This window comes from Sphingobacterium haloxyli (genome assembly GCF_002980525.1).
GTDB classification, from domain to species: domain Bacteria; phylum Bacteroidota; class Bacteroidia; order Sphingobacteriales; family Sphingobacteriaceae; genus Sphingobacterium; species Sphingobacterium haloxyli.
Map to the genome: position 1 here is coordinate 1 of NZ_PVBQ01000019.1, position 81,784 is coordinate 81,784.

Annotated in this window: 71 protein-coding genes, 1 tRNA gene and 1 pseudogene; 40 read left to right on the forward strand and 33 right to left on the reverse strand. The window is 43.9% G+C overall.

What is annotated here, in order from left to right:
• Positions 1-350: pseudogene (locus C5745_RS17610) on the forward strand (integrase core domain-containing protein); the annotation flags it as partial.
• A 227-nt stretch (positions 351-577) separates the two neighbouring features.
• Here the strand turns inward: C5745_RS17610 and C5745_RS17615 are convergent.
• Together C5745_RS17615 and C5745_RS17620 are read right to left on the reverse strand one after the other, a co-directional pair.
• Positions 578-823: a hypothetical protein gene (locus C5745_RS17615; RefSeq protein ID WP_105718330.1), complete on the reverse strand. Its 246-nt coding sequence runs from the start codon at positions 821-823 to the stop codon at positions 578-580.
• Between the two features lie 3 nt (positions 824-826).
• A complete protein-coding gene (locus C5745_RS17620) occupies positions 827-1,390 on the reverse strand; it encodes a hypothetical protein (protein ID WP_105718331.1) in 564 nt (187 codons plus the stop codon).
• A 608-nt stretch (positions 1,391-1,998) separates the two neighbouring features.
• Between C5745_RS17620 and C5745_RS17625 the strand changes: the two genes are divergently transcribed.
• From C5745_RS17625 to C5745_RS17635, 3 genes are read left to right on the forward strand one after another with little or no spacing between them, the layout of a single operon-like run.
• A complete protein-coding gene (locus C5745_RS17625) occupies positions 1,999-3,414 on the forward strand; it encodes a TlpA family protein disulfide reductase (RefSeq protein ID WP_105718332.1) in 1,416 nt (471 codons plus the stop codon).
• A gap of 3 nt (positions 3,415-3,417) precedes the next feature.
• Positions 3,418-6,492, forward strand: a complete 3,075-nt coding sequence (locus tag C5745_RS17630; RefSeq protein WP_105718333.1) for a SusC/RagA family TonB-linked outer membrane protein — start codon at positions 3,418-3,420, stop codon at positions 6,490-6,492.
• 11 nt (positions 6,493-6,503) lie between these two features.
• Positions 6,504-7,871, forward strand: a complete 1,368-nt coding sequence (locus C5745_RS17635) for a RagB/SusD family nutrient uptake outer membrane protein (RefSeq protein ID WP_105718334.1) — start codon at positions 6,504-6,506, stop codon at positions 7,869-7,871.
• A 90-nt stretch (positions 7,872-7,961) separates the two neighbouring features.
• Here C5745_RS17635 and C5745_RS17640 read toward each other — a convergent pair whose 3' ends face one another.
• Together C5745_RS17640 and C5745_RS17645 are read right to left on the reverse strand one after the other, a co-directional pair.
• Positions 7,962-8,318, reverse strand: a complete 357-nt coding sequence (locus tag C5745_RS17640; RefSeq protein WP_105718335.1) for a hypothetical protein — start codon at positions 8,316-8,318, stop codon at positions 7,962-7,964.
• Positions 8,319-8,573: 255 nt separating this feature from the next.
• On the reverse strand, positions 8,574-9,554 hold the full coding sequence (locus C5745_RS17645; protein WP_105718336.1) for a helix-turn-helix domain-containing protein: 981 nt from the start codon (positions 9,552-9,554) through the stop codon (positions 8,574-8,576).
• 544 nt (positions 9,555-10,098) lie between these two features.
• Between C5745_RS17645 and C5745_RS17650 the strand changes: the two genes are divergently transcribed.
• From C5745_RS17650 to C5745_RS17690, 9 genes are all read left to right on the forward strand, one after another.
• Positions 10,099-10,974: a hypothetical protein gene (locus tag C5745_RS17650; RefSeq protein WP_105718337.1), complete on the forward strand. Its 876-nt coding sequence runs from the start codon at positions 10,099-10,101 to the stop codon at positions 10,972-10,974.
• 62 nt (positions 10,975-11,036) lie between these two features.
• A complete protein-coding gene (locus tag C5745_RS17655; protein WP_105718338.1) occupies positions 11,037-12,098 on the forward strand; it encodes a LytS family sensor histidine kinase in 1,062 nt (353 codons plus the stop codon).
• Between the two features lie 19 nt (positions 12,099-12,117).
• Entirely contained in the window at positions 12,118-12,840 is a 723-nt protein-coding gene (locus C5745_RS17660) for a LytR/AlgR family response regulator transcription factor (protein ID WP_105718339.1), read from the forward strand.
• A 25-nt stretch (positions 12,841-12,865) separates the two neighbouring features.
• A complete protein-coding gene (locus C5745_RS17665; protein WP_105718340.1) occupies positions 12,866-13,216 on the forward strand; it encodes a helix-turn-helix domain-containing protein in 351 nt (116 codons plus the stop codon).
• 375 nt (positions 13,217-13,591) lie between these two features.
• Positions 13,592-14,236: a DUF6266 family protein gene (locus C5745_RS17670; RefSeq protein WP_105718341.1), complete on the forward strand. Its 645-nt coding sequence runs from the start codon at positions 13,592-13,594 to the stop codon at positions 14,234-14,236.
• Between the two features lie 76 nt (positions 14,237-14,312).
• Positions 14,313-14,894, forward strand: coding sequence for a DUF6266 family protein (locus tag C5745_RS17675; RefSeq protein WP_105718342.1), 582 nt, complete (start codon positions 14,313-14,315; stop codon positions 14,892-14,894).
• The gene (locus tag C5745_RS17680) at positions 14,891-15,277 is read left to right on the forward strand and encodes a hypothetical protein (protein WP_105718343.1); all 387 of its coding nucleotides are present in this window, start codon (positions 14,891-14,893) and stop codon (positions 15,275-15,277) included. Before C5745_RS17675 ends, C5745_RS17680 begins: the two co-directional genes overlap by 4 nt.
• 11 nt (positions 15,278-15,288) lie before the next feature.
• A complete protein-coding gene (locus C5745_RS17685; protein ID WP_105718396.1) occupies positions 15,289-15,777 on the forward strand; it encodes a CHAP domain-containing protein in 489 nt (162 codons plus the stop codon).
• The gene (locus C5745_RS17690; protein ID WP_105718344.1) at positions 15,774-16,181 is read left to right on the forward strand and encodes a hypothetical protein; all 408 of its coding nucleotides are present in this window, start codon (positions 15,774-15,776) and stop codon (positions 16,179-16,181) included. The genes C5745_RS17685 and C5745_RS17690 overlap by 4 nt, the downstream gene beginning before the upstream one ends.
• Positions 16,182-16,204: 23 nt before the next feature.
• Here the strand turns inward: C5745_RS17690 and C5745_RS17695 are convergent, their stop codons facing one another.
• From C5745_RS17695 to C5745_RS17705, 3 genes are read right to left on the reverse strand one after another with little or no spacing between them, the layout of a single operon-like run.
• Positions 16,205-16,519 (reverse strand): DUF3817 domain-containing protein, encoded by a 315-nt coding sequence (locus tag C5745_RS17695; RefSeq protein ID WP_105718345.1) that lies wholly within the window; start codon positions 16,517-16,519, stop codon positions 16,205-16,207.
• Between the two features lies 1 nt (position 16,520).
• A complete protein-coding gene (locus tag C5745_RS17700; protein ID WP_105718346.1) occupies positions 16,521-16,985 on the reverse strand; it encodes a hypothetical protein in 465 nt (154 codons plus the stop codon).
• Between the two features lie 54 nt (positions 16,986-17,039).
• The gene (locus C5745_RS17705) at positions 17,040-17,630 is read right to left on the reverse strand and encodes a TetR/AcrR family transcriptional regulator (protein ID WP_105718347.1); all 591 of its coding nucleotides are present in this window, start codon (positions 17,628-17,630) and stop codon (positions 17,040-17,042) included.
• A gap of 155 nt (positions 17,631-17,785) precedes the next feature.
• On the opposite strand from C5745_RS17705, the gene C5745_RS17710 reads away from it, so the two are divergent.
• The 11 genes from C5745_RS17710 to C5745_RS17760 all read left to right on the forward strand — a co-directional run bounded on the left by C5745_RS17710 (position 17,786) and on the right by C5745_RS17760 (position 35,291).
• The gene (locus C5745_RS17710; RefSeq protein WP_105718348.1) at positions 17,786-18,373 is read left to right on the forward strand and encodes an RNA polymerase sigma factor; all 588 of its coding nucleotides are present in this window, start codon (positions 17,786-17,788) and stop codon (positions 18,371-18,373) included.
• A gap of 49 nt (positions 18,374-18,422) precedes the next feature.
• The gene (locus C5745_RS17715) at positions 18,423-19,634 is read left to right on the forward strand and encodes a FecR family protein (protein ID WP_105718349.1); all 1,212 of its coding nucleotides are present in this window, start codon (positions 18,423-18,425) and stop codon (positions 19,632-19,634) included.
• A 145-nt stretch (positions 19,635-19,779) separates the two neighbouring features.
• A complete protein-coding gene (locus tag C5745_RS17720; protein ID WP_105718397.1) occupies positions 19,780-23,316 on the forward strand; it encodes a SusC/RagA family TonB-linked outer membrane protein in 3,537 nt (1,178 codons plus the stop codon).
• Positions 23,317-23,327: 11 nt separating this feature from the next.
• Positions 23,328-25,073 (forward strand): RagB/SusD family nutrient uptake outer membrane protein, encoded by a 1,746-nt coding sequence (locus C5745_RS17725; RefSeq protein ID WP_105718350.1) that lies wholly within the window; start codon positions 23,328-23,330, stop codon positions 25,071-25,073.
• 5 nt (positions 25,074-25,078) lie between these two features.
• A complete protein-coding gene (locus C5745_RS17730; protein ID WP_105718398.1) occupies positions 25,079-27,133 on the forward strand; it encodes a phosphodiester glycosidase family protein in 2,055 nt (684 codons plus the stop codon).
• Between the two features lie 254 nt (positions 27,134-27,387).
• Complete coding sequence (locus C5745_RS17735; protein ID WP_105718351.1) at positions 27,388-28,023, forward strand: outer membrane beta-barrel protein; 636 nt, start codon at positions 27,388-27,390, stop codon at positions 28,021-28,023.
• Positions 28,024-28,202: 179 nt separating this feature from the next.
• Positions 28,203-31,055 (forward strand): TonB-dependent receptor, encoded by a 2,853-nt coding sequence (locus tag C5745_RS17740; RefSeq protein ID WP_105718352.1) that lies wholly within the window; start codon positions 28,203-28,205, stop codon positions 31,053-31,055.
• A gap of 23 nt (positions 31,056-31,078) precedes the next feature.
• Positions 31,079-32,326, forward strand: coding sequence for a DUF4876 domain-containing protein (locus C5745_RS17745; RefSeq protein WP_105718353.1), 1,248 nt, complete (start codon positions 31,079-31,081; stop codon positions 32,324-32,326).
• A gap of 28 nt (positions 32,327-32,354) precedes the next feature.
• The gene (locus C5745_RS17750; RefSeq protein ID WP_105718354.1) at positions 32,355-33,932 is read left to right on the forward strand and encodes a DUF6850 family outer membrane beta-barrel protein; all 1,578 of its coding nucleotides are present in this window, start codon (positions 32,355-32,357) and stop codon (positions 33,930-33,932) included.
• Positions 33,933-33,973: 41 nt separating this feature from the next.
• A complete protein-coding gene (locus C5745_RS17755) occupies positions 33,974-34,804 on the forward strand; it encodes a hypothetical protein (RefSeq protein WP_105718355.1) in 831 nt (276 codons plus the stop codon).
• A 118-nt stretch (positions 34,805-34,922) separates the two neighbouring features.
• Positions 34,923-35,291 carry a nuclear transport factor 2 family protein gene (locus tag C5745_RS17760; RefSeq protein WP_105718356.1) on the forward strand — a complete coding sequence of 123 codons (369 nt, stop codon included), beginning with the start codon at positions 34,923-34,925 and terminating at the stop codon, positions 35,289-35,291.
• A gap of 2 nt (positions 35,292-35,293) precedes the next feature.
• On the opposite strand, the gene C5745_RS17765 is transcribed toward C5745_RS17760, so the two are convergent.
• On the reverse strand, positions 35,294-36,553 hold the full coding sequence (locus tag C5745_RS17765; RefSeq protein WP_207795841.1) for an RNA polymerase sigma factor: 1,260 nt from the start codon (positions 36,551-36,553) through the stop codon (positions 35,294-35,296).
• Positions 36,546-36,890: a YciI family protein gene (locus C5745_RS17770; protein WP_105718358.1), complete on the reverse strand. Its 345-nt coding sequence runs from the start codon at positions 36,888-36,890 to the stop codon at positions 36,546-36,548. The genes C5745_RS17765 and C5745_RS17770 overlap by 8 nt, the downstream gene beginning before the upstream one ends.
• 126 nt (positions 36,891-37,016) lie before the next feature.
• On the opposite strand from C5745_RS17770, the gene C5745_RS17775 reads away from it, so the two are divergent.
• The 6 genes from C5745_RS17775 to C5745_RS17800 all read left to right on the forward strand — a co-directional run bounded on the left by C5745_RS17775 (position 37,017) and on the right by C5745_RS17800 (position 43,274).
• Complete coding sequence (locus C5745_RS17775) at positions 37,017-38,531, forward strand: PAS domain S-box protein (protein ID WP_105718359.1); 1,515 nt, start codon at positions 37,017-37,019, stop codon at positions 38,529-38,531.
• A 61-nt stretch (positions 38,532-38,592) separates the two neighbouring features.
• Positions 38,593-39,060, forward strand: a complete 468-nt coding sequence (locus C5745_RS17780) for a DUF2243 domain-containing protein (protein WP_105718360.1) — start codon at positions 38,593-38,595, stop codon at positions 39,058-39,060.
• Entirely contained in the window at positions 39,057-39,878 is an 822-nt protein-coding gene (locus tag C5745_RS17785; protein ID WP_105718361.1) for a cytochrome c oxidase assembly protein, read from the forward strand. Before C5745_RS17780 ends, C5745_RS17785 begins: the two co-directional genes overlap by 4 nt.
• Before the next feature lie 122 nt (positions 39,879-40,000).
• Positions 40,001-41,374, forward strand: a complete 1,374-nt coding sequence (locus C5745_RS17790; protein WP_105718362.1) for a PQQ-dependent sugar dehydrogenase — start codon at positions 40,001-40,003, stop codon at positions 41,372-41,374.
• 79 nt (positions 41,375-41,453) lie between these two features.
• Positions 41,454-42,248, forward strand: coding sequence for an SDR family NAD(P)-dependent oxidoreductase (locus C5745_RS17795; RefSeq protein WP_105718363.1), 795 nt, complete (start codon positions 41,454-41,456; stop codon positions 42,246-42,248).
• 6 nt (positions 42,249-42,254) lie between these two features.
• Positions 42,255-43,274, forward strand: a complete 1,020-nt coding sequence (locus C5745_RS17800) for an SDR family NAD(P)-dependent oxidoreductase (RefSeq protein WP_105718364.1) — start codon at positions 42,255-42,257, stop codon at positions 43,272-43,274.
• 34 nt (positions 43,275-43,308) lie between these two features.
• Here C5745_RS17800 and C5745_RS17805 read toward each other — a convergent pair whose 3' ends face one another.
• Complete coding sequence (locus C5745_RS17805; RefSeq protein WP_105718365.1) at positions 43,309-44,343, reverse strand: LacI family DNA-binding transcriptional regulator; 1,035 nt, start codon at positions 44,341-44,343, stop codon at positions 43,309-43,311.
• A 394-nt stretch (positions 44,344-44,737) separates the two neighbouring features.
• Here C5745_RS17805 and C5745_RS17815 point away from each other — a divergent pair, with 394 nt between their 5' ends.
• Positions 44,738-45,739 carry a 3-keto-disaccharide hydrolase gene (locus C5745_RS17815; protein ID WP_105718367.1) on the forward strand — a complete coding sequence of 334 codons (1,002 nt, stop codon included), beginning with the start codon at positions 44,738-44,740 and terminating at the stop codon, positions 45,737-45,739.
• A gap of 8 nt (positions 45,740-45,747) precedes the next feature.
• On the opposite strand, the gene hutG is transcribed toward C5745_RS17815, so the two are convergent.
• The 18 genes from hutG to C5745_RS17905 form a co-directional block, all read right to left on the reverse strand.
• Positions 45,748-46,707 carry a formimidoylglutamase gene (hutG, locus tag C5745_RS17820; protein ID WP_105718368.1) on the reverse strand — a complete coding sequence of 320 codons (960 nt, stop codon included), beginning with the start codon at positions 46,705-46,707 and terminating at the stop codon, positions 45,748-45,750.
• 1 nt (position 46,708) lies between these two features.
• On the reverse strand, positions 46,709-48,712 hold the full coding sequence (locus tag C5745_RS17825) for a urocanate hydratase (RefSeq protein ID WP_105718369.1): 2,004 nt from the start codon (positions 48,710-48,712) through the stop codon (positions 46,709-46,711).
• Positions 48,709-49,962, reverse strand: a complete 1,254-nt coding sequence (gene hutI / locus C5745_RS17830) for an imidazolonepropionase (protein ID WP_105718370.1) — start codon at positions 49,960-49,962, stop codon at positions 48,709-48,711. The genes C5745_RS17825 and hutI overlap by 4 nt, the downstream gene beginning before the upstream one ends.
• A 2-nt stretch (positions 49,963-49,964) precedes the next feature.
• Positions 49,965-51,533 carry a histidine ammonia-lyase gene (hutH, locus tag C5745_RS17835; protein ID WP_105718399.1) on the reverse strand — a complete coding sequence of 523 codons (1,569 nt, stop codon included), beginning with the start codon at positions 51,531-51,533 and terminating at the stop codon, positions 49,965-49,967.
• A 306-nt stretch (positions 51,534-51,839) separates the two neighbouring features.
• Positions 51,840-52,145 (reverse strand): Smr/MutS family protein, encoded by a 306-nt coding sequence (locus C5745_RS17840; protein ID WP_105718371.1) that lies wholly within the window; start codon positions 52,143-52,145, stop codon positions 51,840-51,842.
• A gap of 101 nt (positions 52,146-52,246) precedes the next feature.
• Positions 52,247-52,639: a group III truncated hemoglobin gene (locus C5745_RS17845; RefSeq protein ID WP_105718372.1), complete on the reverse strand. Its 393-nt coding sequence runs from the start codon at positions 52,637-52,639 to the stop codon at positions 52,247-52,249.
• A gap of 113 nt (positions 52,640-52,752) precedes the next feature.
• The gene (gene panD / locus C5745_RS17850) at positions 52,753-53,121 is read right to left on the reverse strand and encodes an aspartate 1-decarboxylase (RefSeq protein ID WP_105718373.1); all 369 of its coding nucleotides are present in this window, start codon (positions 53,119-53,121) and stop codon (positions 52,753-52,755) included.
• A 67-nt stretch (positions 53,122-53,188) separates the two neighbouring features.
• Positions 53,189-54,259 carry a DUF6695 family protein gene (locus tag C5745_RS17855; RefSeq protein ID WP_105718374.1) on the reverse strand — a complete coding sequence of 357 codons (1,071 nt, stop codon included), beginning with the start codon at positions 54,257-54,259 and terminating at the stop codon, positions 53,189-53,191.
• 2 nt (positions 54,260-54,261) lie between these two features.
• Positions 54,262-55,251 (reverse strand): PLP-dependent cysteine synthase family protein, encoded by a 990-nt coding sequence (locus C5745_RS17860; protein WP_165793134.1) that lies wholly within the window; start codon positions 55,249-55,251, stop codon positions 54,262-54,264.
• 141 nt (positions 55,252-55,392) lie between these two features.
• Positions 55,393-56,415: a cytochrome-c peroxidase gene (locus C5745_RS17865; RefSeq protein WP_105718376.1), complete on the reverse strand. Its 1,023-nt coding sequence runs from the start codon at positions 56,413-56,415 to the stop codon at positions 55,393-55,395.
• Between the two features lies 1 nt (position 56,416).
• Positions 56,417-57,286 (reverse strand): MbnP family protein, encoded by an 870-nt coding sequence (locus C5745_RS17870; RefSeq protein ID WP_105718400.1) that lies wholly within the window; start codon positions 57,284-57,286, stop codon positions 56,417-56,419.
• A gap of 37 nt (positions 57,287-57,323) precedes the next feature.
• The gene (locus C5745_RS17875; RefSeq protein ID WP_105718377.1) at positions 57,324-59,312 is read right to left on the reverse strand and encodes a TonB-dependent receptor plug domain-containing protein; all 1,989 of its coding nucleotides are present in this window, start codon (positions 59,310-59,312) and stop codon (positions 57,324-57,326) included.
• A gap of 4 nt (positions 59,313-59,316) precedes the next feature.
• Positions 59,317-60,216, reverse strand: coding sequence for a hypothetical protein (locus C5745_RS17880; protein ID WP_243403386.1), 900 nt, complete (start codon positions 60,214-60,216; stop codon positions 59,317-59,319).
• 169 nt (positions 60,217-60,385) lie between these two features.
• Positions 60,386-60,733: a hypothetical protein gene (locus tag C5745_RS17885; protein WP_105718379.1), complete on the reverse strand. Its 348-nt coding sequence runs from the start codon at positions 60,731-60,733 to the stop codon at positions 60,386-60,388.
• 105 nt (positions 60,734-60,838) lie between these two features.
• Positions 60,839-61,489, reverse strand: coding sequence for a PAQR family membrane homeostasis protein TrhA (trhA, locus tag C5745_RS17890; protein WP_243403387.1), 651 nt, complete (start codon positions 61,487-61,489; stop codon positions 60,839-60,841).
• A gap of 243 nt (positions 61,490-61,732) precedes the next feature.
• A complete protein-coding gene (locus C5745_RS17895) occupies positions 61,733-62,182 on the reverse strand; it encodes an ester cyclase (RefSeq protein WP_105718381.1) in 450 nt (149 codons plus the stop codon).
• Positions 62,182-62,472: an alpha/beta fold hydrolase gene (locus tag C5745_RS17900; RefSeq protein WP_133166381.1), complete on the reverse strand. Its 291-nt coding sequence runs from the start codon at positions 62,470-62,472 to the stop codon at positions 62,182-62,184. The genes C5745_RS17895 and C5745_RS17900 overlap by 1 nt, the downstream gene beginning before the upstream one ends.
• 36 nt (positions 62,473-62,508) lie before the next feature.
• Positions 62,509-64,569, reverse strand: coding sequence for a BamA/TamA family outer membrane protein (locus tag C5745_RS17905; protein ID WP_105718383.1), 2,061 nt, complete (start codon positions 64,567-64,569; stop codon positions 62,509-62,511).
• 106 nt (positions 64,570-64,675) lie between these two features.
• On the opposite strand from C5745_RS17905, the gene C5745_RS17910 reads away from it, so the two are divergent.
• Together C5745_RS17910 and C5745_RS17915 are read left to right on the forward strand one after the other, a co-directional pair.
• Positions 64,676-65,650 (forward strand): GlxA family transcriptional regulator, encoded by a 975-nt coding sequence (locus C5745_RS17910; RefSeq protein WP_105718384.1) that lies wholly within the window; start codon positions 64,676-64,678, stop codon positions 65,648-65,650.
• Between the two features lie 187 nt (positions 65,651-65,837).
• Positions 65,838-66,839 (forward strand): alpha/beta fold hydrolase, encoded by a 1,002-nt coding sequence (locus tag C5745_RS17915; RefSeq protein ID WP_105718385.1) that lies wholly within the window; start codon positions 65,838-65,840, stop codon positions 66,837-66,839.
• Positions 66,840-67,070: 231 nt separating this feature from the next.
• Here the strand turns inward: C5745_RS17915 and C5745_RS17920 are convergent, their stop codons facing one another.
• From C5745_RS17920 to C5745_RS17940, 5 genes are all read right to left on the reverse strand, one after another.
• Positions 67,071-67,883, reverse strand: a complete 813-nt coding sequence (locus C5745_RS17920) for an rRNA adenine N-6-methyltransferase family protein (RefSeq protein ID WP_105718386.1) — start codon at positions 67,881-67,883, stop codon at positions 67,071-67,073.
• Between the two features lie 385 nt (positions 67,884-68,268).
• Complete coding sequence (locus tag C5745_RS17925; RefSeq protein ID WP_105718387.1) at positions 68,269-69,006, reverse strand: NIPSNAP family protein; 738 nt, start codon at positions 69,004-69,006, stop codon at positions 68,269-68,271.
• A gap of 300 nt (positions 69,007-69,306) precedes the next feature.
• Positions 69,307-69,380, reverse strand: a tRNA-Pro gene (locus tag C5745_RS17930).
• A gap of 235 nt (positions 69,381-69,615) precedes the next feature.
• Positions 69,616-70,032 (reverse strand): hypothetical protein, encoded by a 417-nt coding sequence (locus C5745_RS17935; protein WP_105718388.1) that lies wholly within the window; start codon positions 70,030-70,032, stop codon positions 69,616-69,618.
• Positions 70,033-70,183: 151 nt separating this feature from the next.
• A complete protein-coding gene (locus C5745_RS17940) occupies positions 70,184-72,745 on the reverse strand; it encodes an ATP-dependent Clp protease ATP-binding subunit (protein WP_105718389.1) in 2,562 nt (853 codons plus the stop codon).
• A gap of 180 nt (positions 72,746-72,925) precedes the next feature.
• Here C5745_RS17940 and ettA point away from each other — a divergent pair, with 180 nt between their 5' ends.
• The 7 genes from ettA to ccoS all read left to right on the forward strand — a co-directional run bounded on the left by ettA (position 72,926) and on the right by ccoS (position 81,480).
• Complete coding sequence (gene ettA / locus C5745_RS17945) at positions 72,926-74,608, forward strand: energy-dependent translational throttle protein EttA (protein ID WP_105718390.1); 1,683 nt, start codon at positions 72,926-72,928, stop codon at positions 74,606-74,608.
• A 5-nt stretch (positions 74,609-74,613) separates the two neighbouring features.
• Positions 74,614-75,798, forward strand: a complete 1,185-nt coding sequence (locus C5745_RS17950) for a PAS domain-containing sensor histidine kinase (protein ID WP_105718401.1) — start codon at positions 74,614-74,616, stop codon at positions 75,796-75,798.
• A gap of 12 nt (positions 75,799-75,810) precedes the next feature.
• Positions 75,811-76,881 (forward strand): response regulator, encoded by a 1,071-nt coding sequence (locus tag C5745_RS17955; protein ID WP_105718391.1) that lies wholly within the window; start codon positions 75,811-75,813, stop codon positions 76,879-76,881.
• A 152-nt stretch (positions 76,882-77,033) separates the two neighbouring features.
• A complete protein-coding gene (locus C5745_RS17960) occupies positions 77,034-77,474 on the forward strand; it encodes a Rossmann-fold NAD(P)-binding domain-containing protein (protein ID WP_105718392.1) in 441 nt (146 codons plus the stop codon).
• Positions 77,461-78,816: an oxygen-independent coproporphyrinogen III oxidase gene (gene hemN / locus C5745_RS17965; protein ID WP_105718393.1), complete on the forward strand. Its 1,356-nt coding sequence runs from the start codon at positions 77,461-77,463 to the stop codon at positions 78,814-78,816. Before C5745_RS17960 ends, hemN begins: the two co-directional genes overlap by 14 nt.
• A gap of 79 nt (positions 78,817-78,895) precedes the next feature.
• Complete coding sequence (locus C5745_RS17970; RefSeq protein WP_105718394.1) at positions 78,896-81,298, forward strand: heavy metal translocating P-type ATPase; 2,403 nt, start codon at positions 78,896-78,898, stop codon at positions 81,296-81,298.
• 23 nt (positions 81,299-81,321) lie between these two features.
• Positions 81,322-81,480, forward strand: a complete 159-nt coding sequence (gene ccoS, locus C5745_RS17975; protein ID WP_105718395.1) for a cbb3-type cytochrome oxidase assembly protein CcoS — start codon at positions 81,322-81,324, stop codon at positions 81,478-81,480.
• The last annotated feature ends 304 nt before the right edge of the window (positions 81,481-81,784 follow it).

An 81,784-nucleotide genomic window follows, 5' to 3' on the forward strand; every position in this document is an offset into this window, starting at 1 on the left:
GCATACCCCTGTTGCGCATACTCACCGATAGAGGGACGGAATATTGCGGAGCAAGGGAACATCATGAGTTCCAGCTATATCTGGCTATTGAAGATATAGAACACACTAAGACCAAAGCTAAAAGCCCACAGACAAACGGCATCTGTGAACGCTTTCACAGGACTATGCAGGATGAATTCTATGCCACAGCGTTCCGAAAGAAGATCTATGGAAGCATAGAGGAACTCCAAAAGGATCTTGATGTATGGTTGGACTACTACAACTCTGAAAGACCGCACTCGGGTAAATATTGCTACGGTAAAACACCGAAAGATACCTGGGAAGAAAGTATCTATCTTGCAAAAGAGAAATTATTACATACTCATTCCCAAAACGTTGTATCTTTGCCGATGTCGGATGAAGTAGAAACGGCACCTTATCAGAAGCATCCCTTCAACAATAACCCGACCCAACAGAATGATGAAGGGGAACGTAAATCCCCCTCCAACAACTTTTTTATAGAGAAAACAACTGAGGCAATAAAACCCGTAAAAATCTAGTAGAAAAATTGCCCAACTGTCAGATTAAGTCTTAACTTTTACACATTAGCAAAAGATTCCGCGTTAATTTCATGTGTATACAATCCGTATATAGTCACCAGATCGCTTTCGATAATATTCCGAATTGTCATTAGATCTGCTGCTTTGTACAAGTGACTTAATAATTTATTGGCTAATGTATCAAATTCATCTGATGGAGAGCCGGGGATTAAATTCCAGGAATTGATGATCCTTCTCAGTTGACTGATATGGCCATGATATTGGCTTCTTATAATCTCATTCATGAATTACAAATAATAGACATCTACTTGTCTAGCACCGAATTCGCCATCTTTTAATCTAATCGGTGCCTTTTTACTCTTTAACTTACCAACTTTTACCGCATAACGAAGTGCTTTAGAAAGTTGATCACCAACGAATGTTCTTTTAAGAGTATCTTTGCTGTAAATCTCAATGTCTCGAAGATATTGTGGTTTTTTTAAAAAGTCGTCTTTCAATAGAATTTCAAGGATAAAAGCATTTGCACTACGGTCTGTTGTTGAACTTTGAAAATATTTTAAGTTTTCTTTATTATCCTTTTTGAACTGAATAAGAATATCTGATTTTGAAATGTTTGATGGTACTTCAGAACTTAGATTAAAGATTTTCGCACCACTAAACCCTAGCTTTTTCCCAATTTTTACTGCTAAAGATTCACTTAAACTCCTCGATCCATTTAACACTCCATATATATGTGATGGTTCCCTTTCTACAAATGCTGCAAACCCCTCTACTGTTAGATCGACTATTTCCATTATCAAAAGGACTCTTTTAATGACTTCTTTGTTATAGGTTTCATGTTTAGTATTCATGAAAACAAAGACCGTATAATATTTACGCTAAAAATTATCATTAATTTACTTTTTATGTAAAATATTTTGTATATTTGCTTATGCTTTAGAAGGATTTCATAAGCATATTTGGTGTTTAAACTAGAGAGTCTTGCGGTTGCATTTCTGAAGCCGTAACGCAAGGCAGCAGTATAAACACCCACATCTTCATTGTTATGTGTATATTTGTATGCATACGGTAGATGTGGGTCTGCTGTTAGTCCGTGTTACGTAAGGCTTCAGAAACTTTTTCGCAACCACGGCTTGCAGGCCCACATGTATCAAAAGAAACTGCTAGCCATCAAGACTCGTTAATGGATAACGAGCGATGAAAACCGAAAAGAAAAAACTTTACAAAAATCTCATTTCTCCACCCGATTAGGTGGACGCGTACAGCCATTATGGCTTTCCATAGATGCGACAGCGTAAAACCGAATTATAAAACCAATATCGAAACCCGTATCGTTCGTATCATTTCCGACAATATTTTACTAACAGCGTGTGGTCTAAACTAGGTTTAGCCACAAAGGAGATATAGCGAAGAAAGAAAAAAGCAGAACCTCTGGGCCACACCCTTAAAACCTTAAAAAATGAACAATTTTTACAGGGGTGGGAGAGGACTGGCCTTTTTCAAGCACCTATTTCGCCTTTTCAAATCAAGAAATAACCGAAGCCGGACGCTGTTCAGCTTCGCGGCACCAATTTTATGTTTCATGTTGTTTAATCTATCAGAAGCCCGGACGCAGTCCCGAGATGACCTCGGGGCTGCCGAAAGGCAAACCGAGATTAAGCCATTGGAAATAGGGGATACCATCCCCGAATATATATGGCAGCTGCCATTGCGGGTTGTTAATCATCCCGCCGGAAAGGATACGATTACTTTATACGACTACCGAGATAAGAAACTGATTATTCTGGACTTTTGGGCAACATGGTGTACGAGTTGTATTAAAGCTTTTCCTAAGTTAGACACGCTTCAAAAAGATATTGGACAAAAGGAAATGCAGATCGTGTTGGTGAACAGTAAGTCGACCAGGGACAATAGCATCAGTACGAAGCAGTTCTTCCGCAATAAACGGTATCTCCCAGACCTGCTGTCGGTGACGGAAGACACAGTATTCAAAGAACTTTTCCCTCACCGGAGCATCCCACATTATGTCTGGCTCCGCGATGGGCGTCTGCTAGCGACGACGAAGGCCGAAGATCTTACTTGTGAAAATATCCAAAAGGCGATGGCAGGAGGCGCGATCAATTCTTCCCGTGTGCCGCGGATTTCATTCGATATCCGCCAGCCTTTATTTGACAACGGAAACGGCGGACAGGCACCCGTTCCCATTTATAAATCGACTTTGAGCCCTTTCATGAATGGGCTTAAAAGTGCATTTGCAATCGATGTGAACGATTTTGGACAATATACCAGATTGGTATTTACAAACAGTCCCCTGATCAATCTTTTGACCTACGCTTACCCAGCGCTTCAAGCTCTCTCTCCGTCACGCCTCATTCTGGATGTGGAAGACAAAAGTCCATTTCGACAGGAACCCTTCATGAAGTGGAAAAGTAGGCATCTCTATACCTATGAGGCCCGCTTCCCCGCAACTACTGAAGAGAAAGCGAAAGAGCTTATGCAATCCGACCTTCGCACATATTTCAAATACGATATTACAGATACGATCATGGAGATGGATTGTTTAGTTGCGAGGCCGGTCGATCCGAATGTCGGCAAGGTGCGCGATATCGCTAAGTCAACAAACCAAAACGAAGGTGAGAGCACGGATACTTATTTCCAAGACTATGCACTCGACGCTTTTTTTGAACAGATAGAGGCACTCCAGCGAATGCCTGTCGTAAATGAGACTGGCATGGAAGATCGCTCCATACTCCGGCTACCCACCGACCTATCGGATATGTCTAGGGTAAAGAGTGCTTTGCAGCGATATGATATTGAATTCTCGGTAGAAAAAAGACAGGTACCTGTTGTCATCCTTTCAGATAAAAAAAACTAAAAAATGAAAAATATATTTTTACTAACTTTCCTATTCTTTCCTTTCGTATCGATCGGCCAAACGGTAAGGGGATATGTTTTTGATAACCGAAACGAGCCTATAGCAGGTATCACCATTACTCTTAAGGAAACCGAGTCAAACACAACCACAGATAAACAAGGACGGTTCGCTATAGCAGTACCACCCGAGGGTGGGATCCTCGTCTTTAGCGGAATCGGTTACTCTACAGTTGAAGTACAGGCCGAATTCGACACAGAGTTGAAGGTCAATATGTCCAGCGAACGCAATAATTTAGACGAAGTACAAGTGATAGGGTATGGAACCACTACGCGGCGTTACAATGTTGGTTCGGTGACGACGATCAAAGCCGAAGATATAGCGAAGCAACCTGTTTCCAATCCATTAGCAGCACTTCAGGGCCGCGTCCCAGGTCTGGTCATCAGTGCGACAAGCGGCCTGCCGGGAGCTTCGTTCAATGTACAGGTCAGGGGGCAGAATACACTTTCCTCAAGTGTTCAGGGGTTGGGTGTCGCGACGCCCCTGGATAATCCACTTTATATAATTGACGGTGTTCCGTTCGCTCCGCAGAACGGGAATATAAATCAGCTTCGGTCCATCCAGTCGCCGGGCGGAGCTACGGTATTCAATAACCAATACGGCGGTTCAAGTCCGTTCAACAGTATCAACCCAGCGGATATCGAAAGTATCGAAGTCTTACGGGACGCGGATGCGACAGCCATATATGGCTCCAGAGGAGGTAATGGCGTTATACTGATCACAACGAAGCGGGGTGCAAATGGAAAAACGGAATTCACCGCCGACGTAAGTTCTGGCGTGAGCGTAATCGGAAAGACGATACCGATGATGGATACACGCGAATACCTCGCCATGCGGAGGGAAGCGCTGGCGAACGATGGTCTTGAGCCTAATCTGACGCTTTGGGATCCCGCGTACGCACCCGACCTGTTGGCTTTTGATGACGCGAAGCATACAGATTGGAAAGATTATTTTATGGGAAATACGGCAAGGAACACGATCGCGAACGCATCGATCTCCGGCGGTAACCAGTATACTAATTTTAGACTGTCAGCCGGCTTTAACAGAAATACGTATATCTTCCCTGGCGATTTTTCAGAAAACCGTACGAACTTGGCTGTCAACCTGCAGCATCGATCAGTAGACAGCAGGTTTGGTATCGATTTTTCAGCAAACTACTCCTATACCATCAACAATTCTTCGGGTTCACCAGATCTTTTGATGGCCTATCGGCTAGAGCCCAATTTCCCGGACTTGCTGGACGATCATGATAATCTTGTTTGGTCCTACAACGGGATAGATCTCGGCATGGGGATAAACGGTAATCCGATAGCATATTTAAGAAACTTGTACTCCACGGAAAACACGTTGCTGAACAGCAGCCTTCAGCTCTCCTACAAAGTGAGTAAAGCACTTCAACTTCGAGCTAGTCTCGGCTATAACACCGTGATGGGTGAAGAGTATTTCGGAAATCCGTTATCGGCACAGAATCCTCATCGGGGCCTCGAAGCAGAGGCGACCTTTGGCAATAATAATTTCGGCGCGTGGATCGCTGAACCGCAATTGGAATACAGGAAACCGGTCGGTCAGGGAACGATAAGTATCCTGATCGGTGGAACGATACAGTACAGTACGAACGACAAGACGCAGATTACCGGAATCGGTTACGCAAATGATGATCTTTTGGGATCGATAAACGGTGCGTCGGACCGCTATGTAAGCGACGGGTTCAGCGAATATCGGTATGCCGCCGTATTTGGTAGGGCTAATTACAGGTTGAAAGATAAGTATATTCTCAACCTGACCGCCAGACGGGACGGGTCGAGTCGATTTGGACCGGGAAGACAATTCGGAAATTTCGGATCGATAGGTGCCGGTTGGCTTTTTGCAGAAGAAAAATTCATCAGCGACAACCTACATTTTTTGACGTACGGTAAGCTACGGGCAAGCTATGGCGTTACAGGAAGTGACGCGATAGGCGATTACCAATATATTCCGCGTTGGGCTCCTACGACTTATCCATATAACGGTGTTGTTGGTTATAGTCCGCAGAACCATTTCAATCCAACACTTAGTTGGGCATCTACGCGAAAATGGGAAGCTGGATTAGAACTCGGAGTTTATCAAGATAGGATACTGTTGAGTTCGGCCTATTTCAGGAATCGTTCCGGAGATCAGCTCGTTAGCTATTACCTGCCTACCCAGACGGGGTTTGGTGCAGTGGTTGATAATTGGGACGCCCTAGTGCAGAACGCAGGTTTTGAGTTTGTACTGCAGACAAATAACTTACAGAATCAACACTTTGGCTGGACGTCGTCCTTTAATATCTCCCTCCCACGCAATGAGCTGATCAAGTTCCCTGATCTGGAAACCTCTCCGTACGCGACTCGATATGTCGTTGGACGGTCGCTTGGAACCATATACGGCTTTGACTTTGCCGGTGTCAATCCGGAAACGGGACTTTTCCAGTTTCGGAATGCGCAAGGTGAGCTGACGAGTACTCCTGTCAGCCCGTCGGGCACCCGATTTAACGACTTTATACCGATCGGCAATCGCGATCCTAAATTTTATGGCGGTTTGCAGAATGCCTTGCGTTACAAAGGGATACAGCTGGATTTGTTCCTTGAATTTCGGAAACAGTTAGGGACAAACTTTTTGCAGCAGGCCTATACGTTTACACCGGGACACCAGTACAATGTTCCAGCCGCACTATTGGACAGGTGGCAAAAAGAAGGAGATATGAAGGACTTACAGCGGTTTACGGCGTCATATGGAGATGCATACCGTACCGGGCAGCACTTCGTCATGTCGAGCGGTGTATATTCCGACGCATCCTATATACGACTTCGTAACCTCAATTTATCCTATACCTTTGGTTCCGCCACGGCGGCCCGTCTCGGCCTAAGTAGGTTTCGTATACATGCAGCGGCACAGAACCTTTTTACATTCAGCGGCTACCAGGGGAATGACCCGGAAACGCAGAGCCTGTACGGCGTTCCTGTATTAAAGACCTTTGTACTTGGTATAAATCTAACATTATAAATGAAGCAGTCATGAAAAAATTAAGTATACTGTACATACCGATAATTTTGGTAGCAATAGCCTCATCCTGTAAACAGCTTGTCCAGATCGATCTACCCAAAGATGAACTGACAACAGAAAAGGTTTTCTCCGATAGTACTAACGCCAATGCGGCAATCGTTGGGATATATGTGCGCATGCAGGGCGGCCTGAACCTATGCTCAGGTTCGCTATCCATCTATCCGGCATTGTCCGCGGACGAACTGTATCTAGCAAGTGCAACAGAGGAGAACGGACAGTTTTTTGCCAATGCGCTGCTGCCTATCAATAATACAGTGGGAGGGATATGGTCAACAGCGTATTCGTTCATCTATGATCAGAACGCATGTATTGAAGGAATAACGCAAAGCGACAACATTAGAGAAGACCAAAAGGCTGAGCTGGTTGCTGAAGCAAGGGTTATAAGAGCCTTTCTATATTTTAATCTGGTGAACCTCTATGGCGCTGTGCCGTTGGTACTCACAACCGATTACGATCACAGTCGGACGCTGTCGAGGATGCCCGTGGAGGTGGTGTATGATCAGATCATCTCGGATCTGCTCTATGCCAAGTCTACTTTGCCGCTGACGGTAGATCAAAATTTCCGTGCAAACAGCGATGCCGCTACAGCCCTATTGGCGCGAGTATATCTCTATAGAGGCAACTACGCGGCAGCTATCGAGCAGGCTACGGAAATAATAGAATCAGGTCGCTATACACTGGCGCCGACGCCAAACGAGGTGTTTTCCGCCCAGAGTACCGAGACGATATGGAATCTGCTGCCTGTCAATCCGGCACGCGCTACCTGGGAAGGATTCAATTTTATCCCATCATCGCCAACGCGTATTCCAACTTATGTCCTCTCGGAAGCATTGCTTGATTCATTTGATGAAGATGATCTCCGTGCGTCGCAGTGGGTCGGGCATAGTACGGTGAATGGTCAGATCTATGCCTATCCCTACAAATATAAAATGCGAACTTCAGCAGGGCAGACCAATGTTGAGCGATATGTTGTATTGCGACTGGCCGAGCAGTATCTGATCAGAAGTGAAGCCGCCGCTGAAATGGGTGATATCCAAGGTTCCACAGCTGATATCAACGTGATCAGGATCCGTGCGGGATTACTCGCTACTGCAGATGGATATGATAGGGAGTTTATACTTAATGAAATCGCAAAACAGCGAAGGCTGGAGCTGATGTGTGAGTGGGGGCACCGCTGGTACGATTTAAAGAGGACAGGTGTAGCAGATGCTGTACTCTCGAATGTCAAACCAAACTGGCGGCCATCGGCAGAACTATTCCCCATCCCGCAGACGCAGATAAACAGAAATCCATTTCTAAGCCAGAATACCGGATACTAAAAAAACAGGGGCGGTTATCGAAACCGCCCCTGCTATTAACCAGAGTTTTTAGCCAACATGATGCGCATTCTTACGCACAGGTTTACGCATCTAATCTTTTAGCGCACTTGTGGTTACTGGAGCCTGGGTTCCGTCCAGAACGAACGAACCGCCACTCGGATTCGTCTGGCTTGGATTGAACCCCGATATGCACTGATTAGTTTCGCCATCACATTCGTTCATGTCCTCCGGAGGATTAACGCTAGTGCCTAAATAGACAGCGTCAGACTGAGGGATGGGGCTACCTGGCGAATGAGAACCCGTTATCTGGAACCATCGTAGCGGTGTTTGCACCGTGATAGCCTCATCTTTCTTGTTCTCCGCGGCGTTTATCAGAAGGAAAGCGCCGAATAATAATATGATCGATGTTATACTGGCGATCATCCAGTTTGTTTTTAATGTAGCCATAAGGCAATCTTTTTTAATTATTAATCCTTGGTAAGTCCTATCGTTGCTTTGCCCTTCTTAGTACGATGCCCGGACATCACGATCACGATAGTCTGAAATGTCTTTTGGCTGACCCGCCCGCCAAACCGGATAGCCTAGATCCAGTTCTTCGATGGTTGCTTGTAAGACAAAGTTAGCCTCAGAAATAGCCGTTGTGACTGACCGTTTTCGTAAAACATACAGACAGTTTCTGAAAAGCGAACTTTTGCTTAACGTCTATTCTTTTGGGCTCTTTCCGGTAATGCGCTTGAAAAGTCGATAGAAACTGCGTTCATGCTTAAAACCCAATCTGTCCGTGACGCTCATGACGGTTTCACCAGATAACAATAATAATTTTGCCTTTTCGATAAGATAGCGTTTTTTGTATTGTGTAGGCGTCACACCGAATTGCTTTTTGAACAACAACGTCAAATTGGCTTCTCCGAGAGGCAGTACATCTGTTAATGAGGAGAGATCATAGCGCATGCCGTTTTCTTCCACCCCCAATTCAATTAAAGTTTTGGCAGTCTTGACCATATCCTCGTTTTCAGTGACGGCCTCCAGTTCTCTGTCAATTTTACGCTTCGACAGCTTAATCATTTCCTTCAGATGGAAAATGATAGCGATCTGGCTGTCCACATCGGCCTTTTTTAGTTTCTTGCAAAGTGATCGGATGTAGATCACCGTAACCGGGCCAGCCATGAAATCGCTGCTCACCAGCGGCGTAGACGATTTTTGCCGATGTGCTTCCAACAGAGGTTGAAGAAAGTCAAAATCGTGATCGGCACCGGCATCAAAAATACCCACATCAAAATAGCATACGAATAATTGGTAGGTTCCCGGCGGTACGTGAAGGTAGTAGTGCCCGCGAGGCAGATAGATGTATCGCGCTCTTCGTTTATTCAATGATGTGACTGATGCGTTTTGAGCGTTAGCAATTTGGATACTATCACTGGCCTGCATGAGATAGATGATATATAGATCGGACTGTTTCACGTTGATAGGAAGGCTCACCGCTTCATCCAATACAAGATCGAATTGCTGCAGGTAGCCCAGACGTCCTTTGAAGTCTTGAGCGATACAACTCTTCTTGTTGTTTCTGCTGTAAACGATTTCTCCTTCACGAAAGGGCAACGATGGAATTAAGCCTGCAATTTGGTCGCCACGTAGAGGCTTACCAAATACAGTTGCAGTTTCTAAAAAGAAGCTTTTTCTCATCGTTGCGATTAGGTATACGCCCGAAATATAGGGAACCAAATAGCAGATTCGTAAAAAAAGGCTGGATAGTGCGTTTTCATGGTTTTCGGCTTTTTTTGGCTAGGCTGAACAGAGCGATTTGAGGTATTTCGGTGGTGTTCAGCCCGAGGTTAAAAAGCCGAAAACCAGCTTTCCGGGGTTTCCAAGGTTTTTTTTGGATTTTACAATCATCCTATTGCATCTTTGATTTGCAGGCCGATAGATACTGTTACCGCGGGCAGTAGATGCGGAATGCAACATAAGAATATTAAAAACTTTAAATTTTAGAACACATGAAAAATTCAATGCACCACAAAGACGTCGTTTGGCGAAAAGATCCGAATCAACGTAAGGTTTTGGTATGGTCAGATTTAAGCTCGTACTTAGAGGAAAAACCAGAGCGTGGAAAGAAATGTCCTATTTATACATTTTCATAACATGATTCTTTTAAAGAAGTCCTAATCAAAAGCTATCTATGCCGCTTACTACATAGGGGCGTAGATAGCTACCCTTAAACCACAACCTTATGTATACGTTTAATTCTTGGTCGTTTGCACTGTTCAGTGCAAACCTGCACCGCTATTTGCCTAAGCTAGACTGGCCACAGCATGAGACCGTTTATATCAATTGGAAAGATCATCACCGAAAAAAGCCGCTGGACGAGCTATTAAACAAGAGGGAGATCGACGTTCAAGTTCTTGAATCGTTTCGAGACCCCGCTATTATCACCTTATTCCACTTGGGAGATCATTTGGTCTGGCCGGTGCTTCTAGCGCAAAACGGCATCCGTTTTAATGTCATCTTGGATCGCGTGGTTTACCTGGATGCGAAAGGACTGTTTGACCAGCTGTTGATAAAGTTGGGAGCATACGGGCACGCGCCGGAACTGCTCTTCAGCGACGACCGTGCATTATTGCTTAAAATTAGATCCCGTATAGCAGACGGCCAACACCTGCTATGTTTTGCCGATGGAGCATCCGGTTCGGAAACCGTTAAAAAAGATGAGCGATTGCCAATCCGCTTCTTGGAGGGAACACTGTGGTTAAAAAAGGGGATACCCTTTATTAGCCATCTATTTGATATGCCGGTGATCTCGCTTTTGCCACAGGGGATCGGCGACATCGAGCAGTTGCAATTTCATAAAACCATTTTGCCAGTTTCGTATGAGGATCGAGAGGTGTATCTACTTCGATGCTTACAACAACTATATGGAAGCTTGGAAAAAAAAATAAAAAATGAACCGCATTTGTGGGAATGTTGGGGATATCTACATCAAAATGGGATGTTGGGAAAAATCGTTGATAATCAAATTTTTAACGATATATCCGCAACTGTTCAAGTGGTGTGGGACGACAAAATGGTGACCTTTGATCGGCTGAATTACACGGTTAGAAGGGAATAGCTTATTTGTTGTGTTGACATTTATAATGTATATTGAGATTCATAATCACCTAGATCGTGCTAATGAATCCAATTGTCAGAACTATATATCGTTCCAATGTTTGGGCTTTTCCAGTTTTTGTCCTAGTCTTTTGCGCGGCGAACGGATTGTTCGTAAAAGACCGTATACCAAGCAATCAGATATTGCTGGCATCGCTTTTATTTGCAATATATTATAACTGGGTGTACTATGTTGTGCTAAACGTCTATAGGGGCGGAAGAAAGAAAAGAATAATTGCAGGAGTCGCTTTAGTTATTCTTTTACTGACTATAGAACCTACGCTGGAATTTTTGATATATACTTGTTTCCCCTCCATGGATGTTTATTTCGACAAATACATGTTAGAAAAGGATTATGTCCACGATATTTCAGAGTTTCGGCAACGTTGGATAACGGCTTTGCTAGTTATTTTTTTTGCTGTGATAATAAGGCTGGCTTTCCGTTTAAATAGAAACAAAACAATCGAAGCCGAAGAGTCAAAAAAACAGAAAGCTAAGCAGGATGAGGAAATAAAAACGTTGCACGATCGCTTGAAGGCTCGGCAGCTCAACACACACTTTATCGAGAATTTCGTGCTCATTGCGCTCCATAGAGAAAAGAAACAGAATAAAGAAAACGTGGAGATGTTGACTATGTTGACCGACCTCATGAACTACCAATTGAGTATGGATAATCAACAACAAACCACCAATTGGCAAGAAGAATGGGACCAAGTGGAAAATCTCCTACAGATGGCGTATTATAAGGATGCGAATTTTGTGTACGAATGGGCCCACGACGACGGAATAGCTGATTTGGAAATGGTTATCCCGCACGGCTTATTGTTGATGCCCTTGGAAAACGCACTAAAATACGGAAGGAACACCGCAGCATGGCCGTTACGGATGGAGTTCAGCAGAAAGGATAACCGGATATACATTAGGTATACTAACTATTTTGACCCCGTGGTGCGCGACAGAATTAAGTCTACCGGCAAGGGATTTAAGCTTATGGAGACACGGATAGCAGCTGGCGCATGGCCTATTATACTTCGTAAATCGGAAGTAGATAATCTTTTCTGGGTGGATATTGAAATAGCATGTTGAAAGATATAAACCTATCATAATGAGAAAGGAAAAATATACTGTACTAATTGTTGACGATCAGTTGGAATCCATGGGGCATATTGAAACAACATTAAGGAAACTACCGCATTTGGAGGTACAGACCGAGAGTGACCTCATGAGGGCAAGATCTACAGTGGACCAAGGTGTCGTCGATATCCTTGTCTTAGATCTGCATATGCCGGAAACGGACGGATTTACGTTTATAGGTCTTTTAGAGCATGAACCAGCCGTGATTATGTGTTCTGGTCATGAAATATCAGGCACGGAAGCTTTTGACCATGGCGTTGCAGATTGTATAAAAAAAATGGCTTCCAGAAAAAGAGTAATAGAAGCTGTGGAAAAGGCGATAAAGCGACTGTACGACCGTGAGAAAGAAAAGGAAAGTGCGAAGACAGTAATCACGCTTAGAGGGGTACAAGATAATTCACCAGAGGAAATTAATTGGAAGGAAATTCAATATGTATCCATCAAGGACGGTGTACTGACGGTATTCGACATGGAGGCCCAAAAGTCTGATTATAATTGCACTTTATTAGGGTTTTTAGCCAAGGTGCCTTCGCAGGAATTTGTGCAGACACATCGATGCTACGCTGTTCGGGTAGATACAATTTGTTACAGGGAAGGTAAAAAAGTGATATTGACCAAATGGTGTGAGGTGCCGATTGGAGATAAATATTTTGATGAAGTAGAGCGGGTAATTGACCGTTTGAAATATGAATGAAATTTGAGTATGCAATCTACCTATTATGAGAAGAACCTTAATGGCCATATGCCGTTATCTGATTCGTATTATCCGTTTGTTGCATGAATTAAAGTTTCAGATCACCCATCAGGAAACAGAAAACAGGCGCGTGCTGTGCGCTCTCCGAGACGAATACGCTGACCTAAAACAACAGCTATCGAGTCAAGTGGAGCAGGAAACCATATACCGCGATGCGGAGTATGCCATGGAATTTATCGGCATCAGCGAGAGTACCTTGGCTCGCCACCAGCGCAAGGGGCAGCTTGCTGTGGCGAAGATTGACAGAGGTAAGCGTTATTTTAGACAGCAGGATCTAGAGCGTTTCAAAAGAGAGTACTGGAACTTACCGGACTAACCTTTTTCCATACCTGCTTCACCCTTTCTTCGAACCTTATTCGCCCATTGACTGCGTTTTTTATGTGATTTTACCGTGCAATTACCGAGCGGCACACGGTAATCACACGTTGGTTACACGGTAAATCTACGGTAAATGGGCGAACACTCTCCGAACAGTGTCCGAACTGAAGGCGAATACTATTCGAATAGACCGTGAAACACATCCTGTCAGTGTCCTGTCAATCCAACGGGAAATGCCTGTCAGCACCCTGTCAACCGCCTTCTAGCTCTTGTTTTGTGCCTGTGTTGTGCTGTATGTTTGTTGCCGTAAGCCCCATATACCGGTATGCGAGAAGGCGTTACAGATGGTTTAACAATTTAATTTTTTTTAATTATGGGAACGATTAGAAGAGGAGCAAATGGAGGATTCAGCGGGAAAGCTGGATCGGTTATCGGCAGCAGCTGGAAGAGCATAGACTACATTAAAGGGCTGCCGAAAAAACGGACGAAACCGATGACGCAGGAACAGCTGGTACAGCAGGCGCGTTTTGCGGTATTGACCCGTTTCTTGATGCCGCTCACCCCGATGGTGCGCGTGGGCTACGGCCAGATCCAGTCGCATCGGGCCACGCCGATGAATGTAGCCGTGCAGCAAAATATGGACCGTGCCGTAACCGGTACGTATCCGGATTTTTCCGTCGATTATGCCGCTGTGCGTATCAGCGAAGGCCGCCTGCTCGGAGGAGGTACGGTATCTGCGACAGTAGATGCTGGTGTATTGACGGTGAACTGGAGCACGGACGTGAACGACCTGATGGATTCCAATGCGGATGATCTGGTGTATATCGTGCTTTTCCAGCCGGAGATCGATGAGTTCATGTCGACACCTACACGCCCTACAAGGGCAGACGGTGAGGTAGACATCGCTATTCCGGAGCATTTCCTTGGAGGGCAAGGCCATGTCTGGATTTTCTTTTCCGATCGGAAGGCTAAGCGCGTGTCGCGGAGTTCCTACTTGGGTGAGTTAGACCTGCAATAAAAGCAGGCAGACGAAGGGGCAGTGCAAAGCTGCCTCTTCCTTTAAACAAAGATTTATAATATAAAAAGAATAACATATGATCGTACATAATGGAATATCCGCCCCAATAGATGGACGGACATTGGCCAGGCTGCGGTTCCGATCCGCTTCAAAATTTTTGGCTCCGTTGGCGGGGTTGATAAATCAAGGTCTAGGAAGTGTGAAGAAGTCTGGCGCGACACCGATGGGAAGAGCAATGTCACATTTGTTGACTGCGGGCTTTAACGACAAGTACCCCGGATTGGAGATAGATCCCGGCAAAGTGAAACTGAGTGACGGCAATTTGGACAACCCACCGGAAGTGGAGCTGGCTCTCCATGGGGATAGGGCAACCGTTTCTTGGTCTACGGCGACGTTGAACCCCTTCAATGCCTATGATGACGACCTCGTTATTGTTTGCGCGTATAATGTCGCTGCGCGCTGCGCTGTGCTCCAGGAAGGAGAGGTACAGCGAAAAGACGCTGAAGCGATCGTTGTCCTACCGGCCGAGTTTTTAGAGGAGACCACACACCTCTATTTGCTGACGCACACCCGTGATGGGAAACGGTTTTCGCGAAACATATACCTAGGTGTACGGACGGCAGAAAATAGAATAGTTAACGAAAAGCGAAGAACATGAAAACACTTCAAACAAATACCCCCTGGCTCATCAAGGATATGGCAGGGGAGCTATCGGGAAAACACAAAATCGGGATTGTAGTCTTGCTGATGCTGGCATTGTTCCTGTTTATCGGAACGATCTTGCAGTTCATAGATCGTACCGCAGGTGTACTCGATATCGGCATCTTATCGGTATGGCTCTTTGGTCTATTAGTAGGCATGGCGGCCATCTTCTGTAGCCTCTGGTTGCAGGAAATCCTTTGGCAGCCCTTCAAGGCATTCCGTAAAGAATTCAATTACCATTTTAATCAATTGACATCATGGCAACAATGTATCATCTATTTTTCGGTATTCTTTTTATCGCTGTTTGCGGTGCTGTGGGCACTGGCCATCCTCTTATAGTGGCGAAACATGTGCCTTCATTACAAGAGAGGGCGGAGAGCACGCTACGACAAGAGGTCATCGGGATTGCCCTGCAAGAAATCGGTGTGCGGGAGGCAACGGGTAATAACGATGGGAAGCGGGTAGAAGAATATCTCCGGTATACTGGTCTGGGTAAAGGTTATGCCTGGTGTTCAGCATTCGTGAGCTGGTGTTATGGTCAAGCTGGATTAATCGAACCCCGCAATCCGTGGAGCCCGGCCTTGTTTCCAAATGCCCGGACATATTGTAGGGGCGACGCCTGTGGTCGTCCCATTACATTGACGCAGATAAAGCCAGCCGATATCTTTGGTATTTATGGTCAAAGCGTCCGACGGATAAACCACGTCGGTCTTATCAAAGATATAAAGGGCAAATACCTGCGTACGATCGAAGGCAACAGCAACAACCGGGTGGAATCTAAACGGCGACATCTGTCTACGATATATGCTGTGGCCGATTGGATAGGAGGTGGGAGATGAGAAAGCTGATGACCATACAGGCGATAGCATACTTGGCGTTATTATTAACATCATCGTGTTATACGATGCGCAAAACGACGAACAGCGCGGAGCAGCATGGGTTTGCCTATGCGCATACGGCTTTTGCTTCGGATAGCGCTATTCGGTATTGGTACTTTGCTTCCGATTCCGCCTTTGCCTACCATCCCGACAGCGGATTGCGTACGTTTTCCGGAAGGCTACTCGGTTGGGAATCCAACGTTAGCCGTAAACTGGAGCAACAAAACTTAGATAGTGTCAGCAGCTACCAACATAAAGCGAAGGAGTCGACTCGGAATAGCGCCAGCAATTGCTTGCTGCGCTATGCTATATTTTTATTGCTATTGGTGATCTTTGTTATAGCTTATCGGGTGATAAAACGATGAGAGAACTTGGGTTCTTTATCTTGCTACTTGCCGTTTTCTAGGTTGCGGAGAATTTTATAGTCGATATAGAAAGTCCCGAAAGGGATGAAACAAGCGACAAGAACTTGCCAGGTCGTTTCTTTGAATTTCCATTGTTGTTCTACGCCGGTACGCAAAGCGTTAAATACAAACAGCAAAAATAATGCACCGTGAATTGGCCCGAGAACTTTTGATACGGAAGGCTCGTTAAAATAGTACTTCAACGGAACGGCTATAAAAACCAGTACAAGCAATGAAATTCCTTCTAAGAAAGCAAGTAACCGCAGGTGTCCGATTGTCGTTGTGAAAAGCTTTTTCATATTAAAACATTCTGAAATTTGGTCTGCTGGATAATGGCGAAAAAGGCCACGGAATAGCGATAAGAATAATAATGAAGGCAATGGAAAACCAAACGAACATCGTTTTAAATTTTTCTCTGTCCGTAAGCCTTCGTTTTGCCAATGCAGATCCGATTGTTATTAAAACGACCGAAAGTAGCATGAGTACCATATGTATCAAACCGTAAAATGTCAATTCCAGCTGGTGTAAACCGGATTCTGTTTTAGCCCAGAAATAGTTCACAATCGGACTTTGTGTATAGAGAATAATGCCGATCATGAGTTGGATATGCGAAACAGTTGCGGTCCAATGGCGGAAAGCATTATCGGCCTTAGAAAACCTTTTGTCGCGGGTATAGCCAACAAATGCGCTGCAAATGGAATACACCAAAAAGGCCAACACGAGCCAACGGGTTAATGAGTGTATAATTAATAGGGTGGAGTACATGTGTACAAAGGTAATACAAAAACATACTATACGGTATGTTTTTTGGTAAAAAAATTACCCCAATCCCGCTAGGTATATTTTAAGTTGCTTTAAATAAGGTGTATATACCAGTTTATTATTTGCTAACTTTCCGAAATTCCGTATGCCCCAGTAGCCTGATGTGACAAATACGGTCACTTCTTTCGCGTTTACATCGTTGCGGACAAAACCGTTTTTCTTTCCTTCTTCAATAGCTTCGGTCATTGCTTTTTCCCATTTTTTGGTCAGTTCATTTAGGGCGGCATTAAATTCTTTGTTCCAAGGGCTCATTTCCTGCGTAAAGTTTGATGCAGGGCAACCGTATTCCACTTTCAGAAAATCATTTTTCATCAACAGATTGTCCATCAGGTTATATATTGCTTCCAATGGGTTTTGTTCATTTGCTAAAGGTTCAACGAAGCTCTTTGTCAGTGTCGGGTTTAGAATTTCGTTAATAATGGCCAGTCCCATTTCGTCTTTGGTTTTGAAATGGTAATAAAATGCACCTTTTGTAACTTGTGTCGTGGCAAGGATGTCATCAATACTCGTAGTCTGATAACCTTTAACGTAAATCAGCTCAAAAGCCTTCTGTAAAATTGTTAATCGTGTTGCCGCTGCTTTTTTCATCCGTGATTTACTGCCAAGTATTTTTACAAAGTAACAAAAAATATAGTATTGGGGCTGTTATCGATTCCAGGGAAATATCACATAAAGTTAATATCAGTAATTTGTAACGAAGTTTTAAATGTCTTAACTTGGATCGATTTTTAAGCAATAGATTTATGTCTTTAAAACCGCCGTTAACCGAAGAAGAATTCTTGTCTTTCCAGGAAGGTGATGAACATATCTTCGAATATGTCTATAATATCTATTTTGATATTATAGTTAAAAAGGTTTATCGTCTGTGCAAAGAGGTCGCTGTCGCCGAGGAAATTACCCAGGAATCCTTCGTGCAGCTTTATTTACATAAAGAGAATCTAAAAGACGCGGAAGGCATATATCCCTATCTATACGTGGTATCTAAACGATTGGCTATATCCCACTTCCGAAAAAAGGTAAATCGGGAAGAATATGAGAACTATCGTGCGTCTAGCTGGGAAGAATCGACGGATGAGAACCAGAAAAGAATAGAAGATAAGGATTTGAGTACGGTGATACAAAATGCAATCAATGAGCTTCCTCAACAGCAACGGGTAGTGTATCAGATGAATAAACTGGAAGATAAATCCTATCATGAAATAGCTAATAGTGTTGGTCTTTCGAAAAATACAGTTCGCAACCACATCGCGACCGCGACCAAAATTATACGACTCAAACTCAATAATTTCCTCTTTCTTCTTTTTTTAATAAAAATTTTATTTTCCGTATAGTACTTTTTTTGATATAGGGCGTGTATCTATATAGAAGCACAGCCAGAAAATGAGTAACGAGCCCCAATTAAAGGAGTTAATAATACGCTATCAACAAGGAAAATGTAGCGAGGAGGAAATACAACGGCTTCGCGCGATGCTTGCTGATGTCAAGGATACAGAACGCTTGGAAGAGCTGTATGATACGTTACCTGAAGGGTTTCCTGACGATAAACTATTTCAACGCAAAGCGAGTATTTATCAACAAATTTTGCAGGATAAACGCGTTCGTCGAAAGGTCGCGGATGAATCTGTGTCAACCCATAAACTTTGGTGGAAAAAACCATGGATAGCCGTTGCTGCTGCTGCATTAATTGTCATGGTGCCATTTTTATATAATAATCTTTCTTTTTTCGATACACCGGAAGATTCTGCTTCAAGCGATCTGGTGCAAAATGTCATTGTTCCGGGGGGCGACCGTGCCCGTATTATTCTTGATAATGGTTCAGAAATTAATCTAGAGGAAATTATAGGCGATACGGTCATTGTTCGAAACGGATTTTCCATCGTTAAAGACGAGAACGGTACGATTTATTATCGCTATGACGATGCACAGGCCTTGGCACAAACTGCCATTCATAATACGGTAGTGACACCCAAAGGTGGTCAATATCAAGTGGTATTGCCAGATGGTACCCGTGTTTGGTTGAACGCGGAGAGTAAACTGCGGTATCCGGTATATTTTGGGCAGGACAAACGTGTGGTAGAGCTGGAAGGAGAAGGTTATTTTGAAGTGGCTAAACAAACGACCGGTGCTAAACGCATACCGTTTATAGTAGAAACGGGTTTACAGAAACTGGAAGTGTTGGGAACGACGTTTAACATCCAAGCTTACGGGAAGAATATAAAAACAACCTTGGTGGAAGGAAAAGTACGTTTAGGTCTTGAGGCTGGAGGACAGGAAGTTTTACTGCAACCAAACGATCAGGCCACAATAAGCAATCAGACGCAGCGATTTGATGTAAAAAAGGTAGACCCTATATATGCAACGGCTTGGAAAAATGGAAATTTTGCTTTCCGCAAGGCGACCATCAAAGAAGTAATGGAAAGTGTAGCGCGGTGGTATAATGTAGAGGTGGTTTACAACGCAGCGGTCGATAACAGCCTTTTTACAGGAACAATATCGAGATTTGAGCAAATTGATAACTTGCTTGAACTTATAGAATTAACAGGGAGCGTTCGCTTCAAAATAGAAGGAAGGAGGGTCATCGTGGAAGAATAAGGTTACTTTTTTCATGAGACAAAAAAAACAGGAGCGGTCGTAACGCCCCTGGTTTCCGTCTACATGACTAAGGATTGAAAAATAACTAAGGACTAATTAATAATCAATCATATACAAATGTATGAAAAAAAAATATTCAATTCTGATGAAATTGAGTCTAGCCATTCCATTGTTATTAGCCGCCAATCTACATGTTAGCGCATTAACATTCGGACAGACATTTACCTTAAAGCAGAACAAGCTGCGAGTAGAACAATTATTAAATGAATTACAACGTCAAACGGGATACAATATTTTTTATGACGAATCTGTTGTGCCGGCAGATGCTATTCTAGACGTTTCTTATAACGGCGTTACCACACAAAGGGTATTAAAAGATGTTTCCGATAAATACCATTTGTCATACAGCATCGTTGGGAAGAACGTCGTACTCCGTCGGCGCGAGATTTCGGTTCCAACGGCGACGTTGGTTCGAGATATAGAAGAATCTGTACAGCAACGGATGATAATGGGTACCGTAGTTGATGAAAGTGGACAACCGCTAAGCGGCGTCACAGTGCGGGAGATCGGGCATGAAAACCGTAGCGCTACTGATGGCGACGGAAAATTTGTTTTGCAGCTACAAGGCACAGACGGGCTGCTGCGGTTTTCCCTAATGGGCTATCTTCCTAAGGAGCAGAGCGTGGGAGCTTCCAACAATGTGAATATTAGAATGGAGCTAGATATACAGGAAGTGGATGAAGTCGTTGTAGTGGGATACGGAACACAAAAGAAAGAGAATTTGACAGGGGCAACTACGGTGGTCGATTCCAAGTTATTGCAAAGCCGGCCTGCCGCAAACGTGTCATCGCTTTTACAAGGAACTGTTCCAAATCTGCAGGTTACCTTTGGTTCGGGAAGACCAGGTGCTCCCGGAAGATTTAATATCCGCGGCGTAAACTCGATTTCCAGCAACGCTACACCCTTGGTTATCATTGACGGATTCGAAGGGGACATCAACCGTATTAACCCCGCCGATGTGGAATCGATTACGGTACTTAAAGATGCTTCTGCCGCAGCGGTATATGGCGCACGCGCTTCATATGGTGTGATATTGGTAACCACCAAAACCGGAAGTGGAAATCGCGCGCAGATTACGTACTCCGGACAGACCTCCATTAGTGCGCAAACTACATCTACGGATTTTGAAACTCGCGGTTATTATTCAGCGGCCATAAATGACTTGTTTTTTTCTAACTATGCCGGCTCCAATTATACCCGGTATACGGACGACGACTATTACCAGCTCTGGCTGCGTCGAAACGATGAGACGGAGCATCCGGACCGACCTTGGGTAGTAGTAGATGATCGGGATGGCCGTGAAAGCTATGTATATTACGGAAATACCGATTGGTATAATCATTTGTTTGACCTGAGAAGACCGATGCAAACACATAACCTCAGTGTGAATGGTGTCTCCGAAAATATGAAATATAGCTTGTCGGGGAATTATTTTAATCAAGCGGGTGTCTTTCGTCAGAATACCGATGATCTGAAACGGTATAATTTACGGTCGCGTGTCGATTTTACCGTAAACAACTGGATGGATATTAATACAAACCTGTCTTATTTTAATTCGGCTTATGCTTATCCTGGACCAAGCGGCGTAGAAAATAGTTTTAGTTCGTCCGTAGTGCACGGGCTGGCAAGCATCGTCCCGGTGAACCCGGATGGTACGCAAGTGTATCAAACAAGTATCAGTAATTATAATCTTATGGATGGTTATGCTGCTCTGCTCGGGCAAGATTTGCATCGAAATATGGATAAGGTAAGTGAATTTTCGCCTACGATAGAAGCTGTGATCAGACCTTTTAAAGGTTTTGATATCCGGTCAAGTTACCGGTTTATTCATTACAATTACCAAACGATGAACAAGTCGGCCAATATAGCATATTCTAAATATCCGGGAGAGGTATTAAATATCACGTCAGGCATCGGAAATGACCGCTTATATGAAACCCAGGTTAATCATCAATATCAAGCGGTGAATACGTATGCTACTTATCAGAACGTATTCAATAATGACCATGATTTTAAGATAATGGCTGGATATAACTATGAAACGAAGCATTTAAAAGATATTAAAGTAGCGCGGAATGGTTTGCTGAGCGATCAGCTTACCGACTTCGAAATTGCTACCGGTGATGTGTTGGAAATCAACGGTGGACAAAATGAATATGCTTTGTTTGGTACATTTTATAGGCTTAATTATGGTTACCAAGATAAATATTTAGTAGAAGCAGCCGGACGGTACGATGGTACGTCACGTTTTGCTAAGGGACACCGATTTGGCTTCTTTCCGTCTTTCTCTGCGGCTTGGCGAGTGGACAAAGAAAGCTTCTTTGAAGCATGGGATCAAAATGTGCTGAACGGGTTGAAAATAAGAGCATCATATGGCTCGTTAGGTAACCAGCAAGTGGGATACTACGATTACTTGCAGACCATCAATGCCGGGAATGTTTCCAAAGAATATTCTTTCGGTGAAGTGATGGCTCCTTATGCGCAAGAAAGTAAACCTAACGCGAGCGATTTGACTTGGGAAACCGTAAATACGACAAACTTGGGGATTGATGTTGCCTTGTTCCAGTCGAGGTTGACGTTTACGGGAGATATCTACCAACGCGAAACCTTAAACATGCTGACAGCCGGAAGAACAATACCGGCTTACTATGGAGCGGATTTTCCGTTGGAAAATGCTTCTGATCTATTAACGAAAGGTTGGGAGGCTAGCTTGAACTGGAAAGACGGGTTTGATCTGGATGGTAAGCGTTTCAATTATTACGTTGGCGCAGGGGTTGGAGATAATATTTCTAGGGTGACCCGATTTGACAACCCGAATAAAAACCTATCCAATTTTTATGAAGGGCAACGATTAGGGCAGATTTGGGGGTACGAAGTAAATGGATTCTTTAAAACAGATGAGGAGGCTGCGAATTACGCGGTTGATCAAACATCGGTGAATACGATTATTAACACCTCGGCTATAGATCAAGGACTACATGCGGGCGATATGAAGTTTGAAGACTTAAATGGGGACAACGTTATTTCGCTTGGCGATAATACCGCAAACAATCCGGGCGACCGCCGTGTAATTGGAAATTCTTTACCACGATACAACTTCAACTTTACATTCGGCGGCGACTGGAATCATATCGACCTGTCTGTGTTTGTACAAGGAATAGGGCGGCAGCACTGGTATCCTGGTAGGGAATCCTCTTATTTCTGGGGGCCTTATTCACGTGCGTATTCGACATTTATAGGTCAGGATTTTTTAAGCCGTGTATGGAGCGAGGATAATCCGAATGCCTACTTCCCCCGCCCACGCGGATACATCGCATTGAATGATACGAACCGCTCATTGGGCGTTGCAAATAGCAAGTATTTGCAAGATTTAGCTTATATGCGCTTGAAGAATGTCACCGTTGGTTATTCATTGCCACAGAAAGTTGCGTCTAAAGCGGGGCTATCTCGCCTTCGTGTATATTTTAGCGGTGAAAACTTACTGACGTTTACGAAGCTGGAAAGTAAATATATCGATCCCGAACAGGCGGCAACAGAGAATACGTATAATAGGTCGACAAGCCACGCTAAAGTATATCCCTGGGCGAAGACATTTACGTTTGGGTTGGATATCAGTCTTTAAAATAGAGAACGATGAAGATGAATTTTAATAACATAATAATAGGGGTAGGGCTGATAGTAAGCTTGATATCCTGTGATTTGGATAAAGTACCACTAGCGACTCTTTCTCCGGAAACTTATTTCTCTAACGAAGAAGAACTTCGCTTATATAGTAATAAATTTTATGAAGATGTATTTCCAGAAGCTGATGATGTATACAACGATAGGGCAGACGTCATTATTTCCACGCCGTTAAACACAGAAATATCCGGTCAACGGACAGTGCCTGCCACCGGAGGTGGATGGGATTGGAAAGCATTAAGGAGAATTAACTATCTCTTGCAGAACTCGCATCAAACGGATGATATAGCGGTTAGAAATGAATATGATGCCTTGGCCAAGTTTTTCCGTGCTTACTTTTATTTTGAAAAACTCAAAAGGTTCGGTGATGTGCCCTGGTTTAATGAAGTTTTAGGATCGGATGATGAAAGATTATTCAAACCTAGGGATTCGAGAAGTCTCATAGCAGATTCCATTATACAAGATTTGGATTTTGCGATTGCATACTTGCCCACAGCTAAAGATGTGTATCGGGTAAATAAATGGACAGCATTAGCGTTAAAATCGCGGGTAGGTTTGTTCGAGGGCACTTTTCGAAAATATCATGGTATGGCAGATGCCGAAAAATATCTAAATGCCTGCGTAATAGCATCGGAAGAACTGATAGACAACGGTGGCTATGCACTATATACGAGTGGGAGTACCCCTTATCGAGAGCTTTTTGCAACGCCCAATGCTAGAGGTCAAGAGATCATTTTGGCGCGGCATTATAACCAAGGACTTAACTTGACACATAGTGTACAGAATGCTACAAACGCGAGCACTATGGGACGCCCCGGGTTATCGAAGAGCTTCGTTAATACCTATTTGACGACAGGAGGGCTTCGGTTCACCGATCAACCAAATTATAATACAAGAGAGTTCGTACAAGAAATGCAAAACCGCGATCCGCGTCTTGCGCAGACTATTCGCACGCCAGGCTATACTAGGATCGGTGGAGGTGCTGCCGCACCAAACCTGTCCTTTACCGTTACGGGTTATCATCTGATTAAGTACACCATGGAACAGATATATGATGCTAATGATGCTAGTATCAATGATATGCCATTATTCAGAATAGCAGAAATTTATTTGAATTTTGCGGAAGCAAAAGCAGAACTGGCTACGTTGACACAATCCGATTTAAATAAATCGGTGAATTTACTTCGCGCGAGAGTGGGAATGCCTGCGTTAAATTTAGAACAGGCCAACACAAATCCTGATCCTTATTTATTAAATGAAAATACTGGATTCCCGAATGTGCCGGAAAAAAACACACAGTATATGGGCGTTGTCCTGGAAATACGAAGAGAAAGAGGAATAGAATTGGTTATGGAAGGCCACCGGTATTACGATATCATGCGTTGGAAGGCCGGTAAATTATTTGAAAAGCCGTTCCTTGGTATGTATTTCAGCAGATTAGGCGATTTTGACCTCGATGGGAATGGGACTATTGACCTCTGTTTATATCAGGGTACGAGACCTGGATCGTCGGCGAGTCTTTTTATGGAAGTCGGCCAAGATATCGTGTTGTCAGAGGGGAATAGAGGTCATGTCGTGGCACATGGCAACATCAGTAGGAAATTTGACGAAGTAGAAGGTAGGGATTATCTATATCCGATTCCTTCGGAAGAGATCAATTTGTCGAACGGAATATTAAAACAAAATCCTAGATGGTAATTATTATGAAAAAGCATAATCTGTTTCTAGCATTATTTTTTCTAGCGTGTTTTACTACACTTGTTCCGATAAGTGGTTGTAGTAAAAAAATATTAGATAATTCGGAGTTCGGTAATCTGTTGCCTGAGCTCCAAGAACCGGAACCGCCGGTTACAAATGAAACATTAAAAGATAAGGATGGATGGGTGAGTGATACGATAGAAAACGGATTTATACATTATCAGTTTTCGAAGTATATTCAAACACAAACAGCCAACCAGTTTGTAAACGTAGTGGAACTGGATTTGTCAAACCCAGACTATGAATTGGAGTTTGTCTCCTTAGGAGATCGAGATACGCTGTCTGCCGTCGCCGAAGCCCGTGGCGCTATTGCAGCTATTAATGGGACCTATGAAGCAGATGCGAGTTTTATAAAAGCGAATGGGAACATCGCCTCGCCGGTTACATTAACCGAAGGGCATTTGCGGTTTTGGAAGCACGAGGGAGCTATTTCGTACAATGCCGGCCAGGATTTGACTATAGGCTATGGTACGAAAGATAGTTACGCACAATCTCCTTATATCAATATATTTTCTGGCGCTCCATTGCTGATTGATGATTACAGAAACGCGGGAGAAGATTTTATCGGGGATGTTACCGGGATTAACTTAAATAGCTTAGATTACGAAGATTATCGGAGGCATCAAGGCGTTAGGCATCCACGTACCGCGGTTGCCCTAACGGAAGATAATAAACTCCTATTGATTACGATTGACGGTCGCTTTAGTGAATCGGCGGGCATGACCGCTAAGGAAGCAACCCAGTTTTTGACGAATTATTTCGCACCACAATACGCACTAAATATGGATGGTGGCGGCTCTACGACCATGTTCGTCAAGGATAAAGGTTACAAAGGTGTAGTCAATTATCCTACGGATAACGGCGTTCGCAATCATTATGGGCAACGCCTATTGCGGACGTTTATATTAGTCAAAAAGAAAAGTGGTAGCAATGAACAGTTTGCAGGAGGAGATGGGACGGCGGACAATCCTTATTTGATTGCCACTGCCAATCACCTACAAAATATGCATTCGCTTAATTGGAGCAATACAGAAAGCAATCCCTACTATTTTAAGTTGACAGCGGATATTGATATGATCGGACGTAATTGGATACCTATTAATAACGCCGACCCGTATATGAAATTTCTTCATTTCGATGGAAATGGACATCTTATCAAGAACTTGACGTCTAAGGATGCTTCGTATGCCAGTTTGTTTGGTGTATTATTCGGTTCCTGTAAAGACCTCGGACTTGTTGATGTGGATATTCAATCAACTAACGGTGGCGGTGCTTTTGGTGGTTATCTCGGTCTGCGTTCACCAGATAAACCTGTTAAGGTTGGTGTCATCGAAAATTGTTTTTCTACGGGTAAGGTAACCGGAACAGATGCAGTAGGTGGAATCGCTGGTAATGTCGGAAAGGCGAATGGTGGCAAAACGAGTATTATCGTCAATAGCTTCTCCACAGCGGAAGTCATTGCAACTAACGCAGGCACAAGCAACAGCCGAGCCGGAGGTTTAGCAGGTATCGTATGGGATGGTGGAAAAGTAGATAACGGCTTCTCTGCCGGAAAAATCCTTTCTAATACAAACTCAGGTCGAGGCGCTGGAGGCCTTTTGGGTTGGACAGATGGCGATGTTAAGGGATTAATAGCTTTCAATCCAACTGTGGAAAACGTTGGGAATGGTTTGGCAGGTCGTGTTGTTACCAATATGGGCCAAGTAGCCGGCGTGATCGCACAGGGAGAAAACTGTTGGGCATCTGAGGATGTTGTCGTGATTAAAAACGGCACGCCTGTTCCCGCATCTAGCTTCGTCACGGGCATAGTTACTGTTCGGGATACACCTTACGATGGAGAAACAAAAAGTAAAACGTTTCTGAGTGATATGAACAACTATCAAAGTGTTCTCGGCTGGCAGCTTGGTCCGCAAAATCCTTGGGCTTCAACTGTAAACAGCAAAGGATATCCTATTTTGCAATGGTTGTTTTTAAGAGGCGATTATGAATCGTATTATTAGGACTCTTTAACATCCTATACACGAGGCAGCTCTAAAAAGGCTGCCTCTTTACTGTTGGTTTGGTGTTTTATCTTTAAACTTGCCGGTGAATAACCGCGTTAGGATTAATGACATTCTTATTACTTTGTCAATACTTTGATGGTCAGAATATTATTCGGAATTCTAGCTCTTAAACAGAAAAATATGTTTTGAAGTTTTGCTTCGCAACGTAAAACGCTTAGATTTGCGGCAGTTTAAATTAAAATCAATTTTATATGAAAAAATTATTACTTACTTTAACTGCAGTTGCAGGTCTTACAGTTGCTTCAAAAGCACAGGAATTTGGTTTCCAAAAAACAGATTTCATCGTAGAAGGCTTTATCAACTCTTCGAATACGGATGACAAACAAACAGAAAAAAAAGTTTCTAAATTTAACTTTAATCCGAAATTCGGATATTTCGTAAGCGATAAGATCGCTGTAGGTTTAGAGTTGGCTGTAGGTAATTCTAAAACAACAGATTATTCTGGACAACAAGATGCTTCTGTTAAGAAAAACAACTTTGGAATCGGTGCATTCGGACGTTACTATTTTCTAGAAGTAGGTTCACGTTTCAAAACCTACGCTGAACTAGGAGCGGGTTACAACCAACTTGGTGGAGAAACTGCCGACGGTAATGCAACTACCGATCTTGCCAAAACAAAGGGCTTTGGAGTGAACGCTGGTGTAGGTGCCAACTATTTTCTTACAAATAACATCGCAATTGGCTTTTCTTTCGGAGATGTTATAGCATTTAACTCTTCAAAAGTAGACGTTGACGGTGCTAAATCACAAAATGAATTCAGTACCAAAATCAACGTGTTTGATAACTTCTTTAACACAACTCACTTTGGACTAACGTTCAAGTTCTAGTGTTATCCAGTTTTTAATGGTATAGAAAAGGCAGTCCAAACGGACTGCCTTTTTTTATGTCGGTCACAGATGCTGGCGGACACATAAGCTACGTGAGATAGATTTTAAAAGAAACTTTGTTGCATTTGTGGTTTTTTATTTATTAACTTTGCAGCAAACAAAAACCATATCTATCAAACATGTCAGACCAAAGATGCTTTATCAGGTGTGCTTCCCTACTCTTGGCGCTTTGTATAGCTGCAACGTTAGCAAACGCCCAACAACGAGGGATAAATCTAAAAGGAGCCATTTATGAATTGCAGCAGGATAACCTACGTCCGCTCGGCGCCGCCTCGATCAAAGTATTACCATACAATTTACATACACATGCCAACGAACACGGAACGTTTCAGCTAGCGGATATCCCAATGGGAGCTATTCGGGTTGTGGTTAGTCACGTAGGTATGGCTGATTTGGATACAACTATTATACTGGTACGGGATCAGGAACTTCGCCTTGTGATGCGGCCCAATTCGTACAGGCTTTCTGAGGTCGATGTTACCGGACGGAGTTCGTCCACCAACGGTTCGTCCAGTACGCATATCGGACGTAATGCCATTGATCATTTGCAGGCCAATAGTTTATCGGATGTCATGTCACTTGTACCGGGTGGCTTGGTTGTTAATCCGAACCTGAACGAACCCAAACAGATCAACATCCGAAATGTGGCCAACACGACCTCCAATTTGAACGCATTCGGAACCGCCATTGTGATGAACGGTTCGCCTGTATCCAATAACGCAAACTTGCAGACGCTTACACCCGTACACGAGGCGAGATCAATGTCCGGAGGCACGCCACCCTCGGGTGGTTTTGACACGCGTAATATTCCGCTGTACAATATTGAATCTGTGGAGGTCATTCGAGGGATACCGAGCGTGAAGTATGGTGATATGACGTCTGGGGCGGTGATCGTCAATCAAAAGGCCGGTATGCATCCGCTAGCTATAGAAGGTAGCACCAATCCCAATCTATACGGCATCAACCTATCCAAGGGATTTGCACTAAACGACAAGCAGGATGCACTCAGCATCGGAGCGGATTACGCGCATAATACACATGATCCCGTACAGTCCTACCTTTTCTACGAACGTACATCCCTAAATGCGCTTTACAGTTCGAACTGGCTAAAGAACAAGCTGCGTACCCACCATGGATTGGTGGTTTTCCATGGGGGCGAAACGAGAAGGCAAAACCCAAATGATCAAACGCGACAGCTGAGGTCTTCAGCGAAAGAGTTGGGCTGGGTGTTGAACAGCTCGGGTACGTATCGGCCGCAATCATCCTCTTGGTGGCGCGAGCTGTCTTATTCGGGTAGGATTGGGGTGACGGACAAGGAGGGCTATTATCAACAGCGTTATACCGCTGCTAATGCAGCCTACGGGATGTCAACACAGGACGGGGCTATATTATCCAATATACCGGGAGGTCGGCTTTTCGACGAAGAGGGGCGGGAAATCACCCGTATCCTACCGGGAGATGAACGTCGACATGCCGTTTATCTCCCGAGCACCTATTTAGGTATGCACCAGATCGACGGCAAAGAATTCAACGCCTTTTTCTCGGCGAATACCACCTTCTTTCATCGGCTCGGCAGTTCCCATCACACGTGGTTGGCAGGAGGGGATTTTAAGCTAGACCGGAACTTTGGCGCTGGAAGAATTTTTGCAGACAGCTTGCCGCCATACCGAAACCTGAGCTACGTCAACTCTTCCTTTCGTAACTGGCCATTTGATAATATTCCTGCCCTATACCAGATCGGCGCTTTTGTAGAAGACAATATCGTTTACCATATCGGAGATCACCGTCTTAACGTGATTGCTGGTCTTCGCTATGATCGCTTTTCAAGCGTAGGCGACCGCCTCTCGCCCCGAATCAATTTCTCTGCAGACATTGTACCTAATAGGGCTGTACTCCGGTTAGGTTACGGTTCTTTGGCCAAAGCGCCAGGTTTACTCTACGCGCATCCTGAACCGGCTTATTTCGATTATATAAACATCAATGAAATGGCCAGCGGGCGTGAAGATGCGCTATTCATGACGACAACGCGCGTATTCGATACCAAGAATAACGATCTAAAAATTGCGACGAATACCAAATTGGAAGCCGGAGTGGATCTACGGCTAGGGAAGGCACAATTGCATGTAACGTTATTTCAGGAAAAGCTGCGCAATGCGTACGGTATCGGTCCTACCCTGAATACATTTCGTCCGGTAGAATACCTACAATATGAGCGTGTTCAAGCAGCTGATCCGACATTAAAGGTTGCTTCTTCCAATCCGGTATTGGCCTCCTTCAACCAACCCCATAGCAATAACCAGTTGGATAAGTGGGGGCTGGAGTTCGACTTGGACTTGGGGAGAGTAGATGCGATAAGGACAGCATTTCAGCTTTACGGTGCCCACATTCAACAGAAATCCTATTCTTCGGACTATTTTTTCTACGACGAACAGAGCGGCGCCGGAGCAGCGGATCGGACACACATTGGTTTGTATGCGCCGGAAATGACAAGCGCGCACGAAAAATCAACCGTGACCACGTTAAAGGTTGTCCATAATATTCCCACCATCGGTTTTGTCGTGACGCTAACGACCGATGCCATTTGGAACGAATCGAATTGGACGGTCTACGGCAACGATTCCATTCCTCTTAAATACATCAGTAAAATAGATGGCCAGGTACACGATTTTAATTTCAAAAATAGGGAGGAGGTTACAGAAAAGGAATTTCAGGAGATCCTTCGTCCGGTAGCGCGCCCATTGGAAGTGGTGGAAAGCTTGCCGGCCATGTTCAATTTCAACATGAACATCAGCAAAGAGATTAAGGACTTTCTGAAGATATCGTTTTTTGCAAACAACCTATTTCGGTCATATCCGGTGGCACAATCGGATCGGGTCAGTACGCGGTACTATACACGAAATATGCCTGACAATACACGGAATAGTCCCGGCCTTCCCTTCTTTTTTGGATTTAGAGTCGGTGCTAAATTTTAAAGAGTTTAATAAAGTATATATATATGAAATTAGAAAAATATAACGTGGGTAGTTTCTTCGTTGTTTTTTGTGCATGTTGCTCTATCTTTCAAGGCTGTCAGAAAATCAATGATGCACGCGAGATAGAAAATATTCAGTATGCTTCGTTACGCTTGGAGGCTATTCCGGTTATCGAGGAAGTTACATCGACCGAAGGCTTGCGATTGGTTTTGCAAAATTTTCCGGAGGGAATCCGGATCGAACGTACCATGGAGGCTGGGGCCAACTATATCGATAACATGGTGCCCGGTGTGTATAGCGTTACCGTGAGCGGGACGGTAGAGAGTGACCAGGGAAATTTTTTCCTGAATGGAAGCGCGAACAATGTGATGATCCTTCGGGAGCACGAGACGTTGGAAATCGAAGTCGACGGTGCTACGGTGGGTCCTTTCGCCTTCAGCGAAATCTTTTATTCCGGGACAGATCCTTTTTACTTTCGAAACCAGTTTTACGAAATTACCAACAATTCGGATGGAACTGCTTATGCCGATGGGTTATACTTTGCTCGACTGGTGCCTATAGCGGCTTCGACAAGTATGCCGATCTGGCCGGAAGAAGACGGTAATCGATACGTATACACTGATCGTATATGGCGTGTTCCGGGCAATGGCGCGCAGTATCCACTGCAACCGGGAGAATCCTTTACCATTGCACAGTTTGCCGCAAACCACCGTTTGCCCCAGTATAGTCCAAATTCACCCATTGACTGCTCGAAATGTGAGTTTGAGTTCAATATGAATAATCCTAATTTCCCGGACCAGCCGGCCACCGATATGCAACATATATTTTTTAACGGGAACGCTGCGATGGGTTCGTCTCCGCAATACCTGACTTCGGTATTTGGAAGTGCGTTGGTTATATTCCGCGTTCCGGAAGGAGAGACGTATGACCCCGTTGGCAATCCGGATTTACAGACCCGTGACCTGTCCACGACCGCGCCCAATTTGTACGCCAAGATACCGCGTAGCTATGTCGTTGACGCGGTGGAAGCGGTACAAAATGAAACTATGGGGACCGCAAAACGCGTACCTACTGTATTGGATGCGGGGATTACCTATGTCGATGCCACCTACAACTCATTGGGCATTCGGCGGAAAAAGCTGGGAAACAGAAACGATGGATCACCTATCTTGATGGATACCAACAACAGCACAGATGATTTCGAGCGTAAGGTGGTTCCGCACTTCAGGTACCACGGACAAGGCGTCCCCGATTGGTCATCTGCGAATTAATCACGGATTAAAAATAGAATTGAGCGACATGAGTATATACCAAAATATCACTTTCTACCTATTGGCATTACTTTCCCTTGGCTATGCTAACAGCGTAGTGGCACAGCAAGAGACGGTAGACAATATGCTGCAATGGGAAGTGGGTCAGCAATACGGCAATTGGCGTCACACAGGTAACGCTGCCGGGCTGCTAGTTGACCGACCGGCTCACTTTTCTGTGCTACAGGCTGGGTACAGTAGTCAAGCTGGAGATTTCAGAAGACCGCAGGAAGCACGAAAAAGCACACAAGCTGATGTGGGTACGCTAGGTAATATATACCTGGGTGATCTATACATACAGGGACACTTCGGTTACGCTAGACAAGATCGTCGCGATGCCGAATACAATGCATCCTTGATTGATCCGTTTCGCGGAATGCCATACATGATTGCAGACACCAATGCCAGTCATTGGGCTAACGAACATTATCACCTTGGTTTCGAGTTGGCGTTCCCGCTCAAAGACGACAGGTTACAGCTAGGATTGGCCATGGAGTACCGCTCCTCTAGTGGGGCTAAGCAACGTGATGTGCGTGCATTGAATAGGTTCTATGCGCTCGAGGTCAGCCCGGGGGTACTCTACCGGATCGCTCCAAAGTATCGGATAGGTGTCCATGTTTCTTACCGTAACCACAAGGAAGAAGCGACGAATCGAAGCGTAAACAATGAGATCGACCAAGGATATTTTTCGTTATATGGTCTTGGGCATTCGATTGCTCGGTTAGGCTACGAAAACCTAACCACAACTCGCCAGACAAACTATGAAGCAGATAGGATAGGGGTTGGATTACAATATGGATTTGAAGGTCCTTGGTCTGTGCTGCTTTCGGGGAACTACGAAGTGGGGGCTGAGAATGTACACGTCGGTTTTATGGATACCCGGCCTGAAGGGACACTTTTGCAGGACGATTGGACGGTTACACTGGCGCTACGCCGCTCACAAGAACATTGGAAGCACATTATCGATGCGAAAGGCTATTGGTCAAATGCCAGAGGTTCGGAATATATCAACGAATTCGTTCCTGGTCTCGATAGTGACGGCTATATGAATAGATACAGCAGCGTACGTTCTACATATGATAAATCTAGCATTGGAGCAAGCTACGAGCTGATTAAAATGAATGGCAGCCAATACAGCTATAGAGCTAAGGGAAGGCTGGCTTATGGTAAGACAAAGGATAGATACCTGATACCAAGCTCTACGTTTGCATTCGAAGAAATGCTGTACGGGGCAAGTTTTGAAAAGGCTTTTTCGCTCAGTAGTGCAACGACATCTCTTTTTTCCATCGGTGTATCGGTTGATTATCGACAATGCCTAAACGCAAATTACGATTATGGTGGAGCCCTTCCGAATTCCCTTCCAGTGGCCGATATGATGGCGCAGGAAACACATTATTTTGCGTCGGATTTCCTGACCATTGGCGTGCCACTCGTTTATTCGTTTGAACTTTCCACAGCTCGGGAAACCAGTCTGTTCATCAAGGCCCATGGCTTTTATCAACGAGCAGACCAAACGTTTTTCGATCATCGAAAAGGTGTGCAGGTTAGCGTAGGTGCAACATTTTAGACGCGTATTTAATCCATACAACAATTTAAAAATTATTCCAAATGACGATCATCAAACCCCTTTCCGCTCTATTATTGACACTGGTTTTATTGCTGTCTTGTAAGACGCAATATCAAAGTTTACCGCAAGCCGGCGTGGAGATTAACGACGATTATAGGCTGGCTGATTCCATATTACAGGTCGGGCTTGATAATGAGGCACTTTTTACGCTGCTCGCAGACATCAAGCCCATGAGCAGTTTGACTTCTTTTGCTTTTCCGATTGCCAATTCGGATTCTACGAAACTTGACTCCGCATTTGCTTATCTTGCGGAGATTGCTCGTATACAGCGGGCGGTCAATTCCATACACCTAGACGGTTTGGATGTGGTGTTTGTGCCTTACGCAGCAGCTTACGGCAAGAACCGCTCGCTACAGGTTAGCGTGGTTCGTACCGCGTTGCTGGATAGCCTGTTGGACGCGCAGCAGGCATTTTTTGGACAGTTTGGCATAACACGGGGTGCTAACCCGGCAATGGTCGTAACGGCCAACGAGTATGGGAAGAAATATGATCGCCTGCGCGGGTATGGATACCTGTTCGGCTACCCCGATTATGCGGTAGACTTTTTCGTCAAGGCGTTTCATACCGCTGATACTTCTGGTAAGCATGTGGAGCGAGATTTCTTCCGGATGCCCACGTTTAGCTCAGAAGAGGGGAATTTTGTTTACGCTGTGCCGAAAGGTCATCGTATCGGCGAGCTCGATTCCTTGATGCATAAACGTGCTGCAGGTCTCTTGGAAGAATACAAGCGTTGGCGTCCTCGCTACCTTAGATCCGATAGTACGCTACGATCCCAAGAATTGATTCGGGACTTTATCCGTGAACAGAATTAATACGTTCAGCCGAACATTTTTTATAGTGATCGCTGTTAGCGAAAAGTGGCGACACTCCGTTGGGTTTTGGAAAGGTATTTGCGAATAAAACTTTATTTTAAAGATTAAATAAAGGAATATGGAAGCTTTGGAATTTGAAAAACGGTATTGGAAAGCCATGGAAGACCGCGATATTGACGCTGTTAAAAATCTTACCCGCTTTCCTTGTATTATTATGGGGAAAACCGGCGTGCGAAAAGTGGATGAAACCGAATTTCACAAGAATTTCGAATCTAGCAAAAACATGCAGATGCAGGTTCTTGATATTTCGGATATCACGTCGCAAACAATCAATGAAACGACGGCTGTTATTGCTTACATCATTCAATTGGAATATGTCGTCGACGGACAGACGTCAGCATTTCGCTGTGCATGTGCATCAACATGGGTAAAGGAAAATGATCAGTGGCTTTGCGCCATGCATACAGAATCCGATTTAGAGAAATAAATCTACTTGGAAGGGGGCAGGGAGATTCGGAGTAATCTATTGATTTCTCGTTGGAGTGTTTCCTGCTCTACTTTGGATTTTGTCAAATCAATTGCGTTTGTATAGTGTTGAATTGACCTAGGAATGTCTATGCTGGAATATAAATAGCCTAATAGTCCGTGGTAGTAGTTGCTTTCCGAAAGATTTAACTTTTCCACCTCCTTGATGGCTTTTTCATTACCATAGACTTTAGAGAAAGCAAATGCTCTATTTAAGGCCGTAATGGGTGAATATTCAACAAGTATAAGTTTGTTGTATAATTGTAGGATGTGTTCCCATTTGTTATTATCGGTCGAGGTCGTATGCCAATAGGCTATACCTGCTTCCAAGTGATACGTCGAAATTTCTCCGCCATGGCAGGCTTCGACCAAATAGTAATTTCCCCTGTCGATTAGTGATTTGTCCCAGAGGCTTTTGTCCTGTTTGTCAAACAGGATAGCTTCCCCGTTAACGCCTGTTCTGGCATCCAATCTCGAACTCTGAAAGCACATCAAAGCGAGTAAAGCATTTACTTCGGGTGTATTAGTCAACTGGTTTTCAGTTAAGACCAATGTTAACCTGACGGCCTCGGAACAAAGGTCTTTTCTGATTAGTTGATTGTTGGTCGTGGAAAAGTAGCCTTCGTTGAAAAGCAAGTACAATGTTTTTAGTACAGTGTTCAGCCTTGTTTTGATATCGGCTGCGGTTAAGTCGTTAATTTGAAACTTGTCATTCCGCAATTTGGTCCGAGCTCTTTGCAACCGCTTTTTGATGGTCTCTCGATTTGTCAAAAAGGCGTTGGCTATTTCTTCTACGCTGAAACCGCATAAGATTTGAAGTGCCAAAGAAATTTGGGCTTCTATGGGGATGGCAGGGTTGCATACCGCAAAAATCATCGCTAACTGACTGTCTGCAATGATTTGATGATTAATTTCAAAATCTTTTCCTAGTTCAATTTCAGCGGGTTTTACGTCCTCCTTTATCTTGTTCTCAAAGATAGATTTATGTTTGAAATAGTCTTTGATCTTGTTTCGGGCTACTGTGTATAGCCATGCGGTCGGGTTATCGGGTACGCCGTTGATAGCCCAATGTTCAGACGCTTTCAAAAATGTATCACTGGCAATGTCTTCTGCAATTTCAATATGGGCTAAGCCAAAATGACGGCAAAGCACAGCCGTCATTTTAGCATATTCCTGTCGGAATAAATGCGGTAATAGTTCCCTATGCGATTTTGAATTAATCACGTTGTAAAACTTCCCGCACTTCAATGCTTCCACCTACTTGGTCGAAAATTGGATTACCCTTTGCCATTTCTACCGCTTCGTCGATGGTATCGGCTTTTACGACGATATAACCACTGATAAATTCTTTAATTTCGGTATAAGCACCGTCCGTAATGACATTGTTGGGTTTTACGGTTTTCGCGCTTGCTGCGAAGGGTAGCAGCGTATTGCCTTTATCTGCTAATTTGTTTTGCGAGGCGATACCTGCCAACCAATTCATCCTTTCTTGCATTTGTTCGGGAGAGGGTTTGAAATCGGAAATGTCTTTCAGTCTGAAAATTAACGCAAATTCTTTCATTGTTTAAAAATTTAAATTAAAATATACCCTAATGACGACCGAATGCATGGAATGGGGACAAATATAATGAATGAAAGAAAAATAATAGTAACTTTATTGACGACGATTGGCTAATATTGGTTATAGATGGAGAACGAAAATATAGAAAAGCACACCCATAGCGAAGAGGATCAGCATTATAAACTTCACCGTGCCGAGGTATTGTTGGCAAAGCTGCAGGAAAGCGAATCAAGATTGCAACTGGCGATCGATTCCACAAAGTTAGGGACTTGGGACTGGAACCGGGAGCGAGGCAAAGTGTATTGGTCCGCTGAATGTAAAAGAATTCTCGGTCTCCGAGCAGAAGATCATATTTCTTTCCAGGAGTTCCTGGAACGGATAGATATAGCGGATCGATCGGACGTAAAAGATAAGGTGAGGGAGATCGCTAATGGTTCCAATGAGGGGCATATCGATGTACGATATAAGGTCAGGAGGTTCGACGATGATAGTCTACGTTGGATCAGAATTCAAGGTACCGTTTTTGTCGAGAATAAGACGTTAACCCGGTTTATCGGTACAATGCTGGACATCACCGATACGATTCAGGCGGGTGAGCGGAACGCATTGCTTGCTGCAATCATCGCTTCGTCCAATGATGCCATAGTGGGTAAGACCACCGAAGGAATAATTACGAGTTGGAATAACGCCGCACAAAAGATGTTTGGATATGCTCCCGAAGAAATTATCGGCGAATCTGTTATGAAAATTATACCCGAGGACAGAAAGGAGGAAGAACATTATATCTTATCTAAATTACGGAACGGTGAAAGTGTTGAGCATTACGAAACCAGGCGACGGACGAAGGCCGGACAGCTAATAGACGTTTCGCTAACGATATCGCCTATAAAAGATGATTCGGACAACATTATCGGCATCTCTAAGATAGCGCGTGATATTACCGAACGAAAGCAGGAAGAAAAACGGAAGAATGACTTTGTCGCGATGGTAAGCCACGAACTCAAAACGCCGTTAACATCGATATTACTATATGCCCAGCTGTTGGTTAAAAAGTCCACGAAAGTAGAAGATACTTCCTTTCTGAATATGAGCACCAAAATCGAAGCGTATGTGAAAAGAATGATCTCGATGATAACGGATTATCTTGGACTCTCCCGGATTGAAGACGGGAAGATTAATATACAGAAGACGCATTTTGCGCTGAAGCCTTTAGCTGATGAGGTGATGGAGGAAGCTCGTCTGATCAGTTCGAACCATACCCTTGAAATTGTGGGACGTGAAAGCGTGGAGGTTTTTGCAGATCGCGAGAAAATGAGGCAAGTTCTGATAAACCTCGTCGGCAACGCCATAAAATATTCACCTCTGGGCGGTCCCGTCACGCTAGGTTGGGAAAGTGCATTAGACAAGCTCCGGGTTTATGTCAAGGATGAAGGTTTGGGTGTTACGCCCGAGGATCAAACCAAATTATTCCAACGCTTCTACCGTGTTAATGATGATGACCGGCAAAATATAGCGGGATTCGGAATAGGGTTATATTTGGTTTCGGAACTGTTGCGCTTGCACGGTAGCACCATTGCAGTAGATAGTAAGCTGGGCGAGGGATCCGTTTTTTATTTCCATCTAGATCCAAAAATCAGTTAATCTAAAAACCAAAAATGCCGGCATGCGTTCTTCTGATGTGTGAATGTAAAATCGCGCAACAATGGAATCTGCAACGAACATATCGAAAGCCGTGCGATGGTCGGCAAGGGCCGGGGCCATGGTTGGAATAGGCACCATGGCGGCTGTTGACGAAATCGTTTTTCATCAAATATTGGCATGGCATCATTTTTATGACGGGGCCACGGAAGCCATCGGCTTATTGGCTGACGGCTTTTTACACGCTTTTGAATTGATTCTTTTGGTAGCGGGATTTTTTATTATGCTCGACCTCCGGCGTAAGAATTGTTTCTTGCCAAAAATCGCATGGGCGAGCGCATGCTTAGGTGCAGGAGGTTTTCAGTTGTTCGATGGGCTAATCAACCATAAGGTGCTACGCCTTCATCAGATCCGTTATGTTAGTAACGTGTTGCCCTACGATATTGCTTGGAACATGGCTGGGCTGTTATTGTTAGGGGTGGGGATACTGCTGTATCGACGGTATACCAAAGAAATATACTCGGCACGATGAACGGCATCGTATGGCTGCTAGGACTTGTCTATCTCGTTCTGTTCCTGCGGATACGCTACCGTGGGAAGAATATTTCATGGTGGCACTTATTGAGTTTCGGTTTCGGTATTGCCCTGCTTTGCGTTGGTACAGCGCCTTCGATGATGCAGTGGGGGCACCAAGATATCCGGGGGCATATGGTGCAACACCTGCTGATAGCGATGTATGCACCGATATTTTTAGTACTCGGGATGCCGCTGAAGGTAACGCTACTTTCCGTTTCACCTGCCGTTGCTAGGTGGATGATGGTTATCTTAAAATCTGGCGCAGTCCGTTTTTTGTCACATCCGTTTACAGCGTTATTGCTAAATATAGGCGGGATGTATATCCTCTATTGTACGCCGCTTTATCAATTAAGCTTGGAAAGGTCTTTGATACATCACGCCGTGCACCTTCATTTCTTCCTCGCGGGATATCTTTTTGTCTGGTCATTGATTGGTTTAGAGGCGATTCCGCGTCGGCCAAATATATATGTACGACTTACTGCTATCTTCTTGAGCATTGCGCTTCATGCTTATTTATGCAAAATAATGTATATACAGCTGTTACCCGCCACGGGCTACGCAGATAGACTTTCTGGCGCGGTGACGTGCAAATCGTGGTATATGGATCCGTTAATGGACGCCGGCTACGATACGGCTTCTGCCAAGCAGGAGGCTGCTGTGATGATGTACTACGGTGGTGATATAGCAGAGTTAATTATACTCGTAATCCTGTTTATACTCTGGTTTTATCGTAAACAGCCTACTGTCCGGCGGTTAACGCTTTTTCCGAATTAGGATAACCTATTTCGCTATCGTATAAATTAGCAGCACGCTCAAAAGTGGAAACAAATTTTCTTGACGGGCGTTCCTTCCTAGGATTCTTATAGCATACAAATGGCGAAAGCAACAATCTTCTTTTGTGTTTATACATACTTGGGGTGGATCTTTACGGACAGGAACCTCATTTCCAACGATCTATTCTGCGATCTCAACTGGCAGACCCTTGGTCTGTCGTTTATGGGCCGGACGATCATTTATGGATTACCGAGAGTAAAACGTACCGCGTTTTGCGATTCGATCCAAAGACGAAGAATGTACATGTAGCTCTTGATCTCAGCACAGTACGAGAATTTCCGCGTTACGATACCTTAGACCTGGACGATAGGCCATGGCCGCAAGGCGGATTGATGGGAATGGCACTCCATCCTCAATTTGCCGATGGCAGTCCTTATGTTTACCTAGCCTATGTATATAAACACCTTTCAGGAAATGAATTTACGTCTAGATTATCGCGCTTTCGATATAATGAGCAGACTAAATTACTGCATGACGAAGAAGTGATTGATCAGGATATTCCAGGGAGCAATGACCATAATGGGGGAAGATTAGAGGTGATGCAGCATGAGGATAAATACTTTCTCTTTTATGCATTGGGTGATATGGGTGCAGGGCAGTACAGTAATGCAGCGCGCGTGAACTACGCTCAGGACCCTACACGTAAGGAAGGAAAGATATTACGATATCGTCTAGACCCAGCAGTGTCATCGGAGGGTGGACATCCGTGGATACCCATAAATAACCCGTTTCAGGGCTCGCCGGTTTTTTCTTTGGGCCACCGTAATCCACAAGGCCTCTCTTGGGGCAAATCCGATGTTTTCTCATACCTATACGCTTGCGAGCATGGACCGATGTCTGACGATGAAGTTAACCTGATTGAAGCCGGCAGGAATTATGGCCATCCGTTCATAGTAGGGTATGCTGATGGCAATTACAATGGTTTAGCAGCCGCCGTCTCGGACGACGGGGAACTGCCAGGAGAATGGAATACGATGCTTCCGTCTATTGTGGACGAAGCAGCCACGGCAAGGTTATGGGGAATGAAGTATCGCGATCCGTTATATAGTTTCAAGCCAACGGGCAATGACTCGTTACGGGTAAAGATGGAAAAAATAAGATCGGGCGAGAACCAAGATTGGCAATCTATAGCGCCGAGCAGCCTTATCTACTATAACCATCCTGGAATTCCGTCATGGCAGAATAGTTTGCTGGTAACCAGCTTAAAACATGGCGCTGTTTATCGGCTAAAACTTACTGCCGATGGAAGGAGTGTTGAAGGCATTCCCGAGAAATTATTCGCAGCGGACGTGCGCTATCGCGATATTTGTCTTTCGCCAGATGGAAGCAGAATTTATCTGATCACGGATCGGTCGGCGGTAACTTCAGGTCCGACAGCGGAAAGCCCCGATCATGTTGATCTCCGAGGGTGCCTGGTCGAATTTAGCGTTAAGTAAATATAACGTAGCGTAAACCAAAGACGTGAGTTCGTGTTCTTCTTATATAGAACGGATTGTCGATAAAGAGAAAAATACCATGAAAAACGATAACTTAAAAAAATATGCACTCATTACAGGAGGCACAGCTGGTATTGGCCTGGAACTCGCGAAGTGCTTTGCAAAAGACGCTTACAACCTGGTATTGGTAGCACGGGACGAAGCTCGGCTTGAGCGGGTGAAGCATGAGCTAGCGGCGGCGTTTGAAATTGAAGTATATACCATAGCGCAAGATTTGGCTGCGCCCGATGCAGCGAACGAGGTCTATCGCAAAGTCAGCGACCAGCATATTTTTATCGATGTATTGGTTAATGACGCCGGACAGGGCGAGTATGGGCTTTTTGCAAAAACGAACCTGGACCGCTTACTGGAGATTATTCAGCTCAATATCGTGGCAACGACCAGTTTAACCCATCTATTTCTGAAAGACATGTTGGCGCATGAACGTGGTAAGATTCTCCAACTTGGATCCATTGCCTCCGAAGTTCCGGGGCCTTGGCAGGCAGTTTACCATGCGACGAAAGCGTTTGTTCTTTCCTTTTCTGAAGCTGTTCGACAAGAGATTGCGGATAGCAATATTACCATCACTGTGCTTGAGCCGGGCGCCACAGACACGGATTTCTTCAACAAAGCAGGCATGACGGAGTCTAAGGTTATGGACCAAAAGCTAAGCGATCCCGCGAAAGTGGCGGAAGATGGCTATAACGCACTGATGGTGGGCAAGGACAAGGTAATTTCTGGTGTGAAAAATAAATTAATGATTGCTGCGAGCAACCTGATGTCTGATAGTTCGGCTACCAAACGGATGGGGAAGATGCAGGAACCAAAAAAATAAGATATTATGATAGTAGGCATGCTCACCCGAACGATTAAACTGGCTACCTTGGCTGGAGCAGCTTGGTATGTTGCGAAGAAAGTGCGCCGGCGGATGCATTCGGCCGATCTGGCTGGCCAAGTGGTTTTGATTACCGGAGGTTCTCGTGGACTCGGCCTGGCGCTGGCAAGAGAGTTGGCAGCTAGAGGAGCCCGTATAGCGATATGTGCACGGAAAGCGGAGCATCTAGAAAACACACAGCAGGAGTTCGCTGTGTATGATTATCCGATGTTCACCTGTCAGGCAGACGTTACCGTGCCGGATCAAGTAAATGAAATGATGGAAAAGGTTGTACAGCATTATGGGCGCTTGGATATGGTAATCAATAATGCCGGCACGATGCTCTTAGGACCGGACCAGGTGATGAGCATAACCGATTACAAAAATGTGATGGAAGCGAACTGTTGGTCTGCCCTGTATACGACAAAAGCCGCTACACCTTATTTCAAAGCGCAGGGCGCAGGTTACATCGTCAATATCTGTTCGATCGGCGGAAAGATTTCGGTGCCGCATATGTTACCCTATAGCGTGAGTAAATTTGCCATGGTCGGTCTTTCGCAAGGCCTGGCAAGTGAGTTGGATCGGGACAATATTGTTGTGACCACAGTAATCCCCAATTTAATGCGAACAGGTAGCCCTCGCAACATCGATATAAAAGGCAATCATCGAGCCGAATACGCATGGTTTAAACTGGCAAACGCGTTTCCTTTATTGTCGCAAGGAGCGGAGACGGCTGCCAAGCGTATTGTGGATGGGATAGCCCGTCGAGATAGAGAGATCACGCTTTCCCTTACGGCGAAACTGGCGATAGCTTTGCAGGCACTTGCGCCCGAGTTAATCAGCGCAGGTACGCGATTGGCAGGCAGGGTGATGCCTGCGAGCAACGACACGACGGTGAAAAAAGGATACGAGAGCGAGTCTGTCGTTACGCGAGGTGTAACGGGGGGTAAAAAGAATGCCGATACCCTCAAGTTCAACCAACAATGAGTTTCAAAATGTTGGCAAACTGCTTACGGCTGGTTTAAACTTCCGTCGACTTTCGGTTGATTGTCGTCGCCTGAAGCATAAAATTCTCATAGACGATATCCCGTCTGTCTTGTTGTTTGTCAATAAGCTTTATTAACAATTCCAGCGCTAGTCGAGCCATCTCTTGTGTAGGTTGTCGGATGGTGGACAAGGCCGGATTTAAGTAGTTTGCAAGATTGGTATTGGTAAAACCGATCACGGCGACATCTTGCGGAACAGACAGATCAAGTGTGGCCAATATGCCTAACACCTTAACGGATAAAGTGTCCGTGCCGCCAACAATGGCATTTGGCATGTTGTCCGTTGTTTGAAGCTTTCTGAAGACTTCTTTTAGTTCGCTATCGATGTTTTGTGTTGGATCTTGATAATCTGCGTGAATGACATATTCTTCCCGAAATGGGATGGAATAGTTATGAAGTGCGTTCTTGTAGCCTCGGATGCGGTCTTTCGTGTTACCAATATCTTTGCCACAGAGAAAAGCAATCTTCGTCCGTCCTTTCTTAATGAGCTGCTCTGTCGCACTATAGGTTTCTAGACTGTTGTGTATACCGATCTTATAAGTGTCTAAGCCGTGTTGGATGCGATCAAAGAGGATCACAGGGCAAGTATGGTGATGGATATGTTTTAGTAATTCGGTGTTAGACTTTTCGTGGGCGGGTGAAATGATGATGCCGGCTACGTGCTGACGAACGAGAAAATCTAGCGCTTCTTTTTCTATTTTCTCATTGTTTTGTGTTTGAAAAGGAATGAGCGTATAGTGGTGCGGCAAAACGGCGTTGTATAGTTCGTCAATAAATTCCAAAAAGAAGGGGCTGGAAAGAAACGGAATCACCACGCCGATGAGATTGGTCTTCCCCGTTTTGAGGTGCTTTGCAAAGGGGTTGGGCCTATAGTTGTGTCTAGCAGCATATGCCAAAACCCGCTCTTTAGTCTCCTGTTTTATTTCGTAGCTGTCATTTAAAGCGCGAGAAACGGTAGCTGGAGATAGATGGAGTGCTGCTGCAATAGATTTGATATTGACTTTACCCATGAGTTATAATTTATTGCTTTTGGCTAAATTATCGATTTATTTCCATATAATCTCATCTTCGCATTTATAGGTTTTGGCTTGGAATTTGTGTGTAGTGCGGAAATATTTAATCAGGTATGAAAAAAATTCTGGGATTTACATTGATATTGACATTCTTGCTGGCGCTTTCGTCGTGTTATTCACATAGACATCCTCACCGGAATTTGCCTCCCGGAAAGGCAAAAAAAATCTATGGAGACAAGTCGGCTAAGCGTCATGCTCCCGGGCAAAAAAAGAAGCGATACAAAAATAATAAAAGGGGAAAAGGACATTACAAGCACGATGTTTACCTCCACTTTGGCGATAGATAATTTTATTTTGTAGATTAGCGTCTTTAAAAACCTTAACTAAAGCTATGCTAAAAAAATATCTAGGATATAGCACGTTGATGTGCTTGTTAACTGCAGGTATGGTTTCGTGTAATGACGACACACCCGGACAGAAACAGGAGGAAGAAATACATAACGCTGCTACGCAGGTGGTGCCTGAAGAGGCGGAAGGACTGATTGGACGCTGGAACATTACCGTAGATAAAGATGGTAAAGAAGCTCCTTCTTGGCTGGAAGTTAAACTTTCGGGGCTTAATGTATTGGTGGGCTCCTTCGTAGCCGATGCAGGAAGTGCGCGACCTGTTTCGCATATTCAAATCAAGGACGGTAAATTTTCGTTTCAGATCCCGCCCCAATGGGAAGGAGGAGACGGTTTCTTTACGATTGAAGGGGAACTGGCCGGTGAGGGAATCAGCGGTACTATCACAACGAATAAGGGTAACACCTTTAGCTTTACAGGAGTAAAGGCGCCTTATCTCGTACGTACGGGAGAGGCACAATGGGGAGAACCTATTGAACTGTTCAATGGAAAAGACATTACGGGGTGGGAAACATCTGGCGAGAATAGCCAATGGATTGTTGAAAATGGCATCCTGATCAACAAGGAAAGTGGTGCAAACCTGATCAGCGAACAGAAATTTGAAGACTTTAAGCTGATTGCGGAATTCCGTTATACGGAAGGGGCGAATTCGGGAATATACCTCAGAGGGCGCTATGAAGTGCAGATTGAAGATTCACCGAAAGACAGACACCCGGGGTCGTTGTATTTTGGAGGTGTATACGGATTCCTGTCACCCAGCGAAATGGCGACTTTAGGACCAAACGAGTGGAATAAGTACGAAATAACGCTGCGCGGTCGGATGGTGACGATTGTTTCCAACGGGAAAACAATCATCAGCAACCAAGAAATTCCTGGCATTACAGGAGGAGCACTGGACAGCAAGGAAGGCGAACCGGGGCCGATTTATCTGCAGGGAGATCACACAGCAGTAGAATTCAGAAAAATCACGGTAATTCCGGGGAGATAGGGTAGAAACTAACGTTTAACAATCCTAAAAATCAGATCTGCCGTCAATTTTGCGGTGCGGTTATCGATATCGTAATCTGGATTTAGTTCCGCGAAATCAATGCTGACAAGTTTTGGTGAATTGATGATACGTTCAAAAACGGCCATAAAGAAAGGGTTAGGTATTATCCCGTTATAGGCTGGTGCACTGACACCCGGTGCGTAGGGGGATGCAAATACATCCATATCCACGGTAACATAGAGCTGATCTATTTCCCGTATAAACGAAGATAGTCGATCCTGTATTATTACTTGGTTGGAAACATCAAAATCCTGTGCTTCAATCCAGTTTACGCCGTAGGTCTGTGCAGTGTTGAAGAGCGCTTGTGTATTGCTTATTTGCTGTATACCAATAGGTAGGTAGTGGAAGCGCTCTTCTTGCTGTGCGATTTGATAAAACCCAGTGCCGGAAGTAGCCTTATGGTCTCTTGGTTCTCGGATGTCAAAATGCGCATCGAAGTTGATGATGCCGATCTTTTTGTCGCTGGCCTTCCGAAGTCCGAGATAATGGCCAAAAGTAACTTCATGTCCGCCTCCGAGTACGATAGGAAAACCGCCTTTCTTTAAAATGCGAGCCACTGCTTCGCCAAGTGCTTCCTGAGATGCTTCTAGCTTGTTATCATGGCAGTGAATGTCGCCCACGTCAATAATATCGGCCTGTTGTTCTTGTCGGAGGGGCAGGTTCGATAAGCTTTTTCGCAACGTTTGGGGGGCTTTTGCGGCGCCAGCTCGTCCTAAATTCCGTTTCACGCCTTCATCGCACGCATAACCAAGTAGCACATAACGGCCACTTAAATTTTCGGTTTCATCCAAATGTATAGATTTTACAACTTGGTGCCAACGGAGATGATCTCGGCCAGAACCATCTACTCTCCCGGTCCAATTAGCTGATGATGGTGGCGTGTAATAGTTTTGATAGGCGGTCGACATATCAGTTGAATAGATTATTTAATATACGGTCATCCACTTCGTTTGCTAGGGTAACCTTCAGGGAACTTGTCCGGTTCAATTCTAATTCTATGGCTTGGCGAGCTTCTTTGTTGCGTGCCCATGCACGACGTGCTATACCATTGTTAACATCGTAAAATAACATACTTTCTAGTTTTCGGTCTGCGTACGCTGACCCGTCCAAAACCATGCCGAAGCCTCCATTCATGACCTCGCCCCACCCGACACCACCACCATTGTGGATAGAAACCCATGTAGCACCACGGAAACTATCGCCTATAACATTGTGGATAGCCATATCTGCCGTGAATTTACTACCATCATAGATGTTACTCGTCTCACGATATGGAGAGTCGGTTCCACTGACATCATGATGATCGCGTCCTAAGACAACAGGAGCGGTAATTTGTCCATCCCGAATGGCTTTATTGAATGCTTTGGCGATCCGTACGCGGCCGAGGGCATCGGCATAGAGTATGCGGGCTTGTGAACCGACCACAAGCTGATTGGCTTCCGCTTGCCGTATCCATTGGATATTATCTTGCAATTGTTGTTCGATCTCCGGATAAGCGGATCCTAATAACTCTTCCAGTACCGTTAAAGCCATGTTGTCGGTTTTGCGGAGGTCATCGGCTAAACCAGAGGTACATACCCATCGGAAGGGCCCGAAGCCATAATCGAAGCACATCGGCCCTAATATATCTTGTACATAAGACGGATAGCGAAAATTAATGCCGTCTGCTGCCATCACGTCTGCACCTGCTCGACTACTCTCCAAAAGAAAGGCATTGCCATAATCGAAGAAATAGGTTCCACGGGATACGTGTTTGTTGATTGCCTCTACTTGTCGTATCAATGAACGTTGCACTGCTTCTTTAAAAACTTCGGGTTGCTGGACCAGGAGTGTATTAGATTCTTCAAATGAAAATCCTACCGGATAATAACCGCCTGCCCAAGGGTTGTGCAGCGATGTTTGGTCTGAACCAACAGACACTTGTATGTTGGCATCCCAAAAAGCTTCCCATACATCAACCACATTCCCAATGTAGGCAATTGAAATGACCTGTTGCTGTTCGACCGCTTGTCTTACGCGGCTAATGAGTTGTGCCATATCTTCGATCAGCAGGTCTACCCATCCTTGTGTATGGCGTTTACGCGCCGCAGCCGGGTTCACTTCTGCACATACGGTAATACATGCAGCGATATTTCCGGCTTTGGGTTGTGCGCCACTCATGCCGCCGAGCCCAGATGTAAGGAATATTTTGCCACGTGGACTTTCATTTGCAGGTAGCTGCTTTCGAAAGGCGTTCATGACAGTGATCGTGGTTCCGTGGACGATACCCTGTGGGCCAATATACATAAACGACCCCGCGGTCATCTGCCCGTATTGTGTCACACCAAGGGCATTGTACCGTTCCCAATCGTCCGGTTTAGCGTAATTGGGAATCATCATGCCATTGGTCACGACGACCCGCGGCGCTTCTTTAGAAGACGGAAATAACCCCATTGGATGTCCGCTGTAGACGTGAAGCGTCTGTTCGTCTGTCATTTCAGATAAATACTGCATCGTCAGTAAATACTGCGCCCAATTTTGGAAAACGGCTCCATTTCCGCCGTAGGTAATCAACTCGTGCGGATGTTGCGCCACGGCGGGATCAAGGTTGTTTTGTATCATGAGCATAATAGCCGCGGCTTGTTTGCTTTTGGCAGGATACTCCGAAAGAGGACGTGCATGCATGGCATACGGGGGGCGGAATCTGTGCATATAAATACGGCCGTAGTCTTTAAGCTCTTCTAAAAATTCGGACGCTAATTCATTGTGCCACGCAGCCGGAAAATAGCGCAGCGCATTGCGAACGGCGAGTTTCTTTTCATCTGGACGCAAGATGTCTTTACGCTTTGGCGCGTGGCTTATCGTGTCATCATATACGGCCTTGGGAGGGAGCACTGCGGGTATACCCTGGATCACTTGTTCTTGAAATGTCATGGTTGCTCTCCTTTCGTATAAATGAGTTTGCCGCTTTTCCAAACTTGTTGTGGCAAGAGGGTCCCTTGCATATAGGTGATGTTCTGGTAGTTGGCGGTTGCGTAGATATTGAAATCCGCGAGCTGTCCGCGCTGTAACTGTCCTCTATCAGCCAAGTTCAATGCTTTCGCTGCACGAGAAGTTAGCGCCGCAAATACTTCTGCATTGCTGAGCTTTTCGGCCGCCGCTAAGATAGATGCCTGTATCATGAGCTGCCCCATAGGCGCTGAGCCGGGATTCCAATCGGTTGCTATGGCTAGGATGGCCCCATGATCTAACAAGCGGCGTGCAGGGGTATACCCGCAGCCTAGTCCTAAAGATGCACCTGGCAGGGCTACGGCAACGGTATCTGATTTAGCGAGTATCTGAATCTCTTTTTCGGTGGATGCTTCCAGATGGTCGGCGCTGACCGCTCCAAATTCAACAGCAATTACGGAACCCGATGTCGTAAACTGATCGGCATGCACGGTAATATCAAATCCTTGTTCTTTGGCATTACGGAAATAGGGTCTTATTTCGGTTGCGCTAAACGCGCTTCTTTCCAAGAACGCATCGATTCTGTTGGTGAGGTTCTCTCGTCGTATGACTGGAAATAGTTCGGCCGCCATCTTTTGTAAATAGGCAGATGCATCTCCGGCGAAATCCCGAGGTTTCATATGGGCGGCAAGGCAGGTAGGCACTAGATCGACCGGAACCTGTTTTTGAGCTTGTTGTATGGCACGTAGCGTTTTCAGCTCTTGCTCGACCGAAAGACCATAGCCACTCTTGACTTCGATGGTTGTAATCCCTTGCTTGATCAAGGCATCGACCCGTTCTATAATACGTGCAGTAAGCGCTTCCATAGAAGCGTTGCGCGTATGCTGTACCGTACTCCAAATACCGCCGCCTGCTTCAGCTATTTCCAAATAAGTCGCTCCTGCATTGCGTAGCGCATAATCATTTGCGCGATTTCCGCCGAAGGCGATATGGGTATGGCAATCGATATAACTCGGCATACATACCGCCGGTGTATCGATTTCGACGAGCGTTACCGTAGGACCGTGTTTTTCTTGCAATGCAACATACGGCCCGACCTCGACGATGCGGTCGTATTCTATTACAATACCGCCGTATTCGATAATTTCCAATACGTTGTCGGCCAATGGGCCATGTAACGGTAGGTTTGTCAAAGGCAATAATTGAGTGAAAGGACCTAACAGTTTTTTCGCCATAATTAAAAGGTATTGAATTGTTCTACATGATTGCCGTAATAGGGAAGACCTTGTTTTTCGGCGACGCGCGACGCCAATGCAACAAGTTCTCCCGACTCAACTAACTCCTGGGCTTTAGACAATACGTCTTCCATAGGTTGATCGGCTTCGATATGCGGAATATATTTACGGATTTCTTGATGGATGGCTTCGATGATCGGGGTCGATTGTAAAGGCCGGTGGAAATCGAACGCTTGGGCTGCACAGATCAATTCGATGCTAAGGATACGGTTTACGTTTTGGATGACTTGGCGAAGCTTGCGCCCACTGATTGACCCCATGCTCACGTGATCTTCCTGTCCCAGCGAAGTGGGAATACTATCTGCACTAGCTGGGAAACACAAGCCTTTATTTTCACTTGCCAAAGCAGCCGTGGTGTATTGCAATATCATAAATCCGGAATTTAGCCCAGTTGATCGGAGTAGTAATTTTGGGACGCCGATCGTGTCCCCCTCAAGAGAAAGGTAGATGCGTCTATCGGATACATTTCCTATTTCGGAGATGGCTAATGTGGCGTAATCCATGGGCAGCGCGATGGGTTGTCCGTGAAAACTACCACCGCTAATAGTCAGGTTTTCGCTGATGATAACCGGGTTGTCCGTCACGGCGTTAATTTCTGTTTCGACAATATCCCTGAGGTGCGCCCAAGCTTGTCGGGATGCGCCGTGAATTTGCGGGATACAGCGGAGCGAATAGGGGTCTTGTACACGCGAACAGTTTTTATGAGATTCGACAATCTTGGACCCGTGGAGCAAATTGTAGATCGTGCTGGCAACAAATTGATTGCCCGGATGAGGGCGGAGTGCGTGCAATTCCGTATAAAACGGCTTGATGGAAGCGTTTAATCCTTCGAGCATCAAGCAGGCTATGAGATCTGCATTTGTTAATGCATTGTGTAATTCGGTTACCGCCATGACTGCGTGGGCTGCCATGAACTGGGTGCCGTTAATAAGTGCTAAGCCCTCTTTGGCGCCTAATGTAAGGGGTGAAAGTTGGTGTTCCGCCAGAGCAGAAGTTGCGTCTTTTATTTCACCATCAACCCAGACTTTTCCTAGGCCGATAAGGGGTAAGAAAAGATGGGCTAGGGGGGCAAGGTCGCCCGAAGCGCCTACAGAACCCTGTTCGGGGACAATAGGTATAATGTCGTGATCAATATGCCACAGGATGCGTTCCATTGTACGCCACTGTACGCCGGAGAAACCCTTCGCTAGTGCATGTATTTTTAGCACGAGCATCAGTTTGGACAGCAAAGGTGAAATCGGTTTACCGACACCCACTGCGTGGCTTTTCAAGATATTCTCTTGCAATTTCTGGGTGTCGCTGGCATTTATAACCGTTGTACATAGCGGGCCAAAGCCTGTATTCACACCGTATACTGTGTCGCCCGAAGCCACAATATCCTGAACATATTGCGCACTTCGTTGTACTGCTTCTTTCGTGTCGGCCGATAGAATACCTTTTTTTTCCCCCCGTGCCAAGCGCAACGCGGTGGAGCTGTTAAGATTATCGATACCGTATTTGAAGTTGTTCATACTGGTCATGTATTTGTGTTTTGTTGTCAAGAAGTAAAGCGAAATCGTTCATCTTTTCTCCTATAGAATCAAATGTAATAGATTTGAATGATATTCTGCAATTGGCTGTGTTGGAGGTAATCTAACGGATTAACAAATCGCGAAAGACAAACCAATTATTGTTTTTTTTGTTCAAAATTATATCTATATAGGTATGAAAAATCAAATATTCTACTAAAAAATTTAATTTTTATCTATTTAACAATAATGAACGTAAATCTGTTTGCACAGATTTCTTATCCTTATGAGGTCTACCGTGTAAAAGTGTTATAGGCCGATATTAACGGTCACGATATCTTCGTTGTGATAGGAGGGGTAATAGCTGGCGATAGCACCGCTCTGTTTATAATAGGCTAGTTCTTCATAAACGGCTTGGCGCAGTATACCCTTTCCTTTTCCGTGGATAAAACGGATTTCTGTATAATCCCAATAGATCGCTGCGTCAAGCATTTCCCGCATCAATTCCAGCGATTCTGCTAATAGCTCATCGGTCTCGTAACTGTCGAGATTGTTCAGAAAAGCTTCTGCATGTAAATCTACCGTCTTCGGTGGTTTCGGTAACGTCCTTGCCATGTGTCAAAAATAATGGTTATTTTAGGATTACAAACAATAAAATGTCCATTTGGTCGATCAGCAAAAATAGACCGATTACCTTAAGATGGGTAGGTGATGATTTAAAGCAATGGTTTAAAAGGCGATTGGCGGATATGTTCAAGCTTCACTTGGAACAATGCGGCCATTTTGCGTCCTCGGCTTTTTGCCTCGTCGGCAACGGGGCCCTCGAATAAATCGTTTACGGTGTTATCAAAAAGCTGTAACCAGCGTTCGAAGTGTTTTGCTTCGATCGGCAATTGTGCATGGGGAGGGAACGGTCGTCCTTGGTATGTATACTCGTCCAGTAGGATGGTCTGCCAGAATGTATACATCTTTTCCAAATGTACCGGCCAATGCCCTTCCAATTTGGCGTTGAATATCGGACCGATAAGATCGTCTTCTTGTACCCGGTGGTAAAAAGTATCGACCATCAATTTAATATCGTCTAACGTTTGTATATCTGCTTTTGCCATAATGTACTCCCTAATGACAAAGTTAAACAAGATATAGTGGAAAAAATATGACGAAACGCACAAAAGGTTGCATTGTTTGTCTGTACAATGCAACCTTTTCTGAACGCCTGCCGCTAATAATCGTATTTTTCGATTGATTTGATTTTGTTTTCTCCTTCTGTGAAGACAAGGGTAGGCTGATACGTATCGGCCTCTTCTGGGGATAGCTGGACAAAGGAAAGGATGTGTACGGTATCACCTACTTTGGCGTGAAGTGCCGCGCCGCCATTCATACAAACTTCGCCGCTGCCTCTTTTGCCCGGCAATACATACGTCATGATACGGCTGCCACTGATGGCATTGTTAATATAAACTTGTTCATATTTCTTGATGCCGGCGGCATCGAGTAAATCAGCATCTATCGTAATAGAACCGTTGTATTCTACATTTGCTTCCGTCACTTTAACGGTGTGAATTTTTGCTTTTAAAATTGTTAATTCCATTTATTTGTCTATTAATACTTTTGTTTTTTTACTGGTCGCTAAGCGGGTGTCCCTTGGCTTCGTGTTGTTATAAAATAGCTTTCATGTTCTCCTGATTGCTGTTTGCGTTGCCAATCGTCGGCTCTGCTGAAAATATGTACAGGTTATCGTTCTGTATAACGGAATAGCTGCTATACAGGAAGTTGGGTGTGAAAATATAAGGGCGATCAATTTGGAAATGTTGGGTGCATACTGTTCGTGTTTTATATTCTAGTTTTCCTGAGGCGGCATATTTATAGATGACAAATATGTTCTCATCTTGTAATTTTTCCAACCGGAACCAGGCCCCTTCTCCGATGCCGCCCATCCACTGTACGTCCTCTGGTACGGTTGAGGGACGCGTCGGTTCTTCTATCATACCGGGTGTTTGGTCGGATATCAAATTTTTTGAGCCTTTTTTGGTAAAATTATCTTTTAGCAATCCGAATTGGAATGATAAGGAATCTTTGCGTCTCATTTTTCTAGTTTGGAGCACCCCTTTTTCGTAACAGAACACTTCTCGGCTAGATACCGCATTAACCACGTTACTTGTCGGACTTGCTTTTAAGCATTCCGGATATAGTATTTTGCGACGCCTGCTGTCATCGGTGTCCATTCCTTCGGTTAGTATTTGTGCGACAAAACGGGAGCAGCTGTTGTTGTCTTTGGCAAGTGCACCATACAAAACAGGGCCTTGGGCGACCAACTTTTCTGCATAAGCTACGCACTTTGAAAAGGAAACGTGTTTGCATATCGAAAAGAACGTACGTCCGCCGCCATGTGTAGCCTCTTCTTTTTCACAAAGCTCTTCCAAGATTTCCTCAATATTCTGAACGTCTCCATTTCGCGTGATTCGCGCGGCGGTGGAAATTGCTAAGCGTGGATCGAAAAGAACGGACCTTGCCCTTCCATAACCCCGTGGTGACAAATAGCGGCCGAAATCAAAGTAACGGATCTTCCCGCTATTTCTTTCAACAAGTAATATTGCGGCATGCCCTACTTTAAAATGGAGATTTTTTACGAGGCCTATTTGTTTTAAAAATACCATCCATTTTTCATCTCCCAAAGCGGTTTTATCCGGCCAGGAAATAGGAATAGCGATATCGTTGAAAGTATACATATTCAGAAGTTAAATGAAGTGATACGGGAAGAAGTGTCGGCTTGTTGAACGCTCCCGTTATAAAGTTTGCTGATATATCGGTCACCATGATCCGGAAAAAGTAGAACAACGTTATCCGTTGCGGTAAAGTCCATCATATCTGCGTACCGATCCAGCGATGCGACCACGGCAGCACTGGAAAACCCCGTCATGATATTGGTCTGGGCATAGTATTCTTTTGCTACACGTTTTGTTTCTCGATAGTTCACTTGAAAGATATGGTCAACATAGTCGGCATCAAATGAACCAGGAACGAAGTTTCGCCCGATGCCTTCAATGGCATCGAAAGGCGCGATGTTGTTAGGCAATGTGCGGTGCCTAAGAAAATGGGCGAGTATGGACCCATAAGGTTCTACTCCCCAAACATGGATATTGGGATGTTGCTCTTTTAAAAAACGACCAACACCTGATATCGTTCCACCGGTGCCTACACCCGCTATAAAGTGGGTAATATTACCTCCGGTTTGCTTCCATATTTCGGGGGCAGTAGTTTTATAGTGTGCTCTAATATTTTGGGTATTGTAATATTGATTTGTGAAGTACGCATTTGGATGCGACGCAGCGAACGATTGTGCGCGAAACTGTGTAGAATTGAAATCGTGTAAACCGTTGGAGTTCTCGCAAATTTCAATATCGGCCCCAGCCTTTATCAGTAGATCTCTCTTTTCTTCTGAACAGCTTTGCGATACGAATATTTTAGCACGATATCCTAACTTTTTGGCTATTATAGCTATTCCTAGTCCAGTGTTACCGCTACTTGCTTCTACGAAAAGCCCACCTGGCTTAACTTTCTTTCGAGCGATGGCGTCCTGAATCATAAAAAGCGCAGGACGATCTTTCGCTGACTTTCCTGGATTGTGAAATTCCTCTTTAATAAAAATGTTGGTGTGATACCGAGTGGAGAGCGCATCACATTGCCGAAGTGGGGTATTGCCTACAAATTCGCTAATCAAAATATTTTATTTTTTAATTATGCTGTGTTCAACATCTATAACGAAAAAAAATGCATTATAGTGGGTTGGCTATAAACTATTTTTTCTACGCTACATTATATGTTGACAATGTAGTATTGAATTTGGGAAACAATTGGGAATTTATTTCCCGACAAATGTACGGTCGCTTAGCGTTTTAATAAAAGCGATAATATCTTCTTTTTCCTGTTCGCTTAGCGGTATCCTGTTGCCGTTTGCTTTTAAGATGGGATCGAGGTTATCGGCGTCTAATACACCATTGTCGAAGTAATCCAGAACAGCTTTTAAGGTCGGAAATTGGCCAAAACTGCCATAAGGTGCTGTATATTCGGCATTTCTTAATGATGGAACTCGAAAACGCATGTAATCTGCAGGGATTAATGTTACTCTGCCACGTCCTGCCTCTTCTGAGCTGGGGTTTAGCGGAAATCCAACATTTCTGAAACTTTGATCTGTAAATAGTTCAGTACTGTGGCAGCTCGCACATTTGATTTTAAACGCTTGATAACCTCTGGTTTCACTTTCTGTAAATGTCGTCCCGTCGTTTCGTTTTACTTTATCATACTTACTGTTGGCGGAAATTAACGTATATTCATACTGTGCAATACTTCGATAAATCCTGTCAGGGGTGATGCCTTCATCGCCGAACGCTTTTTGGAACAAATCTTTATAACCGTAGTCGTCCTTTATTTTTTCAATCACTTCTAAAATGGACGAGTTCATTTCTTCGTGCGTGATGATCGGGACTAATGGCTGGCTTTCTAACGTAAGCTTGTTACCATCCCAATTGTAGAACTTCATAAACGCCAAATTTTGAATGGGAGGTGTATTCCGAAGTCCTACTCTGCCATAGATACCTATAGCCTGGGCGTTATTATCGGCAAAAGCGCTAGATTGATGATGGCAACTAGCACATGAAATCGTGTTATTGCCACTGAATTTTTTCTCGTGAAATAATTTTTCACCTAGTTCTACCCCGTACTTTGTGGGCTTGTTCTGGCTTACTGCGGGGTTCAACGCGGGAAAATCTTGCGGAATCTCGAGTTGGATTTCGGGGTTGTCATGAGGTGTGGACTGTATAATATCGTCTTGGCTACAGGATAGCAATAGCAATAAAATGGAGAATACAATAAATACGGTTTTCATGTTAGTTTTCAACACTTTTAACCGAAAACATACCGGTAAGGTCGCTGGAACCGTTTCCGCCGAGGTTGTCGACAAACAGTACCATATTTTCCATTTTATTTCCGCTGTGAACAGTTGGTGTGGTAGCGTTTCCTGCTTCCAATGTTATTTCAGTGTTTCCGCTTAGTAATTTATCGAAATCTGCTTCGATGGTGATTTGAGGTGCGTTGCTCCCGACGATGGCGTTGTCCGTGAGTGTTAGCGTAATGTCCCTGTAAGCATCAACGCCTTGCACCCAAGATGAAGGATCATTCCGGTCGCCGTTCAAAGTGCTTCCTGTATGAATAGACATCGCTTTGTTATCTGTATCATAGAAACCTTCAAGTTTAGTAAATCGATACCCGGTTGCCCATTGCCAATGCATTTCAGTGTCATTCGCACCGGCTTCGTCATAAAACTTCGGGAACCTTGCTTGATCTAGATCATTTAATTCGTGCTTAACACCCAATCCGAATCTGATCTGTTTATATTCGCCTGCCGGTATGTTGGTCAATACGTAATCCAGTGTGTGTGGTTTCGCTTGATTGATAACGGTAGCTCCCTTATCCAGGTCATTAACGTTATATGGAAATTCGGCCCCGTCGGCTTTTATCAAGCGGATATTGCTTATCACGTATTTTAATTCGGAAAAGTGGTGTACTTGACCTTCTGCGGAGGTGTTAACGGTAGCCGTAGAAGACGTAGGATCGCCAAGCTGGATTGTTTTCTCTTTGAATGTGTTATTAAAATGCAGCGTTATATTATTGGCTACAGGGTTATCGTCGTTGTTACAGGATATAAAAAATGCTAGCGAACAAGCTGGTAATAGTAGATAGTTTTTTAGTTTTTTCATCGTTTTATTAATTATTTTGTTCAATTTGTTGTTTGTATTAAAATTCAATCTTCAGTGAAGTGAAAACATTCCGTCCCATTCTCGGGATATTGCCCCAATCGGCATAGGTACTGTAGTATTCGTTGAATAAATTTTCGGCACCGACCTGCAACGCGGCTTTGTAATTTCTGAAGCTGAAGCTATAGTCTGCTGCTACGTTCCATATTTTATAGGCTGGGGTATGGTCTTCGCCATATTCGGGACTGAAGTTGTCTTGTGCAAGATCGCCGTGTAAAGATGTCTGGATGCTGAATTTTTTATGCATGAAATGGAGAGACGTTTGATAGGTGAGCGGACGGATAAAGGGTAGGTTTCCATTTTTATCGTCCGTGGCTCTTGCGTAGGTGACCATTCCTTTCCAATGCAAGTGTTGCAGGAAATCGTATTTGGCATTTATTGTCGTATTGAAAAGTTTGGCGTGATCTAATGATGTGTAGCCTTTCACACCAACAGACTGATAGTTCATCGGGCTTCCTAGACTCAAAATTCGTCCGACGATATAATTTTGGATATGAAAATAGTTTACTTTGGCTTCTATGGCCATCTTCTCGTTTTTAAACCCTGCACTTGCATTGAGCTCATACGAAATTTCGTTTTTCAGATCGGGGTTTCCGATATAATCGTAGCGGTCAAAGCTGTTATAGATGTAATATCCGTATCCCTCCGAAACAGAAGGTGCCCGATGTCCATACCCTGCTCCCAAAGAAAAATCGAATTGATCGATGTTCAGTTGGTAACTGGTATGCAGTGCCGGTAACGCTCTGCTTTTCTCCTGTGGTGCTCCGGGGTAAAATATCCAATTGAATTCCACGTATTTGGAATAGTTGTAATTCCAACCTAAAGAACCGCCAAAATTTAATCGGCTCATTTCCGAAATATCCCACGCGTTGTTCATCGAAAGCCCCGCAAAGCGGGTGGTGACCCATGGCCAGGTATATGCAAACATCGTTTTCTTGCTTCGGTCTTGTGGATACATAGTCATCTCGGCAATGGATAGATTGTCGTACACGTTCAACTGGATTTCAGCGCTATAATCACCGCGTTTCAAGTTTGCAGTTGAAACTAGCCCATACGTTGTACTCCAGCCCGGCATATCCATATGAACCAGGTTTTCGGGACGTTTGGTATCATCCATGTAATGCTCAACGGCATTGAAATAGAGCTTGGTGTCCCAAGCGCGCAGGATTCCCTCTTCAAATAATTGTTTGTAAGCGGCTGAGGTGATAATCGCGCGCGAAAGCCATAGATCCATCGGCAGTGCAGGGAAGCCTACATCTTTGGCTCTGTCGTAGATAGCATCGACGCGTACGGAGGAAAGCGGACTTGTTTTATAGGCTAGGCCCAATGAGGTGTTGAATTTATTGTACTGTGAATGGTTCACTTCATCGTTGTTCCCATCAAAGTAGTTACCGGCTTTTCTGAAAGCAATACTGCCATCTGCAACAAATTTATCGCCTGAATAAGATAGATTTCCGAGGTTGAAAAACTGTTTGTTATTGGTCTCGAAACCGGTTTGATAACCGCCGTGCCATTTCCTGTCTAGACCGAATGGGGTGCTTTTCCTTTTCAAATCGATGCTCCCGGCTACAGTCGCCCCGTGCATACTTCCTTCTTGGCCGGATGTGATATCGATGGCAGAAAGGTTATTGCTTTCGACATATGAAGTGACCGGATCCATCTTATCTGTACACGCACCAAAGACGTGCATACCGTCAATTGTAATGGTAGACCGCTCGGTACTCATGTTGTTGAGCAATGGCTCCCACGCGTAAGCGCCTCGTTTTATAAAGCTGATGTTGTCCGAAGAGGCTAAGAACTCATCCACTGAAACAGCCATTTTCATGTCGGTCTCTATTTTTTTCTTCGTCTCGGCGATAACCTTTACGGCTTCAATACGGTGGATACTGTCACTCTGGGCATGTATGTGTTGAGCATTTGCACTCATTCCAAGAAAGAGTAGCCCACAGATGATATGTAGCTTCTTCATGATCTTAGAATAGAATATCAAGGTACAACTCACTTTTGACCCCCTCAATTCCTGGCGTGAAATCGGTAGGCACATTAGTCCCTTTGAGGATTTTTCCATTTTGGTTCAGCATGATGAAATTCAACGTCCAGTTTCCTGTCATGGTGTAATTGACCACGCCGCGATACAGACCGTCGTCTCGCTGCACCAAATCCTCATTGTTAGGGGAGGAATGGTTCCCCATAGAAGGCTCGGGCATCCTCGGATCTAATTGTAGCGTATAACCACTTGCCTCGGTGTATGAGAATTGCGACGGATCTGGATAATCCTTGGCGGAGGCGGCAGATTTATTGAACTTGTAAATTCCGGCTATCAATTCGTTTTCGCCCACCTTCGGTCTTTGTGGCGACACCAGAGCGATGACGTACTGCTCATCGTCTCTCGCTGTAAACGTTGTCATGTTCAGGTTTTTGTTGGTTTGCTGCTGAACGGTGATACGTTGTTTCGTCGTGTAGGTTTTATGGTTGATCGTAAAACGAATATGAAGTTCCCATGCTCCGTCCACTAAACTCTCTGATGTAAATACCGAGTATCCTGAGAAGTATTTACCGTCTGTTCTATACGCCAAATTGTATCTATGTGGACAGGAATGCTTATTCCCATCGGCTTTAGTCACAATGGGGAGCAATGTTACATCTGTTGCATTTGCTTCTTTACGGGTTTGACTATCCAATATCGTTAAACGGATTTCGTTATACCCTTTATAAAAAGTTCCATTCAGGGCTTCAACCTTGATATCATAGCCTTCGCTATGGATGGTAACAGCTTCTTTAAATTCGTCGTACTCAGGTACTACGACCTCTATTTCCGCTTCGTAATCTGTTTTTTCTTTTGTACAGGACAATAGCGCAAAGCATGTTGCCATAAGAAAAAATATTATTTTGTTCATTATTATTTATATAGATTAATCATGCACGCACAGCAATGACCTTTAGAAAAGATATGCTGCTCTTGATTTATGCTAAGAAATGGGGGCTGTATCCAAATGGCAAAAAATGCCAAATAGAGGATAAACTAGGCTCCACGAATGGGAATTAGCTAATAGGGGGGTGGAATATGGACGTATTATAATTAAATATATAATCAATCCGATAGGGTGAAAAATGGTTTGGACTGGCCACTTCCTTCGGCTGGCACATGCTGTACATGGTGCTCTCTTTATGCACATAGAGCGCGTTGTATTCGTACACCACTAAATTCTTCTTTGTTTCCTCTTTTTCTTTTTCCTTTATTTTCTGCATCAGCACGCACTGGCCGTCACAATGAAGCTGAGGTTGGTCTTTGTTTATACATTTTGCCAGATAGTCGGGTAGGTTTATCTGATATTCCACAGCCATAATGCTGCGATAGAAGGATTGCAGCGTTAAAGCGATTAATAGCATATATGTACAGAAACGTATCAAAGGTTGTGCTTGTCTTTATTGACCTGGCCAAATATACGGAAAGAATTTCCGTCTTGAAAGGATAAGTGTTTTAAAAAGTTGTGCTCACATGGCCAGTAAAATTGCTACGTAATGGCAAATGGCTGCTGCAAGTACCAATGCGTGCCATACGGCATGTGCATTCAGATTTTTCTTATAGATGTAAAACGCGATACCTAACGAATATAATCCTGCCCCCACAAAAATCAATACCAGCACCGTGGTAGGAAGGGCGTTGAAAAATCTGCTTCCGCCGGCGACCATGATCCACCCCATCAGAAAGTATATGAATGTGGAGATGATATTGAACCTGCCAGTGAACCAGATCTTGAAAAAAACACCCATGATCGTGAGGCCCCAAAGGATAGCCAGTAGCGTAATGCCGAAGGCGTCGTTTATATACACCAGAAGGAACGGCGTATAGGTGCCGGCGATAAGAAAGTAGATGCTGATGTGGTCAAACACCTCGAAAATACCTTTGACGGCTGCATCTTTTGACAGATGGAATACCGTGGAGCAGGTGAAAAGCAGCAGGAAACAAAATCCGTAAATACCCGATCCGATTACACCGGGAGTATTGCCGTGCGCCGTGGCAATACCGGTCAGCACAGGCAAACCGCTAATACCAAAAAGTATACCGACGCCGTGTATCAGTCCATTTATCAAATCCTGTCTACGGGTGTAAGTCGCCGTAGCCTGTCGTTCCCTATACATCATTACATGGGTTGAAAGTCCTTCTTACTTACTTCTATTTATTAATGGTAACAATGAGCTGTATAGGTTGGTTTATCTTTTTTGAACGTTTCCTTCGATAGCGATAGGCAGAACGGTTCTCAATCCAGGTTATTTCATCGACTATAATTTTATCCGTTGTCAGCATGCTCTTTTTCCATATATCTCGGAAAGTATTTCTTTGAGAATGGCAAATTCGCTTTTGTCAGTTAATGACTTTCGTCAACTTCAAAAGAGCAAAGCGTGAATTAAAAGTTGTCGGCTAACGCTGCGTTGATCATTAAAATGTGATGAAATGTCCCATTCGCCCCATCGCTTAACAATTTTGCTTTCTGCTATCTCAATGATTTCAATTCCAGTAATGAAGGCTATCTTATTAGTTGGCCCGTGTCCTAAAAAGGATCGTCTGTTAGTTCCCTGCGCTTTCCAACGCACAGACACACGACCTCCCTCAACATCAACTATCATATCTTCAACAGTTGTTGTCAAATCGGGGAAAGCCCGTAGCATTTCGCGGAGGCCAGCGGCGAATCCTTCTTTTGTACTTGGCCTTCCTGCCGAAGAGCAATCTTCGAAATGGTCGGCATGGATCTGATCGAACAGCGCCCAGTCGGTAGGGCTGCACCATAAGGAAATCCATTGACGAGCGATGTATTCCAATTGGTTTCGTTTTATCATTATACTTTATTTATATGTTCAGCGAAAAAATCGATCGCTAAATCGATTACTTTCTGGTGTACAGATTTTCTGTCTACCGACGGATCATCCACAAAGACCTCTGGCGTCTCTTTTTTCACCTCATCGCTAGCCTCTGGCAACATAACGTAGTGTCCTACTTCACCATCAAATTCGAAATATTCACTATGCTCTATCAACGCATGATAGTGTCTTGCATATCTCGCTACGGGTGTTACCCGGTCTGCACGACACCCTACAATGAAAACCGGATCTTTAACCAGCTTAAACATCTTTTCCATTTTTAAAGTCAAGAACATAAAACTAAATCAAAAAGCCACGCCTACACCGCCGAAAACACCTATATCACCTCGTGTATTAATGGAACAATCAATGCGTGACTGAAGCTTTAGCTTGGGAACTAACTGCTTTCGTACCCCTAAACCGAAAACACCGATTAGTCTAGGGTCATATGCCTTGAGAAAATTGGTAGCAACATCACCGGCACCAGCGAATAATACGTAACCAAATCTAGGGTCTATGTTAGTGAAATTAGAACGAAGTTCTCCCTGAACGGCAAAAGCCTGCCTATCAATGTAGAGGTTGCGCCAAACCCCTCTCAAAAGACGGTCGGCCGACAAGTACGGCAATTGGTAGAATGGAACATCACCGTTAAAAGTGCCATGATATTGTGCCTGAACCGCTAAGGTGGTTCCTTCTGTTAATATGGGTAATGAATGGTATCCCCGGTAGTCTATTTTCAAATCGCTGTACGCATAGTCGCTTCCAATCCAATCCCCAAATCTGGTAAACGAAATATCGAAATAGTTTCCGGTAGTTGGAAATATGACGTCGTTTCGGGTATCAAAACGTAATATTGGGCCAATTCCAATTGTAAAGCCGCCTTTATCGTCAGGTAAAGCCAATGATTCTGACGCTTCGAAGTCTAAGGGACTGTCATGCCGAATAAGGGCAGCAATACCTGCAAAGAAACGGTGCCCAATGGTTTTTGTAAGCACACTTTCCCATGAGAAAATGTGATTACGGTAAAGGGCACTAACGTCTTGCTTGACGTTGTTTCCCAATCCGAAAAATTGAGATCGGTTATTCATCAGATAATCAATGCGGTTAGACAAGTGCCATCCTTTTTTGCTAAAATACGCTGACGACAACGTAGCCTGTAGTTGTCCTTTGAAACCATAAGACAAGGAGGGTGTCAGTGAAGATGGCCGAAAAAAGTGGCTGTCAGTCGCTGTTGAATCCATGGGGGGAGCAAATATAAAACTCATACCGAGTCCTAACACCAAACTGGTTTCTGGTCCATAGGCAATGATCGGAATAGGCGCAATCCCAACATTTCCAGTTCTCCGTGACATAAAGGCTGAATCTGGCGGAATGCCCAATGAAGCTTCTTTACCGTGATTGCTGAACTCCCACTTTTCCGTCAAAAATGACAAACGGCCATTGCCAAGCTGATTAAATGCCCTGACATTGCTTTTCGCTAGTTGGCGCTTCTTATTATGTAAGTCCCAGACGTTCAGATTACCCAAATCGTCAAGACTAACCAATTGGTTTTCTAAACCGTATGCCAATTGCTCGATTTGCCCTTTTCCTCCTCGAATAGTATGAACCACACGATCTTTAAGCAGATCCCGGACCTCAATTACGTTCTTATGATTTACACTAGCGTAATACCGATTGTTTGTGGGGTCGTAAACTAGTTTCTTCAGCCGCGAGGTTTCCCAGTTCACTTTTTCTGTGTTCAGTGTTTCCGCGTCGATTACCCTGACTACCGATTTTGCTGCTGCCAATAGTTGCGATCCATCGGCATCCACGGCTATGCTGTTAGTCAGATCGGTGATGTACCGTTCTGCTAGTTTATGCCAATCCTTGGTATCAAAGGCCGTCAATCGCGCCCCCCAGAAAGTTTTCGAGTGAACGAAAAATGCTTTGCAGACATGACTATTGAACGCGGTGGATTCGATAGCGAACGGCAGTGTTTGCACCAACGCACCCTTACTGTTTAAGTCGTGTATATATGTTATTTTTTGCTCTTTTGTCTTGATAGAGTATATCAGGTATCTACCGTCGTCACTTAGCGTGAAGTAATACGGTTTCTCCGTATGGGTATTTGTTATTTTATAGATGGGTTCAGCTTCCACGACACTGGAGATTATGAAATGCTGACCGCTATACCACGCCGACCGACCACCGGCAGCAATCAGCAAACCAATTTCATCACCATTGGGTGCCTGTTGTGCGCTCACGTCGAACGGTACGTACATACCGAGAACGGCAAGGATGTAAGCAACTGTGGAAGTAATCCAAGATAACTTCTTAAATTCAATATTTCGTAAAGCAGAAATCAGCTGTTTATGTTCAATTCCCATGTTTATCCAAAAGTGTAACAAAATTATGAAGGAGAAAGAACAAATTAAACAGGCAAAATTGACAATTTATCCTGTTCATATTGCCTAAAACCGTTATTATTGTAAGATGAAACACGTATCAGTCATCGTTGCAGAAGATGTTATAATGGGCGCGATAGGAAATATATACCACCTTTTCCAAACGACGAATCAATTGTTGATCGAACGAAATCAACGCCCTTTATTTGATATTGATCTTGTTGGCATTTCCAATGAGGTAGTAGTTAATAATGGAATGTTTACGGTATGCCCGGAGAAATCAATTTATGATGTAAAACGTACCGACTTGGTTATCATTCCACCTTTGAAAATTGATTCGGAAACGCTGGTCAAAAACAAAGATTTTCTACCCTGGATAAAAGCTCAGCATGAACACGGTAGCTGGATAGCAAGTCTGTGTTCAGGTGTATTTTTGCTGGCGGAGACCGGCCTTTTGGATAATAAATGGTGTTCTACACATTGGAAGATAACTAATAGGTTTCGGACGGCTTATCCCAAGGTAAATGTAACTGATCAAAAAGTTATCACTGAATATAATGGTGTATTTACAAGTGGAGGTGCCAACTCATACTGGAATTTACTCCTCTATTTGGTGAGAAAGCTAACTAACAACGGGATAGCCATACAAGCCAGCAAATATTTTGAAGTTGATATTGATCGTGACAACCAAGGCATCTACTCTGTTTTTGAAGGGAATAGATATCACAACGATGCTTCTATTCACAAGGTTCAGGATTATATAGAACATCATTATAGTCAAAGTTTGACGTTAAGAGGTTTGGCGGAAATTTCCGGCCTCGGATTCCGCACTTTTCAAAGAAGATTCAGGGAAGCTACACAGCATACAGCTATTTCTTACATGCAGAAGATACGAGTTGAATCAGCAAAAAAAATATTGGAACGAGAAAATTTGCCAATCGCTGATGTGATGTTCGAGGTCGGTTATACGGACCTGGAGGCTTTCCGAAGAATTTTTAAAAGGGAAACGGGCGTTGCACCGATGCAATATCGTAAAAAATACCAGTTTTTCGAGGGACATTAGCAAATCAAAATTGAATTCTATCAACCCCTCGTCTGAAAGGAACTGTTTCGCATAAGCTCCCAGGTCTTTTGCCTTTACGGCATTCGGTTTTGGAGGTGGCACGTAACTTGTGGAAGATCAGTTTATTGTGTTTTCCTTCACAAGATTTACTCGGTCCTGGAAAAACAACCGTTTTACGACTAAAGCAATGATGATGAAATGTCTAGATTTACTGATACTTGCAATATTCCTTTTATTCAATGACAACCTTAAAGGCCAGACAGGCTTGGGGAGCGATATGTTCGATGAACTGGAGGCGAACGCATGGTATTTGCCCACTGAAGACGGGAACGCCCGGCTGTACATAACTACATTGGGAAAAGGGGATACTGTCGTGGCACTTCACGGTGGACCGGGCAATAACTTCAATTATTTGGTTGATGCTGTCCGGGGAAATACCGATTCTATCTGTTTCATGCTATTTGACCAAAGAGGTAGCCTGTACTCAAAGGTACCGGATTCCTCTGTCAGGGATCTCTCACTAGATATATTAGTGGAGGACCTGGAAACGATAAGGAGGGAGACCGGACAGAAAAAATTGACTCTTTTCGGGCATTCCTTTGGGACTCTGCTGGCTATTTCCTATTATATGAAGTACCCTCACAATGTACGCAGGATGGTTCTGTCGGCGTCGATGCCCCCTTTTACACCTGAAGGTAAAACTTTTATGGACCTGATACCTGCGATACATTCGCGATTAAAGGTGCTGCGGAGCCGCCCAGCTGTTGAAGCGGTGCTTAGGGAAGAGGGACTGTGGGAAGAGGATGGTTTGAGCAAAAAGCAGCTCTCGGACCGTTTTAAGATTACCGGGCTTGCATCTTTCAACATGATAGACCTCCGTAACTGGAGATCTATGAAGGGGGGACGGGTTTTCTTCAATTCCGCCGTAGAGGGTGCAATTGCAGGTTCCATTCCCGAAACTTACGATATACGCAGCTCGCTCGAGCGATTTCCCGTTCCCGTTTTCATTATCCAGGGAACGGAGGATTATTTGCAAGCAGACGAATGGTTACAGCTCATAGCTGAAGCCGATTGTATCACTGTCCACTTAGTGGAACATGCGTCACATTACATCTGGCTTGACCGGACGCGAGAATTCAACCGGCTCCTCCGGTCCTCGTTGAGGAGTTCCAGCCAATGGGATAGTTGATCTCAAGAAAACTGGCTTTATACTGCTTCCTGTACATCTCAAGCCATATTTATTTATAGCACTTGAAATTTTTTTGATCACTTGCTATTGCACCTTCTCCATTTACAGCGATAAATTTCGCTTTGAAAATTTCTTGAACTTTATATTCTGATAAGGAGCTTGAAAATAATCTTCGATTTGTACGGATATTAGAACAACGCTGAACCAAAAGGAACAGCGTTGACCATTTTTTTAAATATGATTAGGGTGATAATCAGTAGGAACAAGTGTCAGCATAGTCGTAAAACAACCCAAAAATTGCTCAGCAGACATGAAACATATAGGATTATCCAACGCCAGACCATAACGCTCTTCAAGGTCTCTAACCTGTTGCTTTCTGAAAAGTTTTTTTAAAACAGTTCTTGAGGGAAAATCTGAGAACTTCATCATAAAATAAAGAAAGCTAAGATATTTTTCCTTCATTACGACACCAATATTATTCATACATTTCTTTTTGCTAATTTTCACTAAGGCCGATTTTACGGTTGGTGGTGGCATGAAGCTTTCGGGATTTAATTCGTAGACGACCCTCAGTTCAAAAAAAGTGTGGTAGAAAACTATGTGCGGATTAAAATACTTTTTTCTGACAAGTTTTTGAGCAGGCTCTAATTGCATTATCACGCACCCTTGGTTAAAAAACTCAATATTAGTATACATTAGGGACTTAAGAATTTCGGAAGTTAAAGCAAAAGGTATATTGGAAACTACTTTAAAGCTTTTCTGTGGAACTAAAAACTTTCTGTAGTCCACTCCGGCGATAACAACATTTTTATTAGTCCTAAATTTTGAGCGTAATTCGGAAACTAAACGATTATCGTTCTCAATGGCTATGACATTTGTAGAATGTTTGACCAAATGTGCCGTCAAAAATCCAGAGCCGGCACCAATGTCTAAAACAATATCTTTTTTCTGCACGTCTGCCAATCGAATGGCGTCTTTTATGAGGATAGTATCAATTGTAAAGTGTTGCCCCGTAAACCTTACGGGTAAGCTACGCTTTTTCATGAAATATTTCTTTGAATAATTACTGAACTGAATAGAAATCGCAAGGAGCGACAGACATTATTATCCAACAGAAATAAATAACCGGACTACTCCAAAGAGGAATAGCAATGGTTAACCATCAGTTGATGATCCAATAATAATTATGGAGATTTTTAAGATAACTTTTAGACTGTCTATCGCTTAGATAACAGTCCACCATTTTATAAAGAAAGCGCAACAATTCACACCCATATCAAATGTTTATACAGACAAAAATATAAAAAATCTATTAAACAGATGTGAAAAATATTTTCTGCCTGTTGGTGATCGGCCAATCCCCTCTGTCTATACCTTTCACGATGTTGCCCCTCGTATGATTTCTCTTATCCTCAGAAACGGACAAAGATCAAATTTGAGAATAATCCAGAGGTTTCAGGAAGATGCGCGTGATATCGCTCATGTTGCCTTTGTACTTGTCCATAGAGATTAATTTCTTCCAATCCGAATGATTGATGAAATTTGACCAGCCCGTCTTGTTTTCGTCCAGATCCGTATTTGCGAGCATATACGTCAGACAGGGCATTTGATCTCCCGAAATGTTTTGTCCATAAAACACCATCGGCAATCCAGAATCGGCAAAAATGGCAAATTCTTCTTCAAACATTTCTAGTTTGCTTTTCAGGGCTCCTTCATTATGACTCTCATAAATTCTGAGTTCATAGATTCCCGCATCATTAGGGACAATCAGTTCTGGGAATTCTTTTGTGCTTTGGATAAGACTAGTACTTATTCTTATAAACGGTATGGCGGCTTGATCCGTAGTTAGGTAAGGAGTGGCAGCCTCCATATATTGTTCATCATCAAACAAATTCCTTTCGCTATTTTGAAAAGTGAAAATATCCTTGTGAGGTATAAGCAAATAGAGTTTTTTTGGCAAAGACTCACCAACTTCCTCGAAGACGCCAACATTTTTTGCACCTTGTCTGTTGAGTGCCGGAATTAGGGCTTTTTCAAAATACGTGTGCAATAGGTCGGCGGATCGAAAAAATTCCATTTCATATACCTTGAGTTCATATACCTGCGTCTGGGACCTAACGGAAAGCGCAGTTAACAAAACAAAAAAAAGGATAGCGTATATTTTCATAAACGGTTTATTTTTAATTATGTAAACATACAAAATCTCCCTAAAGACACAAAATCGCCCGAAACGTTGGGGCTTGATCATTTCTCAGCTTTATATTAAATTTGGTTACTGGCTACGCCGGGATCAAAACGGTGTTTAGGAATGGGTTGATCCGGATTTCTCTCCTTTGTCCCGTGAAGTCGGGGTGGCAGGATTGCTTTAGCCCCGCACACCCCGCACTCAACCCTAAAGCTCCTTCGGATCGAACCTTGGTTCTCATCACGCTACAAAAAAAGCCCTTGCTTTCGCAAGAGCTTTTTGTCGGGGTGGCAGGATTCGAACCTACGACCTCCACATCCCAAATGTGGCGCGATACCGGGCTACGCTACACCCCGAAAAGGTATCACCTTTTTTTCTGTGGCACAAATATACAGCTAATTTGACTGTTGTCAAGAGGTTTTTTTAAGTTGCTACGTAAACGATTGATAATATGGAGAATATTCTTACGTCTCTTTTGAAAACCGGCATAAAAAAGACGAGGCCGATAGGGTAGCATCGGAGGCAAGGAACGTGAAGGCAGCCATGCATGAGGGACATGGCTGCTTTTTATATTAAAGTGCTAACTATAAACTATTGCACAAAATCAGCTTCCGTTAGCGATATTTTTATAAAAAGATGTTGAGGAATAGGAACCGGAACCCCATCTTCCAGAATCGGGTCTTGTGCGTAAATCCTTACCGATCCCGTAGTATAATCATAGGAATAAGAAACACCGTCGAGGGTAGTGGGGACAGCAAAATAAGTTTCTTCATCGTCAAAGCTAATCGCTACATTAACAATTCCCTGATTCACGTAATAATCAGTTAATTCGGGAACGTTTAAATCTACATAATCGGTGTCAAGATCATCAACCTCCCATTGGCTCGCTGTTCTTTCATAGACCATGGTTATGCTAGGTACGACTGTATCGTAATATTCTTTTGTACAGCTACTCGTCACCGCTACCGTCGCTGTGCCTATAAAAATGGCTAATAGAATTTTTTTCATGTGTATCGTATTAATAGTGATCAAATTTATCTATATTCAATAAGACGTTAAAAAACGTTAATAGTTTAAAAAAATGAGCAAAAAATAAGCCAAATAAAAAAAAGCGCTATGCCGAGAGACATAGCGCTTTCTTATTTGGAACTTTCTACTGTTACTTTTTTTTGTCGTTAGGCTCCGTCACATCGGATTCAATAGAATCGCCCGATGGTTGGTCCGGATTTTGGCTGTCGACTGCGATTTCTTTTTTATCGTCGTCATAATCAATATTCAGTGCTGAGCCAGTTTTAACTTCGCCTTTCAATATTTCTTCAGCGATTGGGTCCTCCAGGTACTTTTGGATAGCCCGCTTCAATGGACGCGCTCCAAAGTTACTGTCATATCCCTTCTCGGCGATAAAGTCTTTTGCTTTATCTGTGAGTGTTATTTGGTAGCCCAAGTCTTTAATCCGGTTGAAGAGCGACTTCAATTCGATATCGATAATCTTAAAGATATGTTCTTTACTTAACGAGTTAAACACGATAACATCATCCACACGGTTCAGGAACTCAGGTGCAAACGCACGTTTGAGTGCTGTTTCGATAACTCCTCTCGAATGAGAGTCGGCTTGGCTCGCTTTTGCGGAAGTTGTAAACCCGACGCCTTGTCCGAATTCTTTCAACTGACGGGCACCAATATTCGAAGTCATGATAATGATCGTATTGCGGAAGTCTACCCGTCTACCCAAACTATCCGTCAGCTGTCCTTCATCGAGTACCTGTAGCAACAAATTGAACACATCTGGATGGGCTTTTTCAATCTCGTCGAGTAATACGACCGCATACGGCTTGCGGCGTACTTTCTCCGTCAACTGACCGCCTTCTTCATATCCTACATATCCCGGAGGCGCTCCAACCAAACGAGATACCGCGAATTTCTCCATGTATTCACTCATGTCGATTTGGATTAAGGCATCTTCTGAATCGAACATAAAACGCGCTAACTCTTTCGCCAACTCAGTTTTACCTACACCAGTTGGGCCTAGGAAAATGAACGAACCGATTGGTTTTTTAGGGTCTTTTAGCCCAGCACGCGTACGGTGTATGGCTTTTACTAGCTTTTGAACTGCGTCATCCTGGCCGATAATACGACCTTTAACGGACTCAGCCATATTCAATAATTTCTGGCTATCCGATTGGCTTACACGTTGTACAGGGATCCCTGTCATCATAGAAACCACTTCAGCTACATTGTCTTCTGCGACCGTATAACGCTTTGATTTCGTCTCTACTTCCCATGCTGCTTTTTCTTTCTCGAGTTGGTCGAGTAGTTTTTTCTCGGTATCGCGGAGTTTGGCCGCTTCTTCGTATTTTTGACTACGAACTACTTTGTTTTTTTCAACCTTAACTTCTTCGATTTTTTCCTCGATATCAAGAATGGATTGCGGAACATGGATGTTGTTCAGGTGTACACGTGAGCCGGCCTCGTCCAGCGCATCAATCGCCTTATCCGGTAAGAAACGATCGGTGATATAACGTGTTGTCAATGAGACGCAGGCTTCTACCGCTTCTGCTGTATACGTGACATTGTGATGCTCTTCGTATTTATCTTTAATACGGTTCAGAATTTCTATTGTTTCGTCGTGAGAAGCCGGTTCTACGACGACTTTCTGAAAACGACGATCTAAAGCACCGTCTTTTTCTATATATTGACGATATTCATCTAATGTAGTGGCGCCTATACATTGTATTTCGCCTCGTGCCAAAGCGGGTTTGAACATATTTGAGGCATCCAAAGAACCTGAAGCACCACCCGCGCCTACGATCGTGTGGATCTCGTCAATAAATAAGATGACATCTGGAGACTTTTCTAACTCGTTCATCACCGCCTTCATACGTTCTTCAAATTGACCGCGATATTTCGTTCCGGCCACTAAAGAGGCTAGATCAAGTGTGACAACCCGTTTATTGAATAAAACTCGAGATACCTTGCGTTGCACAATACGTAGGGCTAGACCTTCGGCGATAGCCGATTTACCAACCCCAGGTTCTCCGATTAAAATAGGGTTGTTCTTTTTACGCCGGGAAAGAATCTGCGAAACACGTTCAATTTCTTTCTCGCGTCCTACGATAGGATCTAATCGGCCTTCCTCTGCCGCCTTGGTCAAATCCCGTCCGAAATTGTCTAATACCGGCGTTTTTGATTTGATATCCGAAACTTTCTTCGGTGCTGTAAATTGCTGATCGTCGTCTGCAAAGTCGTCATCTCCGGTAGACGAGCTGGATGCTTCGTCTGTGATGGACGTTTTATTTTGCTCAACTTCGTTCTTAAATAAATCGTACGTAATGCTGTATTGCTGCAAGACTTGCGACGCAATGTTCTCTTCATCTCGCAAGATCGCTAATAGTAAGTGCTCCGTGCCAATGACATCACTTTTGAAAATCTTAGCTTCCAAATATGTTATTTTTAGGACTTTTTCAGCCTGTTTGGTCAACGGCATATTTCCGATCGGTGCACGGGACATAGACGACCCTTTTACTGCATCTTCTGTAGATTGACGGATGGATCCTATATCGACTCCAATATTTCTCAAAATCTTTATCGCCACTCCATCGCCTTCACGAATCAAGCCGAGCAAAAGATGTTCTGTGCCAATGTAATCATGGCGGAGCCTTAGCGCTTCTTCGCGACTGTAAGAAATCACATCTTTTACGCGTGGTGAAAATTTTGCTTCCATGTATTTACCTTTCCTTTATTAATGATAGGATGATATAAATGTATAAAAATAAATTATAAATCCTATGCTATGTTCTACCAGATTTATCAATAATTACGCCATAGCCCTGAAACGATCAAAATGGCAGTCTTACCCGAATTAAAAATGACTATATTTGTACAAAAATAGCATTACAATCTTATGTCTGACGAGAAAATTATTTTTTCAATGGCTGGTGTAAATAAAATATATCCGCCGCAAAAACAGGTTCTTAAAAACATCTATTTGTCGTTTTTTTACGGAGCGAAAATTGGTGTCATAGGTTTGAACGGATCGGGAAAGTCCTCCTTGCTGAAAATTATCGCTGGGTTAGATAAGTCTTATCAAGGAGAAGTTGTTTTCTCGCCCGGATATACCGTTGGCTATTTAGCGCAGGAGCCAGATCTGGACGAAGAAAAAACGGTAAAGGAAGTCGTGGAAGAAGGGGTTGCTGAAATTACAGCAGTCTTAAAAGAATATGAAGATATAAACGAAAAGTTTGGTTTGCCGGAGGTGTATGAAAATCCGGACGAAATGGATAAGTTGCTCGCTCGTCAAGGCGAACTACAGGATAAGATCGATGCTACGAATGCTTGGGAATTGGATACTAGACTGGAACGGGCAATGGACGCACTTCGTTGTCCAGAACCAGATGCAAAGATAGCCAATTTGTCAGGTGGGGAGCGAAGAAGGGTGGCACTTTGTCGCTTATTGCTTCAAGAGCCAGATGTTTTACTTCTTGATGAACCTACCAACCACTTGGATGCTGAATCAATCGACTGGTTAGAACAACATTTACAACAGTATAAGGGCACGGTTATAGCCGTTACCCACGATCGATATTTCCTAGATAATGTTGCGGGGTGGATTTTGGAATTGGACAGAGGGGAAGGAATACCGTGGAAAGGAAATTATTCTTCATGGTTGGATCAGAAAGCAAAACGTCTGGCGCAGGAGGAAAAACAAGAAACGAAACGTCAGAAAACACTTGAGCGCGAACTGGAATGGGTGCGCATGGCGCCGAAAGCAAGACATGCAAAATCTAAGGCGCGTTTGCATAACTATGAAAAATTAGCATCAGAAGAGACCAAGGATCGAGAAGAAAAACTGGAGTTGTTTATTCCGCCCGGTCCGCGATTGGGGAATACCGTTATTGAAGCTGATAATATTTCAAAAGCCTACGGTGACAGACTGTTGTTTGAAAATCTGAGCTTCTCCCTGCCACCAGCGGGTATCGTGGGGATTATCGGGCCGAATGGTGCAGGGAAAACAACCTTGTTTAGGTTGATTACAGGGCAGGAACAACCCGATACCGGAACTTTTAAGGTAGGGGAAACGGTGGTATTGGGTTATGTGGACCAAAATCACGATGACCTTGATCCGGATAAAACGGTGTGGGAGAATATAACCGAGGGTAATGATAACATCATGCTTGGGAATAGATCGCTAAATTCTCGTGCTTATGTATCCAAGTTTAATTTTAATGGAGCCGACCAACAGAAGAAAGTAGGCGTATTATCCGGCGGAGAGCGAAATCGCGCCCATTTAGCCATTACATTAAAAAAATCATCCAATGTATTGCTGCTCGATGAACCTACCAACGACATTGATGTAAACACCTTGCGCGCCTTGGAAGAAGGATTGGAGAATTTTGGTGGTTGTGCGGTTGTTATTTCGCACGATCGTTGGTTTTTGGACCGTATATGTACGCATATTTTGGCGTTTGAAGGGGATTCTCAGGTTTACTTTTTCGAAGGAAACTACACGGAATATGAAGAAAATCGTAAGAAACGTCTTGGCGACACGGGACCAAAACGTATCAAGTACAAAAAGTTGGTGAAATAGCGATGATTGATTCTGCTAAGCTTCTCGAGGCCATTATCGAAAACGCGATTGATGGGATTATTACTATTGATAACCGAGGTATCGTGGAGTCTATTAATCCGGCAGCGTCTGCGCTATTTGGATATAGGCCGAAAGAAGTGGTGGGGAACAACATTTCCATGTTAATGCCCGAACCCGATCGAAGTCAGCATGATGAGTACATTGAGCGTTATCAAAAAACCGGAATAAAGAAAATAATCGGAATTGGGAGGGAAGTTCGTGGATTAAAGAAAAATGGTGACACCTTTCCGTTTCGATTGGCCGTCAGTGAAGTACATTACCGAGAAAAAAATATCTTTACCGGTTTTATCCATGATTTAACCAAAGAACGTGCAGCCGAAGATGAGTTGAGGAAGCATGCGGATGAGCTAGAAGAAAAAGTGCGAGAGCGAACAAAGGATCTGATTAAGTTAGTTTCCGAATTGGAGAAAGCGAAATCGGACGTCAGTCTGTCATTGGAAAAGGAAAAGGAGCTCAACCAAATGAAATCACGATTTGTATCCATGGCGTCGCACGAATTTCGGACCCCACTGAGCGCCGTACAACTATCGGCATCCTTGATTGAGAAATACGCCGAGCGTCCGGATTTGCCGAATATTATGAAGCACACCAACCGTATTCGTGGAGCGGTTCAGTTACTGAATAACATTTTGAATGATTTTCTCTCTTTAGAGAAGCTAGAAGCGGGCAGGGTCGTAGTCAATAAGGCGGATATTAACTTGGTACAGCTCGCTGAGGAAATAACAGAGGAGATGCAGATGATCTGCAAAAAGAATCAACATATTGTTTACCAACACACAGGACCAGTAGGTGTATTTTATTTAGATGCGCATTTGATTAAAAGCAGTGTTATTAATTTGATATCGAATGCCATAAAATACTCCGGAGAGAATACTTTTATCGAATTCACGACTGAAATAAAAGAGGATACTTGCGTCATTTGCATTAACGATAACGGTATAGGTATTCCATTAGAGGATCAAAAAAATCTATTTGAGCCATTTTTTAGAGCACATAACACGGGAAATATACCTGGTACAGGATTGGGACTTAATATCGTTAAGCGCTATGTCGAGCTGATGGATGGGACGTTGGAATACCATTCGGCCATAAACGAAGGCGCGATGTTCAAAATGATTTTTCAGCAATAAGTAGAGGAAGAGATGTCTAAAACGATATTGATAATCGAAGATAACTTTGAAATCCGTGAAGGGACAGCCGAAATATTATCATTGACCGGCGAATATAAGGTGCTGACGGCCGTGAATGGGAAAGAAGGGGTAGACATGGCAGTTAGATGCCGTCCTGATCTTATTTTGTGCGACATTATGATGCCGGAGCTTGATGGATACGGTGTATTGTATATGTTGAACAAAAATGAGTCGACAATGGATATTCCTTTTATCTTTCTGACGGCCAAATCAGAAAGAGCCGATATACGCAAGGCGATGGAAATGGGCGCCGATGACTATTTGTCCAAACCGTTTGATGATATTGAGTTGCTAAACGCGATAGAAGGCCGTTTCCGAAAGCGGGAGAAACGTATGACTAGCCAATTGGTGATTGACGCAGCAAAAAAAGCAAACCTAAGGCTGAGTGAGGATGAGCAAAATTATCTATTGCAGGACTTAGTGAAAGAAGCCCGCGTGAAAGTCTTAAAAAAGAAACAACATATTTATGAAGAAGGGGATACACCCCACTTTATTTTTTATCTGCGGCAAGGTAAAATACGTAGTTTTCTGCTATACCAGGACGGACGCGAGTTGTCAACAGCGATCCATACAGCGGACAGTTTTTTGGGGTATGAAGCGCTTTTGCTTAACGAACAGTATAATGACAATGCCGAAGCGCTAGAAGACTGTGAAGTGGCGCTAATTCCGAAAGATCGTTTTTTTGAACTGCTCTATAACAAACCAGCCATCGCAAGTAAATTTATCACTTTGCTTTCGGGAAATATTCGGGAAAAAGAAGAACAAATGCTTGGTTTTGCGTATGATACGGTGCGAAAACGTGTAGCGAACGCATTGGTGCATGTCGCGGAAAAATCTGCATCAACTAGTGGAGACCACGAAATCATAATTCGCATTTCTCGAGATGACCTGGCTGCTTTGGCGGGGACTGCAAGTGAGACCATTAGTCGTATGTTGGCAGACTTCAAAGATGAGAAGTTAATCACAAAAATGGGCAATGCGATTGTTATCCCATCCGTAGCTAAATTAAAAACAATTCGATAAGGGCTATAAGTAAAGAATCTAGCGCGAACGCGAGATGCGATGCTGTTATAACCAATAATGTGACCAATATCATTTTCTAATTTGATGTTCTGCATCCGCGTCTTCATGTGGCCTGGCTATTTTTGTCTCAGTTACATACAGAAATGGACCACATGAAGGCTGTTGCATATAATATTAAGGAGTATGAGAAGGAATCGCTGGCGGTCGCCAACGGGAAAGCTCATGATCTGACGCTGATTTCTAATCCGTTAAATCGCAATACGATACATTATGCCTACGGCAAGGAGGTGGTTGTCGTGTCTGAAGATGATTTGATAGACGGTGAACTGCTGGGAGAACTGCGTCGTATAGGCATACGGAAGATCGTCACCCGTTCAATAACAACGGATCATATCGATTTGTGCCGCGCGTATGATTTAGGTATCCAGATTGCGAATACACCCTTTGAAGACCATACTCCTAAAGGTATTGCTGAGCAAACCATTCGAAACCTGAACTTATGGGGTGATGGGAAGTGTGTGGGCGGGGCTTGCTGCTGTGCGAAAGAATGTAAATTAGTGGACGACCAACTAGGATATGATGGAACCAAATAGTAGTTTGATCACCAAATACAATGTAGCGGCACCGCGTTATACGAGTTACCCCACCGTGCCGTTCTGGGAATCTGACGTTTTTAATCCAAAAGAATGGATCAGTCGTTTAAAAGCAACTTACACTCAATCAAAAAATGACGGACTAAGTTTATATGTCCATCTTCCGTTTTGCGAAAATTTATGTACGTATTGTGGGTGTAATACCCGGATTACCAAAAATCATGGCGTAGAGACTCATTACATTAACTATGTGCTCCGGGAATGGGAAATATACAAAGCTGCTATTGACGAAGAAATTGTTATCAGTGAGATACATTTGGGAGGGGGGACGCCTACTTTCTTCGAGCCAGCAAATCTGCAACGTCTAATTTTAGGCTTGCTAGACGATGGGATCGTAAAAGACGGGGCGTCTTTTTCATTTGAAGCTCATCCAGCAAATACCACAAAAGAGCATCTACAAACATTGTATCATCTTGGTTTCCGAAGATTAAGCTTGGGCATTCAAGACTTTGATCCGCATGTACAATATCTCATTAATCGACGTCAAACAGTAGGAGACGTACAGCGTGTCATGGATGAAGCTCGGGAAATCGGCTATACCTCTATTAATTTTGATTTGATTTATGGATTGCCCCTGCAAACACAAGTAACGGTACGCGACACTATAGAAAAGGCGTTACGCATGTCGCCCGACCGCATATCTTTTTATAGCTACGCACATGTACCGTGGATAAAACCCGGGCAGCGACGTTTTACAGAACAGGATTTACCTGTAGGAGAGGAAAAGCTTGCACTTTATATATTGGGTAAACAGATGATCGGGAGGAAAGGCTATCTGGATGTAGGCATGGATCATTTTGCGAAACCTGGGGATGAGCTTTTTAAGGCGGCTTTATCAGGAAGTTTACACCGGAATTTCATGGGATATGCGGACCGCTATACGCCCGTTTTAATTGGTTTGGGCGTATCATCCATTAGTGATGCGTGGAACGGTTTCGCACAAAACATCAAGACAGTAGAAGACTATTATAAGGTGCTAGATGAGGGGCGGTTGCCGGTAATAAAAGGACATTTGCTGCATGAGGAGGATGAGGTATTACGCCGTTATATTCTCGATATGATGTGTAAAGGAAAGGTAGAGTTGAAGGCTGATTTTTCGATCAATGATGCTATCGTAGGCCGACTACGTCCGCTAGAAGCGGATGGATTGGTGGAGTTTAACAACGATCAGATTAAAGTGACCCGAATCGGAAAATCCTTTTTAAGGAATATATGTATGGCATTTGATCAGCGGTTGCAGCTATCTAAAGAGCAAAAACAGGTATTCAGCCAAGCGATTTAACACTCGAGCCCTGAATGGCTCATCTTTAGATAACCGAGCTTTGCGAGCTCAATGAAGTTAATCACGAGCACACGAAAAAATGCTGGAGTCAGAACAAATTGTTAAGGAAGAAAAGTGTTTCCACTGCGGAGATAAGCTAGATGCGATGCCTTATGTATTGGGCAACCATAGTTTTTGTTGCTTGGGATGCCAAACCGTATATCAGGTATTGAACGAAAGTAACCTACACAGTTATTACCGCTACAATCAGCACCCTGGGAAATCTCAAAAAGAGTCAAGGCCTGATTTGAGTTATCTGGATGAACCGAATATTGTCGCTAAGCTTGTCGATTACACAGATGAGGACATGACCATGATTACTTTCTATATTCCGGTTATCCATTGCAGCTCCTGTATTTGGCTTTTGGAGCATCTTTATAAATTGCATGCCGGCGTTAAAAGTTCGCAGGTCGATTTTATGAAGAAGCAAGCAAGTATCAGGTTTAAGCATCAGGAGATTTCTTTGCGAGGGCTGGTGGAACTGCTGGTACGGATTGGGTATGAGCCTAGGATTACATCGCAGGATGTGGTAAAAGAAGGGAAAAAATTGAATCAACGTGGTCTGATAGCTAAAATTACCGTGGCGGGATTCTGTTTTGGAAATTCCATGATGATTAGCTTTCCTGATTACTTTGGGATGGCTCCGTTTGAGCAACAATATGCTAACTTTTTCGCTTATATGAATCTGGCATTTGGCATTCCAGTACTACTTTATAGTGCTTCGGATTATTTCAAATCGGCATGGTTAAGCTTGAAACAGAAGCGACTTAATCTGGATGTGCCGTTGGCGTTGGGAATTTTTGTCTTATTTTTTCGTTCGGCACTTGAGATTCTCACACAGTCCGGTCCGGGGTTTATGGATACCTTGTGCAGCTTGGTGTTTTTTATTTTAATCGGTAAGTGGGTGCAGCAACGGACATACTACCATATTTCGTTCGAGCGGGATTATCGGTCGTATTTTCCAGTTGCGGTAACTGTAATAGAAGCTGGTAACGAAAAGCCAATGCAAATTGCAGATTTAGAAGTTGGCCAACGCATCCTGGTGCGGAATAACGAGATTATTCCGGCTGATGCCATTTTATTAAAGGGGAATGCCTCTATTGATTTTAGTTTTGTAACAGGGGAATCGAACTGTATCGATAAAACACTGGGCGAAATCGTATATGCTGGTGGAAGGCAAATTGGGGAGGCGATTGAGTTAGAAGTTGTCAAACCCGTGTCGCAAAGTTATTTAACGAGATTGTGGAACAATGAGAGTTTCAAGAATCAGGAGAAGAAGTTTGATACCTTTATTGATTTTATCAGTAAATATTTCACGGTGTCGTTGGTCAGTATAGCTGTTGTCGCCTGTGGTTTTTGGTTCATCGGTGGTGATTCGTCCAAAGCTTGGGGCGCTTTTACAGCGGTGCTGATTATTGCCTGTCCCTGTGCACTAGCCTTGAGTTCGCCTTTCACACTTTCTTCCGCGCTAAGTATCTTCGACCGCAATAAATTCTATATAAAGAATACAGCTGCTATTGAACAATTATCGAAGATTGATTGTGTGGTATTCGACAAGACAGGAACGATTTCTTCTCCTAAATCGTCGCTAATGTTGTTTAAAGGGGAATTAAGTGAAGATGAATGCGGGTTAATCTCCTCGGTATGTCGAAACTCGAACCATCCCTTAAGTAGAGAGATTGTAAAATGGTTTAGTCACACGGTTATTCGGAGGGCGGATATTTTTAAAGAAGTGGGGGGTAAGGGTATGGAAGCCCGATTTGAGGCTACTGATGTAAAAATTGGATCTGCATCTTTTTTAGGCATAAAGAACGAGTATCAAGACGGTTCTATGGTGTATGTCATGATAAATGGAGTCTTGAAAGGGTATTTTACGCTCGAACAATCGTGGCGACAGGGATTGTCGATGGTAGTGGCGACATTGGACCAAGAGGGATATGACTTACACTTGACTTCCGGAGATAACGAACGACACGCTGATGCGTTGAAGCTCATTTTCCCCAATAGCTCCTGTTTATTATTTAACCAGTGCCCATCGGATAAACTACACAAAATAGATTTTTGGCAACAACAGGGAAAACAAGTTTGTATGCTGGGCGATGGGCTTAACGACGCAGGGGCATTACGGAAAGCAGATCTGGGGATAGCCGTGTCGGATGATATAAATAACTTTTCACCCGGTTGTGATGCTATTTTAGATGGGGATTCCTTTGCTAAATTGCCGTCGTTTTTCGCTTTCGCAAAAGATGCCGTTAGCGTGATACACGTAAGCTTCGCTATATCGTTGATATATAATGTAGTGGGATTAAGCTTTGCGGTACAGGGAACGATGTCTCCGCTGTTTGCAGCCATTCTAATGCCGATAAGTACGGTAACCATTATCTCGTTTACAAGTTTAATGACGCGTTGGTTCGCCATACGAAGGAAATTACTGTCTAAATAATTCGTATTACGTAATACTTACATATGAGCATTATATTTTTTTTAATTGGCTGCAGCGTTTTTATCGCTTTGGTCTTTTTAGGAGCATTTTTTTGGGCGAATAAAACCGGGCAGCACGAAGACACCTACACGCCTTCGGTCCGGATTCTTTTTGAAGATGAGGAAGAGAAGCCCAGTACATGAAAAATATCTTTCAGATTTTCAATGTATTGTATTGATGTTGGAGTAAAAAGGTACGGGACTCTTGGAGGGAATGCATAAAATTTCTACCTTTGCACCACTCCGCGAGGGAGGGCAGGTTACCCGGTGATCCCGGGTACGGAAAATTTGAAAAAACATTTTTGGTTTTCGTTAAACTTCCTTACCTTTGCCATCCCGAAAGGGTAAAAAACACAAGAGATAGATTCCGTTCCTTAGGGAGCGGTTGAGATAGCCGAAGCGCGAAGCGGAGGTGCAGAAGTTCTTTAAGATAGATGATCATGTAGCG

Bases quoted from the DNA above. Each gene is read 5' to 3' on its own strand.
- C5745_RS17755 (WP_105718355.1), top strand. From the start codon at position 33,974: ATGACGATCATCAAACCCCTTTCCGCTCTATTATTGACACTGGTTTTA.
- C5745_RS17665 (WP_105718340.1), top strand. From the start codon at position 12,866: ATGAGAAGAACCTTAATGGCCATATGCCGTTATCTGATTCGTATTATC.
- C5745_RS17780 (WP_105718360.1), top strand. From the start codon at position 38,593: ATGGAATCTGCAACGAACATATCGAAAGCCGTGCGATGGTCGGCAAGG.
- C5745_RS17695 (WP_105718345.1), bottom strand. From the start codon at position 16,519: ATGAAAAAGCTTTTCACAACGACAATCGGACACCTGCGGTTACTTGCT.
- C5745_RS17795 (WP_105718363.1), top strand. From the start codon at position 41,454: ATGAAAAACGATAACTTAAAAAAATATGCACTCATTACAGGAGGCACA.
- C5745_RS17825 (WP_105718369.1), bottom strand. From the start codon at position 48,712: ATGACATTTCAAGAACAAGTGATCCAGGGTATACCCGCAGTGCTCCCT.
- C5745_RS17700 (WP_105718346.1), bottom strand. From the start codon at position 16,985: ATGTACTCCACCCTATTAATTATACACTCATTAACCCGTTGGCTCGTG.
- C5745_RS17905 (WP_105718383.1), bottom strand. From the start codon at position 64,569: ATGGGAATTGAACATAAACAGCTGATTTCTGCTTTACGAAATATTGAA.
- C5745_RS17935 (WP_105718388.1), bottom strand. From the start codon at position 70,032: ATGAAAAAAATTCTATTAGCCATTTTTATAGGCACAGCGACGGTAGCG.
- C5745_RS17745 (WP_105718353.1), top strand. From the start codon at position 31,079: ATGAAATTAGAAAAATATAACGTGGGTAGTTTCTTCGTTGTTTTTTGT.
- C5745_RS17725 (WP_105718350.1), top strand. From the start codon at position 23,328: ATGAAGATGAATTTTAATAACATAATAATAGGGGTAGGGCTGATAGTA.
- trhA (WP_243403387.1), bottom strand. From the start codon at position 61,489: ATGATGTATAGGGAACGACAGGCTACGGCGACTTACACCCGTAGACAG.
- C5745_RS17655 (WP_105718338.1), top strand. From the start codon at position 11,037: ATGAATCCAATTGTCAGAACTATATATCGTTCCAATGTTTGGGCTTTT.
- C5745_RS17910 (WP_105718384.1), top strand. From the start codon at position 64,676: ATGAAACACGTATCAGTCATCGTTGCAGAAGATGTTATAATGGGCGCG.
- C5745_RS17955 (WP_105718391.1), top strand. From the start codon at position 75,811: ATGTCTAAAACGATATTGATAATCGAAGATAACTTTGAAATCCGTGAA.
- C5745_RS17620 (WP_105718331.1), bottom strand. From the start codon at position 1,390: ATGAATACTAAACATGAAACCTATAACAAAGAAGTCATTAAAAGAGTC.
- C5745_RS17895 (WP_105718381.1), bottom strand. From the start codon at position 62,182: ATGATAAAACGAAACCAATTGGAATACATCGCTCGTCAATGGATTTCC.
- C5745_RS17630 (WP_105718333.1), top strand. From the start codon at position 3,418: ATGAAAAATATATTTTTACTAACTTTCCTATTCTTTCCTTTCGTATCG.
- C5745_RS17840 (WP_105718371.1), bottom strand. From the start codon at position 52,145: ATGGCAAGGACGTTACCGAAACCACCGAAGACGGTAGATTTACATGCA.
- C5745_RS17885 (WP_105718379.1), bottom strand. From the start codon at position 60,733: ATGCTATTAATCGCTTTAACGCTGCAATCCTTCTATCGCAGCATTATG.
- C5745_RS17750 (WP_105718354.1), top strand. From the start codon at position 32,355: ATGAGTATATACCAAAATATCACTTTCTACCTATTGGCATTACTTTCC.
- C5745_RS17880 (WP_243403386.1), bottom strand. From the start codon at position 60,216: ATGGCAACATGCTTTGCGCTATTGTCCTGTACAAAAGAAAAAACAGAT.
- C5745_RS17915 (WP_105718385.1), top strand. From the start codon at position 65,838: ATGATGATGAAATGTCTAGATTTACTGATACTTGCAATATTCCTTTTA.
- C5745_RS17690 (WP_105718344.1), top strand. From the start codon at position 15,774: ATGAGAAAGCTGATGACCATACAGGCGATAGCATACTTGGCGTTATTA.
- C5745_RS17675 (WP_105718342.1), top strand. From the start codon at position 14,313: ATGATCGTACATAATGGAATATCCGCCCCAATAGATGGACGGACATTG.
- C5745_RS17940 (WP_105718389.1), bottom strand. From the start codon at position 72,745: ATGGAAGCAAAATTTTCACCACGCGTAAAAGATGTGATTTCTTACAGT.
- C5745_RS17875 (WP_105718377.1), bottom strand. From the start codon at position 59,312: ATGAAGAAGCTACATATCATCTGTGGGCTACTCTTTCTTGGAATGAGT.
- C5745_RS17925 (WP_105718387.1), bottom strand. From the start codon at position 69,006: ATGAAAATATACGCTATCCTTTTTTTTGTTTTGTTAACTGCGCTTTCC.
- C5745_RS17855 (WP_105718374.1), bottom strand. From the start codon at position 54,259: ATGTATACTTTCAACGATATCGCTATTCCTATTTCCTGGCCGGATAAA.
- C5745_RS17970 (WP_105718394.1), top strand. From the start codon at position 78,896: ATGCTGGAGTCAGAACAAATTGTTAAGGAAGAAAAGTGTTTCCACTGC.
- C5745_RS17920 (WP_105718386.1), bottom strand. From the start codon at position 67,883: ATGAAAAAGCGTAGCTTACCCGTAAGGTTTACGGGGCAACACTTTACA.
- C5745_RS17730 (WP_105718398.1), top strand. From the start codon at position 25,079: ATGAAAAAGCATAATCTGTTTCTAGCATTATTTTTTCTAGCGTGTTTT.
- C5745_RS17775 (WP_105718359.1), top strand. From the start codon at position 37,017: ATGGAGAACGAAAATATAGAAAAGCACACCCATAGCGAAGAGGATCAG.
- C5745_RS17635 (WP_105718334.1), top strand. From the start codon at position 6,504: ATGAAAAAATTAAGTATACTGTACATACCGATAATTTTGGTAGCAATA.
- C5745_RS17870 (WP_105718400.1), bottom strand. From the start codon at position 57,286: ATGAAAAAACTAAAAAACTATCTACTATTACCAGCTTGTTCGCTAGCA.
- C5745_RS17625 (WP_105718332.1), top strand. From the start codon at position 1,999: ATGAACAATTTTTACAGGGGTGGGAGAGGACTGGCCTTTTTCAAGCAC.
- C5745_RS17740 (WP_105718352.1), top strand. From the start codon at position 28,203: ATGTCAGACCAAAGATGCTTTATCAGGTGTGCTTCCCTACTCTTGGCG.
- hutH (WP_105718399.1), bottom strand. From the start codon at position 51,533: ATGAACAACTTCAAATACGGTATCGATAATCTTAACAGCTCCACCGCG.
- C5745_RS17720 (WP_105718397.1), top strand. From the start codon at position 19,780: ATGAAATTGAGTCTAGCCATTCCATTGTTATTAGCCGCCAATCTACAT.
- hutI (WP_105718370.1), bottom strand. From the start codon at position 49,962: ATGGCGAAAAAACTGTTAGGTCCTTTCACTCAATTATTGCCTTTGACA.
- C5745_RS17800 (WP_105718364.1), top strand. From the start codon at position 42,255: ATGATAGTAGGCATGCTCACCCGAACGATTAAACTGGCTACCTTGGCT.
- C5745_RS17865 (WP_105718376.1), bottom strand. From the start codon at position 56,415: ATGAAAACCGTATTTATTGTATTCTCCATTTTATTGCTATTGCTATCC.
- C5745_RS17770 (WP_105718358.1), bottom strand. From the start codon at position 36,890: ATGAAAGAATTTGCGTTAATTTTCAGACTGAAAGACATTTCCGATTTC.
- hemN (WP_105718393.1), top strand. From the start codon at position 77,461: ATGGAACCAAATAGTAGTTTGATCACCAAATACAATGTAGCGGCACCG.
- C5745_RS17615 (WP_105718330.1), bottom strand. From the start codon at position 823: ATGAATGAGATTATAAGAAGCCAATATCATGGCCATATCAGTCAACTG.
- C5745_RS17715 (WP_105718349.1), top strand. From the start codon at position 18,423: ATGAGTAACGAGCCCCAATTAAAGGAGTTAATAATACGCTATCAACAA.
- C5745_RS17680 (WP_105718343.1), top strand. From the start codon at position 14,891: ATGAAAACACTTCAAACAAATACCCCCTGGCTCATCAAGGATATGGCA.
- panD (WP_105718373.1), bottom strand. From the start codon at position 53,121: ATGGAATTAACAATTTTAAAAGCAAAAATTCACACCGTTAAAGTGACG.
- C5745_RS17705 (WP_105718347.1), bottom strand. From the start codon at position 17,630: ATGAAAAAAGCAGCGGCAACACGATTAACAATTTTACAGAAGGCTTTT.
- ettA (WP_105718390.1), top strand. From the start codon at position 72,926: ATGTCTGACGAGAAAATTATTTTTTCAATGGCTGGTGTAAATAAAATA.
- C5745_RS17645 (WP_105718336.1), bottom strand. From the start codon at position 9,554: ATGAGAAAAAGCTTCTTTTTAGAAACTGCAACTGTATTTGGTAAGCCT.
- C5745_RS17900 (WP_133166381.1), bottom strand. From the start codon at position 62,472: ATGTTTAAGCTGGTTAAAGATCCGGTTTTCATTGTAGGGTGTCGTGCA.
- C5745_RS17805 (WP_105718365.1), bottom strand. From the start codon at position 44,343: ATGGGTAAAGTCAATATCAAATCTATTGCAGCAGCACTCCATCTATCT.
- ccoS (WP_105718395.1), top strand. From the start codon at position 81,322: ATGAGCATTATATTTTTTTTAATTGGCTGCAGCGTTTTTATCGCTTTG.
- C5745_RS17670 (WP_105718341.1), top strand. From the start codon at position 13,592: ATGGGAACGATTAGAAGAGGAGCAAATGGAGGATTCAGCGGGAAAGCT.
- C5745_RS17785 (WP_105718361.1), top strand. From the start codon at position 39,057: ATGAACGGCATCGTATGGCTGCTAGGACTTGTCTATCTCGTTCTGTTC.
- hutG (WP_105718368.1), bottom strand. From the start codon at position 46,707: ATGTCGACCGCCTATCAAAACTATTACACGCCACCATCATCAGCTAAT.
- C5745_RS17815 (WP_105718367.1), top strand. From the start codon at position 44,738: ATGCTAAAAAAATATCTAGGATATAGCACGTTGATGTGCTTGTTAACT.
- C5745_RS17650 (WP_105718337.1), top strand. From the start codon at position 10,099: ATGTATACGTTTAATTCTTGGTCGTTTGCACTGTTCAGTGCAAACCTG.
- C5745_RS17660 (WP_105718339.1), top strand. From the start codon at position 12,118: ATGAGAAAGGAAAAATATACTGTACTAATTGTTGACGATCAGTTGGAA.
- C5745_RS17735 (WP_105718351.1), top strand. From the start codon at position 27,388: ATGAAAAAATTATTACTTACTTTAACTGCAGTTGCAGGTCTTACAGTT.
- C5745_RS17960 (WP_105718392.1), top strand. From the start codon at position 77,034: ATGAAGGCTGTTGCATATAATATTAAGGAGTATGAGAAGGAATCGCTG.
- C5745_RS17710 (WP_105718348.1), top strand. From the start codon at position 17,786: ATGTCTTTAAAACCGCCGTTAACCGAAGAAGAATTCTTGTCTTTCCAG.
- C5745_RS17845 (WP_105718372.1), bottom strand. From the start codon at position 52,639: ATGGCAAAAGCAGATATACAAACGTTAGACGATATTAAATTGATGGTC.
- C5745_RS17640 (WP_105718335.1), bottom strand. From the start codon at position 8,318: ATGGCTACATTAAAAACAAACTGGATGATCGCCAGTATAACATCGATC.
- C5745_RS17760 (WP_105718356.1), top strand. From the start codon at position 34,923: ATGGAAGCTTTGGAATTTGAAAAACGGTATTGGAAAGCCATGGAAGAC.